The sequence below is a fragment of the Clostridium sp. YIM B02555 genome, assembly GCF_022320955.1.
In the GTDB taxonomy this organism is placed as follows: domain Bacteria; phylum Bacillota; class Clostridia; order Clostridiales; family Clostridiaceae; genus Clostridium; species Clostridium saccharoperbutylacetonicum.
In genome coordinates this window covers 57672-155398 of sequence record NZ_JAKJJY010000014.1, presented here as the reverse complement: position 1 = coordinate 155398, position 97727 = coordinate 57672, and the positions used below count along the sequence as shown (strand labels likewise).

Genomic DNA, 97727 nt, shown 5'->3' with positions numbered 1-97727 from the left:
GATAGCTCAGTCGGTAGAGCAGAGGACTGAAAATCCTCGTGTCACTGGTTCGATTCCAGTTCGAGCCACCATAATGGCGCTATAGCCAAGTGGTAAGGCAGAGGTCTGCAAAACCTTTATTCCCCAGTTCAAATCTGGGTGGCGCCTCCAAATTGTAAAAATAGCTTATATACTAACTTGAAAGAGTAGTATATAAGCTATTTTGTTTGTGAAATAATAAATAGAACTCATAGTTAAAGCCATATGAAAGTAAAATTCATATGGCTTTCTGCAAAATAAATTATATAGTATGTACTGTATTGAAAAATTCAATTTTAACTTCTTTGAGTAATGATTCATTTTCTATTAAATCAACAGCAGTTAGTACAAGAGCAGTGGCAACAATATCACATTGTTTTAAAGCAAAAGTAGAAATAGTAGCTTTAGCAAATTCAATACTGCCATATTTAATGGTCGTATCATTTATTATGGAGATATATGGATGTATGCAAGGAACTTTATGGCTTACATCACCAATGCTCAGTCCAGCATAAATATCTCGTGGTGGGTTTATGTTTATTATTCCACTTTCTTTTAAGTTATGACTAAATAATCGGTTTAATGTGCGATTTGTTACGAGTTCTTTATTAGGATACTCGTATAAGAAGAATTTGTTAGGAATATTCATAAGTTTAGTTACTATTCTGGCTATTTCTATTATCTTATTATGTGCATAGTTGGCTGTTGCTGTATTAGATGCTCTAATACATAATTTAATTTCAGTTTCCCATGGCAATAGTAAAGTTGTATATCCATTGTTTGAGATGACTGTATTTATATCTAAATTATCAGGAAATTCTTTTTTTATAGAGTTTAAAATATTAATAGTTAAAAGAGCAGCATCTAAAGATGTATATGAATCTTTATTTAGAAATGTCAATTTATTTTTACTCAGAAATTTCAATCCTAATGGAATAATGGCCGATGAAGAGCCACTTTCACAGGTAGAAGTATCAGGATGTACTAACATTACAACATCTATATCATCAAATGCACCTTGTTTAACCATAATTCCTTTAGTTCCACCAAGGTATTCGCCAGGACATCCAATTAAAATTACAGAACCTCCAATATCATTAATGATATTTCCTAAAGCTAAAGTAGCTGCAACAGACATCGCTGTAACCATATTATGTCCAGTAATATGACCTTCATTTTCTATTGAATCATATTCGCAGAGGTAACATATTTTGGGATGTCCTTTTCCTTTTTTTGCAATAAAAGCATTTTTTATATTTAAGAAATTTTTTTCTATTTGAAAATTATATTTATCTAACAAATCGCAAATATAGTTAGAAGCTTTTACTTCATTGTAACTACTTTCTGGGTGCTTATATAAGTAGCTGCACAAGTTTCTAATATCTTCATTGCATGTAGATAGAAAAGGAATAATCTTTTGTTTCATAAACTTAAATTTTTTTACTTAACACAAACAAAATAAAACTAATAGACTATATGTAATATTATGTTTGTAGTAAAATCTCCTTTCATAATATTATTTTATTGATAGAGTGAAATATTATTTTTATTAATTATTAGTATTACCAAAAAGTAAAAAAATATTTGTTTAGATATTTTTTGTAGGTATGTTTGTATTAAAGGCGTTTAATTTGTTAATAATTTTATAATATCAATGAAATTAGGAGGATAGAGTTATGAAAATTTTAAATAACTTATGTTTTATGTGTGGAGAAAGCACTAGTGATGGTATAATATTAAATGGAGAAAAGATTTGTAAGGCTTGTGAGGATAAAATTGTGAATATAACGCCGAAAAATTTGAATTATGATACTTATAAAGATCAAATTAAAATAATTTTGTTTAATCAACAAGTTTAAATCAAACTATTCTCAGATCAATATTCTTGAGAATGAGGTATTTGTTATGAAAAAAGGTTTATTTATAGTTTTTGAAGGGGGAGAAGGCTCTGGAAAAACAACAGCAATAGAAGAAGTATATAAATGGCTTATTGAGGAAGGAATAAAGTGCATACAAACAAGAGAACCTGGTGGCATTAAAATATCTGAACAAATAAGACAAGTTATATTAAACAAAGAAAATGTGATGATGGAAGCTCGAACAGAAGCATTACTATATGCCGCTGCAAGAAGACAGCATCTTGTAGAAAAAGTAATACCTGCCTTAGAAAAAGGAGTAATAGTACTTTGTGATAGATTCATAGATTCTTCATTAGCGTATCAAGGTTATGCAAGAAACTTAGGAATTGAAGAAGTCATGAGCATAAATAAATTCGCTATTGGAGAATATATGCCTGATATATCTATATTATTTGATCTTGATCCTAAAATTGGATTGGAAAGAATAAGCAATAATAATTCTAGAGAAATTAATAGATTGGATTTAGAAGAATTAGATTTTCATCAGAAGGTTAGAGATGGGTATAATATTGTTTATGAAAGAAATAAGGATAGAATCATAAAAATTGATGCAGAGCAATCAAAAGAAAATGTTATTAAGCAAATAAAATCTATATTAGATTCAAAAATAAAGTCATTGATTAACTAAATAATAAAAATGGTCATATTTGTGGTAAAATAATAATAAAAATAATAAATTATTATTTGAGGGTGGGGAATTATAATGAAGTTAGTAATTGCAATTGTTCAAGATGAAGATTCAATAGATGTTACAGAAGCATTAACAGAAGAAGATTATAGAGTTACAAAATTAGCAACAACAGGAGGATTTTTAAAATCAGGGAATACTACTTTAATGGTGGGAATAGAAGAAGAAAAAGTTCAAGCTGTTATTGATATTATTAAGAATATATGTAAAAAAAGAAAAGAAACAATAGTTACATCAAGTGCATTTGGAGGGAATGAAGGTGGGTATACACAGCAATATCCTATACAAGTTGATGTAGGTGGTGCAACTATATTTGTAATTGATGTAGATCAATTTGTTAAAATATAATTCCAAGGAGAGAGTGCATTGAGAAAAATAATAGGTCATAAAAATATTATAAACAATATAAATAGTAGGCAATTGAATGATTCGTTTTCTCATGCAAATTTGATAGTTGGAGATGATGGAATTGGAAAGAGTATAATAGCAAAATATCTTTCTAATGCTATTATAGAAGAGAAGAATAATGCAGAGAGTGTTGATATTGTAAGGTACTATCCTTCTTCAAGTTCTTTTGGAGTTGATGATGTAAGAAATATAATACTTGAGGTCAATAAAAAACCATATGAAGGAGATAAAAAAGTACTAATATTATATAAGTGTGATAAATTAACAATTCAAGCTCAAAATGCTTTACTTAAGACTATTGAAGAGCCACCTAGTGGCGTGTACTTAATATTATTAAGTGATTCTTTAGAAATAATATTAGACACTATAAAATCTCGTTGTCAAATATATAAGTTAACGCCATTGAAAAAAACAGAAATATCAAACTATATTGAGGATAATTATGCTAACTTAGATTCTGATATTAAAAAGTCTGCATTAGCTTATAGTGCAGGAATACCTGGGAATGTAGATAAGCTTATAAACGATGAAAAATTAAAAAAGCTAAGAGAAATATGCATTGAGATATTTGAAGATATTTTGAGTAGAGATCAAGGATATACATTAAAATATGGAGAATTATTAAAGAATGCTAAGGATGATAAGTTTGAATTATTAAATATACTTCTGTCATATTTGAGAGATATTATGCTTTTTAAAGAACTAAATAATGATGAACTTATTGTTAATTTTGATAAAGTAGATAAAATAAAGGATATATCGAGGAGAATATCTTATAAAAAGTTAAATAATATGTTAGAATACATAACAGAAGCTAGAATAAATTTTAATAGTAACACAAACTATTCAATGACCATAAGTGTTTTGCTTATGGGATTTGCGGAGGTATAATTGATGATAAAAGTTATAGGAGTAAGGTTTAAAAAGGCAGGAAAAATCTATTATTTTAGTCCATCAGAACTCAAGATTAATAAAGGTGACTATGTGATAGTAGAAACAGCTAGAGGAATAGAATTTGGCGAATGTGTTATAGGAATTAAAGATATAAACGAAGAAGATATAGTATCACCATTAAAGAATGTTATAAGAATTGCGGATGAAAATGATATAAAAAAACATAGAGAAAATAAAGATAAAGAAAAAGAAGCGTTGGAAATATGTTTAGGAAAAATTCAAGAACATCAGTTAGATATGAAATTAATTGATGTTGAATATACATTTGATAATCATAAGGTTATATTTTATTTTACGGCTGATGGTAGAGTTGATTTTAGAGAATTGGTTAAAGATTTAGCTACAATATTCAAAACTAGAATAGAATTAAGGCAAATTGGTGTAAGAGATGAGGCTAAAATGATTGGTGGACTTGGACCATGCGGAAGATCAATGTGCTGCTCAACATTTTTAGGGGATTTTGCATCTGTTTCTATTAAAATGGCAAAAGAACAGAACCTTTCTTTAAATCCTACTAAGATATCAGGGATATGTGGAAGGTTAATGTGCTGCTTAAATTATGAGCAAACTACATATGAAAATATAAGAAAGAAATTGCCTAAGGTGGGATCTATAGTTAAAACTGAATTTGGGAATGGCGAAGTTATAGGCAATTCGATAGTTAAAGAAATAGTAAAAGTTAAAATTAAAAAAGGTGACGAAGAAGTAGTTGAAGAAATTAAGATAACAGATGTAGAACTTATTTCAGGAAAATATGAAGATACAATTGATGAAAATAATATAAAACTAGTAGTTGAATCAGAAGAAGATAAAACACTATTAAAAAATCTTATTAATGAAAAGTAGGAGGAATTTCTATGAAATCTGTTATTAAGATTTGTAATATGGAATCAAATAAAGATGCTAAGGTAATTCAAGAAATAATTGTTAATAATTCAGGTGTGATAGCTACAGAAATATCATTATCAAAGAAAGAAGTAACAGTAATATATAATGATAGTTTTTTGGCATTTGAAAAAGTTATAAATTCAATAGAAGACTTGGGATATATTATTATATAATTTAAATATTATTATATATGAGAAAAAATAAATTTGTATCTGATATAAAATGCTTTAAAAAGATTAGAATACATGATAAAATGTAAGAGGTTAATCGCCACAATTTATTAGGAGGTGTTCTAGATGGCATTTGTTATTAATGATTCATGCGTTAGTTGTGGAGCATGTGCTGGAGAATGTCCAGTTAGTGCTATAACTCAAGGGGATACTCAATTCGTTATCGATGCAGATACTTGTATTGATTGTGGAAACTGTGCTAATGTTTGCCCAGTAGGAGCTCCAAACCAAGAGTAATAAAAAAAGATCGTCTTTTTAGACGATCTTTTTTATTTTTATAATTTATATAAAGTTTTAAAATTGCTTTTATGGGCATTTTAATAAAATACATTCTGGTTCGTAATTAGGATTTAAATTTGAAGTGTCTAAAATATTGGAATTAATTTTTTTCACATATTTTTGAGATAAAATAAAATTTTTAGGATCATCTAAATTTAAAGAAGTCTTATTGGTTTTATAATTCATTGGAATTATATATTTAGGTGAAATCAGTTTGCAGAGTTTTGTTGCTTCAAAACCATTTAGAGTAAAGTTACCATCAATTGGGATAAGCAAAATATCAATATTTTTTAAATTTTCTAATATAGATGAAGATGGGATATGACCCAAATGACCTAAATGACAGAGGGTATATTTATCTTCTTTAAATATATAAATAATATTAGAACCTCTTTTGTGCCCATTACACTTATCATGAAATGAGTTAAACCCTTCTATTTTAATATAATTCATATCAAAGATTCCGGTTTGATTAATTAATTTAGTTGTATTGTTTGTAGTATTTAAATATGAAGTATCAAAATGATTATGACTAAATGTGATTAAATCACATTTTGGAAAAACATTTTCATATCCAAGGTTATTATCAAATGGATCGATTAAAATTCGTTTTCCAATAGATGTTTTTATTAGAAAGCAAGAATGTCCATACCAAGTTATTTGCATAAAACCACCCCCTACAAATTTTGGTATATTGTATAGTATTAACACATAAAAATAGAAATAATCAATAATGTGTATTTACACTTTTAAAAATAAAATAAATATAGTATAATAATTATCACAAAGTCAAAGTAAGTCAAAAACAAAAATATTATTAAGGTTTAAGTAGGTGATTTTATGGCAAGACTTTCAGATATAATAGAAGAATTTATAAAACAAATGTTTAATGAAAATGCAAATAATGTGGTTTTTATACAAAGAAATGAATTGGCAGATCAATTTAGATGTGCACCATCTCAAATAAACTATGTACTAACAACTAGATTTACTTACGAAAGAGGATATTTAATAGAAAGTAAGAGGGGTGGAGGCGGTCATATTGCGATAAAACAATTGGAATATGACGATTTAAACAAAAGAGAAGAATTGATAAATCAAAGTATAGGAGATACAATAACATATCACAATGCAAATGCATTGGTCAATCACTTATTAGAATCTGGCATTATTGAAAAAAGAGAATGCGAGATAATGAAAATAGCAGTAAATGATAGAAGTTTAACTTCAGCAGATAATAAAAATAAAATAAGAGCCGATATTTTAAAAGGAATGATTATGATAATTTTATCTTAAAGGTGGGGATATATATGTTGTGTGAAAAATGTAGGAAAAATGAGGCGAAAATAAATTTAGTTACTATAATGAATGGACAAAAACAAGAAGTGTGGTTATGTGAGAATTGTGCAAAAGACATAGCAAATGTTCCATTTTTTAATCCTATATTAAAAAATATCAATTTGCCACTACAAGGAATGATTACAGAAATATTATCTAATGCAGATATGAATAAAAGTGATGTAGATAGTAATAAAATAAAAGAAACTGTTTGTTCAAATTGTGGATTAACTTATGATGAATTTAAAAAGTCAGGAAAGTTAGGATGCGCAAATTGTTACAAGGATTTTCAGGTTGTTCTTGAACCACGAATAAAGAGTTTGCAATTAGGGATAAAGCACATAGGAAAAATTCCTAAAATTAAGGGGAAAGAATTAGTTCAAAGACAAAGACTTAAAGGATTAAAGGAGGAAATGCAGCAATTAATATTGACGGAAGAATACGAAAGAGCTGCTATCATAAGGGATGAAATCAAAAAGTTGGAGTTATATATATTAGAAAATGGACTAAAACATGAATTTAATGTAAAGGAAGGTGAATGGAATGATTAATTATGAAGATGGACAAATAGGAATAGTATTAAGTAGTAAAGTATTACTTGCTAGAAATATTAATGATTTACCATTCCCGAATAAGTTGAATTACATTAAAGGGAGAGAGAACAGTAAAATAATATATAACACACTTAAAAATGAATTTATAGATGAAGAAATTACAATGCATGAAATTTGGAATACAAAAAATGATTTCAGTAAACAATATTTAGATAGGAATTTAATTAGTGAAGAACTATTAAAAAATTTTGATAAGGGTGCATTTATTGTTAATAAAAATGAAGATGTTAGTATTATGATAAATGAGAAGGATCATATAGGTATTCAATGTATTAGTGGAGGATTAAATTTAGACGAAGCTTTTAGCAGAGCATCAATCATTGATGATAAGTTAGAAAAGAATTTTGAATATGCGTTTGATGAAAATTTAGGATATTTAACAGCTTCACCAGAGAATGTTGGTACGGGAATGAAGGCTTCTGTGATATTGCATTTACCAGCAATTACAATGAGTGAGGAAATTAAAAATATCTCAAAAAATCTTAATGAAAGTGGGATGATAATAAAGGGTGTTTATTTGGATGGAAATAAGGTGCATGGAAATCTATATAGAATAGCAAATAAGGTATCATTAGGATTGACAGAAGAAAATATCATACGAAAATTAAAAGAAGCCGTTCTTAGTGTAATTACAGAAGAAAATAAATTTAGAGAGATACTACTTAGTAAATGCAGATATGAGCTAGAAGATAGAGTATTTAGAGCTTATGGAATATTAAAGAATGCAATTCTTCTAGACTTTAAAGAAACTATAGATTTATTATCTAATGTTAGATTGGGAGCAGAATTAGAGCTTTTAAACATGAATAAAAATAAATTAGATAACTTATTCACACATGTAAGTGATTCAGCACTGCAAAATTACTTTGGAAAAGTTTTAGATGAAAAAGAAAGTAAGCATGAAAGAGCAAATTTTATAAAAGAAGTATTAGCCTGATGAAAGATAGGAGGTAAGTTATATGGAATATAATAAATTAACAGAAAGGGCTCAAGCTGTAATTTTAGAAGCTGAAAATGAATCTGAAAAATTTAAGCACGGATATGTTGGGACAGAACATATGCTGCTCGGAATATTAAAAGAAGATGGATATTCTGCAAAATTACTAAATAAACATGGCATTGATAGTGAAAAGATTAGAGCAATGATACATAGATATTTAGGATATGGTGATATTAAAAAAACAGATGATAATATATTACTAACACCAAGAACAAAAAGATTGGTTGATGAAAGTTTTGCAGCAGCTAAAAAATTAAATCATAAATATGTCAGTCCAGAACACATTTTGTTGGCGTTACTTAATCAAGAAGAGGGGATGGCTTATACAATTCTAAAAAGTTTAAATCTTAATTTTGCTATTATAAGTGAGGAGTTACTTGCATTTTTATCAGGAAATTATGAAGATAAAGTTAGTGATAAAAATACGATGGAAAATAAGAAGGCAGATACTCCTATGCTTGATAAGTATGGAAGAGATCTAACAGCATTATCAAAAGAACAAGGATTGGATCCTGTTATAGGAAGAGATAATGAAACTCAAAGGTTATTAGAAATTCTTTGTAGAAGGATTAAAAATAATCCATGTTTAATTGGGGAACCAGGAGTTGGTAAGACAGCGGTAGTAGAAGGATTGGCTCAAAGAATTGTTGAAGGAAATATTCCCGAAATACTAAGAAGTAAGAGAGTTATTTCTTTGGACTTAACGTCAATGATTGCAGGAGCAAAGTATAGAGGAGAATTTGAGGAAAGACTAAAAAAGACAATGGAGGAAATTATCAAAGATAAAGACATAATTATTTTTATTGACGAGATTCATACTATAATTGGTGCTGGAGGTGCCGAAGGCGCTATTGATGCATCAAATATACTTAAGCCAGCTTTGGCTAGAGGAGAGATTCAATGTATTGGAGCAACTACTATAGATGAGTATAGAAAATATATTGAAAAGGATTCTGCATTAGAGAGAAGATTCCAACCTATAGTAGTAGGGGAACCTTCAAAAGAAGAAACTTTAGAGATATTAAAAGGCTTAAGAGATAAATATGAAGCACACCATAGGGTTGAAATTACAGATGAGGCTCTAGAAGCAGCTGTTAACTTGTCAGATAGATATATAACAGATAGATTTATGCCAGATAAAGCTATTGATTTAATAGATGAAGGGGCTGCAAAAGTAAGAATACAAAGTTTGACAGCACCACCAGACCTAAAAGATTTAGAGGAAAGAATTGAAAATATAGGCAAGGAAAAGGAAGATGCTATTAGGGTACAAGATTTTGAAAGAGCAGCTAGTTTAAGAGATAAAGAGAGAGAGTTAAAAGATCAGCTAAACAATATGAAGAATAATTGGGACACACAAAATTCAATTAAGACACTAGTTGTGGATGCAGAAAAAATAGCAAGCGTAGTAGCATCTTGGACAAAAATACCAATAAGGAAATTAACAGAGTCAGAAAGCGAAAGATTATTAAATTTAGAAAACATACTACACAAAAGAGTTATAGGTCAAAATGAAGCTGTAAAATCTATAGCGAGAGCTGTAAGAAGAGCAAGAGTTGGCATAAAGGATCCAAATAGACCAATTGGAAGTTTCATATTTTTAGGACCAACAGGAGTAGGAAAAACTGAACTATCTAAGGCACTTGCAGAAGCTATGTTTGGTGATGAAAATAGTATTATAAGAGTAGATATGTCAGAATATATGGAAAGCCATTCTGTTGCAAGATTAATAGGTTCTCCTCCAGGATATGTAGGGTATGAAGAAGGTGGCCAACTTACAGAAGCTGTTAGGAGAAAACCATATTCAATAGTTCTCTTGGATGAAATTGAAAAAGCTAATCCAGAAGTATTTAATATATTGCTTCAAATTATGGAAGATGGAAGACTCACAGATGGTAAAGGAAAGGTTGTTAATTTTAAGAATACAATAATTATAATGACCTCAAATGTTGGAGCTCATCAAATTAAAAAACAAAAAAGCATAGGGTTCAGTAGTAATTCAAATAATAATGAAGAAACTGAATATGAGAAAATGAAGGAAAACATATTAGGGGAATTAAAACAAAAATTTAGACCTGAATTCTTGAATAGAATAGATGATACTATAGTATTCCATAAGCTAAGTGATGATGATTTAAATCAAATTATTGATTTGATGCTTGCATCAATCAAGGAAAGACTTGAAAGTAGGGATATCTATCTAAATTTTGAGGATAATAGCAAGAAGTTTTTGTTAAATAAAGGAATTGATTTGGATTATGGAGCAAGACCTTTAAGAAGACTTATTATTAAAGAAGTAGAAGATAAGCTAAGTGAAGAAATTTTACAAGGAAATATACGAATTGGAGATAGAGTTAGCGTAAGTCAATTAGAAAATAAACTTGTTTTTAGAAAATCTGTTAAAAATGATTTGGAGATGAATAGAAGCTAATCTGTAATTGATGGACTGTTTCAAGAATGAAATTTATCATAGACTGAAATGGTCCATTTTAATTAAAAGAAATTTATTTAGGTAGCATAAAGATATTTATAGGAGTGAATAAAAAAGGAGACATTATATGAAAAAGAAAACATTATATAGGTGTTCAAATTGTGGTTTTGAGAGTATAAAGTGGTTGGGGAAATGTCCAACATGTAGCAGTTGGAATACACTGGAGGAAATTACAGTTGAACTTAAAAATACAGATTCTAGAACACGCCAAACATCTAAAAAAAGTATAAAGAAGCTTTATGAGGTAGTATCTAGTAAGAGTAATAGGATAGTTACAGGTATAAATGAATTTGATCGTGTAATGGGTGGAGGAATTGTTAAGGATTCAATTTCTATTATAACAGCTAGACCAGGAGCAGGAAAATCAACACTGCTTTTACAAATTTCAAATTGCATTGCTAAAGAAGGATATAAAGTAATTTATGCATCTGGAGAAGAAAGTGATAGTCAGATAAAAAATAGAGCAGATAGAATTCTTGATAAAATTCATGAAAATATATGGGTATTACAAGAAAATAATCTTGATAATGTACTAGATGCTGTGGAAGAAATAGATCCTGATATGGTAATTATAGATAGTATCCAAACATTCACCATGGAAGCATCATTACCAGCAAGAGCAGGATCTCCAACTCAAACAATGGAATGTGCTAATGCGTTGCTTCATGTTGCAAAAAATGAGAAGAGGCCTAGAGCTGTTATTATAGTAGGACAAATGACAAAAAATGATGAATTAGCTGGGTTACGAGCATTAGAACATTTAGTGGATACTGTTCTTATTATAGAGGATGATAATGATGAAGAATTACGTGTACTTGTAAGTTCAAAGAATAGATTCGGTGGAATTGAAAATGGATTCTTTCAAATGCGAGAGGAAGGAATTGTTTCAATAGATAATCCATCAGAATTTTTCATGACAAAACGTGAAGAAGGTGAAGTAGTATCAGGGAGTGCATTGACTGTCATCAAGGAAGGGACAAGATGTATTATAACAGAGATAGAGAGTTTAGTATCTAAGAGTTTTACTCCATATCCAACTAGAATAGGTGAAACATTAGGTAAAGATAAGTTAAATACATTAATATCTATTTTAGAACAGCGAGGTAATATAAATTTATATGATAAAAATGTTATCATAAAAACTACAGGTGGTATAAAGATAAGAGAGCAAGGTATAAATTTAGCTGTAATAATGAGTATAGTTTCATCAGTGAAACAACAAGGGATAGAATCGAATATTGCTTTTATTGCTGATGTAGGATTAACTGGAGAACTTAAAAAAGTACCATCCTTAGAAAGTCGGATTAAAGAAATTGAGAGAATGGGATTCAAAAAGGTTTATGTGGCTTATGATTCATTTACAAAAACCAATAATTTTAAAAAAATACAAATATTCGAGCTAAAAACATTGATAGATGTAATAAAACATGTGTACAATTGTTAATATAATATTAAAAAAATAAAATTTGTATTTAGAAGATAAAAACATTTTTCTACAAAATAATTTATTATAATTTAATTTCATCAAATATCATTGAGAGATTATAGTTATTATAGTATTATAGTCTAAGAGATTTATATTTTAGTATTAATATTTCTAAGTGAAAAATAGTTTTAGAATGAGAGTTTTGTTAACGAGAGATAATAATTTTTTATGAAAATGGGTGAGTGTATGAGAATAGAAAAGGGAATAGGAATAAAGAATGTATTAAAAATAATGTGCCCAGGCACTCAACTAAGGGAAGGACTTGAAAATATATTAAGGGCAAAAACAGGTGGTTTATTAGTAATTGGTGATGATGAAGAAATTATGAAATTAGTTGATGGAGGTTTTTATATCAATTCAGAATATACTCCTTCATATGCATATGAGTTAGCTAAAATGGATGGTGCAATTGTAATTTCTGCTGATTTAAAAAGAATTGTATGTGCCAATGCTCAATTAATTCCGGATTCTTCCATACCAACATATGAAACTGGTACTAGGCATAGGACAGCTCATAGGGTAGCTAAACAAACTAATAATGTAGTTATTGCAATTTCTCAAAGGAGAAATATAATAACTATGTACAAAGGTGATATAAAGTACGTTTTGAGAGAGAGTAGTGTGATTTTAGGTAAAGCTAATCAAGCACTTCAAACATTAGAAAAGTATGTTTCTGTACTTGAAAGAGTTGTAAATAATTTAAATTTACTAGAATTTCAGGACTTAACAACTCTTTTTGATGTAGTTACAGCTGTTCAAAGAACTGAAATGGTAATGAGAATAGTTGAAGAAATTAATATGTATATATTAGAACTTGGAAATGAAGGACGATTAATATCTATGCAACTTAATGAGTTAGTGAAGCATATAGAGAGAGATGGAATATTACTAATTAGAGATTATTGTAAGGATGCATTACAATATAATGAGGTATATGAACATATTCAAAAACTAAATTCGTCAGAATTGTTAGATTTAGATGCAATTTCACGAGCATTGGGGTATAGTGCAGTTCCACTGATGGATACATTAATATCTCCAAAGGGATACAGGGTGTTAAGCAAAGTTCCAAGGATACCATCTAATGTTATAGATAACTTAATTAAGGAATTTAAAGAACTTAGTAATATAATAGATGCTGATATTAATGAACTAGACAATGTTGAGGGAATCGGAGAAGCTAGAGCTACTGCAATCAAGGATGGATTGAAACGAATAAAGGAACAAGTATTATTAAAAAAAGAAATATAGTCTAGAATAGAACTGTCTTAAAATGAAAGTTGGTTAATAAATGAATCTATATATTTTAATTTATTACAGCTATGCTTTAGGTCAGTCTCTTTTTATAGGAGATTACTTCGTAAACTTAATAATTTATTCATTTTAGATATAGGATAATATATGTTATAATTAATATTGTTGAGATAATATATATAAAGTGATTAAAATATCACAAATGTGTAAATGATTAGAAGGAGGTGAAACATGTGTTAAAGAAATTAGTAAGAGGTATTTTTTTTATAATTGGAATTATAATAGGATACTTTATATCGGAACTATTATTAACGATACCACAAATTGAGAGTTTAAGCTATCTTTCAAGTACTGTAGGGATGGTTATATTCGTAATTGTTATATCTTTTCTTTTTGGACTTATATTTTATATTTTTTCACCTACTATATATAAAGGAATTGCTAATTTAATTGAGTATATTGAAAAGAGTATGCAGAAAATGAGCATAACAGAGATATTATATGGAACTTTTGGAGCAGTTATTGCTTTGATCCTTATGACTTTTATTGCAGAACCAATAAACAGTGTGCCTAAATTAGGACCTATTATATTGATTTTATTAAATGTATTAGCAGCTGTGATAGGTGCAGAAATAATGATTAAAAAGAAAGATGATATAACTGCACTTCTTCTTAATTTTAAGAAACCTGCAATTAAAGAAAAGAAAGCTAAGGAAACAGGTAAAGATTCTATAAAAGGAATACCAAAAGTATTAGATACATCAGTTATAATTGATGGGAGAATATTTGATATTTGTGAAACTGGATTTATTGAGGGTCCATTGGTGATACCTAATTTTGTGTTAGATGAGTTGAGACATATTTCTGATTCTTCTGATTCATTGAAAAGAAACAGGGGAAGAAGAGGCTTAGATATACTAAATAAAATACAAAAAGAATTATCAATTGAAACTCAAATTGTGGATGATGATTTCCCTAAGATTGCTGAAGTAGATGCAAAATTATTAAAATTAGCGCAAAAGATGGATGGAAAAGTTATAACTAATGATTATAATTTAAATAAGGTAGCTGAATTTCAAGGTGTTCCAGTATTAAATATAAATGAATTATCAAATGCAATAAAACCAGTAGTTCTTCCTGGGGAAGAAATGAGGATTGATATCGTTAAGGATGGTAAAGAGTCAAGCCAAGGGGTTGCGTATTTAGAAGATGGAACTATGATTGTTGTTGAGGGAGGAAGAAAATATATAGGACAAACAACCGATGTTATGGTTACTTCAGTTCTTCAAACGGCAGCAGGAAGAATGATTTTTGCAAAACCTAAAGAGAATTAAAATTAAGGAGATTTTTCAGGATGGTTAGCGCAATTGTATTAGCAGGTGGAAGAGGCAAGAGAATGGGATGCTCTAAAAGCAAGCAATATATTGAATTGGAAGGAAAGCCAATTCTTTATTATACATTAAAACAATTCATAGATAATAAATATATTGATAAAATTGTTTTGGTAGTTCCTGAAGATGAAAAAGAGTATTGTAAGAATGAAGTTTTGGACAAATATGGGCTCATAATTCATAAAATTGTTGTTGGTGGTAAGGAGAGGCAAGATTCGGTATATAATGCTTTAGATCAATTAAATGGATCGGATATAGTTTTAATACATGATGGCGCTCGACCATTTGTTTCACAAAGAGTCATAAATGATGCTATTAAATATACTAAAATTTATGGAGCGGCAGCTCCAGGTGTTAAACCTAAAGATACAATTAAAATTAGAGATGAAAAGAATTTTTCAGTAAATACCTTAGAAAGAGATAGTCTTGTTGCAATTCAAACTCCTCAAGCCTTTGACTTTAATCTAATATATGAATGCCATAAAAAGGTTAAAAAAAGTAAAATAGTAGTTACTGATGATACTGCTGTGGTAGAGAATTTTGGAAACAAAGTATATATATATGAAGGTGATTATACCAATATAAAAATAACAACTCCAGAAGATTTAGTTTTTGCAAAGCATTTTGCGAGAATGGTATAATTAGTGTGTATTGACAGGCAAAATCTGAGAAGTTATAATAAATTAAAATTAAATTAAGTTTATAAAGCGATGATGAAGAATAGTAGAAGTCATTTTTTATAAGAGAAAAAGTCCGTAGGCTGAAAGACTTTTAAGCAGAGCTTCGAACCAGCTTTTGAGCATAGATAAAAACTATCGGTTTAATACCGTTATCATTATTAGAGAACAAATTTAGGTGGTACCGCGATGATAAGTTCGCCCTAATATATTTATTAGGCGGACTTTTTTATTTTGGGAAATTATAAATTAAATGATAGTTTTACAAGCGATTAATAAAGTGAATTTTTAGGAGGAAATGTTCAAATGAAAATGTCTAATATGTTAATATCTACATTGAGGGAAGTGCCAGCAGAAGCAGAGATTGATAGTCATAAATTGATGCTGAGAGCAGGGATGATAAGAAAAATGGCAGCAGGTGTATATAATTATATGCCACTTGGATTAAGAGTATTAAAAAAAATAGAAGATATAGTAAGGGAAGAAATGAATGCAACAGGGGCACAAGAATTTTTGGCTTCAGCCATGATTCCAGCAGAATTATGGCAGGAGTCAGGTAGATGGGATGCTTATGGAGCAGAAATGTTCAGATTGAAAGATAGAGGGGAAAGAGATTTTTGTTTAGGACCAACCCATGAAGAAGTATTCACAGATATTGCTAGAAATGAAATTAAGTCTTATAAGCAATTACCACTAAATTTATACCAAATTCAAACTAAATATAGAGATGAACGCAGACCAAGATTTGGTGTTATGAGATCAAGGGAATTCGTAATGAAGGATGCATATAGCTTCGATAAAGATCAACAAGGATTAGATTTTGTTTATGACAAGATGCATGACGCATATGTTAAAATATTTAATAGATGCGGTTTAGATGCTAAATGTGTTGCAGCAGATTCTGGAGCAATAGGCGGATCAAACTCAGCAGAATTTATGGTTAAATCAGAAGTTGGAGAAGATGATGTAGTATTCTGTACTGAATGTGACTATGCAGCTAATATTGAAAAAGCATCTTCTCCTGCTGAAAAAGAGGAAAAGCAAGAATTGATGGAAATAGAAAAAATCGCTACTCCTAATAGTAGAGGAATAGAAGAAGTATCAGCATTTTTAAATGTATCTTCAATAAAAACAGTTAAAACTTTATTATATAAAGTTGACGAAAAAATTATTGCTGTATTTGTAAGGGGAGACCGAGAAGTTAATGAAGTTAAAGTAGCTAATGCTGTTGATGCTTCAGGAGACATGGAGATGGCATCTCATGAAGAATATATAAATGCAGCTGGTTGTGATATTGGATTCGCTGGACCTGTCGGAATAAAAGCTGATATTGTGTTAGTAGATGAAGAAGTTAAAAATATGTACAATTTTATTTCTGGAGCTAATGAAACAGGATATCACTTGAAAAATGTAAATTATGGAAGGGATTTTGAAGGAATAGTTGGTGACTTTAGAAAAGTTGTTGAAGGCCAAAAATGTCCTGTTTGTGGTGGAATAGTTACTATTGCAAGAGGAACTGAAGTTGGGCATATATTTAAGCTTGGAACAAAATATTCAGAAGCTATGAATGCTAATTTCATAGATGAGGATGGGAAAGAAAAACCATTTATTATGGGGTGCTATGGTATTGGTGTTACTAGAACAATGGCGTCAATCATTGAACAACATCATGATGAGAATGGTATAATTTGGCCATTATCCGTTGCTCCATATCATGTTTCAGTTATTCCTGTAAATATTAAGGAGGAAGAGCAAGTTGAAGTAGCTAAGAATATTTATGAAGATCTAGTAAATATGGGTATAGAAGTACTTTTAGATGATAGAAATGAAAGAGCGGGAGTGAAATTTAAGGATTCAGAGTTAATGGGAATACCGATGAGAGTAACTGTTGGTAAGAAAATTGGCGATGGAGAAATAGAATTTAAACTTAGAAATGGTGAAATGGAAGTGATGAAAATAAAAGATGTTTGTAATATAATAAAAACTGAGTTTGATAAAAATAATATAAAGTTAAAATAAATTTTTAGGAGGAGAGTTAATGAAGGTCTATAATACTTTAACTAAGCAAAAAGAAGAGTTTATACCGATTATCCCAGGTGAAGTTAAGATGTACGTGTGTGGGCCTACTGTATATAATTTCTTTCATATTGGTAATGGGAGGACATTTATAGTATTTGATACAATTAGAAGATACTTGGAATACAGAGGATACAAGGTTGAGTTTATTCAGAATTTTACTGACATAGATGATAAGATGATTAATAAGGCAAATGATGAAGGAATTACAGTAAAAGAACTAGGGGATAAATATATAAATGAGTACTACCAAGATGCAGATGCTTTAAATATTGAAAGAGCTAGTGTTAATCCTAGAGCAACGGAGTACATCAAAGACATAATAAAATTTGTTGAAGAACTAATTGCAGCAGATTTTGCGTATGAAGTAGATGGAGATGTATATTATAGCACAAAAAAATTCAGTAACTATGGACAATTGGCTGGTCAAAATTTGGAAGATCTACAAGCTGGAGCAAGGATTTCTGTTGATGAACGAAAAAAAGACCCAATGGATTTTGCTATATGGAAAGCACAAAAACCAGGTGAACCTGCATGGGAAAGTCCATGGGGATTAGGAAGACCGGGATGGCATATAGAATGTTCTTGTATGGCAAAGAAACTATTGGGGGACACTATTGACATTCATGCAGGTGGTATGGATTTGAAATTCCCACATCATGAAAATGAAATAGCACAAAGTGAAGCTGTAACAGGAAAGAAATTTGCAAATTATTGGTTACATGCTGCATTTGTTAATGTTGATAATAAAAAAATGTCAAAATCACTAAATAATTTTTTTACAGCAAGAGAGATTCTTCAAGAATATGATGCGGATGCAATAAGATTTTTAATGTTATCAGGACATTATAGAATTCAAATAAACTTTACAAAAGAACTTTTAGATTCTGCTAAAGCATCAATAGAAAGGTTATATAACTGTATAAATAATCTTGAGAATTTAAAGGATGAAGTTAGTAAAAAGACTATGGATAATGGGGAAGATGATTATTTAAAATCACTATCAAAATATAGAGAAAAGTTTATAGAGAAAATGGATGATGATTTTAATACAGCAGATGCAATTTCAGTATTATTTGATTTAGCTAAAGATATAAATAACAATGTAAATATAAATTCTTCAGCTGAATTATGTGAAGAGGCAGATAAATTAGTAAGAGAACTTGGGAAGCCATTAGGGATTCTTCAGACATATATGAAAAAGGATTTAGAAGCTGAAATTCAAGAACTTATTGATAGAAGGCAACAAGCAAGAAAAGACAGAGACTTTGCTTTGGCAGATAAAATAAGGGATGATTTAAAGAGCAGAAATATAATTTTAGAGGATACACCACAAGGTGTTAGATGGAAAAAGATTGATTAATTAAAGAAAGGGTTGCAATTTTGCAGCCCTTATTTAAAAGGAGAATTAAAATGTTAGATGATTTAAGAATGAAGGAATTTTCAAAAGAGGAGGCAAGACTATTAAATCCACTTCAATTAGCATTAATAGGGGATGGCGTATATGAAATATTTATTAGGAATTATATTTTGACAAAGAATTCAGCATTATCAGCTAATAAAATTCATATTAATGCAATAAAATATGTTAAGGCTAAAAGTCAAGCAGATATAATGCATGAAATTGAAAAAGATTTAGATGAAGAAGAAGAAGGGATTTATAAAAGAGGAAGAAATGCAAAGTCACAAACAGTTCCTAAGAATGCAGATGTAAGAGACTATAGAATGGCTACAGGATTTGAGGCATTAGTAGGATATTTATACTTAATAGGAAATAGAGAACGATTGAAAGAGATATTTAATCAATGTATTAACATAATAAAATGATTTCTATATTTTAGAAAAAAGGATGGGTGCATATGGAAGGAAAAACTAAGGAAATGAATGCAAAAGGCAAGTTTGATAAATTTGAAAAAAATAAAGGTAAATCTGAATTGAAGAATAATGATTTTACTAAAATAAAGAACAAGGATAGAAAAGAAGCAAGGAATGAAATTCAAGAAAGAGAAGATATAGTTATTGGAAGAAATGCTGTTATAGAAACTTTAAAAGGTGAAAGAACAATTGAAACCTTATACATATCAAATAGTAAATTAGAGGGATCTATAAAAACAATTGTTAGTTTAGCAAAAGAGAAGAGAATTTTAATTAAAGAAGTTGATAAAAGAAAACTTGATTCTATGTGTGAAGGAGAGGCTCATCAAGGAGTGATAGCTAAAATAACACCATACAGGTATTCTGAAGTATCAGATATTCTAGCATTTGCAAAAGAAAAGGGAGAAAGCCCATTTATTGTAATATTAGATGAAATTGAAGATCCACATAATTTAGGCTCAATAGTAAGAACAGCAGAATTATTCGGAGTTCATGGGATTATTATTCCAAAAAGAAGAAGTGCATCTGTTAGTACAACGGTTTATAAGTCATCAGTAGGTGCAATAGAACATGTCAAAATAGCTAAGGTTACTAACATAAATACAGTAATAGAAGAATTGAAAGAAAAAGGTATTTGGGTTTATGGTGCGGATATACGAGCTGATGAATATAGTTATCAAGTAGATTTTAGTGGTCCTTGTGCAGTTATAATTGGAAATGAAGGAAGAGGAATTTCTAAGTTAACAGTCCAAAAATGCGATAAATTAATAAAAATACCGATGGTAGGTAAGATTAATTCTTTAAATGCATCTGTAGCTGGTGGTATAATTATGTATGAGGTTTTAAAGGGACGATTAAAATAGAAAGAGGTATATCGTGAAAACTATTTTTGTAGATGGGTATAATGTTATAAACAGTTGGCCAAACTTAAAGCAAACCAAAGATTTTAGTTTTGAAGCTGCAAGACAAATTCTAATTGATAAATTACATAATTATGGAGTTTTTAAGGCTTGTAAGATAATTTTAGTTTTTGATGCTCATAAGGTCATAGGGAGTCTTGAAAAAAAAGAAGAAGTAAATAAAAATATTTCTGTAGTCTTTACCAAGGATGGAGAAACAGCAGATAATTATATTGAGAAAAAAGTTAACGTTCTGGGAAGAAAGCATGAGATTGTTGTTGTTACATCGGATAATCTAGAACAGCAAATTGTTTTTCAGCGAGGTGCAGTTAGAATGTCATCCCTAGAATTTTACAACGAGGTGCTTAAGGTAGAAAAATCTATAAAAATAAAAGCTGACAAAAATAAAAATCAACATAGAAATAGTATAAGCGATAATATAGATGAAAGAACAGCAGAAATATTAGAACAAATTAGAAGAGGCAAGTAAATTCAGTTGACTAACTTAAATTAACTGGGGTATAATTGTTTAAATGATTGGTGAGTTTAATGCAGAAGAGAGTTGAGAATACGCAATTGGAAGGTTTTTTAGATTTTAAAGATAAGCTAGATGAAGAAATAGTCGTGAAAGCTAAAAATGGGGACAATAGAGCTCAAGAATATTTGATTTCAAAATATGAGAACTTTGTAAAATCAAAGGCTAAAGCATATTTTTTAATTGGAGCAGACAAAGAGGATATTTATCAAGAAGGAATGATAGGTTTATATAAGGCTATTAGAGACTTCAATCCAGAAAAGTCAACATCATTTAAGGCTTTTGCAGAAATATGTGTGGTTAGACAAATTATAACTGCAATAAAAACAGCTACAAGACAAAAACATATTCCATTAAATACTTATGTGTCATTAAATAAACCAATATATGAAGAAGAATCTGAAAGAACTCTTTTAGACGTATTAGTAGGATTAAAAATTTCAGATCCTGAAGAATTAATGATAAGTAAGGAACAAATGGATTATATTGAAGAAAAAATATCAAAGGTGCTTTCTGATTTGGAGTTAGAAGTTCTTACATCGTATTTAGATGGTAAATCATATCAAGAAATTGCAAGTAACTTAGAAAGACATTCAAAATCTATTGATAATGCGTTGCAAAGAGTAAAGAGAAAATTAGAAAAATGCTTGGATTTAAAGTGAGAATTTATATTGACAAATATAAAGAAAAATAGTAAACTTTATAATTGGTATATCACAGAATATAGCAATTTTGAACGCTCACATAGCTCAGTCGGTAGAGCGTCACCTTGGTAAGGTGGAGGTCGTCGGTTCAATCCCGATTGTGAGCTCCAAACAATAAAAATAAAAAACACTAGGCTAAGTTTATCACATGATAATTAAGGGAGGAAAATTACAATGGCAAAAGCAAAGTATGAAAGAAGTAAGCCACACGTTAATATTGGAACAATAGGTCACGTAGACCATGGTAAGACAACATTAACAGCAGCAATAACAACAGTATTAGCAAACAAAGGATTTGCAGAAGCATTTAACTATGCAGATATTGATAAGGCTCCAGAAGAAAAAGAAAGAGGAATCACAATCAATACAGCACACGTTGAATACCAAACAGAAAACAGACACTATGCTCACGTTGACTGTCCAGGACATGCTGACTATGTTAAGAACATGATCACAGGAGCAGCACAAATGGATGGAGCTATCTTAGTTGTATCAGCAGCAGATGGTCCAATGCCACAAACAAGAGAACATATCTTACTTGGATCAAGAGTAGGTATCCAATATATCGTAGTATTCTTAAACAAAGCAGATATGGTAGATGATCCAGAATTATTAGAATTAGTTGAAATGGAAGTTAGAGAATTATTAAGTGAATATGACTTCCCAGGAGACGATATTCCAGTAATAACAGGATCAGCATTAAAAGCATTAGAAAACCCAACAGATGAAGAAGCAATTAAGCCAATCATGGACTTAATGGAAGCAGTAGATAGCTATATCCCAACTCCAGAAAGAGCAACAGATAAAGCATTCTTAATGCCGATCGAAGATGTATTCACAATTACAGGAAGAGGAACAGTTGCAACAGGAAGAGTTGAAGCTGGAATACTTCACGTAGGAGATGAAGTAGAAATCGTTGGATTATCAGAAGAAAAGAAGAAGGTTGTAGTAACTGGAATCGAAATGTTCAGAAAGTTATTAGACGAAGCGCAAGCAGGGGATAACATTGGAGCATTATTAAGAGGAGTTCAAAGAACTGATATTGAAAGAGGTCAAGTATTATCAAAACCAAATTCAGTACACCCTCACACAAAATTTGTAGGTCAAGTATACGTACTTAAGAAAGAAGAAGGTGGAAGACATACTCCATTCTTCGATGGATATAGACCACAATTCTATTTCAGAACAACAGATGTTACAGGATCAATCAAATTACCAGATGGAATGGAAATGGTAATGCCTGGAGATCACATTGATATGAATGTTGAATTAATCACTCCAATCGCAATGGATGAAGGATTAAGATTCGCTATCAGAGAAGGTGGAAGAACTGTAGGTTCTGGAGTTGTTACTAGTATAGTAGAATAGGGAACTAAAAATCATCACGATAGGGCTAAGTTTTATAACTTAGTCCTATTTAAAGGATGATTGACAATTGAAATATTCTATGATATTTTATAAAAGTGACATTTTAAACAATGCAAATTAGGGAAAAGCAAGAAAATAAATTTCTTGATTTAATATATGAAAAACTGGAGGTGCAGTCATGAGAACAAAAATAACTTTAGCATGCACAGAGTGTAAACAAAGAAATTATGATTCAATGAAAAACAAAAAAAATGATCCAGATAGATTAGAAATGAAAAAGTATTGTAAATTCTGTAAAAAGCACACTCTTCATAGAGAAACAAAATAATTAGCAGTAGTCATGACATATAGTTATTAAATTTAAGGATGTGAAGATATGTCAGTAAAAGATAATGCAAAGACTGAAAAAGCTGTTAAAAATAATGGTTTGTTTGGTTTTTTCCGAGAGGTTAAGGTAGAGGTTAAGAAGAAAATAACTTGGCCTTCGAAAGATGAGACAAAGAAAGCATTTATTGCAGTTATAACATTCACGCTAATGTATACAATATTAGTTGGTGGGTTTGATTTTATTTTCAGAAACCTCTTTGATATGTTTTTAAAATTAAAATAAAAGGAGGTTAGGGTGGTGTAAAACTGCCTGATAAGTATGAGTGATAGAGCAAGATGGTATGTAGTACATACATACTCAGGATACGAAAATAAAGTTAAGGCAAACTTAGAAAAAGCAATTGAAAACAGAAATCTTGAAGCATTAATCCATGATATACAAGTACCTATGGAAGAAGTGGTTGAAGAAAAAGATGGAAAACAAAAAGTTTCATTAAAGAAAAAGTTTCCTGGATATGTGCTTGTGAAAATGTTAATGGGTGATGAAGCTTGGTACGTTGTTAGAAATACTAGGGGCGTGACAGGATTTGTTGGTCCAGGATCTAAACCAGTTCCTCTGTCTGATGAAGAAGTTGAATCAATGGGTGTATTAGAAATGCCAGTTGATATTGATTTGGAAGTAGGGGAAAGCATAAGAATTATCTCAGGACCATTAAGAGATTCAGTGGCTACAATACAAGAGATAATTGTTGAAAAACATAAAGTGAAAGCTTTAGTAGAGATGTTTGGCAGGGAAACTCTTGCTGAATTAGACTTTAATCAAGTTGAAAAATTAGTTTAAATATAACTAATTTTAATTAAGTGGGAGAACTAAAAGTTCGTTATACCACAGTAATAGGAGGAATAACAAAATGGCTAAGAAAGTAACTGGAATGATTAAACTTCAACTTCAAGCAGGTAAGGCAACACCAGCTCCACCTGTAGGTCCAGCTTTAGGTCAACATGGTGTAAACATAATGGGATTCTGTAAGGAGTTCAATGCAAAAACTGCAAATCAAGCTGGTTTAATAATACCAGTAGTTATCACAGTTTACCAAGATAGATCTTTTAGTTTTATACTAAAGACTCCTCCAGCAGCAGTTCTAATCAAAAAGGAATTAGGGTTAGAAAGTGGTTCTGGAGTACCTAACAAAACAAAAGTTGGTAAATTAACACAGGATCAATTAAGAAAGATCGCTGAAACTAAAATGCCAGATTTAAATGCTGCAAATGTTGAATCAGCAATGAGAATGATTGCTGGAACAGCAAGAAGTATGGGCGTAACTATTGAAGAGTAATTCTTAAAAATAAGTGGGAGGTCAAAACCGTTAATACCACAGAGGAGGCAAATTATGGGAAAAAAATACATTGAAAGTGCAAAGCTTATAGATAAGAGTGCATTATATAATCCAGTAGAAGCATTAGACCTTACATTAAAAACTGCAAAGGCTAACTTTGATGAAACTATTGAACTACATGTAAGATTAGGTGTAGATCCAAGACATGCTGATCAACAAGTAAGAGGTGCTGTTGTATTACCAAACGGAACAGGGAAAACAGTAAGAGTACTTGTATTTGCAAAAGGTGATAAAGCAGCAGAAGCGCAACAAGCAGGAGCAGATTTTGTTGGAGCTGAAGAATTAGTTCAAAAAATTCAAAGTGAAAATTGGTTTGATTATGATGTTGTTGTTGCAACTCCAGATATGATGGGTGTTGTTGGTAGAATTGGTAGAGTATTAGGACCAAAGGGATTAATGCCAAATCCAAAATCAGGAACAGTAACATTTGATGTTGCTAAAGCGATTGAAGAAATCAAAGCTGGTAAAGTTGAATATAGAGTTGACAAAACAGCTATAGTTCACTGCCCAATTGGAAAGAAATCATTTGGAACTGAAAAGTTAAAGCAAAACTTTACAGCATTAATGGATGCTTTAGTTAAAGCAAAACCAGCAGCTGCAAAAGGACAATACTTAAAATCAGTATCAGTTTCAAGCACAATGGGACCAAGTGCAAAAATTAATCCTACAAAAGCTTTAGATTAATATTGACTTAATGGATATTAAGTAGTATAATCTTAATGTTGTAAAAAAGAGAATATTTTCCCCGTAGACAGTGGGTGCGAAAGCATAACGATATACTACCCACCTAGGTTGATTATAATAGATGTATTATAGACCTTCCTGTCTGCGGGAAGGTCTTTTTGATAAAAGAAGCAGTTTTAAACTGTGAGGAGGTGGACTACAATAATGAATAAAAACAGAGAACTTAAAGAAGCTAAAGTTGCTGAAATTAAGGAAAAATTAGAAAAATCAAAAGCTGTTGTTCTTAGTAAGTATCAAGGGTTAAATGTAGAAGAAGATACTGCTCTTAGAAAAAATTTAAGAGAAGCTGGCGTTGAATATAAAGTATATAAAAATACTTTGGTTATTTTAGCAGCTAAAGAATTAGGCTTAGATGGTATAGTAGAACATTTAGAGGGACCTGTATCTATTGCGTTTGGTTATGAAGATGTAACAGTAGCAGCGAGAGTTCTAAATGATTTTGCTAAAGATCACAAGAAGTTAGAATTAAAAGCCGGTATTGTAGAAGGTGAAATCTATGATGCAGATAAGATTAAACAACTTGCATCAATACCATCAAAAGAAGTTCTTATTGCAAAACTTCTTGGAAGTATCAAGTCTCCAATATCAAGCTTTGCACGTGTATTAAGTGCTATTGCTGATAGTAAGGGAACTGAATCTGCAGAATAATAAGCAGAAAAATAAAACAATAATTAATTTAAAAAAATTTCGGAGGTGCTATTAAAATGACAAGAGAAGATATAATTCAAGCAATAAAAGAAATGAGCGTTTTAGACTTAAACGAATTAGTAAAGGCTTGTGAAGAAGAATTTGGAGTAAGTGCTGCTGCTGCTGTTGTAGCTGGTGGAGCTGTAGCTGGTGGAGCTGCTGCTGAAGAAAAAACTGAATTTGACGTAATATTAGCTAGTGCAGGAGATAACAAGATTAAAGTTATCAAAGTAGTAAGAGAAATAACTGGATTAGGATTAAAAGAAGCTAAAGAAATAGTTGATGGAGCTCCTAAGACATTAAAAGAAGGCGTGTCTAAAGAAGAAGCTGAAGACATGAAAGCTAAAATAGCTGAAGTTGGAGCTACTGTAGAAATCAAGTAATTTATTTAATATAAAAAGGTGCTTTTTAAGCACCTTTTTTAAGCTGCATTTATAAAGCTATATAAAATGCTTTTTGTTTATGAGTATTTTATATAGCTTTATAAATTAAAAAAGATATAGTTAAGTGAATTAATGAAATAATATTTCTAGTGTTTTTTATAGTATTTCTTGACGAGATAAAATGCATATGGTATTATAATATAATGTATTATTCACTATGGGATATTATATGTTTATAGTGGAAATAAAGAGTATAACCTGGTGAATAATGGTTATACTATAAAAAGACGCTGTCCGAAAGCAAAAGTCCTTAGGGAAAGTATGCTTTTGGCTATTTTAGTTTATTTTATACAAGGGGTGAAAATTCATGGTACATCCTGTCAAAGTTGGAAAAAGAACAAGAATGAGTTTTGGTAAAGTTAATGACGTTACTGAAATGCCGAATTTAATTGAGGTACAATTAGATTCATATGAATGGTTTTTAAGAGAAGGGCTGCATGAAGTATTTGATGATATTAATCCTATCACAAACTTCACAGGGAATTTAGTGCTTGAGTTTGTAGATTACAAGCTTGATATGGAAAATATCAAGTATTCCGTTGAAGAATGCAAAGAAAGAGATTCAACATATGCAGCACCATTAAAAGTTTCGATTAGATTACAAAATAATGAAACAGGTGAAATTAAAGAACAAGAAGTGTTTATGGGTGACTTCCCATTAATGACAGAACAAGGTACATTTTTAATTAATGGTGCTGAAAGAGTTATTGTAAGTCAGTTAGTAAGGTCGCCGGGAGTATATTACAATTACTCGATAGATAAGAGCGGTAAGAAATTATTTTCATCAACTGTAATCCCTAATAGAGGAGCATGGTTAGAATATGAAACAGATTCTAACGATATCATTTATGTAAGAATTGATAAAACTAGAAAATTATCAATAACTATTTTAGCAAGAGCAATGGGATTAGGAAGTGACCAAGAGTTATTAGACTTTTTTGGAGAAGAAGAAAGATTTAGAGCTTCAATAGAAAAGGATAATACTAAAACAAAAGAAGAAGCTTTACTTGAAATATATAAGAGATTAAGACCAGGTGAGCCACCAACTGTTGATAGTGCAATATCATTAATTGATACGTTGTTCTTTGATGCAAAGAGATACGATCTATCTAGAGTTGGTAGATACAAATTTAATAAAAAACTTGCGTTGAATTTAAGAATTGCTAATCAAGTTGCAGCTACTGACATTGTTAATCCACAAACTGGTGAGATTATGGTTGAAAATGGTCAGAAGATAAGCAGATTAATGGCTGAACAAATTCAAAACGCTGGTATCAAATCTGTTGATGTATTAATAGAGGATAAAGTTATTAGAGTAATCAGCAATAATTTTGTTGATTTGAAGAAACAAGTTTCATTTGATGTTTCTGATTTAGGAATAAAAGAAATGGTACACTATCCAACATTAAAGGAAATATTAGATAATTTCTCAGATGAGAAAAGCATTAAAGAAGAAATAAAGAAAAATATTAATAAGCTTATTCCAAAACATATTATAAGAGATGATATATTTGCAACTATTAGTTATGAATTAGGATTAGCTTATGGAGTAGGTTATGTTGATGATATAGATCATCTAGGAAATAGAAGATTAAGATCTGTAGGTGAATTATTGCAAAATCAATTCAGAATTGGTTTATCTAGAATGGAGAGAGTAGTTAAAGAAAGAATGACTATTCAAGATCAAGAAGCAATAACTCCTCAAATGTTAATTAACATAAGACCAGTAGCAGCAGCTATTAAAGAATTCTTTGGTAGTTCACAGCTATCACAATTCATGGATCAAACTAATCCATTATCAGAACTTACACATAAAAGAAGATTGTCAGCATTGGGGCCAGGAGGTCTTTCAAGAGAAAGAGCTGGTTTCGAAGTAAGAGACGTTCACCATTCACATTATGGTAGAATGTGTCCGATTGAAACACCAGAAGGTCCTAATATAGGATTAATAAATTCATTGGCTACTTTCGCAAAGGTTAATGAGTATGGCTTTATTGAAACACCGTATAGAATTGTAGATAAAGAAAATTCGAGAGCTACTGATGAAATTAGATATTTTACAGCTGACGAAGAAGATCAATGCTTAATTGCTCAAGCAAAAACACCAATGGCTGAAAATGGTCAATTCATAGAAAAAAGGGTTACAGTTAGGCATTTAGATGATGTTTTAGTTGTTCCTGCAACAGAAGTTGATTTGATTGACGTATCTGCAAGACAAATGGTATCTGTAGCAACTGCTATGATTCCGTTCCTTGAAAATGATGATGCTACAAGAGCACTTATGGGATCTAACATGCAACGTCAAGCAGTTCCGTTGTTAAATCCGCAAGCACCAATTGTTGGAACAGGAATAGAGTTTAAAGCAGCTGTAGATTCAGGTGTATTGCCAAAGGCAAAAAATGCAGGTGTTGTTACTTATGTATCAGGTAGTGAAATTAGAATCAAAAGAGATTCTGATGGAGGAACTGATATATGTAAACTATTAAAGTTTAAGCGAAGTAACTCTGGAACATGTATAAACCAAAGACCTATAGTTGATTTAGGAGAATTGGTTTACAAGAACCAAGTAATTGCAGATGGTCCGTCTACAGATTTAGGAGAAATTGCACTAGGTAAGAATATAAGAATGGGATTCATAACTTGGGAAGGTTATAATTACGAAGATGCTATGCTTATTTCTGAAGAATTAGTAAGAGAAGATGTATTTACATCTATGCATATAGAAGAATATGAATGTGAAGCGAGAGATACTAAGCTTGGACCAGAAGAAATCACAAGAGATATTCCAAATGTAAGTGAAGATGCTCTTAAAGATGTAGATGATAGAGGTATCATAAGAATTGGTGCAGAAGTAAGATCAGGAGATATATTAGTTGGAAAAGTAACACCTAAGGGTGAAACTGAACTAACTGCAGAAGAAAGATTATTAAGAGCAATCTTTGGTGAAAAAGCTAGAGAAGTTAGAGATACATCGTTAAGAGTACCTCATGGAGAAGCTGGAATAATAGTTGATATTAAAGTTTTTACAAGGGAAAATGGGGATGAATTAAATCCTGGAGTAAATGAACTTGTAAGATGTTATATCGCACAAAAAAGAAAAATATCTGTAGGAGACAAAATGGCTGGGCGTCATGGTAATAAAGGGGTTATCTCTAGAATATTACCAGAAGAAGATATGCCGTTTTTACCAGATGGTAGACCGCTTCAAATATGCTTAAATCCACTTGGAGTACCTTCACGTATGAATATCGGGCAAGTACTTGAAGTACATTTAGGTTGGGCAGCTAGTCATTTAGGTTGGCATATAGCTACACCGGTATTTGATGGAGCTACTCAAGAAGAAATTACAGAATGTTTAGTGAAAGCTGGATTTAATGCTAATGCTAAAACTGTATTATATGATGGTAGAACAGGAGAGCCTTTTGACAATCTAGTAACTGTAGGTATAATGTATATATTAAAACTTCACCATTTGGTAGATGACAAAATACATGCAAGATCTACAGGCCCATATTCACTAGTTACTCAACAGCCATTAGGAGGTAAAGCTCAATTTGGAGGTCAAAGATTTGGTGAAATGGAAGTTTGGGCTTTAGAAGCATATGGTGCGGCGCATACATTACAAGAAATATTGACTGTTAAATCAGATGATGTTGTAGGTAGAGTTAAGACATATGAAGCTATAGTCAAAGGTGAAAATATACCTGAACCAGGAGTTCCAGAATCATTTAAGGTTCTTATTAAAGAACTTCAAGCATTATGCTTAGATATTAAGGTTTTAAATGATGAAAATGAAGAAGTGACTTTAAAAGAGTTTGTTGATGAAGATATGGCAAACCTAGAAGTTAACATAGAAGGTACTGAAGAAGTGATTGTGCAAGAACCAGAAGGAACAATAGCCGATGATAGTTATGATCAAAATCCAGATGAAGATATAGATGATATTGATTATGATGAGAGTGTCGATATTGAAGAGCTTGAGACAGAATTAGAGCTAGATGATTTTAATGATGAACACTAATATTGAAGGGAGGATTTACCCTTGTTTGAATTAAATAATTTTGATGCAATACAAATTGGCTTAGCATCTCCAGAGCAAATAAGACAATGGTCAAGAGGAGAGGTTAAAAAGCCTGAAACAATTAACTACAGAACTTTAAAGCCAGAAAGAGATGGTTTGTTCTGTGAAAGAATTTTTGGACCAATGAAAGATTGGGAATGTCATTGTGGAAAATATAAAAGAGTAAGATATAAAGGCATAGTTTGTGATAGATGTGGAGTTGAAGTCACAAAAGCTAAAGTTAGAAGAGAAAGAATGGGGCATATAGAATTGGCTGCCCCAGTATCTCACATTTGGTACTTTAAAGGAATTCCGTCAAGAATGGGATTAATTTTGGATATGTCACCAAGAGCTTTAGAAAAAGTTTTATATTTTGCATCTTATATAGTAATTGACCCAAAAGAAACTCCGTTATTGAAGAAACAGCTTCTTAACGAAAAAGAATATAGAGAAGCTGTAGATAAATATGGAGATGAAAGTTTCGTAGCTGGAATGGGAGCAGAAGCTATTCAAGAGTTGCTTAGAGAAATTGACTTGGAAAATGGTTCAAAGGAATTAAAGGAAGAACTTAAGCAAAGTACTGGGCAAAAAAAGGTTAGAATTATAAGAAGACTTGAAGTAGTAGAATCTTTTAGAAAGTCAGGAAACAATCCAGAATGGATGGTTGTAAATGTAATACCAGTAATACCACCAGATTTGAGACCTATGGTTCAATTAGATGGGGGAAGATTTGCAACATCTGATTTAAATGACTTATATAGAAGAGTTATTAATAGAAACAACAGATTGAAGAAACTATTAGATTTAGGGGCTCCGGATATAATAGTAAGAAATGAAAAAAGAATGCTTCAAGAAGCTGTGGATGCACTTATCGATAATGGTAGAAGAGGAAGACCAGTAACTGGACCAGGAAATAGACCTTTAAAATCATTATCAGATATGCTTAAAGGTAAGCAAGGAAGATTTAGACAAAACTTACTTGGAAAAAGAGTTGACTACTCAGGTAGATCAGTTATAGTTGTTGGACCAGAATTGAAAATGTACCAATGTGGATTACCAAAAGAAATGGCTATAGAGTTATTTAAGCCATTTGTAATGAAGAAGTTGGTTCAGGATGGAATTGCTCATAATATAAAGAGTGCTAAAAGAATGGTTGAAAGAGTATTGCCTCAAGTATGGGATGTTTTAGAAGAAGTAATTGCAGATCATCCAGTATTGCTTAACCGTGCGCCTACTTTACATAGACTAGGTATTCAAGCATTCCAACCAGTTTTAGTAGAAGGTAGAGCTATTAAGTTGCATCCACTAGCATGTACAGCTTACAATGCAGACTTTGATGGAGATCAGATGGCTGTCCATCTTCCACTTTCAGTTGAAGCACAAGCTGAAGCAAGATTTTTAATGTTAGCAGCAACAAATATTTTAAAACCATCAGATGGTAAACCGGTATGTGTACCAACACAAGATATGGTTTTGGGATCATACTATCTAACTATGGATAGAAATGAAGCCAAAGGTGATGGTATGGTATTCTCTAGTAAAGACGAAGCTATAATGGCATATGAAGTTAAGGAAATTGACATCCATGCTCAAATAAATGTTAGAATGTTTAGAACTGTTGATGGAGTTTCAAAGTCTAAAATAATCAAAACAACTGTTGGAAAGATTATATTTAATGAATCTATACCGCAAAATTTAGGCTTAGTTAATAGAGAAAATGAAGACGAAATGTTCAATTTAGAAGTTGATTTCTTGGTTACTAAAAAGTCTTTAGGAAAAATAATCGATCAATGCTATATGAAACATGGTCCAGTTAAGACATCTATAATGCTTGATAATATCAAAGCTTTAGGATATCATTATTCATCAATTGGAGCTGTTACAGTTGCATCATCAGATATAATAGTACCAGATTCTAAGTATGAATTACTTAAAGAAGCAGATGAAACAATTGAAAAGATTGAAAAGATGTATAAAAGAGGATTCATTTCAGATGAGGAAAGATACGAACGAGTTATAGAAAAATGGACTCAAACTACTGAAGATGTTGCTAATGCATTAATGGATAGTCTTGATAAGTTCAACCCTATATATATGATGGCTGACTCAGGAGCCAGAGGATCAAAATCTCAAATCAAGCAATTGGCTGGTATGAGAGGACTTATGGCAAGTCCATCTGGTAAGATTATCGAGTTACCAATTAGAGCTTCGTTTAAAGAAGGATTAGATGTTCTTGAATATTTCTCATCTACACATGGTGCTAGAAAAGGTAATGCAGATACAGCTTTAAAAACTGCGGATTCAGGATATTTGACAAGAAGACTTGTTGATGTATCACAAGATGTTATCGTAAGGGAAGAAGACTGTGGTGTAGAAGATGGAATTGTTGTAAGTGAAATAAAAGAAGGCAATGAAACTATCGAAGAATTAAGAGAAAGATTAATTGGAAGATATACTGCTGAAGATATTATTGATCCTAATAATGGAAATGTGATTTATCCAAGAAATGAATATATGGATCCATATGCAGCAGATAAGATTGTTTCAGCAGGAGTTAAGAAAGTAAAAATCAGATCAGTATTTACTTGTAAATGTAAAGTTGGAGTTTGTGCTAAATGTTATGGTATGAACATGGCTACTGCTAAAAAGATTGATATAGGTGAAGCTGTTGGAATAATAGCTGCACAATCAATTGGAGAACCAGGAACTCAGCTTACTATGAGAACATTCCATACAGGTGGAGTTGCTGGAGCAGATATTACCCAGGGGTTACCTAGAGTTGAAGAATTATTTGAAGCTAGAAAGCCAAAGGGTCTTGCAATTGTAAGTGAAATTACTGGTAATGTAAAGATGGAAGAAACGAAGAAAAAGAGAACAGTGATAGTTATGAGTTCAGATGGTGAAGAACGTAGCTATGATATACCGTTCGGTTCGAGATTAAAAGTGACTGAAGGAGATTACATTGAAGCCGGAGATGAAATTACAGAAGGTTCGGTAAATCCTCATGATATTATGAGCATAAAAGGTATAGATGGAGCAAGAAGATATTTACTTTCAGAAGTTCAGAAAGTTTATAGACTACAAGGTGTTGATATTAATGATAAGCATTTAGAGGTAGTTGTTAGACAAATGACTAGAAAAATAAAAATTCTTGAATCAGGAGATTCAGATTTATTGCCAGGAACTATGATTGATATGTTTGATTTTCATGAGGAAAATGCTAGAGTTAGAGAATTTGGTGGAGAAGAAGCAAAAGGAGAACAAACTCTACTAGGTATTACTAAAGCTGCATTAGCAACTGATAGCTTCTTATCAGCGGCTTCGTTCCAAGAAACCACAAGAGTATTAACAGAAGCAGCGATTAAAGGAAAAGTTGATCCTTTAGTTGGATTGAAGGAAAATGTAATAATTGGTAAGTTAATTCCAGCTGGTACTGGAATGATGAGATATAGATCTTTAAAAGTAGAAACAGATAACCAATTAGTAGAAGAAGCAATTACAGAAGTGGTTGAAGAATAGAATTTAATTATATTGACATATATAATGTTAAATGATAAAATACAGTTTGTGTGATTTCATATGTGAAATCACACAAATATGTGTTAATATAATAATTTTAATAGGTAAACTTTACATTACGTTGTATTGTTGGTTTAGTATGTATTTAATACATAACTATAATTTAATTATTTGCGTTTATCTTAATTTAAAAATAGATAAATAAATTTTGGGAGGTGAAAAGATGCCAACTATTAGCCAATTGGTAAGAAAAGGTAGAAAGACAACAACAGTTAAGTCAACTGCACCAGCACTTAAAGAATGTCCACAAAAAAGAGGAGTATGTACAGTAGTTAAAACAACAACTCCTAAGAAACCTAACTCAGCGTTAAGAAAAATTGCCAGAGTAAGATTGACAAATGGATATGAAGTAACTGCATATATTGGTGGAGTGGGCCACAACTTACAAGAACATAGTGTTGTTCTAATAAGAGGTGGAAGAGTTAAAGACGTTCCTGGTGTTAGATACCATATTGTAAGAGGTGCATTAGATTGTGCTGGAGTAGCTAACAGATTACAAGGAAGATCAAAGTACGGTGCTAAGAAACCTAAACAAAAATAGGCTTTTTAATTAAAAAATAGTGCTTATCTTCAACATGAGTTATAGATTTGAATTTCAGTTTATATAGATGTAAAAGATGTAGCGCTTTGCGGTGTTATAAAAATGCCGAGTACCGATGAACTTAAATTTAAAATGTTAAGGAGGGAAGAAAAGTGCCAAGAAAAGGACATATTGCAAAAAGAGATGTATTACCAGATCCAGTGTACAATTCAAAAGTTGTTACTAAATTTATAAACAGCATAATGGAAGATGGTAAGAAGGGTGTTGCCCAAAAGATATGCTATGAAGCATTTGAATTAATGGCAAAAAGAAGTGGGAAAGAAGCTTTAGAGGTATTTGAAGAAGCTATGAACAATGTAATGCCATTGCTTGAAGTTAAAGCTAGAAGAATAGGTGGTGCTACTTATCAAGTTCCAATAGAAGTTAGACCTGAAAGAAGACAGACATTAGGAATAAGATGGATGTTAATAGCAGCAAGAAAAAGAGGCGAAAAGCTAATGAGTGAAAGAGTTGCAGGTGAATTATTAGATGCATCTAATAACACAGGAGCAGCTGTTAAGAAGAGAGAAGATACTCATAAAATGGCAGAAGCTAATAAAGCATTTGCTCATTACAGATACTAATAAAAATAAAACTGTTTTGGCGTATGCTAAGGCAGTTTTGTCAAATTAAATTAAATTTACTCGTTGAGAGGAGGACAAATAAATGGCTAGAAAATATCCTTTAGATAAGTTTCGTAACTTTGGTATAATGGCTCATATTGACGCAGGTAAGACAACTACTACTGAACGTATATTGTTCTATACAGGAGTGAGTCATAAAATAGGAGAAGTTCATGATGGTGAAGCTACAATGGACTGGATGGTTCAAGAACAAGAAAGAGGTATAACAATTACTTCAGCAGCAACTTCATGTTTCTGGAAAGAACATGAACTTAATATTATAGATACTCCTGGTCACGTAGACTTTACTGTTGAAGTTGAAAGATCATTAAGAGTACTTGATGGAGCTGTTACAGTTCTTGATGCAAAGAGTGGTGTTGAACCACAAACTGAAACTGTTTGGAGACAGGCAGATAAGTATGGCGTACCAAGAATGATATATGTAAATAAAATGGATGCAACAGGTGCTGACTTCTTTAGATGTATTCAAACAGTTAAAGATAGATTGAAAGCAAATGCAGTACCAATTCAAATTCCAGTAGGCAGTGAGCAAGGTTTTAAGGGAATGGTTGACCTTATAAAAAATGTTGCTTTTATATTTTATGATGATCTTGGAAAAGATATGAGAGAAGAAGAAATTCCAGCTGAATATGTTGAGCAAGCTGAAGAATATAGAAGTGCAATGATAGAAGCTATTGCTGAAACAGATGAAGAATTGATGGAAAAATATTTAGAAGGTGAAGAGCTTACAATTGAAGAGTTAAAAAATGCTTTAAGAAAAGCTACAATTGCTAACGAAATATATCCTTGTATTTGTGGTTCTTCATACAAAAACAAAGGTGTTCAAGAAATGATTGATGGAGTTGTAGATTACTTACCATCACCATTAGATGTTCCAGCAATAAAAGGAACAACACTAGATGGAGAAGAAGATCATAGAAATTCTTCTGACTCTGAACCATTATCAGCTTTAGCATTCAAGATAGCTACTGATCCATTTGTTGGTAAATTAGCATTCACAAGAATATATTCAGGTGTAATGCAAAGTGGTTCGTATGTTCTTAACTCAACAAAAGGTAAGAAAGAAAGAATTGGTAGACTTGTTAAGATGCATTCTAACTCAAGATCAGAAGTTGAATCATTAGAAGCAGGAGAAATTGGAGCAGTAATCGGATTAAAGAACACTACAACAGGTGATACTTTATGTGCTGAAAATAGTCCAATAATTCTTGAAGCAATGGAATTCCCAGAACCAGTTATAAATGTAGCTATTGAGCCTAAAACAAAAGATGCTCAAGAAAAGATGGGAATGGCATTAGCTAAATTAGCAGAAGAAGATCCTACTTTTAAGACTTGGACTGATACAGAAACAGGTCAAACAATTATTGCAGGTATGGGAGAACTTCACTTAGAAATTATCGTTGATAGACTTCAAAGAGAATTTAAAGTTGAATGTAATGTTGGTGCTCCTCAAGTTGCATATAAAGAAACAATTAGAAGTGCTGTTAAAGCTGAAGCGAAATATGCTAAACAATCAGGTGGTAAGGGACAATACGGTCATGCTGTAATTGAAATGGAACCAACTGAAGGTGAATATGTATTTGAAAATGCAGTTGTTGGTGGTGCTATTCCTAAGGAATATATTCCAGCTATTGACAATGGTATTAGAGAAGCAGCTTTAAATGGTATTATTGCTGGATATAACGTTATTAACTTCAAAGTTAAGTTAGTACATGGTTCATACCATGAAGTTGACTCATCTGAAATGGCATTTAAGATTGCAGGATCTATGGCATTTAAGAATGCAATGGCGAAAGCAAGTCCAGTTCTTCTTGAACCAATGATGAAAGTTGAAGTAACAGTTCCTGAAGAATATATGGGAGATGTTATCGGAGATATTAATTCAAGAAGAGGTAGAATGGAAGGAATGGAAGCTGTTAATGGAGCTCAAGTTATTAGAGCATTTGTTCCATTATCAGAAATGTTCGGTTATGCTACTTCATTAAGATCTAGAACTCAAGGTAGAGGAGTTTACTCAATGGTATTTGATCATTATGAAGAAGTACCAAAGAATATCCAAGAACAAATTGCTGGTAGCAGAGCTAAATAATAAATGATTTTATATCATGTTGTATAAATTTTGCTTGATTTTGAATAATTTTTATATAACATGATAAAAAACTGAATAATAGATATGGATATTAAAATATCTATAAGTTATAATATTTACGAAAAGATTCTTTAAATTAATGTCTATTAAGGGAGGAAAATTACAATGGCAAAAGCAAAGTATGAAAGAAGTAAGCCACACGTTAATATTGGAACAATAGGTCACGTAGACCATGGTAAGACAACATTAACAGCAGCAATAACAACAGTATTAGCAAACAAAGGATTTGCAGAAGCATTTAACTATGCAGATATTGATAAGGCTCCAGAAGAAAAAGAAAGAGGAATCACAATCAATACAGCACACGTTGAATACCAAACAGAAAACAGACACTATGCTCACGTTGACTGTCCAGGACATGCTGACTATGTTAAGAACATGATCACAGGAGCAGCACAAATGGATGGAGCTATCTTAGTTGTATCAGCAGCAGATGGTCCAATGCCACAAACAAGAGAACATATCTTACTTGGATCAAGAGTAGGTATCCAATATATCGTAGTATTCTTAAACAAAGCAGATATGGTAGATGATCCAGAATTATTAGAATTAGTTGAAATGGAAGTTAGAGAATTATTAAGTGAATATGACTTCCCAGGAGACGATATTCCAGTAATAACAGGATCAGCATTAAAAGCATTAGAAAACCCAACAGATGAAGAAGCAATTAAGCCAATCAGGGACTTAATGGAAGCAGTAGATAGCTATATCCCAACTCCAGAAAGAGCAACAGATAAAGCATTCTTAATGCCGATCGAAGATGTATTCACAATTACAGGAAGAGGAACAGTTGCAACAGGAAGAGTTGAAGCTGGAATACTTCACGTAGGAGATGAAGTAGAAATCGTTGGATTATCAGAAGAAAAGAAGAAGGTTGTAGTAACTGGAATCGAAATGTTCAGAAAGTTATTAGACGAAGCGCAAGCAGGGGATAACATTGGAGCATTATTAAGAGGAGTTCAAAGAACTGATATTGAAAGAGGTCAAGTATTATCAAAACCAAATTCAGTACACCCTCACACAAAATTTGTAGGTCAAGTATACGTACTTAAGAAAGAAGAAGGTGGAAGACATACTCCATTCTTCGATGGATATAGACCACAATTCTATTTCAGAACAACAGATGTTACAGGATCAATCAAATTACCAGATGGAATGGAAATGGTAATGCCTGGAGATCACATTGATATGAATGTTGAATTAATCACTCCAATCGCAATGGATGAAGGATTAAGATTCGCTATCAGAGAAGGTGGAAGAACTGTAGGTTCTGGAGTTGTTACTAGTATAGTAGAATAGGAAATCTTATAAAAGCAAGGCATTTTACCTTGCTTTTATTTTACTAAAAATTAAAAAAATAAAAACAATCAATGTGAAGAGATTAAAGTAAAAAGTTGCTTAAAAATTAAAGCAATCTGAATAAAAGTAGATTATAAAACAATAAATAAAAAAAGTTTATAAAATGTAAAAAAAAGCTTGAAAACACTATATAACAATAGTATAATTAAGAAGTTGCATAGCATACAGCTAAGAATTAAGAGGTTGCCGGGCTTCCGGGTAATTCTTAATGAGTAAGTTTGGATCTAGAATCCAACGACAGGGATTAAATCTGATGTCGGAGTGTTGAGAAACACCTGGAACAGTTTACAGAGGAATTGCTGTTGTGCGTTCGAAGTAAAACGTACATAAAAAGGAGGGAAATGAAATGTCAAAGCAAAAAATAAGAATTAGATTAAAAGCATTTGATCACACAATATTAGATCAATCGGCTGAAAAAATCGTTGAAACTGCTAAAACAACAGGCGCTAAGGTTGTAGGTCCAGTACCATTACCAACTGAAAAAGATGTTGTTACTATATTAAGAGCGGTTCATAAGTACAAAGATTCAAGAGAACAATTTGAGATAAGAACTCATAAGAGATTAATCGATATTGTTAATCCATCACCAAAAACTGTTGATGCATTAATGAGATTAAATCTTCCAGCAGGTGTTGATATAGAAATCAAGCTATAATACTGGAATAATATAAAAACGGCTAGTTATGATTGTTAACAGTCCGCTAATTAGTTTGGGAGGTGTAAATACATGAAAAAAGCTATAATAGGAAAGAAAATAGGAATGACACAGATTTTTGATGAAAAAGGAAAAGTGATTCCTGTAACTGTAGTTGAAGCTGGTCCATGTGTTGTTGTTCAAAAGAAAACATTAGAAAATGATGGTTATGAAGCAATACAAGTTGGTTTCGATGAAATTAGAGAAAAATTAGCTAATAAGCCAAGAAAAGGCCAATTTGCTAAAGCAGGAGTTAGCGTAAGAAGAACTCTTAAAGAATTCAGAATTGATGATATAAATCAATATGAAGTTGGAAATGAAATAAAAGCTGATGTATTTGAAGCTGGAGAAAAGGTTGATGTGTCTGCAGTATCTAAGGGAAAGGGTTTCCAAGGAGCTATAAAGAGATGGAATCAACATACAGGAGATATGACTCACGGTTCTAAGTTTAAGAGAGCACCTGGTTCAATGGGAGCTTCATCAGATCCATCTAGAACATTCAAAAACAAGAGAATGCCAGGACATATGGGATCTGTTAATACAACAGTGCTAAATTTAGAAGTTGTTAAAGTAATAGCTGAAAAGAATTTAATACTAATAAAGGGTGGAATCCCAGGGCCTAACAAAGGTACAGTAGTAATTAAAGATGCAGTTAAAGCTTAATTTCTGTAAGGAAAGGAGGAATTAGAATGCCTACAGTAGGAGTATTTAATAAAGAAGGAAACAAGGTTGCAGATATGGAACTTAATGAAAGTGTATTTGCAGCAGAAATCAATGAATATGCATTACATCAAGTAGTAGTTGCATTATTAGCTAACAAGAGACAAGGAACTCAATCAACTAAAACTAGATCTGAAGTTAGAGGAGGCGGAATCAAGCCTTGGAGACAAAAGGGTACTGGAAGAGCAAGACAAGGTTCTATCAGAGCACCACAATGGATCAAAGGTGGTATTGTGTTCGCACCAAAGCCAAGAGATTATAGAGTTTCAGTTCCAAAGAGCATGAGAAAAGTTGCTATGAAATCTGCTTTAACTAGCAAGGTTCAAGATAATCAAATGATCGTTCTTGATTCGTTGAATTTTGAAGCACCAAAAACTAAGAATATGGTTGAAATGTTAAAAGCTTTAGAAGCTAAGAAAGCATTAATTATAACAGCAGAATCTAATGAAGTTGTTTATAAGTCAGCAAGAAATATTCAAGGAATAAATATTATTCCAGCAAACAACATCAATGTATATGATTTATTAAAGTATGAAAAATTAATCATTACTAAAGATGCTGTATCAAAAATTGAGGAGGTGTACGCATAATGAAATTAACAAGCCATGATATAATAAGAAAGCCAATTATCACTGAAAAAAGTATGGCGTCTATGGCCGATAAGAAGTACACTTTCATAGTTCATGTTGATGCTAATAAATCTCAAATAAAGAGAGCTGTGGAAGAAGTTTTCAACGTTAAAGTTGAATCAGTTAATACTATAAACGGTATAGGTAAAACTAAAAGAATGGGCGTACATGTTGGTAAGAGAGCAGATTATAAGAAAGCTGTTGTTACATTAACTGAAGAAAGCAATGGAATTGAATTCTTCGAAGGAATGCAATAATAGTATAGTAAAGCCATTATTGGTGATAAACACCAGAGAAGCTTAAAGAAGGAGGGAATTTTAAATGGCAGTTAAAAAGTTTAACCCGATTACACCAGCAAGAAGACAAATGACTATGCCAACTTTTGAAGAAATAACTTCACAAGAACCGGAAAAGTCACTTCTTGTTGCGTTAAAAGTTAAAGCAGGTAGAAATAATCAAGGTAAAATCACTGTTAGACACCGTGGTGGTACCGTTAAAAGAAAATACAGAATAATAGATTTCAAAAGAAATAAAGATGAAGTTTCAGCAAAGGTTGCAACTATAGAATATGATCCAAACAGAACTGCATATATTGCACTTGTTGTATATGCAGATGGAGAAAAGAGATATATTCTTGCGCCAGCAGGATTAAATGTTGGAGATGTTATTGAATCAGGAGTTAATGCTGATATCAAACCAGGAAATGCTCTTCCATTAAAGAATATCCCAGTTGGTACAGTAATTCATAATATAGAATTACAAAGAGGAAAAGGTGGCCAATTAGTTAGAGCAGCAGGAAATTCAGCTCAATTAATGGCTAAAGAAGGAGATTATGCAACTCTTAGATTACCATCAGGTGAAATGAGATATGTTAGAATCGAATGTAGAGCTACAATTGGAGCGCTTTCTAATGCAACTAATGATATAGTTAATATCGGTAAAGCAGGTAGAAAGAGACATATGGGATGGAGACCAACAGTAAGAGGATCTGTAATGAACCCTAACGATCACCCTCACGGTGGTGGTGAAGGTAAATCACCAGTTGGTAGACCAAGTCCAGTTACTCCATGGGGTAAACCAGCACTTGGATATAAGACTAGAAAAACTAAAAAATATTCAGATAAATTTATTATCAAAGATAGAAGAACTAAGTAGTTTGAGGGGAATAATAAGTTCTCTTCAAAACTTAGAACTTAGTGCTTAGGAAGGGAGGCATATTAGTGAGTAGATCAACAAAGAAGGCACCTTTCGTTCATGAAGGGCTTTATAAGAAGATTGAAGAAATGAATGGTACTGGAGAAAAAAAGGTTGTTAAAACTTGGTCAAGAAGTTCAACAATTTTTCCACAATTTATTGGGCATACAATAGCTGTCCACGATGGAAGAAAGCATGTACCAGTATATATATCAGAAGATATGGTTGGCCATAAGTTAGGTGAATTTGTATTAACTAGAACTTATAAAGGTCATGAAGCAGATAAAACATCAAAAAGATAGCCTGGAAAGGAGGATCATAAATGGAAGCTAGAGCTATAGCAAAATATATCAGAATGTCTCCAACAAAAGTGGGAGTAATTCTTGATTTAATCAGAGGAAAACAAGTTAATGAAGCTTTTGCGATTTTACAATATACTCCAAGAGAAGCAGCAGTAGTAATAAACAAAGTTTTAAAATCAGCTGTTGCAAATGCTGAAAATAATTTGGAATTAAATGCTGATAACTTATATGTTTCAGAATGTTTTGTTGGTCAAGGATCAACATTAAAGAGATTCCAACCTCATGCTCAAGGTAGAGCATTTAAGATTTTAAAGAAAACAAGTAACATAACAGTAGTTGTTAAAGAAAGAGCATAATATAAAAGGAGGGAAAAGCAAGTGGGACAAAAAGTTAATCCTCATGGCCTTAGAGTAGGCGTTATCAAGGGATGGGATGCAAAATGGTATGCAAATAAAAAGAATTTTGCTGATAATCTTATTGAAGATAATAAAATTAGAAAATTTGTTAAAAAAGATCTTTTTGCAGCAGGTATTTCTAAAATTGAAATTGAAAGAGCTGCTAAGAGAGTTAAATTAAACATATATACAGCAAAGCCAGGTGTCGTTATAGGCAAAGGTGGATCAGGAATTGAGAATTTAAAGAATAAATTAACTCAATTTGTTGAGAGTAAAAATGTTTTAATAAACATAGTTGAAGTAAAAAGTGCAGAAGCTGATGCTCAATTAATGGCTGAAAATATTGCTGCACAATTAGAAAAGAGAATTTCATTTAGAAGAGCTATGAAGCAAACAATGCAAAGAGCTATGAAACATGGAATAAAAGGTGTAAAAACTTCATGTTCTGGTAGATTAGGTGGAGCTGAAATAGCAAGAACTGAACATTATCATGAAGGAACAATTCCACTACAAACATTAAGAGCTGATATTGAATATGGATTTGCTGAAGCAGATACAACATATGGAAAAATCGGAGTTAAAGTGTGGATTTATAATGGAGAAGTTCTTCCAACTAAGAAAGTAGAAAAGGAAGAAGCTAACGCATAGGAAAGGAGGAATAGATCATGTTAATGCCTAAGAGGGTAAAACATCGTAAGGTGCAACGTGGCAGAATGAAAGGTAAAGCAACAAGAGGTAATTTCTTAGCTTATGGCGATTACGGAATTCAAGCATTAAGCTGTGGATGGATAACTAGTAATCAAATTGAATCTGCCAGAATTGCTATCAATAGATACATTAAAAGAGGTGGAAAACTTTGGATAAAGATTTTCCCAGATAAGCCAGTTACAGAGAAACCAGCTGAAACAAGAATGGGTTCAGGTAAAGGATCACCAGAATACTGGGTTGCAGTAGTTAAGCCAGGTAGGGTTTTATTTGAATTATCAGGAGTACAAGAAGAAACTGCTAGAGAAGCAATGAGACTTGCTTCACACAAACTTCCTGTAAAGACAAAATTTGTTTCAAAAAGAGATTTTGAGGAAATGGGTGGTGAACAATAATGAAGGCTAGAGAATTAAAAGAATTGAAATCAAACAATCCTCAAGATTTAACAGTAAAATTGGGTGACCTTAAAGCAGAATTATTTAACTTAAGATTTCAATTAGCTACAGGACAATTAGAAAATCCAATGAGAATAAAAGAAGTTAAGAAATCTATAGCCCAAATAAAAACCATCTTAAGAGAAGAAGAATTAAAGGCATTGGAACAATAAAAGTTGGAAGGAGGTAAGCCCTAATGGAAAGATCATTAAGAAAGAAAAGAATTGGTAGGGTTGTTTCTGATAAAATGGAAAAGACTATTGTAGTTGCAGTTGAAACTAAGGTTAGACATCCGTTATATGGAAAAACAATTAATAGAACTACAAAGTTTAAAGTACATGATGAAAATAATGAAGCTAAAATTAATGATAGAGTATCAATAATGGAAACTAGACCTTTATCTAAGGATAAGAGATGGAGACTTGTTGAAATAGTTGAAAAGGCTAAATAAGCTTTAAAACTGAAAGGAGGTTAATGTAATGATACAACAACAAACCTTATTAAAGGTTGCAGATAATTCGGGTGCAAAGGAAATTATGTGTATCAGAGTCTTAGGCGGATCTAAAAGAAAGTTTGGTAATATTGGTGACATTATAGTAGCTAGTGTTAAAAGCGCAACACCAGGTGGAGTTGTTAAAAAGGGTGAAGTCGTAAAGGCAGTTGTAGTTAGATCAGTAAAAGGTGTAAGAAGAGTAGACGGTTCATATATTAAATTTGATGATAATGCAGCAGTTATAATCAAAGATGATAAGCAACCAAAAGGAACTCGTATCTTTGGACCTGTTGCTAGGGAGCTAAGAGATAAAGAATTTACTAAAATATTATCATTAGCACCAGAAGTTCTATAAGAGGAGGTGGCCAACTTGAAGATACATGTAAGAAAGAATGATACAGTTATTGTTATATCAGGAAAAGATAAAGGCAAAACTGGTGAAATATTAAAAGCATATCCAAAGACAGGAAAGATTCTTGTTCAAGGAGTTAATATAGTTAAGAAGCATCAAAAAGCAAATAAGGGTCAAGTTGAAAGCGCTATAATTGAAAAAGAAGCAGCAATCAGCAGCTCAAAAGTTATGTTATATTGTAACAAATGTAAGAATGCAACTAGAATTAGTAACAAAATCTTAGATGATGGTACTAAAGTTAGAGTATGTAAAAAATGCGGAGAAACATTCTAAAATTTGAAAGGAGGTAACTAATATGACAAGACTTCAAGAAAAATATCAAAAAGAAGTAATTCCAGCTATGATTGAGAAGTTTGGATACAAAAATATAATGGAAGTTCCAAAGCTAGAAAAGATCGTAATTAACATGGGCGTTGGAGAAGCTAAAGAAAATCAAAAGGTATTAGAATCAGCTGTTAATGATTTAACTTTAATAGCAGGTCAAAAGCCTATATTAACAAGAGCTAAAAAATCTGTAGCTAACTTTAAAATTAGAGAAAACATGCCTTTAGGCTGTAAAGTTACTTTAAGAAAAGCTAAAATGTTCGAATTTGCTGATAAGCTAATGAGCATTGCTTTACCAAGAGTTAGAGATTTTAGAGGAGTATCTTCTAAAGCTTTTGATGGTAGAGGAAATTATTCATTAGGTATTAAAGAACAATTAATATTCCCAGAAATAGAATATGATAAGATAGACAAAGTTAGAGGGATGGATATTATCTTCGTTACAACAGCAAATACTGACGAAGAAGCTAGGGAATTATTAAGATTCCTTGGAATGCCATTCGCTCAATAATAAGGAGGGAAACACATTGGCACGTAAGGCTATTATAGAAAAGTGGAGCAAAACTCCTAAATTCAAAACACAAGCTTATACAAGATGTAGAATATGTGGAAGACCACATGCCGTATTAAAAAAATATGGAGTATGCCGTATTTGTTTTAGAGAACTTGCTTATAAGGGCGAAATTCCAGGTTGTAGAAAAGCAAGTTGGTAATATATACAATGTACGAAAGGAGGCACATTTAAATGGTTATGACAGATCCTATAGCAGATTTATTAACTCGTGTAAGAAATGCTAATGCTGTGAGACATGAAATGGTAGAAGTACCTTCTTCAAATGTTAAGAAGGAAATAGCAAATATATTATTACAAGAGGGTTATATAAAAGAAATTAATGAATATAACGATGGAGTAGTTCCAATGTTAAGATTAGCTCTTAAATACGGTGCTAACAAAGAAAGAGTTATAACTGGTATTAAGAGAATTTCTAAGCCAGGATTAAGAGTTTACTGTAAGAAAGATGAAGTACCAAAGGTTCTTAATGGTTTAGGTATTGCTGTTGTTTCAACTTCAAATGGAATAATGGTAGATAGAGAAGCTAGAAAGAACGGATTAGGTGGAGAAGTAATCTGTTACGTTTGGTAATATTTCAGATAAATAAAACTAAAAAATTGCAAAATGCGATTTTAAAATAATACAGGAGGTGCAATTATGTCAAGAGTAGGTAGATTACCAATAGCTATTCCTGCTGACGTAACTGTTACTGTAACACCAGACAACGTTGTTACAGTTAAGGGACCAAAGGGTGAATTAGTTAAGACTATGCATAACGATATAAGTATAGTTGTCGAAAACAATGAAGTAATTGTTACTAGACATAGTGAACAAAAAGATCACAGAGCTCTTCACGGTTTAACAAGAGCATTAATTAATAATATGGTAATTGGAGTAAAACAAGGTTACCAAAAGACTTTAGATTTAGTTGGTGTTGGTTATAGAGCTCAATTACAGGGTAAAAAACTTGTAATGAACCTTGGATATTCACATCCAGTTGAAATTGAACCTATTGACGGAATCACATTTGAAACTCCAGCTGCAACTAGAGTAATAGTTAGTGGAATCGACAAAGAAAAAGTTGGATTTGCTGCAGCAGATATAAGAAAATGGAGAGTACCAGAACCATATAAGGGTAAAGGTATTAAGTATGAAAATGAAGTGATTAGACGTAAAGAAGGTAAGACTGGTAAGAAATAATAGAAAGGAGTGAGTTTTATGTTCAAGAAGGTAGACAAAAAGGCAAGCAGAGAAAAACGTCACCTAAGAGTTCGTAAAAAAGTTTTTGGTACTACAGAAAGACCAAGACTTTCAGTTTTTAAGAGCGAAAAGAATATTTATGCACAAGTAATTGATGATATAAATGGTGTTACATTAGTAGCTGCTTCAAGTTTAGATAAAGATTTCGCTGCTAAAGGTGGAAATAAAGAAGGTGCTAAACTTGTAGGTGAAGCTATCGCTAAAAGAGCAGTAGAAAAAGGAATTGATACAGTGGTATTTGATAGAGGTGGATACATATATCACGGAAGAATTCAAGAATTAGCACAAGCAGCTAGAGAAGCAGGCTTGAAATTCTAATAAACAAGGAGGGAAATAAATGAGAATCGATCCTAGTACACTAGACCTTAAAGAAAAGGTTGTTTTCATAAACAGAGTTACTAAGGTTGTTAAGGGTGGTAGAAACTTCAGATTCAGCGCTCTAGTTGTTGTCGGTGATGAGAACGGACACGTTGGAGTTGGAATGGGTAAGTCAATCGAAATCCCAGAAGCAATTAAAAAAGGAATAGAAGATGCTAAGAAAAACTTAGTAAGTGTTGCAATGGTAGGAACAACAATTCCTCATCAAGTTAACGGTAAGTTTGGAACAGCTAATGTTTTAATAATGCCAGCTAAAGAAGGTACAGGAGTTATCGCTGGAGGTCCAGCAAGAGCTGTACTTGAATTAGCAGGATTAAAGGATGTTAGAGCTAAATCATTAGGTTCAAACAATCCAAATAACATGGTAAGTGCTACAATAAACGGATTAGCAAGTTTAAGAACAGCTGAAGATATAGCTAAATTAAGAGGCAAATCTGTAGAAGAAATATTAGGTTAGGAGGTATTGCAATGGCAAAATTAAGAGTTACATTAGTAAAGAGCTTAATAGGCAGAAAAAAAGATCATATCGCTACTGCAAATGCTCTTGGACTTAAAAAAATAGGAAAAACAGTAGAACCTGAGGCAACACCTCAAGTACAAGGTATGATTAAGAAGATTGAATATCTATTAAAAGTGGAAGAAGTATAAGAATAAGGAGGTGCACTGAATATGAAACTTCACGAATTAAAGCCAGCAGCAGGTAGCAAAAAAGCGCCTAAAAGAATTGGTAGAGGTACTGGTTCTGGATTAGGAAGAAACGCTGGTAAAGGTGAAAAAGGTCAAAATGCAAGATCAGGTGGTGGTGTAAGACCTGGTTTTGAAGGAGGTCAAATGCCTTTATATAGAAGACTTCCTAAGAGAGGTTTTACAAACATTTTTGCTAAAAAATATGTTAGTATAAATCTTGATAGATTAAACATATTTGAAAATGGTACTGAAATTACTCCAGAAGTATTACTTGAAAGAAGAGTAGTAAGTAAAGTATTAGATGGAGTAAAAATTCTTGGAAACGGAACATTAGAAAAAAGCTTAACAGTTAAAGGATGTAAGTTCTCTAAGTCTGCTATAGAAAAGATTGAAGCAGCTGGGGGAAAAGTTGAGGTGATGTAAAGTGCTTCAAACTCTACGTAATGCATTCAAGGTTCCTGAACTTAGGAAAAAGATTTTATGGACAATATTATTAGTTGCAGTATTCAGGATGGGAAGTCATATTCCTCTTCCTGGAATTAATTCTGATTACCTAAAAAATTTATCCCAATCTGGAGGTTTATTAGGTTTTTATGATATGCTTTCAGGAGGTGCTTTTAGCAGATCCAGTATATTAGCACTAGGAGTTATGCCGTATATTAATGCATCAATCATAGTTCAATTGCTAACTGTTGCTATACCACAATTAGAACAACTTTCAAAAGAAGGAGATACGGGTAGGAAAAAGATACAAAATGCAACACGTTACGTATCTTTTGGAATTTCATTCGTATTAGCTTATGGAATTTTTGCAACTATTTCAAGTAGTGGAGCGACAGGTGGATTAAATTTTATCCAAAAAGGAATAATTGTTTTTGCATTAGTAGTTGGAACTACATTCTGTATGTGGTTAGGTGATCAACTTACCGTTAAAGGTATTGGTAATGGAACTTCTATACTAATATTTGTAAACATAATTTCAAGAGTTCCAATGACAATTGCTTCCATGATGACACTTAAGGAAGCTGGAAGTGCAAGTATTGTAGAAATTGTATTATTTGCAGTATTTGTTGTATTATTACTTGCAACTATATTATATTTTTCTTTATCAGAAAGAAGAGTACCAGTGCAATATGCAGGTAAATTTGCAGCAGGAAATAGCAGTATGGTAAAATCACAATCAACACATATTCCATTAAGCATAATTGGCTCGGCAGTTCTTGCAATCATATTTTCTATGTCAGTAATGGATTTTCCGAAGACAATAGCACAGCTGTTTGGTGGAGATAAAGAGTGGGCGAAGTGGATATTGACTAATCCTACATGTGTTTTCAACCAAAAAAGTTGGATGTATTTAGTATTGTATGCAATATTAACAATATTCTTTAACTGGTTCTATACTCAAATTACTTTTAAACCAGATGAAATGTCTGAAAACTTACACAAGTCAGCGGGTTTTGTACCAGGAGTAAGACCAGGAGAAGAAACAACAATATTTTTTGAAAAAGTTCTAAATAGAGTATCATTTATTGGTGGAATATTAGCAGCAATATTAGCAGTTACCCCAGTACTTGTACAAAATTATACTGAGTTTCAGAATATATCTTTTTCAGGAACTGGATTATTAATTGTAATAAATGTTGCATTAGATTTTACTAGAAAAGTGGAATCACAAATGGTGGTTAGACACTATAAAGGATTTCTTAAATAGATTAGAATAAATGGAGATGAAGCCAGTGAAGATAGTATTACTAGGTCCTCCTGGAGCTGGAAAAGGAACACAGGCTAAATCAATCAGTAATAAATATTCAATACCACATATTTCTACAGGAGACATTTTTAGAAAAAACATTTCTGAAAACACTCCTTTAGGAATAGAAGCAAAAAGTTATATGGATAACGGACAGTTAGTTCCTGATGAAGTAACTATCAACATGGTAAAGGATAGATTACAACAGGATGATTGTAAAGTTGGATATTTACTAGATGGTTTTCCAAGAACTGTGGCACAAGCAGAAGCTCTTAACAACTTTCTTATGGAAAGAGGAGAACAATTAGATACTGCACTATTAATTAAAGTACCTAATGAGTTTATCCTTGAAAGAATGACTGGTAGAAGAGTATGTCCATCATGTGGAGCAAGTTATCATGTTAAATTTAATCCTCCAACAAATGAGGGAAAATGTGATTTGTGTGGAAGTGAAGTTATACAAAGAAAAGACGATACAGTTGAAACTGTAAAAGAGAGATTGGATGTATATCAAAGAGAAACACAACCATTAATTGAATTTTATAGTGAAAAAAACTTGCTTTCGGAAGTCGATGGTACAAAAGCTATTAATGAAGTTTTCAGGGGAATATGCGAAATGTTAGGTAACAATAAATAATGATTATTATAAAAAATCATGAAGAAATTGCCATAATGAGAAAAGCAGGTAGAATAGTAGGAGAAACTCTACTATTGCTTGAAAAAGAAGTAAAACCTGGTATAACAACTGCAAATTTAGATAGAATGGCAGAAGAATTTATAACTAAGCATGGAGCAAAACCTTCATTTAAAGGCTTATATGGTTTTCCTTCGTCACTATGTATTTCAGTAAATGAGCAAGTAATACATGGATTTCCAGGATCATATGTTCTTAAAGAAGGGGATATAGTAAGCATAGACTGTGGAGCATCGTTTGATGGATATCATGGTGATGCTGCAAGAACCTTTCCAGTTGGAAATATTTCAGTAGAAGCTCATAAATTGATTGATATAACAAAAGAAAGTTTTTTCCAAGGTATAAAGTTTGCAAAAACAGGAAATAAATTAACTGATATATCACATGAGATACAAAGCTACGTAGAAGCTGCAGGTTTCTCAGTTGTAAGAGATTTTGTAGGGCATGGGATTGGACGAAGAGTTCATGAAGATCCCAATGTACCCAATTTTGGTAAATCTGGTAGGGGTCCTAAATTGGTTGAAGGTTTGGTATTAGCAATAGAACCTATGGTTAATATAGGAACTCACAAGGTTAAAACATTAAAAGATGGATGGACAGTTGTAACGGCAGATTTTTCTCTATCAGCACATTATGAGAATACAGTTGCAATTTTATCAGATGGACCTGAAATATTAACACTGATTAAGTAGAAAAAAGAGTGTTGCTTAGTTATAAATTTGCATAATACCATTATGGTGATGCTGATTTATACTAAGGTAATCATAGAGGTGAAAAATTTGCAAAACAATGACTTGATTGGAAAAGTGGTACTCTCAAAAGCAGGAAGAGATATAAATGATTTGTATGTTATTGTTAGGCAGATAGATAATAATTATGTATTACTGGCTAACGGAAATACAAGATTAGTCGAAAAGCCTAAAAAGAAGAAAATTAAGCACTTAAGTATTTTAGAAGATATAGATGACGAATTATTATTATTAATACAATCATGCAATAAGAGTACTAATTTAAAAATTAAGAGATTTCTAAAACTTAGAGGCATTGTTAAGGAGGGTTGATTACCTTATGTCAAAAGATGATGTAATAGAAATGCAAGGAACAGTACTAGAATCTTTACCTAACGCTATGTTTCAAGTTGAACTTGAAAGTGGTCATAAGATTTTAGCACATATATCAGGTAAATTAAGAATGAACTTCATAAGAATTTTACCAGGAGACAAAGTTACTGTAGAACTTTCTCCTTATGATTTAACAAGAGGTAGAATTACATGGAGAGCTAAATAAGTTGATAAAACTTATTTAATATCTATCGTAAAAGTAATATGAGGAGGGTTAGCTATGAAAGTAAGACCATCAGTTAAGCCTATTTGTGAAAAGTGCAAAGTAATTAAAAGAAAAGGTAAAGTCATGGTAATCTGTGAAAATCCTAAGCACAAGCAAAAACAAGGCTAGTTATCTAATGTGCAATATAATTTGTATTAAAATAAATGTAAATTATATTGACATTTTAGCAAAAGTCAAATATGATTATATAGTCGTTTAATTAATCAAAAATAAATTTTAGGGCGGCTGGCAATAGAATTTATTCTATTGACCTAAAATTTTATTATAAATAAAATCAACTTTTATACATTTCAATTATCAGGAGGTGTAAATTTTAATGGCAAGAATATCAGGTATTGACCTACCAAGAGAAAAAAGAGTTGAAATAGGTTTAACTTATATATATGGAATAGGATTATCAACTTCACAAAAAATCTTAGCTTCAACAGGAATTAATTCAGATACAAGAGTTAAAGATTTATCAGAAGAAGAAGTTAATGAAATCAGAACTTATATCAACAAAAACTTAATGGTTGAAGGTGACTTAAGAAGAGATGTTGCTTTAAACATTAAGAGATTAGTAGAAATTGGATCATACAGAGGAATTAGACATAGAAGAGGTCTTCCAGTAAGAGGACAAAAGACTAAGACTAATGCAAGAACTAGAAAAGGTCCTAAGAAGACAATAGCAAATAAGAAGAAATAGTAAGGAGGGAAGATAATGGCAGCTAAAGCAGTTAAGAAGACTAGAAGAAAAAAAGAAAGAAAGAATGTTGAGCATGGTGCTGCACACATTAAGTCAACTTTTAATAATTCTATAGTTACTTTAACAGATGCAGTAGGAAATGCTTTATCATGGTCAAGTGCTGGAGCACTAGGCTTTAGAGGATCAAGAAAAAGCACACCATTTGCAGCACAAATGGCAGCAGAAACTGCAGCTAAAGTAGCAATGGAACATGGCTTGAAAAGCATAGAAGTTTATGTTAAAGGACCTGGTTCTGGAAGAGAAGCAGCTATAAGATCCTTACAAGCAGCAGGTTTAGAAGTAACTTTAATTAAAGATGTTACTCCAATTCCACATAATGGTTGTAGACCACCAAAGAGAAGAAGAGTCTAATATAATCGTAGTAATAGGAGGTGTAATTTAATGGCAAGATATACTGGCGCTACATGTAGATTATGTAGAAGAGAAGGTATGAAACTTTTCCTTAAAGGTGATAGATGTTTTACAGATAAATGTGCTTTTGTAAGAAGAAGCTATGCACCAGGACAACATGGAGCTAGCAAGAAGAAGTTATCAAACTATGGTGTTCAATTAAGAGAAAAGCAAAAAGCAAGAAGAATTTATGGCGTTTTAGAAAGCCAATTTAGAACATATTATGAAAAAGCTGAGCATATTAAAGGTATAACAGGTGAAAACTTACTTAGATTACTAGAAATGAGACTTGATAATGTAATTTATAGATTAGGTTATGGTGCATCAAGAAGTGAAGCAAGACAATTAGTAACTCACGGGCATTTCTTAGTAAATGGTAAGAAGGTTGACATTTGTTCATACCATGTTGCAGTTAATGATGTGATTACAGTATGTGATAAAAGTAGATCAAGTGAGAAATTTAAGACTTTTGTTGAAAATCCAAAAACTTTACCAAAATGGTTAGAAGCTAATGTTGATAACTATGAAGGAAAAGTAGTTGCAGAGCCATCAAGAGAAGATATAGATGTGCCTGTTAATGAAACACTTATTGTTGAGTTATATAGTAAATAGTATATTTATATTTGTTAGAGAAATTTATCACAATATATGCAAATATAGAATCAGTTGCCCTCATAATAAGGTTGCCATTTATAAAATAAGGAGGGTTTGTCAATGTTAGAAATCGAAAAGCCAATAATAGAATGTATAGAAGCTAATGAAGATGGTACTTATGGTAAGTATGTTGTTGAACCACTTGAAAGAGGATATGGTATTACATTAGGAAATGCCTTAAGAAGAATATTATTATCTTCTCTTCCAGGAGTTGCTACAACCTCTGTCAAAATTGATGGAGTACTTCATGAGTTTTCTACTGTTCAAGGGGTTAAAGAAGATGTTACAGAATTAATTCTTAACATTAAATCATTAGCTCTTAGAATGAGTGGTGAAGGTCCAAAGGTTATTTATATTGATGCTAAAGGACCTGGAGAAGTTACTGGAGCAGATATAAAGACTGATGGAGATGTTGAGGTTGTTAATAAGGATCTACATATTGCAACTTTAGACAACGATGGAAGACTTTATATGGAATTAACAGTTAATAAAGGAAGAGGTTATGTTACTCAAAATAAAAATAAGAGTGATGAATTACCTATTTCAGCTATAGCGGTTGATTCTATTTATACACCAGTAAAAAGAGTTAATTTTACTGTTGACAATACAAGAGTTGGTCAAATTACTGATTATGATAAATTAACTTTAGAAATTTGGACTAATGGTACTATAAAAATAGATGAAGCTATTAGTTTATCAGCAAAAATACTTATTGAACACTTTAAATTATTCATGTCATTAACAGATAATACTAATGATGTTGAAATAATGATAGAAAAAGAAGACGATAAAAAAGAAAAAGTCCTAGAAATGACTGTAGAAGAACTTGACTTATCAGTTAGATCATATAACTGTTTAAAGAGAGCCGGAATTAATACAGTCCAAGAACTTGCTACAAAATCTATGGATGATATGATGAAAGTAAGGAATCTAGGAAAGAAATCTTTAGAAGAAGTTGAAAGAAAGCTTAAAGAATTAGGTTTAGCCCTAAAACTAAGCGAGGAGTAAGGAGGTAAATCCATGGCAGGTTATCGTAAGTTAGGTCTTCCTACAGACCAAAGAAAAGCTATGTTAAGAAATCTTGTTACTAGTCTATTAAAGCATGGTAAAATTGAAACAACTGAAACAAGAGCTAAAGAAACTAGATCAATAGCAGAAAAAATGATTACTCTTGGTAAAAGAGGAGATCTTCATGCTAGAAGACAAGTCTTATCTTATGTTCAAGAAGAATTAGTTGTTAAGAATTTATTTGATAATGTAGCTCCTAAGTATGCTGAAAGAAATGGCGGATATACAAGAATGATTAAAAAAGGTCCTAGAAGAGGGGACGGAGCTGAGATAGTAATACTTGAATTAGTATAATAATACTAATGGGGGATTAAGTTTGTACTTAACCCCCTTTTTTAGTATAGAAAATTATAATATGAGGTTTAGTATATTCTAGAGAAGTTTTATTTTATATTAATTTTTTGTTGAATGTGTTGATTTTTACGATATAATAGAAATAATTAATCAAACGCTTAGTTAATTAATTGATGTATGAGACTTTTGCATAATGTATTAACAATAAATTATCTTGGAGGATAAGAGATGAGTAATGAAATGATAAAATGCACAAATGTGTCTTTTAAATATATTAAGGACTCAGAAGGAGATAAAAAGGAAAAATATGCAGTTAAAGATGTTGATTTAGAAGTTAAAAAGGGTGAATTTTTAGTTATATTAGGCCATAATGGATCTGGTAAGTCAACGATGGCTAAACATATGAATGCATTAGTGATCCCAACAGAAGGGACTGTGGTTGTGGATGGGCTTGATACCAAAGAACCTAAAAATGTTTGGGATATAAGATCTAAAGCTGGAATGGTATTTCAGAATCCAGATAATCAGTTAGTTGCAACAATAGTTGAAGAAGATGTAGCTTTCGGTCCTGAGAATTTAGGGGTTGAACCATCACAGATAAGGGTAAGAGTTGATGAAAGCTTGGAGAAGGTTGGAATGAGCAAATATAAGAGACATGCACCACATCTTTTATCAGGAGGCCAAAAACAAAGAGTTGCTATAGCAGGAATACTTGCAATTCAGCCTGAATGCATAATCTTTGACGAGCCTACAGCTATGTTAGATCCTATTGGAAGAAAAGAAGTTCTGAAAACTATAAAAGAACTTAATAAGAAACATGGAATTACTATAATACTAATTACACATTATATGGATGAAGCAGCACAAGCAGATAGGATTATAGTAATGGATGGTGGAAGTGTCAAGATGGAGGGGACTCCGAAAGAAATTTTCCCAAGAGTAGAGCATATGAAAAAGATAGGGTTAGATGTTCCACAGGTTACTGAGTTAGCTTATGAATTGAAAAAAGCTGGCATAGATATCAATGAAAAAATATTAAATGTAGATGAGATGGTGAATGAATTATGTCAATTAAAATAGAAAATTTAACACATATATACATGCCCAAAAGTCCATTTGAAAAGGTAGCATTGGATGATGTGAGTTTAGAAATAAAAGATGGGGAGTTTGTGGCTTTAATCGGACATACAGGATCAGGAAAATCAACTTTAATTCAACATTTTAACGGATTGCTAGAGGCTACTAGTGGAAAAATAATTGTTGATGGAATTGATATTACAGATAAAAAAGTTAAATTAGCAGATGTAAGAAAAAAGGTGGGCTTGGTATTTCAATATCCAGAGTATCAAATTTTTGAAGAGACAATTGCTAAGGACATTGAATTTGGACCTAAAAATTTAGGGCTCTCCAATGAAGAAATTCATGAAAGAGTAATTAAAGCTATGGAGATGGTTGGTTTAGATTATGAAACCTATAAAGATAGATCACCATTTGACTTAAGTGGTGGACAGAAGAGAAGAGTTGCTATTGCTGGAGTTGTGGCAATGCAACCTACTACATTAATATTAGATGAACCAACAGCTGGATTGGATCCCAAAGGTAGAGATGATATATTAGAGCAAATAAGTAAATTGCATAAAGATTATAATATGACAGTGATTATAGTAAGTCATAGCATGGAAGATGTTGCTAAGATTGCTGAAAGAATTATAGTAATGAATAGTGGTAAAGTTGCACTGCAAGGAGTTCCAGGAGAGGTTTTTAAAGAAGTAGATACACTAGAAAAAATAGGTCTTGGTGTTCCCCAAGTGACATATTTAGCTAGGGAATTAAGGAAAAAAGGTTTTAATATTTCAGAGAATATATTCACAATAGAAGAGGCCAAAAAAGAACTTTTGTCTATTTTAAAAGTGAAACATTAAGGAGGAATAGATGAAACTATGTTAAAAAATATTACGATAGGACAATACTTACCAGGAGAGTCATTTATACACAAGTTAGACCCTAGAACAAAAATATTAATATCAATACTATTTATTGTATGTTTGTTTATTATCAATAAATTTATAGGATATATTGTTATTGTTGCGTTTTTATTGGCAATAATACTAATAGCAAAGATACCATTTAGATTCATTTTTAATGGATTAAAGCCAATTTTTTTATTGGTAGCATTAACCGCAATTTTAAATATATTTATGATTAGAGGAACAGAGGGAACAGAAATTTTTAGTATAGGTTTTTTGAAGGCCTATCCAGAAGGGTTAAGCACTGCCGCGTTTATGGCTATTCGATTAATTTTATTGATTATAGGGACTTCATTATTAACATTAACGACATCCCCTATTGAACTAACTGATGGTATAGAAAAATTACTTAAGCCAATTGGGAAGGAAATAGCACATGAATTAGCCATGATGATGACAATAGCATTAAGATTTATACCTACATTAATTGATGAAACAGATAAAATAATGAAAGCTCAAAAAGCTAGAGGGGCTGATTTTGAATCAGGTGGAATTATTAAAAAGGCTAAAAGTTTAGTACCACTACTTGTACCTTTATTTATTAGTTCATTTAGAAGGGCAGATGAACTCGCAATGGCAATGGAAGCTAGAGGATATAGAGGTGGATCAGGACGAACTAGAATGAAAGTATTGAAGTTTTCATATAGGGATATGATCGCTTGGGGAATATTTGTTGTGCTAATTTTGTGGTGTGTAATGGTTAGGTTTATATAATTTAAGATTAAGAGGATATAAATGCGAAATATAAAATTATTAATTGAATTCGATGGAAGTAATTTCTCTGGATGGCAAAGGCAGCCGAAGGGACGAACAGTTCAGAATGTTATTGAGGTGGCCATATCAAAAGCTACAGGGGAACAGATTATGATTAATGGGAGTTCTAGGACTGATGCTGGTGTTCATGCAAGAGAAATGGTAGCAAATTTTTTTACAAATAGCACAATCCCAGGAGAAAAGTTTAGAGAAGCTTTAAATACAAGATTACCTAATGATGTATCTATAATTAAATCAGAAGAAGTTGATGATAGTTTTCATGCTAGATATTCATCTAAAGGAAAAACATATTCTTATACAATTGTGAATAGAGAAGAAAGATTATCATTAGGATATCAGTATCTATATCAGTATAAATATAAATTGGATATTAATGAAATGAAAAAAGCATGTAAATATTTTATTGGAAGCCATGATTTTAGAGCATTTATGTCTCCTGGAAGTTCTGCAAAAACAACTGTACGAGATATTAAAGAACTTTTTATAGAAGAAGATGGAGACAGAATAAAAATAATCATAACAGCAGATGGATTTTTATATAACATGGTAAGAATAATAGTAGGCACATTATTAAAGGTGGGGAATGGCAGATTAAATGCTGATGAAATAGAAGAAATAATTATAGAAGGAAATAGAAAAAAGGCTGGTATGTGTATACCGCCTAATGGATTAATATTAGAAAAAGTTTTTTATTAAATGGCAAAAAAATGTTGACACGCCCGTGTGCGTGTATTATAATTAGTTTTGTTTGTTAAATAATTTATGTATATAAGATCCACTAGCCCCGGGTCTTGACATAAAAACTTTTACTTTAGAAAGTAAAAAATAAATGTAAGTTCAGGGAGGGAAACAGATGAAATCATACATTGCTAAAGCAAGTGAAATCGAAAGAAAATGGTATGTAGTTGATGCTGCTGGTAAACCACTAGGAAGAGTTGCTAGCCAAATTGCTTCAATTTTAAGAGGAAAGAATAAACCAACATTTACACCAAATGTGGACTGCGGAGATTTCGTTATTGTAATTAATGCAGAGAAGGTTGTTTTAACTGGTAAGAAGTTAGATCAAAAATTAATGAGAAAACATAGTCTTTACCCAGGTGGATTAAAGGAAACTCCTTATAGAGTAGTGTTAGACAAGAAACCTGAATTCGCTTTTGAAGAAGCTGTTAGAAGAATGCTTCCAAACGGTGTATTAGGAAGACAAATGTTAAAGAAATTAAACGTATATAGAGGTGCTGAACATAATCATGCAGCTCAAAAACCAGAAGTACTAGAATTAAGATACTAATACGATCTCGGGAGGAGGAATAAGAAATGGCAAAAGTTCAATACATGGGAACTGGAAGAAGAAAGAAATCAGTTGCAAGAGTAAGACTTGTACCAGGAAATGGTAACGTAGTTGTAAATAATAGAGAAATAGAAAACTTTTTTGGTTTAGAAACTTTAAGAGTTATTGTAAACCAACCATTAGTTTTAACTGGAACTAAAGATAAGTTTGACGTTTTAGTAAATGTTCACGGTGGTGGATTTACAGGTCAAGCAGGAGCTATCAGACATGGTATAGCTAGAGCATTAGTTAAATCTGATGAAGCTTTAAAATCAGATTTAAAGAAGGCTGGTTTCTTAACTAGAGATCCAAGAATGAAGGAAAGAAAGAAATACGGTCTTAAAGCAGCAAGAAGAGCTCCACAATTCTCAAAAAGATAGTATTTGGAGTATATGCAATCTCACAAACGCAATGTTTGTGGGATTTTTTTATTTATAATACTATCATGCAATAGGGAGTATGCAAAAATCCAAGAAAGAATATTGTGCTTATGGATAAAAAAATATAAGAATGAACAAATAAATATTAAAATTGATATAAGAATCTGAATAATTAAGGTTGTATAGCAAACAATAATTTATATAGTCTTAAAATAGTTTGGAGGAATAACTTTATGAAAATCAAAAATGTAGTAGTACTATTTTTTTTATTTCTTTTTATATTTGAAGTGCCTATTAAGGCGAATTCAGATGAAAAAAAGCAAAAGGGAATAATATTAGTAGATCCAGGGCATGGTGGAATAGACGGAGGAGCAAGGTCTAAAAATGGTACAATTGAGAAAGAGATTAATTTATCAATTTCTAAGAAGCTAAAATCTCAATTAGAGGAAAGTGGATATACAGTATATATGACTAGAGAAGAGGATTTACAATTAGACTCTAAAAAGGTTAAAGATTTAAATGCACGATGCAAAATGAAGAAAGATACTAAATGTGATATTTTTATATCTATACATCAAAATATGTTTCCACAAGCAAGCTGTTATGGAGCTCAAGTTTGGTATTCCTCTAATGATTGCAGTAAAATCTTAGCAGAAGGAATTCAATCTTCACTAAGAGAAGTTATAGATGATAATAATAAAAGAATTCCTAAAGCTGCTAAAGATCAATATAGGATATTAAGAGATGGATATGAAGGCGCATGTGTTCTAGTGGAATGTGGATTTTTATCAAATTATAAGGAAGAAGAAAAATTGAAGAAGGATGAGTATCAAGGTAAGATTGCTGAAGGTATAACTAATGCCGTTAATATTTATTTTGAAAATAAGAATAGTTAATTTGGAGGTTTTATATTAATAGGCATGATTTTACTGCTGTTTCATAGTAATTAGAGAAATTAAGGATTTTAGTTATAGGTTACCAAGCATAAGAAAATTACAGTAGAGAAATAGATTAATATAGTGAATTTTAATATAGAAATCATAGAGTTAAAAAAATAGTATAATAAATAAATTTATTATAGGGTTGTAAATAATAAAAAATAATTTTAAACTTATTATAGTAATGAAAGAACACTTTTTGAGTGTGGAATGCAGTTATATTATTATTTTCATTACTATAACTTAAGCAATGAGCAAAAGGAGCTGTAGAAATGAGAGAAATTAATGTTGAGCTTGTTAGAGAGGCTGTGAGAAAATTATCTATAGAAGCCAATTATTTTTTAGGGGCAGATATTAAAGAGGCATTAGAGAAAGCTAAGAATGAAGAAACATGGAAGTTAGCAGAAGAGGTTTTAGATAAAATAATTATTAATTCAGAAATTGCATGTAATGAAGAGATGCCTATGTGTCAAGATACAGGTATGGCATGTGTTTTTGTAGAGATAGGACAAGATGTGCATTTAATTGGAGGAAGCCTTGAAGATGCGATTAATGAGGGAGTACGCAGAGGATATGAGGAAGGGTTTTTAAGAAAATCAGTTGTTGGAGATCCAATTAGAAGAGTTAATACAAAGGATAACACACCAGCTATAATTTATTATGATATTACAGAAGGAGATAAAATCAAAATTACGTTAGCTCCAAAAGGTTTTGGATCAGAGAATATGAGTAAAATTGGGATGCTAAAACCTTCAGATGGGTTAGAGGGAGTTAAAAAATTTATAATAGATACAGTTAAGGCAGCAGGCCCAAATCCATGTCCACCAATGATTATAGGAGTCGGAATAGGTGGAACATTTGATAAAGCTGCTTATTTGGCTAAAAAGGCATTACTTAGGCCTATTAATATAAGAAACAAAGATAACTTTTATGAAGATTTAGAGAATGAATTATTGATAAAAATAAATGAATTAGGAATTGGTCCGCAAGGATTTGGTGGTAGGACTACTGCTTTGGGTCTAAATATTGAAACTTATCCTACTCATATTGCAGGATTGCCAGTTGCAGTAAATATTAATTGTCATGCTACCAGACATAAAGAAGTTGTATTATAAATATAGAAGTTTAGATTTTTTAAATTATGGAACATTTTGAATTAGTAAAGATTTGAGTGATCTTAGTTATAGATTAAGAATACTTATTATATTGTTTGGAGGAAAAAAGGATGGAAGTTAGATTACAAACGCCTCTTACAGAAGATAAAATACTAAACTTAAAAGCAGGGGATAGTGTATTATTAAGTGGAGTAATTTACTCAGCTAGAGATGCAGCGCATAAAAGATTAATTGATTTATTAGTTGAGGGGAAAGAGTTGCCGTTAGATATAAAGGATGAAACTATATATTATGTTGGACCATCTCCAGCGAAACCAGGAAAGGTGATAGGATCAGCAGGTCCTACAACAAGTTATAGAATGGATGCATATGCACCAACATTGATGGATTTGGGACTAAGAGGTATGATAGGTAAGGGTGCAAGAAATGGTGAAGTAATTGATGCAATTAAAAGAAATAAGGCAATTTATTTTGGAGCAATTGGCGGTGCTGCCGCACTGATAGGGAAAAGTATAATTAAATCTGAAATAATTGCATATGAGGATTTAGGCGCAGAAGCGATAAGATGCATGGAAGTTAAAGATATGCCATTAGTTGTTATCATTGATTCAAAGGGAAATAATCTTTATGAAATTGGACAAAAACAATATTTAGATTCAATAAATAAAGAATAAGAGCTTTTAAATAGTTTAAAATTATTTACATAGTTATATTATCAAGTAAACTTGAGCTTAGCTTGTACCTAAAAGGAGAATTTTATGGGCAGAATTCAATTACCAGGAAAAGAAAAAAATAAAAAAATATTATTAGTTATTTTAGTATTAGTAGCACTGGGAATAATATTTCATGAAAAAATTGGGAATATATATAATTCAAATTCTAAAAATAATGGGCAAGAGGAAATGCTAACTCCAACTAAAATAGAAGAAGCAGATTCTGTCATCAATACGACTAAAAAAGAGGATGTTGAAGTTAAGAACAATGATGCTGAAAATAAGAATGCTAAAGATAGCACTTCGACTGAAGAAAATGAATTATATAATGAAGCATATAATTTATTTTTTGCCCATGAATATGAAAAGTCAATTAATAAAGCAAAGTCTATTATAGATAAATTCCCGAGTAGTGCGAAAGGATATAATATAATGGGAATTTCAAAGGCTTATAATGGAGATTATGATGGAGCTATGAAAGATATAGATAAAGCATTAAGTATTAATGCTAGTTATGGCTATGCACGCTTTAATAAAGCGTTAACATATGAACTGTTTGGGAAAATGGATGAGGCATTAGAATGGTATAATAAGGATTTAGAAATTGAGAATTATGTTTGGAGCTACTATGGAATAGCATCTATTTATGGAAGAAAAGGTGATGTTAAAAATACTATGGTAAATTTAAATAAAGCAATACAATTAGATGTAGGAGTGAAGGAAGTAGCAAAGACAGAACATGACTTTGATCCAGTAAAGGATTCAGAAGAATTTAAAAAAGAGATATATAATTAATGAAAATATAATGTAAAGAGTGAGTAGAAGTTGGGAGGACTTGATGTGTTTAATGTATTAGTTGTTGATGATGAAAAGGAAATACGAGATGCAATAGAAATATACTTGAGAGGTGAGAATTGGAAGGTATTTAAAGCTCAAGATGGAATAGAAGCTTTAGATATTCTTGAACAAGAAAAAATACATTTGATTATATTGGATATCATGATGCCTAGACTTGATGGAATAAGAACATGTTTAAAAATACGAGAAAAGCAAAATTTACCTATAATAATGTTATCTGCAAAAGGAGAAGATTCAGATAAGATATTAGGTTTAAATGTAGGCGCAGATGATTATATAACAAAACCATTTAATCATTTAGAATTGGTAGCAAGAGTAAAATCACAATTAAGGAGATATGAAAAGCCTCTAAGTGTTGAAGAGGGTAAGGACATAATTACAGTTAAAGACTTAGTTATAGATACTATTGCGAAAAAAATCACTTTACGTGGAGAGGAAATTAAAGTGACAGCAACAGAATATAAAATACTTCATTTATTAGCATCAAATTTAGGGAAAGTTTTCTCAATAAAAGAAATATACGAAAATGTATGGGAAGAAATATTTTATAAGAGTGAAAATACTGTAACAGTACATATTAGAAGAATAAGAGAAAAAATAGAAATAAACACAAAAGAGCCTGAGTATATTAAGGTGGTGTGGGGAATTGGGTATAAGATTGAAAAGGAAGATTAAAATATATTTTAGTAGTATTTATCTTATTGATGTAATATTAATAGCGTTGAGTACTCTAATTTTACTTTCAAACTTGGGAGATTATATTCAAGTAAATAGAATACAACATGATTTAGCAATTAACAGAGTCAATAGAGATAAAATAGAATTAATTATATTAATAGCTATTGATTTAGTTTTTATGTTAAAGATAATTTGGATAGTTCGGATTAATCCTAAAAATCCAAAGGTACAGTCTCGTATTATTAGTAATATGATTTTTGTAATAAAAAATGGATTTCTTTATAAAGAAACAAGAAGCACGTTAATAGTATCGATATTGTTAGTATTGGTATTATTGATTGCTTACCTATATTTTCTTGCAACAGGAGGATATGAGAATAATATTTTTGTTAAGTTTTTTCAGACATATCCATTTAAAGGAACTATTTTTGTAATTATAATTATATTTTTAACTATGATGTATGCATTGAAAAAAACATTAGATATAATTGTTGTTAATGAAGCTCTTAGGCGAGTAGGACAAGGAAACTTAGATAAAGATATAAAGTTAGATGGTTCGCAAGCAATAAGAGAATTGGCTGAAAATATTAATTTAATTAAGGCGGGATACAAAGAGATTTTAGAAAATGGGGTTCGTAATGAAAAATTGAAGACTGAACTAATATCTAATGTATCTCATGATTTAAAAACACCATTAACTTCAATAATAAATTATGTAAATATACTGAAGAATGGTGAAATAACTGAAGAAGAAAGGGAAGAATATTTATCTATATTAGAAAGAAAATCTCTGCGATTAAAAGTTTTAATTGAAGATTTGTTTGAAATGTCAAAAATCAATAGTGGTAAAATTAAATTAAATAGGGATCTAATAGACATAGTATCATTGATACATCAAAATATAGGTGAATATAGTACTTTATATGAAGAAAAAAATATCTCATTTAAGGTAACAAGTCAGCAGGATGCAGTATATATGGAGCTCGACGGTAAGATGATGTCTAGAGCGTTAGAAAACATTATAATTAATGCCTTAAAGTATTCTTTAGATAATACCAGAGTCTATGTCGATATAAATATAGAAGATAATTACCTCAAAATAGGAGTAAAAAATATTGCAAGTTATGAAATGCAATTTAATGATGATGAAATGTTTGAACGCTTTGCTAGAGGCGATAAATCAAGAAATTCAAAAGTTGAAGGGTCTGGATTGGGGCTTGCAATAACTAAAAGTATAATTGAACTTCATGATGGAGAAGTAAAAATAAAAAAAGAAGGAGATATGTTTAAAATTTATTTGATCCTCCCTCTTAAAAAATAAAAATTATTAATTAAGAAAATGTATCTATTAAGTAGTTTATCTGCATAAAATGAAAGATTAACTACTTTTTGCATATATATTAACAAATTTTAGAGTTTTACAACTATCTCTCTAGCAACTATAATATACAATATATTGTATGATGGGAATGAATTTGTGCACTAAAAGCACTATATATAGGTAGGGAGGAAATTAGTAATGTCTATTTTAAATCAATTATGTAAGGATGCTATTAATGCAATTAAAGGTAATGAGGGGATTTATACTGAGGAAAAATTATTAAAAGCAATAACTCATATTGTTAGGGATGGAATGAATGATAATGAAATAAGGAGATGCTTAATTCAAGCAACATTAGAACTTACAAATGATAAGGAACCTAATTGGCAAAATATTGCAGCCAAAATGTATACGTACGAGTTATATGACAAAATTAAAAATATTAGAAAAGCAGATAATGATAATTTATATAGTAATTATTATGAATTTATTAAAGAGCTAACAGAAAAAGGTCTTTATGGAGAATATATTCTTGAAAATTATTCAAAAGAGAATATTTTAGAATTAGAAAAAGAAATAAAACCTGAGAGGGATTTTTTATTTAATTATAGTGGAATAAATCTTTTAGCTAGTAGATATTTAGTTCAGGACTACGATAGAAATCCTATAGAGCTTCCACAGCAAATGTTTATGGGAATAGCTATGCACTTGGCAATTAGTGAGAATCAAGAAAATAGAGTTTATTGGGCAAAAAGATTTTATAATGTTTTAAGTTCATTAAAAGCTACTATGGCAACACCAACTATGTCAAATGCAAGGAAACCATTTTATCAATTAAGCTCATGCTTTATAGATACTGTAGAGGATAGTTTAGATGGAATATATAAATCACTGGACAGTTTTGCTAAAATATCAAAATTTGGTGGTGGAATGGGAATCTATATGGGAAAGATTCGAGCATTAGGAGCTCCAATTAGAGGCTTCAAGGGAGCATCTGGTGGTGTAATACCATGGGTAAAGCTATTTAATGATACTGCAATAGCTGTAGATCAGTTAGGGGTAAGAAATGGTTCGGTTGCTGTATGGCTTGATGCTTGGCATAAGGATATTCCAGAATTTTTACAAATAAGAGCTAACAATGGAGATGATAGAAAGAAAGCTCATGATGTATTTCCTGGGGTTTGTTATCCTGATTTATTTTGGAAACTTGCAGAAAATGATATAGATGCTAATTGGTATATGATGTGTCCTCATGAGATTAAAACTGTAAAAGGATATGCTTTAGAAGATTTTTATGGTTCTGAATGGGAAGAAAAATACTATGAATGTGTAAATGATGAGAGAATAGAAAAGAGAGTAATAACAGTAAAAGAATTGGTTAGATTGATAATAAGAAATGTAGCTGAAACAGGAACACCATTTGCTTTTTACAGAGATACTGCTAATAAAATGAATCCTAATAAACATAAAGGTATTATATATTCTTCAAATTTATGTTCTGAAATTATGCAAAATATGAGTTCTATGAAGATAGAAAAGAGTGAAACTATAAAGGTTGGAGATGAATATGTTGTAGTTGAAAAAGTGGTTCCAGGGGATTTCGTTGTTTGTAATCTTTCTTCTATTGTACTTGGAAATGTAGATGTTCGTAATGATGAAGAATTGGAATATGTTGTAGAAACACAAATAAGAGCTATGGATAATGTTATAGATTTAAATTATTATTCTGTTCCTTTTGCAGAAGTTACTAACAAAAAATACAGAGCTATAGGACTTGGAACAAGTGGATATCATCATATGCTTGCAAATAATAAAATACAATGGACAGAGCAGGAACATAAGAGATTTGCTGATAAGGTTTATGAAAAAATAAATTATTATGCAATAAAATCAAGTATGAAGATTGCTAAGGAAAAAGGTTCATATGAGTTATTTAAAGATTCTGATTGGGATAATGGTGATTATTTCGAATTAAGAAATTATAATAGTAAAGAATGGGATGAACTTAGAGAAGAAGTACATGAAGCTGGAATGAGAAATGGCTATTTAATAGCAGTTGCACCAAATGGTTCAACAGCAACTATAGCAGGAACCTCTGAAGGTATTGATCCTGTAATGTCTAGATTTTATTTTGAAGAAAAGAAGGGCAGTATAATTCCCAAAACAGCACCAAATCTTTCAGAAGATAATTATTGGTACTATAACTCAGCTTATACTATAGATCAAGCAATATCAGTTGAAATAAATGGAATACGTCAAAGGCATATAGATCAAGGCCAATCATTTAATTTGTATATTACTAATAGTTATACTACAAGACAAATTATGAATTTATATATAGAAGCTTGTAAGTGCGGAGTTAAATCAATTTACTATGTTAGATCAAAATCACTTGAAGTAAATGAATGTGAAACTTGCTCAGCTTAATCAATGAATAAAATATTATGTTTTTGCATGACTTGCTTGCTAGTAAATGAATATGATTGTTGTATATAAGGAGATGTATTAAGAATATGAATATTAACAAAAAACCTCTTTTTAATGAGTTTGGAGATAGAGATGTCAGTAAAAAAAGAATTATAAACGGAAATACTACTAATTTGAATGATTTTAATAATATGAAGTACAATTGGGCATCAGATTGGTATAGACAAGGTATGAATAATTTTTGGATTCCTGAAGAAATTAACCTTTCACAAGATTTAAAAGATTATCAAAATTTATTAGAAGAAGAAAGAACTGCTTATGATAAAATATTATCTTTTTTAATATTTTTGGATTCAGTTCAGACTGCTAATTTGAGCAATATAAATAATTATATAACAGCAAGTGAAATCAATCTTTGTTTAACAATTCAAAGTTTTCAAGAGGCAGTACATTCTCAAAGTTATAGTTATATGCTTGATAGTATTTGTTCTCCAGAAGAAAGAAATGAAATACTTTATCAGTGGAAAGATGATGAGATACTATTAAGAAGAAATAAATTCATAGGAGATTTGTATAATGAATTTATAAATGATCCTACTGATAGCAATTTGTTAAGAACGCTTATGGCTAACTATATCTTAGAAGGAATATATTTTTACTCTGGTTTTATGTTCTTTTACAATTTAGAGAGAAATGGAAAGATGCCAGGTTCAGCCCAAGAAATTAGGTATATTAATAGAGATGAGAATACTCATCTCTGGTTATTTAGAAATATAATAAAGGAATTGCGTAATGAAAATCCTCAATTGTTTACCCGGGAAATAAAAGAAGAGTTAAGACAAATGATGAAAAGTGGAGTAGAGCAGGAAATTTTGTGGGGACATTATGTTATAGGAGATAAAATACAAGGAATAAATAAAAAATTAATAGAGGATTATATAAAATATTTAGGAAACAAAAGATTGAAAGACATTAATTTAGAACCATTATTTGAAGAATATAATGAAAACCCTGCTGCATGGGTAGATAATCTATCTAATGCCAATTTTGTTAAGACAGATTTCTTTGAAGCAAAGTCTACAGCCTACGCAAAATCAGCTAGTTTAGTGGATGATTTGTAAATGATGGTAAAAACTAGAGATAAATTAAGCTATATGCACTTTTTTCGTTAAAAATCATAAAAAATAGGTTAAATTAAGTTAATTTTTTTGTTAATTATGTTATAATAGAAAAGGTTTATACTTAAAAGAAGATTTACAAATATAGTAATATGTAAAAATATCAAATTACAATAAAATTAATTATCAAGGAGGAGTTCCATATTATGAAAAAAGGTATTGCTGCTTCTAAGGGATATGCAATAGGAAGAGTTTTCTTACAAGAACATGAGGAAATTGTTATTAATGATGCAAAAATTACAGATATAGGTGCAGAAAAAGAAAAAATGCAAAAAGCATTAGATAGTTCTAAAGTACAATTAGAAACTATTAAAGCTAAAGCAGAAAAAGAAATGGGTGCAGAAAAAGCAGCAGTTTTTGAAGCACATATCACATTATTAGATGATCCAGAATTTACTGGTGCAATGATGATGGAAATTGAAAATAATAATGTAAATGGATTAAAAGCAATTGATAATGTTACAAATACTTTTGTTGCTATATTTGAATCGATGGACAATGAATACATGAGAGAAAGAGCTGCAGATATTAAAGATGTATCGAAGAGAATATTATCAAATTTTGCAGGTAAGGGCGGAGACTCTATTGCAATAAATGAAGATAATACAATTGTTGTAGCTCATGACTTAACACCATCGGATACAGCAGGTTTAGATAGAACTAAGGTTGTAGGATTTATTACTAATATTGGTGGAAGAACTTCACATGCAGCTATAATGGCTAGAACTTTAGAAATTCCAGCTGTACTTGGATTAGGCGATATAACTAGTTGTGTTAAAACTGGAGACACAATTATAGTTGATGGATTAACAGGAGATGTAATTATAAATCCATCAGAAGAAGTTGTTGCAGAATATAAAGTTAAAAAAGATAAATTCCAAGCAGAGCAAGAAGAATTAAAGAAATTAATAAATGTTAAAACTACTACTAAATCAGGTAGAAGAATCGAAGTTTGTGGTAATATTGGAAAGCCAGAAGATGTTCTTGGTGTTTTAGCAAATGGTGGAGATGGAGTAGGATTATTTAGAACAGAATTCTTATATATGGATAGAGATAGTGCTCCAACTGAAGATGAACAATTCGAGTCTTATAAGTTTGTTCTTGAAAAAATGGAAGGTAAGCAAGTTGTTATAAGAACTTTAGATATTGGTGGAGATAAGACTCTTCCATACTTACCATTGCCAGAAGAAATGAATCCTTTCTTAGGATATAGAGCAATTAGACTTTGCTTAGACAGAAAAGATATATTTAAGGTTCAATTAAGAGCATTACTTAGAGCTTCAATACATGGTAATCTTGCAGTTATGTTCCCAATGATATCAGGATTACAAGAATTCGAGCAAGCAAAAGAAGTTGTTGAAGAGTGTAAAGCTGAATTGAAGGCTGAAGGAAAAGAATACTCAGAAAATATCCAATGGGGTATTATGGTTGAAATTCCAGCAGCAGCAGTTTATGCTGATGAATTGGCTAAACATGTTGATTTCTTCTCAATAGGAACAAATGATTTAATTCAATATACATTAGCAGCTGATAGAATGAGTGAAAAAGTATCATATCTTTATAATCCAATGCACCCAGCAGTGCTTAGATTAATAAAGATGACTATAGATGGAGCACATAAACATGGTAAGTGGGTTGGAATGTGCGGAGAAATGGCTGGATATGAAGCAGCTATTCCAACATTAGTTGAATATGGATTAGATGAGTTCTCAATGAGTGCTACATCAATCTTAAATGCTAAGAAAATAATGTTAGAGCAAGAATAATATTGAATTTTTATAGAAAATAGAGGCTATCTCAAGTAATTGAGATAGCCTTAATTTTAATATTTAATTGTAAGTAACAGGTACAATATAATATACTATTAGAGTATAAGAGAATTATATCTTAATTGTGATAGGGGATATATTTATGGATAAAAGGGCTAAGAAGGCTTATGAAAAAGCTATGAATTATTATGAAAAAGGAAAAATAAATAAAGCACTTGAATTGTGTGAAGAAGCATTATCAGAAGGATTAGATAATCCACTTGTTTTAAATTTTAAGGGGCTTTTGTTGTATCAAAAGGGAAATTTAAATGAAGCAGTTACCGTATGGAGAATAAACCATAAGATAAATAATGATGCCATTGCAGAAAATTACATTAGGGATTCTGAAATGGATGAAATGAGACAAGATTTATACAATGAGGCAGAGCAAGCTTTAAATCAATTAAAAATTACAAAGGCATTAGAGTTATTTATGAAATGTGCAGAAAGTGATTTTAATAGTATAGATGTAAATACGAAGATTGCTTTATGTTACCAAAAGAAAGGTGATTTTTATAGAGCTAAAGAGTATGTTGATAAGGCTTTAATGATAGATGGAGATGCAATTTTAGCAAAATCTATTTATGAAGAGTTAAAACAAGAAGGAAATTATTCGAATTATAAAAAATCATCAAAAACATTTCTAGCTGTAATTATAGGATTAGTTTTAGCTCTTATAATAGGTGTTGGGGGATATTCGATAATTAAATTTAAGAATAGCAATTTGACAAATAATATATTAGCAGATAATACAGAGGAATCACAAAATAATGAGCAGAAATCTGAGGAAGATGCAAATAATTCAAAGCTAGTAGAACCAAATGATAAAGTTGAAGGGGAATCTAAAGCACAAATTGGGAGTACAAATTTAGATAAAGAAAAATTGAAATTAATGATAGGTAATAATGATTTTGATGGAATATATGTTCAACTAAAAGACATTAAACAAGAGGAAATAAAACCTGAAGATAACGAGATATACAAAAAGGCTATTAGTTTAATGAAAGATGCTGGTATATCAAAATTCTATGAAGTTGGATTGAAGTATTTTAATCAAAATAATTATTCAGAGGCGAAGGATGAGTTAGACAAGGCGTATACATATTGTGAAGGAAGTAGTATAAAGGAGCACATTTGGTTTTATAGGGCAAGTAGTTATGCTAAATTATCAGATGCTAATGAAGCGGTATCACAGTTTGAAAAATATTATGATAAGTATCCTAAAGGCGTATACACACAAGAAGCATTATATGAATTAGCATTGTTAACGAATAAAAGTGATAAAGAAAAAAGTAAAAAGTACGCAAATATGCTAATTAATAATTTTCCAAATTCAATTTATGTTAATGATAACATTGCAGCAATAGCAAGAAATTAAATTTTTTATTTTTAATAAGAAAAGGGTAAGCTATATTTAAAGATTATTGTAGCCTACCCTATTTTTATGCAATTAATGTTAGAAATTATGCTTTAATTTTGAAAAATGTATGATGACCTATGGTCATCTCGTTCATTTTTTGAGTTTCTTTCATCCAATTACATGTTGCTGTAACTGGATTATAGAAGAATAAAGCATCATTTGTGGGATCAGCACCTTTGATCGCATCGTATACCGCATTATAGCAATCTTGATCTGCAATGGCATTTATTTTACCATTTTTAACACAGGAAAAAGCATTTTTTTGAAAGATTACTTCTTTTATAGTATTTGGAAAATGTGGATCAATAGTACGATTTAATACTACAGAAGCAACGGCAACTTTTCCATTGTATGGCTCACCACCACTTTCAGCAAAAACAAGCTTTGCCATTAATTCTATATCTTCACCCGTTATATACAATTGTTGAGAGTTATGATTAAAAACTTGTAAAACTTCCTCATTCTTTTGGTTAGATAGTAAATAACTTTTTATATTAGTATCTGAATGATTTTCATCGAATGTTTGACTAACTGATGTACTATTAGTTTTACTACAAGTTTCATTTAAAGTTGCGGCAAAAACTAGTTTTGAATTAATAACGGAAAGATATAGTATTAAAGCAGTTACAAAAATACTACATTTCTTTTTCATAAAAAACCTCCTTTAGCATCGTGCAACAAATAATATTATTACCAAAGAAAGTAATTATATGCACTATTTATTTTAATAATCATTTATAGGCATAAGATAAACTACAGAATTAAGAAAAAATTATTATAAAAATAATTAAAAAGTAAGAAAATTATAATTCTCTTTATACCAACACATATAGTATTTGTTGTATAATTTTAATTAAGAGAGAATAGGGGTGAAGAATTTGCAAGAATTATTATTAATGTTAGAAAAAAGCTTTTCTAATATGTCGTTATGGTCTGTCTTAGATATATTAGTTGTATCTTTTATATTCTATAAAGCGTATATGTTAATAAAAGAAACAAGAGCAGAGCAATTATTAAAAGGTATATTATTAATAGTAGCATTAATCCCAATAAGCTACTTATTAAAATTAGATATGTTATATTTTATTTTAAATAAGACATTAACTATTGGAGTATTATCTGTAATTATAATTTTCCAACCTGAAATTAGAAGAGCTTTGGAGCATTTGGGGAGAAGTGCCTTTGATGATAAACATTATATAAATGATAAAGAAACAGTGATGAAGACTATTAATGAGATAGCAGTTGCAGTACAGAATTTAGCAGAGGCTAAAACTGGAGCTTTAATAGTAATAGAACAAAGTACAGGACTTAATGAAGTAATTGGTGCAGGTACATTACTGGATGCAAATGTAACCTCAAATCTTTTAGAAAATATATTTGTAGTAAATACGCCTCTTCATGATGGAGCAACTATTATAAGAAATAATAGAATCTTAGCATCAGGATGTGTTCTTCCACTAACTGATAATAATACAATTAATAAAAAGTTGGGAACAAGGCATAGAGCAGCACTTGGATTGTCAGAAGTATCAGATGCATTAATTATAATTGTGTCTGAGGAAACAGGAGTTGTATCTTTAGCTATAAATGGAAGAATCACAAGAGGTTATGATAAGGAAAGATTAAGTACTATATTAATAAAGATAATAGAAAATAGAGCTGAGAAGAAAGTTAAAACAGCAGGAGAGAAGGTGAAGTCGTGGATAAGGGTAAAAATAGAACGTTAATTCCTAAGATAATTTGTTTACTTTTATCCTTTGGATTATGGCTGTATGTTTCAAATGTTGAAAATCCACAAAGAACCCACGAATTAACTAATGTTCCAGTGGAATTGATTAATGAGGATTCTTTAGCTGATTCTAAATTTGCAATTGTTAATAAGCAGCAATTTACAGTAGACTTGGAGTTAGAAGGTCCATCTAGTGAAGTGTTAAAAGTCAAAAAAGAGGATTTTAAAATAGTTGTTGATATGTCTGCATATGCATTAAAAACTGGAGAGAATTTTATACCAGTTCAAATAATAAATGCTCCTCAGAAAATTAATATTAAAAATAATGGATTGTTAGGAATAAAGGTTAACTTAGAAGAATTGGAGAAAAAGGAATTTACAATAAAATCTAAAGTGAAGATTAAGTATAAAGAAAATATCTACGAGAAGGAACAAGTGATAAGTCCAAAGGTTGTAACAGCTACAGGTGGGAAAAGTTCTATAGAAAGAATTAGTGAAGCTGTTTTAGTAGGAGAAGAAAAGGATGTAGATAAAGATAAGCAAAGCGATTATGAAATAAAATTTTTAGATGCTTATGGAAATGAAGTGAATAATATTGAAGCTGATAATAAGACTGCAAAATTATCAATCTCTGTGATTAATGGAAAAGTAATACCTATAAATTTGAAAACTACGGGAAATATATCTAAAGGTTTTGTTTTGACTGGTTATGAGTTAAGCAAAAATAGTATAAATATACTGGGGGATAATCAAAATTTAAGCAAAGTACAAGCTGTGGATACTGAACCCGTGGACATATCATCATTGCAGGAAGATAGTGAACTGGAGGTAAAACTAAGTTTGCCAGAGGGTATCACGGCTCAAGATGGAGAAGAAACTATTAAAGTTAAGTTTAAGGTTCAAAAAGAAGAAAGTGTAACTAAGAATATATCATGTAATGTTCAATATAGTAATTTAAATGAGAATTTATCATTGGATAACCAGAATATTACTACAAATGTGACATTAACAGGGACAAAATCTGCTTTAGATAAAATAAGTGCTAAAAATATAAATGTAACATTAGATTTATCTAATTTAAAAGATGAAGGAACATTTGAATATACACCAAAAGCAACACTTGTTGATGGGACTGATGTTACTATCTCAGAGATTGGAAGTGTAAAGGTAGTAGTTAAAAAGAAAAATTAATATAAAAAAATTTTTTATGTTAAGTTTTAGTGAAATTATCACAATGAATAAAAAGTATAGAAGTATAGTGCAAAAAATTATGTATTATACTTCTTTATTTTTTTGCATTTATTTAAAAATAAAATTTAATTTAAATAATATATTTTTTTACTAGTTATAAATGTATAAAAATGTAGAATTTAATTGATAAATGGATGCTTAGTGTAAAATGTGTTAAATATATACAGAAAGTATTCTTTTATGTTATAATTGCTAGCTGAAGGGAGAGGATTGATTATGGCAAATCAAGGACAAATTAGAATTACACCAGAAAGAATGTTCGAAAGAGCTAAGGAATATCTTGGAGAGGCAGAAGCTATTGGACAAGTTATCAGTAAAATGGATACGTTGATAAATGAATTACAAAGTGAATGGGAAGGTCAAGCAAGTGCAAAATTTGCAGATCAATATAATGAATTAAAACCAAGTTTTCAAAAAATGCAAGAACTTACAGAAACAATAGCTAAACAATTACAACAAACTGGCAATGCTATGCAACAAATGGATCAAGACATTGCAAATCAATTTGGAGTAAGATAAAAAAAGAGATGTACATCATCTCTTTTTTAGGAGTTAACAATGAAAAAAATTATAATATTATTTGTAATGGCGTTTATGTATATATTTAATATTACTGAGATATATGCAGAAGATGGACTTAAAATAGATTCTAAATCATTGCAAGGGAGTGGTAATGAGGCATATGTATCAGTTACAGATATATATGGGATTCCTTTGTTCACAGAAAAGGTTATAAAGAATAAAAAAGAAAATGATCAAAAGAAAAAAGCAGAGTTGAATGAAATAAACAACAATGTATTTCTAAAGGTAACATCGACAAATAATGATACAAGTGAAGAAGTTAGAAAATTAGCTGAAAGTTATAATTTGTTTGTTAAACCTACAGAACATGCAAAGATTAAATATATGCGGGAAAATAGTAGTGATGAAGTATTAAAAGTATCAATTAGCATAATAATGTTATGTATACTAACAGCCATATTAACAAGAAAATATCATAAACATAAAAGTCAAAAGGAAGATTATAGTAATGAATATAAAGATTACGATAGACCTGAAAGCATATAGAAAAGGAGTATTTGATATCTCTGTAAATAGTGAACAAATAATAATTGAATGTTTGAAGATAATAAGTGAAAGTCAAAATTTAAGCTTAAACTTACTAGAAATAAATTATTGTAAATCAAAAAGAGAGAAAAAGGCAGTATCTGTATATAGTAGTTTTAAAGAAAGCAATATCTATACAGGAGATATATTAGAATTTATATAAAGGATAATTATAGATGAATGATAATAAATTGGAAGTAGTATTAAAAATATCAGATTTAAAAGCAAAGAACAGTATTGAAATCAATAGAATAGCATACGAGAATAGATATCTAGTTCCTTGTGAATTAGATATTCAAGAAGAAGAAGTTAAATTTATATATGATTTAAATGGATTGAAACTTTTTAGTGAGATAAAGAATGCAAAGCTTGTTGATAAATTGAGGGTAGCTATAAATATAAGTGATTTATTTGAAGTACTAGATGAATACTCATTTGATTTAAATCCGAATAATTTATATTGTGATTATAGTTTTAATGTGAAGATTTTAGGACGAGATATAAAGTTAGAAGAAGAAATTATAAATTATGAGGAAATGGTGCTTAAATATAAAAGTATAATTGCGTATATATTCAATGATGAGTACTCATACGATGATTTTTATAATGGGGGACTAGATTTAATAAAAGCTAATAAGCATATAAAAAAATATGCATTGCTTAATAGTGTTAAAGAAATACGGGATGAGCTTTTAGTAGAGTTACAAGAACAAGAACGAAATCAAAGAGAAAACTATATAGAAATAAAATTGAGAAGCTTAAAAATAAGAAAATATAGTATTGTTGGTATGAGTATAATAATTTTAGGATTATCAGTATACATGATTTATAATTCTATTTTCTTGAATCCATATTATTTAAATATAATAAAAGCCAACAATTATTATATGACAAAAGATTATGAAGGTGTAATTAAAAGCCTTGAATCAACAAGAGGATTAAAGCTTGATAAAGAATCTAAGTATAAACTTGCATATTCTTATATAATATCTGAAAACCTTTCGGATGCACAAAAGAAAAATATAATAGCAAATCTAGATGCAAAAAGTGATGAAAATATTTTGGATTATTGGATTGCATTAGGAAAATCTAAATATGATGAAGCAATAGACTTATCTAAAAAGCTTCAAGATGATGAATTGACGTTATATGCTCTTTTAAATAAAGATAAATACATTCAGGATAATAATAAGATGACAGGTGAAGAAAAGCAGAAAGAAAAAGAAGCTATCAAATCTGAAATTGATAAATTAACAAAAGAGCTTAATGGAAATAATACGTTTCAAAAAAATTCAGTGAATGATAAAAAAACTGAAAATATAAACGGAAATTCAACAAAGGAAGAAGTAGCTAAGGATAAAAATTCAAGTGAATCAAGTGGATTGAGTTTGGTTCCGAGCTCTAATTAGGAGGAAAAATGTATTACCGAAATAGTGTATTATTTTTTGTAAAAGATGTTGTAAGGGAAATTCCTTGTGATAAAAAAGTATATATAAAAGAGGACTTTACAATCGGAACTAATAGTAACTACATAGGAACAATCCTTTGTGATACTGAAAATGATAAAGTTATTTTAGATATTAATAATAGAAAAATGGAATTGGAACCTTTCGAAAAACAAAAAATTATTGGAATAGAAGATGTTTCAATCATGTATTTCATAAATGATAGAATTAAGGTTTCTACCAAAGGAAAAGACTTTATTAAGATAGGTGATTCAAAAGAAAATCAAATATCTTTGATTGAAGCTAAAGATATTAGATTAAGACTAGAAGGTAATAAATTATGCAGAGTTAATGGCAATAATACTGAAATATATGTAAATGGACGTATGAAAAAAGATAATCTAATTTCATTAAATGAAGCTGATTTAATATTAATAGACAAAATAAAAATTACATATTACAAAAATACCTTGTTAATTGAAGGAAATGAAAGATACTATGAAGCAAAACTTAAAAGAATACAAGTAAGTGAAATTAAATTTGATGGGTTTCCAGAATATAAAAGATCACCTAGAATAATTAAAATTCCACCTACAGAAGAGGTTGAATTAAAGAAGCCACCAAGCAAGGTTGAAAAGAAAAAAGGTCAGCTTGCAAGAATGATAGTTCCACCATTAGTAATGATGATTGTAACAATAGCGATAAGTATTTTAACGCCAAGAGGACTCTATGTTATCATGAGTATCGCGGGTACATCTATGACTACTGTATTTTCATTAACCACTTATTTAAGTGATAAAAAGGAAATGAAAATGAAAAACAAACGTAGAGTAGAAGTATATAATGAGTATTTGCTTAACATTAGAAAAAAGTTAGATCTATTAAGAAAAGAACAAATAGAATCATTGAAGTATCATAATCCATCATTAAAAGAAATAGATAAAATGACAGAATTCTATAGCAGCAGAATATATGAGAAAACATATATTGACGATGATTTTTTAAGTGTATCAATAGGAAAAGCAAGTATAGAAACAAGTTATAAAATAAAATTTTCTAATGATATTATTGAGTTGGAAAAAGATCCACTAGTTGAAAGTGCTGAAGAAGTATATAAAGAATTTAATAAAATTGATAATATGCCACTATCAATAGATTTGAAAAAAGCTCATTTAGGTATAGTTGGTCAAAAAAAATATATTCACGAACAATTAAATCTTTTATTTGCACAATTAACATTATTTCAAAGTTATCATGACCTTGAAATAATATTAGTGAGCAGTATGAAAGATAGGGAAGCATTTGAATGGTTAAACTGGTATCCACATTTTAATATAAGCTCAATAAATGTAAGAGGAATTATAGATACAGAAGGGTTGAGGGATCAAGTATTTAGTAATATTTCTCAAATATTAAAAGATCGAGATATAACAAGTGAAGAAAAGAAGGATAAAGTGAAATTCTTACCACATTATTTATTTGTTATAGATGAACCAAGCTTAGTATTAAATCATTCAATAATGGAATATTTGCAAAAGTATGATTCGAATTTAGGAATTTCTATAATATATACAAGTCAATTAGAGGCAAATTTACCAGAAAACATTAAGACTATTTTTAGAATAGACAACTATGAGCAAGGGACACTTGTAATCAACGAAGGAACATTGGTTAATAAAAAAATAGAACTAAACCATGTAGCTGTAGAATTAAGTAATATATCAAGACGATTAGCTTGTTTGCAGCATATTAAAGGTATGACTAATCAAATTCCTAATAGTATTACTTTTTTTGAAATGTATAAAGTTAAAAAGCCTGAAGATTTCAATGTAGAAAAAAGATGGATGAATAATCAAGCTTATAAGACTTTAGCAGTTCCATTAGGGGTAAGAGGACAACAAGATTATGTGTATTTAAATCTTCATGAAAAAGCACATGGTCCACATGGGCTTGTTGCAGGTACTACAGGATCAGGTAAGAGTGAAATAGTACAATCCTACATATTATCATTAGCAGTTAACTATCATCCATATGAAGTTGGATTTTTATTAATAGATTACAAAGGTGGAGGAATGGCTGGTTTATTCAAAAAACTTCCACACTTATTAGGAACTATAACAAATTTAGATGGTTCTGAAAGCATGAGAGCAATGGCTTCGATAAAAAGTGAGCTATCAAGAAGACAACAAATATTCAGTGAATATGGAGTAAACCATATTAATCAATATAATAAATTATTTAAAAATGGTGAAGCAAAAGAACCAATTCCGCATTTATTTTTAATTTCAGATGAGTTTGCAGAATTAAAAAAAGAACAACCTGACTTTATGAGCGAGTTGGTAAGTGCCGCACGTATTGGAAGAAGTTTGGGAATACATTTAATATTAGCAACACAAAAGCCATCAGGTGTTGTTGACGATCAAATTTGGAGTAACTCTAAATTTAAATTGGCTTTAAAAGTACAAAATGAAAGTGATAGTAATGAGGTTCTTAAAACCCCTGATGCAGCCAAAATCACTCAAGCAGGACGAGCTTATTTACAAGTAGGTAATAATGAAGTATATGAGTTATTTCAATCAGCTTGGAGTGGAGCAGTTTATGATAATGAAGAAGATGATGAGTCTATAGATGATAGAGTTTATATAATTAATGATATTGGTCAGGGAGAACTTTTGAATAATGATTTGAGTACTGGAACAGAAGACTTGAAGCTTAAGGAAACGGAATTAGATGTAACTGTTGGTTATATGGAAAAAGCATTTGAAAAATTAGAATTGAACGAAGTGAAAAAACCTTGGTTGCCACCGTTGGAAATCAAGATAACATCACCTCATATTGATATGGATAATATAGTGGATGTAATATCCTTTGAAGAGTTAGATTTAAATGTTTCACTAGGGCTTGTAGATAAACCAGAATTTCAAACTCAGGACGAATATGAGATAAACTTTAATAAAGATGGTAATTTTATGATTTTTTCATCAGCTGGATTTGGAAAAACAACTACATTAACTACGATTATATTATCACTGGCTGTTAAAAATTCGCCAAGAAATGTACAATTCTTTATACTTGACTTTGGTAATTCAGGTTTAATACTAATGAAAGAATTACCACATACAAGGGATTATATAAAGTTTGATGACAATGTGAAGTTTGGAAAGTTTTGCAATATAGTAGATGAAGAAGTTAAGAAAAGAAAAAGATTATTAGGAGAAGCTAGTGCAGCTAATTTCAGTATATATAATGAAGTAAGTGATAGTAAATTACCAGCTTTATTTATAGTAATAGATAATTATGATGCCATAAAAGAATTTGGATTAGAAGCAGAGGATTTTATTTTGAAGTTAACTAGAGATGGTGCAGGGATAGGAATATTTACAATAATAACAGCATCTCGACAAAATGCAGTTAAGTTTGCAGTTTTAAATAATTTTAAAAATAAAATAGCTCACTATATGTTTGATGAATCAGAAATAAATTCAATTATAGGAAGAGGTAATTATAAAGTAACAGATATTCCAGGTAGGGCTATGGTTAAGCTAGAAAGCCCTAATATAATGCAGGTTTATTCAGCTGTTGAATTTAAAAATGAAATACAGTATTCAAATAATATATTAGATATTGTAAAGAAACTTAAAACTTCATATACAGGAGAAGAAGTACAAGGTATTAGAATGCTTCCAGAAGTACTTACTGCTAAGATTCTAAGAAAATTTGCAGATGAGACTAGCTTTGAGAAGAAAATACCAGTTGGATTAGATGCTGAAGAGGTAAGAACTCAGTTTGTTGAATTAAATGGAATGATTCAGTTAATTATAGGAGCACCACAGACCGGTAAAACAAATCTTTTAAAAGTTTTACTTACATTGAAACAAGGTGTAGATGCATATTTAATTGATTCAAAAAATGGGGAACTGTATTCCTATAGAAATGAAGTTGATAGATATATTACAACGGTTGATGAAGGAAAAGAATTCTTAGAAGAAATTCAAGAAATAACTATGAAAAGAAGAGAAGAATTTGAAAAACAAAGAATTAGTGAGCCTAGCATTATACCAAAAATGTACTATGCATCATTGAAGCCAATCTTGGTATTAATCGATGATTGCGATAATTTTATTTATAATGTAACTTCAATTAAAGATATAAATGTAAATAAGATTATAGAGGATGCAATCAATGTAGGAATCACATTTGTTGCTACTGCTCAATCAAATGGTCTAAAGGGATATGATGATTTAACAAAAATGTTTAAAGGTGCTATAAATGCAATTATTTTAGGAAATCCAAATGAGCAAAATATCATAAATGCTTATATTAGGAATCCAGAAAATGCTATAGATTTAGGTTATATTAATAACAAAGGAAGAAATAAATTGATAAAAATACCAAAGATATAAATTAAGGGATTAAAAATTAGTAAGGGGGAAAAAAGTTGAAGGGCAAATTAAAACCTGTTCTTTTAATTGCAGGTGTTATAATTTTGACTTCAGTTAGTTCGTTCCTTCTTGGAAAGCAAGTTGAGGAGAAAAAGACATTACTTGGTAAGCAAGTTCAAAATGAAGAATCTACTCAAATTGCAGTTGTCAACCAAGATATGGGAACAAACTACAAGGACAAAAGTGTAAATTATGCTTCGGATTTAATAAAATCCTTAGATAATGATTTTGTATTGACTAATAGAGATGCAGGGAAAAGTGGTTTAGAAGATGGGAAATATGGAGCAATGGTAATAATTCCAGGTAATTTTTCTCAGAATATAACAACTATAAATGAAGTTACACCGTCTAAAGTAGAAGTTTATTATGAAACTAATGATAAATTAAGTGAAGAAAATAAACTTAAAGTGACAGCTAAGGTATCAAGTTTTGAAAAGAAATTAAATAGTAAGCTTAGTTACATGTATTTATCATCTGTATTCAATGAATTGCATCAAGGGCAAGATTATGTATCAGATATATTAAAAAATGATAATACTGATTTAGATTCAATAAATTCAATAAACGATGCAGATATACTTGAAACTATAAATTTAACGCAATTAGAAAGTCAAAACATTGATATAAAGGATTTAGATTTAAATAAGAATTTTGAAGAAAATAAAAAAATTATCAATGAAATTGATGAAAAATATAGAGATAGACTTTTAGAGCAAGAAGAACAATTTAATGGAGTGAAAAATGAACTGTTAAAGGTCACAGGAAATAGTTCTGTTGGAATTAAGTCTTTTAGAAGTAAAATTCAAAATATGACTCCAGAGGAATTAAGACGAGCATTATCAAAACGACATAATTATAACTATGGTGTATTGTCGAGAAATAATGATGTAAATGTTAGTGAAGTTAACGAATTTATAGAAGATTTTACTAAGAAAGATGGATATATAGATGACTTAGTTAACAAATATAATCAAAATGTTTTATCCCAAGTTGATGAAAAAGGGAAAAATGCAATTGGGAAAGCTAATGAAAATCTAGATAAAGTAAAAGAAACAACAGATTTTAGTAAGGATACGTTAGAAAACAGCACTATAAAACAATTGAAAAGTTTAAGAAGTAATATTGTTCTTGGAAATAATCCTAAACTACAATCACTAAATGAAGAATATTTATTATATGGAGAAATGATTAAGGAGCTTAGAAAGAGTAATCCGGGAGAATTTGATAGAGTTTATAATAATGTTGTTGCTGAAAATAAGATTAATTATTCTAATATATTAAAAGATCCTGCTGCAGAAAGATCTCCAGGTAATACATTTGCAAACGGGAATGATTTGAAGACATATATTACTAACATTCCAGTTGAGCAAAAAGATTCATTTGTATTAGACAGAAGCAGTAAATATAAGAATGCTAATGTAAATGCTCTTAGTTTGAATGGAAATGTGAAGACAATAGATGATGTAATTGGACAAGTAAATAGTGTTAATGATAAATTAAAGGAATGCTCAACCTCAACAAATAATCTTCAAAAGGATTCTGACTATAAATTCATCAGTAATCTATTTACAGAGGATACTAAAAAAACATTAGATGAAAAATTAAAGCTAAATGAGTCTCTTGTTGATGAAATAAAGGATGACTTAACAGGAAAAAATAAAAAATCATTAATTTCCACAATGCAAACTAATAACACTAAAAATGTGGAAAGCGTAAAAGATAAAGTTGAAGCTGTAGTTGAAAAGACAGTTGCAGATGATGGTCCTATTGATGTTAATCAAGTGTTAAAAATATTTGATGAAAATTATGTGAGCAGATTTGATGACTTAATTAAGAAAGTTGAAAATTTGACTAAAACTCCAAAAAGATTAAGTAAAGATAAAGAAATTTCAGAGCTTTGGGATAAATATAATAAAGCTAATGAAGATTTAAATAAAGCAGTAACTAAACAGCTTGATGATTATGGGAAAGCTGTAGAAACTTCACATGATGAAGCTGAAAAGCATGTAACTACAATGCAAGAAGACTTAAACAAAGGAATTCAGGCATCACAAAGTAAGCTTTCAGGTGCACTTCAAGATGCTAAAGAAACAAAGGAAAGTACTGCTAATTCCAATAAAGAAAAGTTAAATTCATTAGCACACGTATTATCAAATTCAAGAGTTGGTACAGTAGAAAATACAGATATGTATAATTTTATGATTAATCCTGTATCTACAATAAAAACTGAAAATTTATTGGGAAAGGTATCTGAACCAGCAAAAACAAGTAATTATGATAAAGATATTGAGATATTTATATTCGTAATACTTAGTATTTCAACAATAGCAATTGGATTGTCAGTACGTAAAAGAAAGAAAAATATATTATAAAAATAAATTTAATATGAGTGAATGATCCAGTAAGGATTTCCGAAATAATTGAAATAGTCCCTATATAGTTTTTGAAAAATTATTATATAGGGATTTTATTTAAAATTATGACCTTTGAAATTAATTAAATAAATGCAGGTGAGGGATAAGATGAGTCATAAATCAATAATGAGGCAAATTAGGAAATATGAAAAATTAAAAAGTGAAACTGAAGAAGAATTAAAAATATATGAGAAAAGATTAGAAAATTTACTTGCTTTCAAAGCAAGATTTATCTCAGGAAAAGAAGAGTTTAATTATAATATAAATCATAGAAGAGTAAGAGCAGAGAACGTAGGCTCTATGTCAAAGCATATAAAATCAGGACAAACATATTGTAAAGGCATGCTTGAGGATTTAACAGGAGAAAAATATCAAATGGCTATTAAAAATATTAATTCTATATCAGAGAGTATAGAGATAGTAATAAAATGTCTTGAAGAGAAAATTGAAGATTTGAAAGCACAAATAGCTGAATATGATAGAATAATAGAAGATTTATATGATGAACTAGATAGAGATGATGATTAGGGGGTAAGGAGATGGCAGCAGGACAAAATTCTGGGAATTTGATAGTAATGGATGCAGATTTCTTATGTGCAGCAGAGACGATAAATAAATGTGGAGATAAGTTTAAAGGCGTAATAGATCAATATAAGCAAATAATGTTCTATATATCAGCTCATGGGTTTGTAGATGGATTAATAACTAGTAATATACTAGAAATAGAAGAAGAAGTAGATAAATATACTCTTATTGTTGACGGAATAGTTAATCAGTCAAAAATGATACTTGAAAGTTTTGCTAAGGAAATTGATTCTAATGATAATTTTAAATATTAATACAAATACAGGGGAGTAAAGATTATGGAAATAAAGGTGAATTTATTAAATTTGGATAATGCAAAGAATGCATTGTCTCAATTAAAAAGCGAAATGGATACAAATTTTCCTGATAAATTAATACATATAAGTGTTGGGCAAGCATGTGACCAAGTTAATAACATGTATAATTCATTAAATAAAACAGAATTGGCTTTATTAAAATTAATTGAGACTACGCAAACATGTGTAAATAATGGAAGAATAGTTGTAACTAAAACAGATACAGAATTAGGTAATATATATGAGAAGACATATTCAGGATATATTAGTAGTGGTATGCCGTCTATAAAATAGGAAATAATTATAGTTTTGATTTAGGAATAAGTGCATATTATAAAATGAAATGAGGGATTTGATGAATAAATTTTTAAGAAGAGTAAGTGCGGTAAGTATATCAATATTATTAGTTGGAATGTGTGGAGGTTGTATGAATAAAGTTAATGATAAAAATCAAAAGGATTCGAGTAAAGTAGAAGAACAAAAGGAAAATGAAGAAAGACCAAAAGGGCCAGAAGCGATAAAAGACAGAATAATAAGTTCATTAAATAAAAAGTATGGAAAAGAATTTTTGCCCATAAGTTTAATTGATAAAGATTGGCAGAATGCTAATGATGAGTTATGGGTTTATCCGAAAGGTGGAGATAGAGATAAAGATGCCTTTGTAACATATGGGGAGGTAGAAGATGGTAAATATAATGTATATGATACCTATGTTTGTCAGTTAATAAGAGGTGAGTATGAGGAGAGAGTTAGAAAAATAGTAGAAGAATTTTTTCCGCAATGTAAAGTTGAAGTTTCATTTACTAGTGACACTTTTCCAAATGAATTTGGAATAAATACTAAATTGCAGGATATAATTGATGCGGGTTCTAAGGTGAAATATGATCCTACAGTTAGAATAATGGTTGCTCCAACATTAGGAAGTGTTGATGAATTTGATAAAAAAGCAGATTTGGTTGCTAAAAAAATTGCTGATAGTAAATTACAAGGAAGTCTAATAAATTTTTATTTAAATGAGAATAATCTTAATTTGAAGTTTTCTGATATGAATAATAAAACGTATCAGAAAAGAAGAGCTATTGATATAAATAAAGATTTTAGTATTGAAAATTATAAATAATGCGTGAGGGAGTAAATTTATGTCACAAGGAAATTCTGGGCAATTATCAAATGAACAATTAGCACTATTAGACTCATTAATGTATATTGATGGGGGCAATGGAGTGAGAGGCATTTCAGATTCAGATAATAAAAATAAAACATTAGGTGAATATCTTAATAAAGTAAATATAGATAAATTGTCAGCAGCAGCAAAGGATGGCAATGGAAATTTATCAGGTGAAATTACTAGTTATACCAAAGAGGATTGGAAAGACTTGATAAATGCTGCTAAAAATGATGAGCAGTTAAGTAATTTAAAAATAGAAAGTACATTACCAGATCCAAATGGGAAGAAAGCAAAAGGTATATGTTTTGTGGATCAAAGTGGAAATGCAACAGTAGCATTTAGAGGAACAGGACAATATGAGTGGTTAGACAATGGAAAGATGGCATATAGTGCAGATACAGAGCAGCAAGAATTAGCTAAAGATTGGGTTAATAGTTTGGGGTATTATGATATAACCGTTATTGGTCATTCTAAAGGTGGAAACAAAGCAGAATATGTTACGATTGCAACTGATAAAATTGCAAGATGTGTAGCATTTGATGCACCAGGTTTTGGTGAAGAATTTTGTGATAAATATAAAGATGAAATTGCAAATAAGAAAGACAGGATAACTTTAATAGCACCTCAAGATGGATATGTTTGTGATTTGTTTTTTAATATTGCTGGAACTACAAAATATTATAAGACTAATGGAGGAACTACATCAGACAAGGTTGAAAATGCACGTGATATTGTAGGAAAAAATTTAAATGGTTTTTCAAAAGATACAATATTTTCTTTAATAGGCATAGGTATAAGTGGAGAACCTACATTATTAAAAATAATAGATGATTATAATATAGTAACAGGTAATGCTAGTGAATATTGGGGGAATGCAGAACCTTTTCTAAAAAATATAGGGGTAATTGCTGGAAGAGCACATATGGCTAATTCATTTTTTACAATTAAAGGTGGAAATGCGGTATTTAATGAAGAAACTGTTCAAGATCCTGCGATGGCACTAATTCATGATTATATAAATTTTATGGTTAAAAATGTTTCAAAAGAAGACAGGAAGTGTTTAACTAAATTCTTGATGGGACAATTTCAAGGCGGCAAAGAAATGGTTAATGGTGAGGTCAAGGATATTGATTTTGGTGAATTGAAACCAGAATTTGTGTTTAGAATGGCTAACTTAACTTATTTGTGGGTAGAAACTTTAGGTATTCCAGAAGATGATAAGAAAAAGTTTAAAGATGAATTAAGCAAATTTTTAAAAGGTAAAGAGAGTGCAGCAGAATTTAGTGTCATATTATCAAAAGTAGCTAACGAATCACATAAGACTATGCTTCCAAGTTTAAAAAATGACATAAGAGATTTTACAAATGTATCAAGAGAAAATCTGATTAATTTAATAAAAGATGTAGAAGGGGATAATCCTCTAGAATATAATAAATGGCCTCAATGGGATGCGGTTGATGACTTTACTAGAAGGTTATTACATATTGATTACCAACATAATCAAATTAATAAATACTATGAATATTTGATTGAAAAAAATAATTCGAGTATAGATAAAATAAATAAAATATTTGATAAAGCATATGAAATAGATAATGAGTATAGTGCTATGTTAATGGAACAGGATGATGAAATCAAGCAGTTTGAAGTAAGAATTGAAAAATTGATACAAAGATTTGACACAAGTCTTATAAATGTTGATGTATCGAGTGTAAAGGTAAAATGAATTTGAAATCCTTAAAGAAATAGAATGAATAAAAAAGTTAATCTAATTAGGTATTGGATTAACTTTTTATTTAAAAGTATGACTTATATATAAAAGGGTTATAAATATAATTCATTTGATTTAGGAATAAGTGCATATTATAAAATGAAATGAGGGATTTGATGAATAGATTTTTAAGAAGAGTAAGTGCGGTAAGTATATCAATATTATTAGTTGGAATGTGTGGAGGTTGTATGAATAAGGTTAATGATAAGAATCAAAAGGATTCGAGTAAAGTAGAAGAACAAAAAGAAAGTGAAGAAAGACCAAAAGGACCAGAAGCAATAAAAGATAGGATTATAAGTTTTTTAAATAAAAAGTATGGAAAAGAATTTTTGCCTATGAGTCTGGTTGATAATGATTGGCAGAATGTTAATGATGAGCTATGGGTGTATCCTAAAGGTGGAGATAAAGATAAAGAGGCTTTTGCTGCATTTGGACAAATGGAAGATGGAAAATATTATATCTGCGATAATTATGTAAGTTTGTTAGTAAGAGATGAATATAAAAATAGAATTAAAAAAATAGCAGAGGAATTTTTTCCACAATGTAAGGTTGATGTAGCATTTAGTAGTTTTAGTTTTCCAAATAAATTTGGAATTAATACTAAATTACAGGATATAATTGATGCAGGTTCAGATGTGAAATATGACCCTACAGTTTATATAATGGTTGCTCCAACATTAGGAAGTGTTGAAAAATTTAATGAAAAAGCAGACTTATTTGTTCAAGAAATGGCAAAGAATAGGCTACAAGGAAGTCCATTAATTTATTATCTAAAAGAAGATAACCTTAATTTAACATTTGATGATATGGATTCAAAAACATATCAGAAAAGAAGGGAAATAACTATAAAGCAAGACTTTAGTATCGAAAATTAGAAATAGTTGATAAGGAGAATTTTATGCCACAGGAAAAGTTATCATACAGTTGAGTTTACAAAGTAATAATTGCAATATATACTTAAACTAATTCAATACAGTTTTTAATGGAAAGTAGTGAAAAGTATGGTCATAAGAATAAATAATATAAACTTAAACTTAGACGATGAGTTTAAGGTATTAGAAAAAAAAGTATGTAAAAAGTTAAAAATATCAAAAGAGGATATAAATAAAATAGAAATAATAAGAAAAAGCATTGATGCTAGAAAAAAGAATGATATAAAATTTACCTATAGTATAGATGTGATTTGTGATAATGAGGCTAAGATAATATCAAAAATTCATGATAAGGATGTACGATTAGAAAAAGCTGAAGAGATTGATTCAATAATACCAGGTACAGAAAAAATGGAGCATAGACCAGTAGTAGTTGGATTTGGTCCAGCTGGAATTTTCGCAGCTTTGACTTTAGCAAGAAAAGGTTATAAACCGATTGTGTATGAACGAGGAGAATCTGTGGATAAAAGAACAGAAACTGTGGAAAAGTTTTGGAAAAGTGGAGAGCTAAATCTTGAATCTAATGTTCAATTTGGTGAAGGTGGAGCAGGTACATTTTCTGATGGTAAGCTGACTACGAGAATTAAAGATCATAGGTGCGCTTTTGTACTAGATGAATTGATAAATGCTGGGGCTCCATCAGAAATCAAGTATGAAAGTAAGGCACATGTTGGAACTGATCTTTTAAAAGGTGTAGTTAAAAACATACGTGAAGAAATAAAGCGTCTAGGTGGAGAAGTTCATTTTGATTCTAAATTAGAAAAACTATCATATGAGAATGGAAAGTTGAAAAAAATAATTGTAAATGGGAAAGAAATACCATGTGAGGTGTTAGTTTTAGCTATAGGACATAGTTCAAGAGATACTTATGAAATGTTACATAAAGAAAATGTTTCTATGGATGCAAAAGCATTTGCAATTGGAGTAAGAATTGAGCATCCACAAGAACTGATAAATATTAGCCAGTATGGAGAAAACCACAAACATCCTAAATTGCAAGCTGCTGATTATAGACTAACATATCAAAGTGAAAGATTAAAAAGAGGAATCTATTCATTTTGTATGTGTCCTGGAGGAGTAGTAGTAGCGGCTGCTTCAGAAGAAGGCAGACTTGTATCTAATGGTATGAGTTATCATGCAAGAGATTTAGAAAATGCTAATTCAGCTTTAGTAGTTACTGTATCTCCTGAAGATTTTGAAGGGGATTCACCGCTTAGAGGTATGGAATTTCAAAGGCATTATGAAGAACTTGCATTTAAATTAGGGGGAGGCAATTATAAAGCTCCAGTACAATTAGTTGGAGACTTTTTAAAGGATAGAATATCGACTAAATTAGGAAAAGTTACTCCAAGTTATACTGCAGGATATGAATTTAAAGAATTAAAAGATTGCTTACCTAGTTATGTTATAGAAGCACTTAAAGAAGGAATTTATAATTTTGATAAAAAGATAAAAGGGTATGCACGTGAAGATGCAGTATTGACAGGAATAGAAACTAGAACCTCAGCACCAGTTACGCTTAATAGGGATTCTAAGCTTGAAAGCGTAAATGTTAGTGGACTTTATCCAACAGGAGAAGGCGCTGGCTTTGCAGGTGGAATAATATCAGCTGCAGTTGATGGTATAAAAGTTGCTGAACATATAATCGAAAAATTTGCTTTACCAAAAGAAATATAAAATATAGTTATGAGAATTTGAAAAATACCAGAGAAATCTGGTATTTTTTATATAAAAAATATATTAAATTATTAAATTTGTTAAATTTTTATCTAAATTTAAAAATAATTTTCTGAAAATTTAGCATTTGTACTTATTTTTTGTTACAATAGAAAAAGGGATCATAATAACCATGATTGATATAAATTTAACAAAAAATTAACCTTATATTAAATAAATAAAAAAATAATTATTAAGTAAGAGGTGCAAGAAATGAGCAAAAATTTTGACGATTTATTAGCAAGATTAAAGGAAGTTCCAACAAAGAAAGTGGCTGTAGCTGTGGCACAGGACGAGCCTGTATTAGAAGCTATTAAAGAAGCTACAGACAAAAATATAGCTCAAGCTATATTGGTTGGGGATAAGCAAAAAATACAAGAAATAGCAAAAAAGATAGACTTAGATTTATCAAACTATGAAATAATGGATATTGCAGATCCTAAGAAAGCTACCTTAGAAGCAGTAAAATTAGTTTCAAGCGGTCATGCAGACATGTTAATGAAGGGTTTAGTTGATACTGCTACATTTTTAAGAAGCGTATTAAATAAGGAAGTTGGATTAAGAACAGGAAAGTTAATGTCACACGTTGCAGTGTTTGATATTGAAGGTTGGGATAGACTATTATTTTTAACAGATGCAGCCTTTAATACATATCCAGAATTAAAGGATAAAGTTGGAATGATTAATAATGCAGTTGTAGTTGCACATGCTTGTGGAATAGATGTTCCTAAGGTAGCATCTATATGCCCAGTAGAAGTAGTGAATACAAGTATGCCTTCAACTGTAGATGCAGCATTATTAGCAAAAATGAGTGATAGAGGACAATTTAAAGGTTGTATAGTTGATGGACCTTTTGCTTTAGATAATGCAATATCAGAAGAAGCAGCTCATCATAAAGGTGTTACAGGAAATGTTGCAGGTAAAGCAGATGTATTATTATTACCAAATATAGAAACAGCAAATGTTATGTATAAAACATTAACATATTTCTCTAAATCAAGAAATGGTGGATTATTAGTGGGAACATCAGCACCAGTTATCTTAACTTCAAGAGCAGATTCTTTTGAAACAAAAGTTAACTCTATTGCTTTAGCAGCATTAGTTGCAGCAAAAAATAAGTAAAATTAACATATAAAAAGCTATGATAAATTAATAAAAATGTTCCTATAGAATTACAAAATTCTATAGGAGTTCATTTGATAAATTGAGATTATGAAACTGTATAATAAGCAGTAACAATTAAATTGAGGGGGATTTACAATGTCATATAAGTTATTAATAATCAATCCAGGATCAACATCAACAAAGATTGGTGTATATGAAAATGAAAAGGAATTATTTGAAGAAACCTTAAGACATACAAATGAAGAAATAAAAAGATATGATACTATATATGATCAATTTGGGTTTAGAAAAGAAGTTATATTAAACGTTCTCAAAGAAAAGAACTTTGATATAAAAACATTAAGTGCAGTTGTTGGTAGAGGTGGAATGCTTAAGCCAGTAGAAGGTGGAACTTATGCAGTTAATGATGCTATGGTAGAAGATTTAAAGGTTGGAGTTCAAGGGCCACATGCTTCTAACCTTGGTGGAATCATTGCTAAATCTATAGGAGATGAGTTAAATATACCTTCATTTATTGTAGATCCAGTTGTTACAGATGAATTGGCAGAGGTAGCTAGATTATCAGGAGTGCCAGAACTTCCAAGAAAAAGCAAATTCCATGCACTTAATCAAAAAGCAGTTGCTAAAAGATATGGAAAAGAAAGTGGACAAGGATATGAAAATTTAAATCTTGTTGTTGTACATATGGGCGGAGGCGTTTCTGTTGGAGCTCATAACCATGGAAAAGTAGTTGATGTAAATAATGCATTAGACGGAGATGGTCCATTTTCACCAGAAAGAGCTGGATCAGTTCCAATTGGTGACTTGATTAAAATGTGTTTTAGTGGAAAATACAGTGAAGCAGAAGTATATGGAAAAGTAGTTGGAAAAGGTGGCTTTGTTGGATATCTAAACACAAATGATGTAAAAGGCGTTATAGATAAAATGGAAGCAGGAGATAAAGAATGTGAAGGAATTTATAAAGCATTTGTTTATCAAATTGCAAAAGCAATTGGGGAAATGTCAGTTGTATTAGAAGGTAAAGTTGATCAAATTATTTTTACTGGTGGAATTGCATATTCACCAACTCTTGTTCCAGATCTTAAAGCAAAAGTTGAATGGATAGCTCCAGTTACAGTTTATCCAGGAGAAGATGAATTATTAGCTTTAGCTCAAGGTGCTATAAGAGTTCTTGATGGGGAAGAAAAAGCTAAGGTATATTAATAATATTAAAGTAAAGGCATTTTGAAATACTTTCAAAATGCCTTTTTATAGCTCGAATCTGGTACATTTTTTTGATTTAGGCTACTTTTTCTATTCTAATTTGTTCATTTTCATGAATAATTTTATATAAGATTCCGTCTTTTTCATTTGTAGCTTTGATGTTGTTATTATTTAACTCGTTCCAAAATATCTCATCATTTTCAGCCATCATTATATAATTTCTCTTAGCTAAGAAATCGAGGAATTTCTTTTTATCGCTGTTTATCAAATTTACATCTATAACATTTAGATCATTTGTAAGCATTTCATATTTTCCAAGAGCTAAATAAAAGCCAGTTGTATTATCTTTATCTCCATTATAAATTAATATAGACTCATCTCTTCCTAAATAGTTTCTAGCTTTTTCACAAGCTTTTTTGACATCGACTCTTCTAAATTCCTGCTCATTTGGTCTTATGAACAATTGCTTCATACCTGTTCTTACGATATAGAAATTTGGAAGGATAATCATACAGCATATAAGAAGTAGGAGTAATTTTTCAAAAAGAGGCCTCCTTTTATTTGTATTATTTGCAGTAGTAATATGTTCTACAAGTTTATTAATTGAATTTATTCCACAAATAAGTTGTGTGGATGCAAATAATATGATTGCACTACAAAAATATCTGTCAAAAGAAGCTAAGTTAACAGCTTCTGCCTCTGGCATTATTAATAAGTACATTAAGAATTCACCAATAAGGTATGCTACTAACATACAATTACTTAAAGCTAAGGCTTTAAGCTGGAGTGAAGCTCTTTTCTTCAAGAATATATAATATATTATTGAAATCAATATAGAAATAGCATTAACAGATATTAATAATTGAGTGTTAATTGAATGTATATCGAAAACTCTATTTATAAATTTAGCTGGCAATGTTTTTACAAATTCGTGAGAGTGAGAATTATAAGTTTCTTTCAACTTGCTCTTAGATATGGCAAATTTATTTGATTCATAGGCAGTTGATGGATAGGCTTTTTTCACATAATTTGCCCATGAACTTGAAAAAAGTAATGGTACCCATACTAAAAGTATGATTAATGGTAAGATAATTTTTAATTCTTTAATATTTTTTTTGAAAGCTTTAAGTTGAGTGTTACTAAAAAGTACAAATAAAATACAAATAAAAAAGAATAGCTTACCAGAATCTTTGGTCAAGACTAGAAAACTTAATAGTGGCAAATTGACAAAAACATTTTTCTTAATATCATTTCTATAATAATAAGTGACAATAATAGATGCACTAGCCAGAAACCCTAAAATGCCATCAACTAACAAATTATAAATATGTAAGGTTGTATCATCAAAGGATAAGATTGATATAGTTATAAAAATTATTGTAATAGATAAAAAATTAAAAAATACTTTTTTAAAATTGTCTTTCCATAAAAAAGTAGCTAGAATGCTTATTATTAGAATAGCTTGTGCAACTAAAGCATGTCCTTCACTATATCCTATAATTTTGCAAAAGTAATAAATAAATATTGCAGTTGCAGGAGGATAGTTTTGAAAAGTTATTGTTGTATTAATATTTGGAAGACTGTCAAAGTAAAACATTTCTTTAACTATTTTCCCAAAGTGAGTGAAGTTATCATAATGAAAATATGATAAATCTTTTAATAAGAACCCAAAATATAATGCTCCTATTAAAAAGAATATTATAGCTGGACATAAAAAAAACTTCATTGAAAAGTTTTTTCTCAAGGCCTGAACAATAAAATAAATAAAAAGCAATAAGCCAGCTATATTTATAATTTGGACTGATAATTTAAGCTGATTAGCAAGTCCAAAAATATAAACTATACCTGTAATAGAAGTAATTATTGTTACTGGAATAAAGGCAGAATTAATTTTAAATTTATGATAGATTAATGCTGCATAACCAATAAAGACTGCAAGTATTAAAAGCATTTCCATTTTTATTAGTATCCTCCTTTTTAGATGTCCTCTGCTTTTTCAAAGGAGGTTCTCTTTTTAAATACCCATTCTCTTTGAATTTGAAAGCTTAGCATAAATAGAATGAAATCAACAATGATTTTTACAAAGGTTGGATATGCTTTTATAAGCATTGTACCTAGATATACACCACCATAAGAAAGCAACATTTGCGTAATACAAAGGGTATAATATCTTGCAACAGCTGGTTTATTGTCTTCTTTATGTTCAAAAACCATATTTTTATTTATTAAAAAGTTAATAATTGAAGATGAAATTCTTGCTAAAACTGTTGATAACAGTATTCTAACATCTAAGTCTAAAGTTTTAAGCAAAGAATAAACTAATGTAAATAATAACAAATCAGCAATGGATGATAAAAATGAAGCTGATGTAAATTTTAAAATTAATATGTAAATTTTTATAGAATCCTTAAAGGGATTAAAATGGGAAGTTTTATTTTCTTCAATGTAAACAGTCTTAATTTTAATCTCTTTTATGTTAATACTATTATTTTTAGATTTTATGAGCATATTGGTTTCAAATTCAAATCGCTCACCTTCCATATCCAAAAATGTAGAAAGATATTTAATTGGAATTGCTCTAAGACCTGTTTGTGTATCAGTTACATTTATTCCACACAATGCCTTTAAGGTGACGCGAGTTAGTTTATTTCCAAAACTACTTCTAAATGGTACAGTATCATGATCAAAATCTCTTGCACCTAATATTAGAGAATCATTTGATTCACTCAATTTTTTGGCAATATTTACTATATCATCTATGTGATGTTGATTGTCTCCATCAACAGTAATAACTCCATTACAAGAATCCTTATAATTTATTAAACAATAATTAAATGCAGTTTTTAAAGCACGACCTTTACCTAAATTTATACTGTGCTCTAAAAGTATGCATTTATCATATTTGTGTATTATATCATTGAAAATTTTTTTGTTTTCTTTTGAACTACCATCATCAACTAAAATGACACGATTAAAACCTATATCAATTACTGCAGCTACTACCTGAGGTAATTTTTCATCTGGATCTAGAGACGGAATGATTATAGGTGTATCTTTCCAGTCATTTTCTTTATATTCCATAACTGTTTCTCCTTTTTAGCCTGTGTTTCCTTATATATTATATCATTTCTGTTTATTTAATCTATACTAGTATTTTCCAGTTTACATTATATAGGAATAATTAACTTCAAAAGTGAGGAATAATTTAATATAGTTATATTTTTAATTATATGTTGATGATATAATAATAAAAAAGTAAGGATAGTTATAGACTAGTTAATATTAAAAACAATTGGGGTAGAATATGAAAAGATTTAATTCCATCTTAAATGATGAACAATATATATATTACTTAAAAATAATTAAGAAACTTGAAAAGGGTAGAAAATTCTGCAAACATAATTTAAAGCATTTTTTAGATGTAGCAAGAATTGCTCAATTAATTAATTTAGAAGAAAATTTAGGTTTTGACAGAGAAATAATATATGTAACGGCAATTTTACATGATATAGGAAAGTGGATTCAATATGAAAATGGAACACCACATGAGATAGCTTCGTGGGAGTTAGCAGAAGAATTTCTGGAAGCTTATAGCTTCTCTGAAGAGGAAAGTGAAATTATAAAACAGGGAATATTAGGACATAGAAATAAAGCAAGTCAAGGTTTTTCAGGTCTTATTTATAAAGCAGATAAACTCTCACGGTTGTGTGTAAGCTGTAAGGCTAAAGCTGAATGTAACTGGAGTGATGAAAAAAAGAACTTGGAAATACTTTACTAGGAGGAATTATAGAATGAAAATAGGTAATAAGGAATTTGAAATTGGGAAAAGGACATACATAATGGGAATTTTAAATTTCACACCTGATTCTTTTTCTGATGGAGGAAAATTTAATAATATAGATATGGCTTTAGAGCATGTAAGAAAAATGATTGAAGAGGGAGCTGACATAATAGATGTAGGAGGAGAATCTACAAGACCTAATCATACACCTGTAGAAGAAGCAGAAGAAATTAATAGAGTAGTTCCTATAATAAAAGCAATAAGAGAAAAATTTGATATTCCAATATCCATTGATACATATAAAGCAAAGGTTGCCGAAAAGGCTATAGAAGCAGGAGCTGATTTAATTAATGATGTATGGGGCTTTAAAATGGATAAGGATATGGCAAAAGTTGCAGCGAAATTTAATGTGCCTTGCTGTCTTATGCATAATAGGACTAATACAGATTATAAGGATTTAATGGGTGAGATACTCGAAGACTTAAGGGAATGTATAAAAATAGCTAAGGAAGCTGGAGTTAAAGATGAAAATATAATATTAGATCCAGGCATAGGCTTTGGGAAAACTTATGAGCAGAATTTAGAAACAATGAATAATTTGGAGCGACTTAA

107 protein-coding genes, 3 tRNA genes and 2 other annotated features (1 of these 112 only partly in view) are annotated in these 97727 nt (G+C 30.5%); of the genes, 105 read left to right on the top strand and 5 right to left on the bottom strand.

The annotated features are described in order from the left end of the window. Position 1: 1 nt before the first annotated feature. Together L3B98_RS18560 and L3B98_RS18555 are read left to right on the top strand one after the other, a co-directional pair. Positions 2 to 71, top strand: a tRNA-Phe gene (locus L3B98_RS18560). Between the two features lie 4 nt (positions 72 to 75). Continuing rightward, a tRNA-Cys gene (locus L3B98_RS18555) sits at positions 76 to 150 on the top strand. 130 nt (positions 151 to 280) lie between these two features. Here L3B98_RS18555 and L3B98_RS18550 read toward each other — a convergent pair. Next, positions 281 to 1444: a M20 family peptidase gene (locus L3B98_RS18550; protein ID WP_238917803.1), complete on the bottom strand. Its 1164-nt coding sequence runs from the start codon at positions 1442 to 1444 to the stop codon at positions 281 to 283. Between the two features lie 250 nt (positions 1445 to 1694). Here L3B98_RS18550 and L3B98_RS18545 point away from each other — a divergent pair, with 250 nt between their 5' ends. The 7 genes from L3B98_RS18545 (at position 1695) to L3B98_RS18515 (ending at position 5342) form a co-directional block, all read left to right on the top strand. Further along, complete coding sequence (locus L3B98_RS18545) at positions 1695 to 1877, top strand: sigma factor G inhibitor Gin (protein WP_015390305.1); 183 nt, start codon at positions 1695 to 1697, stop codon at positions 1875 to 1877. A 46-nt stretch (positions 1878 to 1923) separates the two neighbouring features. Beyond that, on the top strand, positions 1924 to 2565 hold the full coding sequence (gene tmk, locus L3B98_RS18540; protein ID WP_015390306.1) for a dTMP kinase: 642 nt from the start codon (positions 1924 to 1926) through the stop codon (positions 2563 to 2565). A gap of 75 nt (positions 2566 to 2640) precedes the next feature. After that, on the top strand, positions 2641 to 2973 hold the full coding sequence (locus L3B98_RS18535) for a cyclic-di-AMP receptor (RefSeq protein WP_015390307.1): 333 nt from the start codon (positions 2641 to 2643) through the stop codon (positions 2971 to 2973). Between the two features lie 18 nt (positions 2974 to 2991). After that, positions 2992 to 3924, top strand: a complete 933-nt coding sequence (locus L3B98_RS18530) for a DNA polymerase III subunit delta' (RefSeq protein ID WP_015390308.1) — start codon at positions 2992 to 2994, stop codon at positions 3922 to 3924. 3 nt (positions 3925 to 3927) lie between these two features. Beyond that, positions 3928 to 4833, top strand: coding sequence for a stage 0 sporulation family protein (locus L3B98_RS18525; protein ID WP_015390309.1), 906 nt, complete (start codon positions 3928 to 3930; stop codon positions 4831 to 4833). An 11-nt stretch (positions 4834 to 4844) separates the two neighbouring features. Then, complete coding sequence (locus tag L3B98_RS18520; protein WP_015390310.1) at positions 4845 to 5048, top strand: heavy-metal-associated domain-containing protein; 204 nt, start codon at positions 4845 to 4847, stop codon at positions 5046 to 5048. A 123-nt stretch (positions 5049 to 5171) separates the two neighbouring features. After that, complete coding sequence (locus L3B98_RS18515; protein ID WP_008426524.1) at positions 5172 to 5342, top strand: 4Fe-4S binding protein; 171 nt, start codon at positions 5172 to 5174, stop codon at positions 5340 to 5342. Between the two features lie 69 nt (positions 5343 to 5411). Here L3B98_RS18515 and L3B98_RS18510 read toward each other — a convergent pair whose 3' ends face one another. After that, the gene (locus tag L3B98_RS18510; RefSeq protein WP_015390311.1) at positions 5412 to 6050 is read right to left on the bottom strand and encodes an MBL fold metallo-hydrolase; all 639 of its coding nucleotides are present in this window, start codon (positions 6048 to 6050) and stop codon (positions 5412 to 5414) included. A gap of 174 nt (positions 6051 to 6224) precedes the next feature. On the opposite strand from L3B98_RS18510, the gene L3B98_RS18505 reads away from it, so the two are divergent. The 77 genes from L3B98_RS18505 to L3B98_RS18125 all read left to right on the top strand — a co-directional run bounded on the left by L3B98_RS18505 (position 6225) and on the right by L3B98_RS18125 (position 72105). Further along, positions 6225 to 6680, top strand: coding sequence for a CtsR family transcriptional regulator (locus L3B98_RS18505; protein ID WP_015390312.1), 456 nt, complete (start codon positions 6225 to 6227; stop codon positions 6678 to 6680). Positions 6681 to 6694: 14 nt separating this feature from the next. Next, a complete protein-coding gene (locus L3B98_RS18500; RefSeq protein WP_077359782.1) occupies positions 6695 to 7273 on the top strand; it encodes a UvrB/UvrC motif-containing protein in 579 nt (192 codons plus the stop codon). Then, entirely contained in the window at positions 7266 to 8273 is a 1008-nt protein-coding gene (locus tag L3B98_RS18495; protein WP_238917802.1) for a protein arginine kinase, read from the top strand. The genes L3B98_RS18500 and L3B98_RS18495 overlap by 8 nt, the downstream gene beginning before the upstream one ends. Positions 8274 to 8295: 22 nt before the next feature. Then, positions 8296 to 10767: an ATP-dependent Clp protease ATP-binding subunit gene (locus L3B98_RS18490; protein ID WP_015390315.1), complete on the top strand. Its 2472-nt coding sequence runs from the start codon at positions 8296 to 8298 to the stop codon at positions 10765 to 10767. A gap of 127 nt (positions 10768 to 10894) precedes the next feature. Beyond that, positions 10895 to 12271, top strand: coding sequence for a DNA repair protein RadA (radA, locus tag L3B98_RS18485; RefSeq protein ID WP_077359784.1), 1377 nt, complete (start codon positions 10895 to 10897; stop codon positions 12269 to 12271). Positions 12272 to 12499: 228 nt separating this feature from the next. Continuing rightward, positions 12500 to 13564, top strand: coding sequence for a DNA integrity scanning diadenylate cyclase DisA (gene disA, locus L3B98_RS18480; RefSeq protein WP_042314966.1), 1065 nt, complete (start codon positions 12500 to 12502; stop codon positions 13562 to 13564). A gap of 236 nt (positions 13565 to 13800) precedes the next feature. Continuing rightward, entirely contained in the window at positions 13801 to 14901 is a 1101-nt protein-coding gene (locus L3B98_RS18475) for a PIN/TRAM domain-containing protein (protein WP_238917801.1), read from the top strand. Positions 14902 to 14921: 20 nt separating this feature from the next. After that, complete coding sequence (gene ispD / locus L3B98_RS18470; RefSeq protein ID WP_238917800.1) at positions 14922 to 15599, top strand: 2-C-methyl-D-erythritol 4-phosphate cytidylyltransferase; 678 nt, start codon at positions 14922 to 14924, stop codon at positions 15597 to 15599. Positions 15600 to 15659: 60 nt separating this feature from the next. Continuing rightward, positions 15660 to 15844: a binding site (T-box leader), on the top strand. 97 nt (positions 15845 to 15941) lie between these two features. Next, positions 15942 to 17654: a proline--tRNA ligase gene (locus L3B98_RS18465; protein WP_238917799.1), complete on the top strand. Its 1713-nt coding sequence runs from the start codon at positions 15942 to 15944 to the stop codon at positions 17652 to 17654. A gap of 19 nt (positions 17655 to 17673) precedes the next feature. Continuing rightward, complete coding sequence (gene cysS, locus L3B98_RS18460) at positions 17674 to 19074, top strand: cysteine--tRNA ligase (protein ID WP_077359788.1); 1401 nt, start codon at positions 17674 to 17676, stop codon at positions 19072 to 19074. Between the two features lie 50 nt (positions 19075 to 19124). Next, positions 19125 to 19538 (top strand): ribonuclease III domain-containing protein, encoded by a 414-nt coding sequence (locus L3B98_RS18455; protein WP_077359790.1) that lies wholly within the window; start codon positions 19125 to 19127, stop codon positions 19536 to 19538. A gap of 32 nt (positions 19539 to 19570) precedes the next feature. Then, positions 19571 to 20449: a 23S rRNA (guanosine(2251)-2'-O)-methyltransferase RlmB gene (rlmB, locus tag L3B98_RS18450; RefSeq protein ID WP_238917798.1), complete on the top strand. Its 879-nt coding sequence runs from the start codon at positions 19571 to 19573 to the stop codon at positions 20447 to 20449. A 13-nt stretch (positions 20450 to 20462) separates the two neighbouring features. Further along, positions 20463 to 20975, top strand: a complete 513-nt coding sequence (locus tag L3B98_RS18445; protein WP_238917797.1) for an NYN domain-containing protein — start codon at positions 20463 to 20465, stop codon at positions 20973 to 20975. A gap of 59 nt (positions 20976 to 21034) precedes the next feature. Then, positions 21035 to 21682 carry an RNA polymerase sporulation sigma factor SigH gene (sigH, locus tag L3B98_RS18440; RefSeq protein ID WP_017810875.1) on the top strand — a complete coding sequence of 216 codons (648 nt, stop codon included), beginning with the start codon at positions 21035 to 21037 and terminating at the stop codon, positions 21680 to 21682. A 76-nt stretch (positions 21683 to 21758) separates the two neighbouring features. Beyond that, positions 21759 to 21834 (top strand) — tRNA-Thr (locus tag L3B98_RS18435). A 64-nt stretch (positions 21835 to 21898) separates the two neighbouring features. Next, entirely contained in the window at positions 21899 to 23092 is a 1194-nt protein-coding gene (gene tuf, locus L3B98_RS18430) for an elongation factor Tu (RefSeq protein WP_015390326.1), read from the top strand. A gap of 178 nt (positions 23093 to 23270) precedes the next feature. Beyond that, complete coding sequence (gene rpmG, locus L3B98_RS18425; protein WP_015390327.1) at positions 23271 to 23420, top strand: 50S ribosomal protein L33; 150 nt, start codon at positions 23271 to 23273, stop codon at positions 23418 to 23420. Positions 23421 to 23468: 48 nt separating this feature from the next. Further along, the gene (secE, locus tag L3B98_RS18420) at positions 23469 to 23702 is read left to right on the top strand and encodes a preprotein translocase subunit SecE (RefSeq protein ID WP_077359794.1); all 234 of its coding nucleotides are present in this window, start codon (positions 23469 to 23471) and stop codon (positions 23700 to 23702) included. Between the two features lie 36 nt (positions 23703 to 23738). Continuing rightward, positions 23739 to 24260, top strand: a complete 522-nt coding sequence (nusG, locus tag L3B98_RS18415) for a transcription termination/antitermination protein NusG (RefSeq protein ID WP_015390329.1) — start codon at positions 23739 to 23741, stop codon at positions 24258 to 24260. Between the two features lie 70 nt (positions 24261 to 24330). Further along, the gene (rplK, locus tag L3B98_RS18410; protein ID WP_009167802.1) at positions 24331 to 24756 is read left to right on the top strand and encodes a 50S ribosomal protein L11; all 426 of its coding nucleotides are present in this window, start codon (positions 24331 to 24333) and stop codon (positions 24754 to 24756) included. Positions 24757 to 24810: 54 nt separating this feature from the next. Next, positions 24811 to 25500: a 50S ribosomal protein L1 gene (gene rplA, locus L3B98_RS18405; protein WP_015390330.1), complete on the top strand. Its 690-nt coding sequence runs from the start codon at positions 24811 to 24813 to the stop codon at positions 25498 to 25500. 43 nt (positions 25501 to 25543) lie between these two features. Further along, positions 25544 to 25670, top strand: a sequence feature (ribosomal protein L10 leader region). Between the two features lie 34 nt (positions 25671 to 25704). After that, the gene (gene rplJ, locus L3B98_RS18400) at positions 25705 to 26208 is read left to right on the top strand and encodes a 50S ribosomal protein L10 (protein ID WP_015390331.1); all 504 of its coding nucleotides are present in this window, start codon (positions 25705 to 25707) and stop codon (positions 26206 to 26208) included. A gap of 56 nt (positions 26209 to 26264) precedes the next feature. Further along, a complete protein-coding gene (rplL, locus tag L3B98_RS18395; protein ID WP_015390332.1) occupies positions 26265 to 26630 on the top strand; it encodes a 50S ribosomal protein L7/L12 in 366 nt (121 codons plus the stop codon). 367 nt (positions 26631 to 26997) lie between these two features. Continuing rightward, on the top strand, positions 26998 to 30711 hold the full coding sequence (rpoB, locus tag L3B98_RS18390; protein WP_238917796.1) for a DNA-directed RNA polymerase subunit beta: 3714 nt from the start codon (positions 26998 to 27000) through the stop codon (positions 30709 to 30711). Positions 30712 to 30732: 21 nt separating this feature from the next. Next, positions 30733 to 34269 (top strand): DNA-directed RNA polymerase subunit beta', encoded by a 3537-nt coding sequence (gene rpoC / locus L3B98_RS18385; RefSeq protein WP_077359798.1) that lies wholly within the window; start codon positions 30733 to 30735, stop codon positions 34267 to 34269. Between the two features lie 223 nt (positions 34270 to 34492). Continuing rightward, positions 34493 to 34870: a 30S ribosomal protein S12 gene (gene rpsL / locus L3B98_RS18380; RefSeq protein WP_238917795.1), complete on the top strand. Its 378-nt coding sequence runs from the start codon at positions 34493 to 34495 to the stop codon at positions 34868 to 34870. A 152-nt stretch (positions 34871 to 35022) separates the two neighbouring features. After that, the gene (rpsG, locus tag L3B98_RS18375; RefSeq protein ID WP_015390336.1) at positions 35023 to 35493 is read left to right on the top strand and encodes a 30S ribosomal protein S7; all 471 of its coding nucleotides are present in this window, start codon (positions 35023 to 35025) and stop codon (positions 35491 to 35493) included. An 82-nt stretch (positions 35494 to 35575) separates the two neighbouring features. Then, entirely contained in the window at positions 35576 to 37642 is a 2067-nt protein-coding gene (gene fusA / locus L3B98_RS18370) for an elongation factor G (RefSeq protein ID WP_077359800.1), read from the top strand. A 165-nt stretch (positions 37643 to 37807) separates the two neighbouring features. After that, positions 37808 to 39001, top strand: coding sequence for an elongation factor Tu (tuf, locus tag L3B98_RS18365; protein ID WP_238917794.1), 1194 nt, complete (start codon positions 37808 to 37810; stop codon positions 38999 to 39001). Between the two features lie 406 nt (positions 39002 to 39407). Further along, positions 39408 to 39716 (top strand): 30S ribosomal protein S10, encoded by a 309-nt coding sequence (gene rpsJ, locus L3B98_RS18360; RefSeq protein WP_008426564.1) that lies wholly within the window; start codon positions 39408 to 39410, stop codon positions 39714 to 39716. Positions 39717 to 39788: 72 nt separating this feature from the next. Continuing rightward, positions 39789 to 40418: a 50S ribosomal protein L3 gene (gene rplC / locus L3B98_RS18355; RefSeq protein ID WP_015390338.1), complete on the top strand. Its 630-nt coding sequence runs from the start codon at positions 39789 to 39791 to the stop codon at positions 40416 to 40418. Between the two features lie 26 nt (positions 40419 to 40444). Then, a complete protein-coding gene (gene rplD / locus L3B98_RS18350) occupies positions 40445 to 41065 on the top strand; it encodes a 50S ribosomal protein L4 (RefSeq protein ID WP_015390339.1) in 621 nt (206 codons plus the stop codon). Further along, entirely contained in the window at positions 41065 to 41361 is a 297-nt protein-coding gene (gene rplW / locus L3B98_RS18345) for a 50S ribosomal protein L23 (RefSeq protein WP_015390340.1), read from the top strand. Before rplD ends, rplW begins: the two co-directional genes overlap by 1 nt. A gap of 64 nt (positions 41362 to 41425) precedes the next feature. Further along, complete coding sequence (gene rplB / locus L3B98_RS18340) at positions 41426 to 42259, top strand: 50S ribosomal protein L2 (RefSeq protein WP_015390341.1); 834 nt, start codon at positions 41426 to 41428, stop codon at positions 42257 to 42259. A 65-nt stretch (positions 42260 to 42324) separates the two neighbouring features. Continuing rightward, the gene (gene rpsS / locus L3B98_RS18335; protein ID WP_015390342.1) at positions 42325 to 42600 is read left to right on the top strand and encodes a 30S ribosomal protein S19; all 276 of its coding nucleotides are present in this window, start codon (positions 42325 to 42327) and stop codon (positions 42598 to 42600) included. 20 nt (positions 42601 to 42620) lie between these two features. Further along, positions 42621 to 42956, top strand: a complete 336-nt coding sequence (gene rplV / locus L3B98_RS18330) for a 50S ribosomal protein L22 (RefSeq protein WP_009167817.1) — start codon at positions 42621 to 42623, stop codon at positions 42954 to 42956. A gap of 21 nt (positions 42957 to 42977) precedes the next feature. Then, a complete protein-coding gene (rpsC, locus tag L3B98_RS18325) occupies positions 42978 to 43643 on the top strand; it encodes a 30S ribosomal protein S3 (RefSeq protein WP_015390343.1) in 666 nt (221 codons plus the stop codon). Between the two features lie 17 nt (positions 43644 to 43660). Then, the gene (gene rplP, locus L3B98_RS18320; protein ID WP_015390344.1) at positions 43661 to 44095 is read left to right on the top strand and encodes a 50S ribosomal protein L16; all 435 of its coding nucleotides are present in this window, start codon (positions 43661 to 43663) and stop codon (positions 44093 to 44095) included. Then, positions 44095 to 44307, top strand: a complete 213-nt coding sequence (rpmC, locus tag L3B98_RS18315; RefSeq protein WP_015390345.1) for a 50S ribosomal protein L29 — start codon at positions 44095 to 44097, stop codon at positions 44305 to 44307. The genes rplP and rpmC overlap by 1 nt, the downstream gene beginning before the upstream one ends. Before the next feature lie 23 nt (positions 44308 to 44330). Beyond that, the gene (gene rpsQ, locus L3B98_RS18310; protein WP_015390346.1) at positions 44331 to 44585 is read left to right on the top strand and encodes a 30S ribosomal protein S17; all 255 of its coding nucleotides are present in this window, start codon (positions 44331 to 44333) and stop codon (positions 44583 to 44585) included. Positions 44586 to 44613: 28 nt separating this feature from the next. Further along, a complete protein-coding gene (gene rplN / locus L3B98_RS18305) occupies positions 44614 to 44982 on the top strand; it encodes a 50S ribosomal protein L14 (protein WP_015390347.1) in 369 nt (122 codons plus the stop codon). 15 nt (positions 44983 to 44997) lie between these two features. Continuing rightward, positions 44998 to 45312 (top strand): 50S ribosomal protein L24, encoded by a 315-nt coding sequence (gene rplX, locus L3B98_RS18300; protein ID WP_015390348.1) that lies wholly within the window; start codon positions 44998 to 45000, stop codon positions 45310 to 45312. Between the two features lie 22 nt (positions 45313 to 45334). Continuing rightward, positions 45335 to 45874 (top strand): 50S ribosomal protein L5, encoded by a 540-nt coding sequence (gene rplE, locus L3B98_RS18295; protein WP_015390349.1) that lies wholly within the window; start codon positions 45335 to 45337, stop codon positions 45872 to 45874. Positions 45875 to 45890: 16 nt separating this feature from the next. Next, positions 45891 to 46076, top strand: a complete 186-nt coding sequence (locus tag L3B98_RS18290; RefSeq protein ID WP_015390350.1) for a type Z 30S ribosomal protein S14 — start codon at positions 45891 to 45893, stop codon at positions 46074 to 46076. Positions 46077 to 46108: 32 nt separating this feature from the next. Beyond that, positions 46109 to 46507, top strand: coding sequence for a 30S ribosomal protein S8 (gene rpsH / locus L3B98_RS18285; RefSeq protein WP_015390351.1), 399 nt, complete (start codon positions 46109 to 46111; stop codon positions 46505 to 46507). Between the two features lie 66 nt (positions 46508 to 46573). Further along, positions 46574 to 47116: a 50S ribosomal protein L6 gene (gene rplF, locus L3B98_RS18280; protein WP_015390352.1), complete on the top strand. Its 543-nt coding sequence runs from the start codon at positions 46574 to 46576 to the stop codon at positions 47114 to 47116. A gap of 18 nt (positions 47117 to 47134) precedes the next feature. Then, on the top strand, positions 47135 to 47494 hold the full coding sequence (gene rplR, locus L3B98_RS18275) for a 50S ribosomal protein L18 (RefSeq protein WP_015390353.1): 360 nt from the start codon (positions 47135 to 47137) through the stop codon (positions 47492 to 47494). Between the two features lie 19 nt (positions 47495 to 47513). Then, positions 47514 to 48011, top strand: coding sequence for a 30S ribosomal protein S5 (rpsE, locus tag L3B98_RS18270; protein WP_009167829.1), 498 nt, complete (start codon positions 47514 to 47516; stop codon positions 48009 to 48011). 11 nt (positions 48012 to 48022) lie between these two features. Beyond that, positions 48023 to 48202 (top strand): 50S ribosomal protein L30, encoded by a 180-nt coding sequence (rpmD, locus tag L3B98_RS18265; RefSeq protein WP_008426606.1) that lies wholly within the window; start codon positions 48023 to 48025, stop codon positions 48200 to 48202. A 21-nt stretch (positions 48203 to 48223) separates the two neighbouring features. After that, positions 48224 to 48664, top strand: coding sequence for a 50S ribosomal protein L15 (rplO, locus tag L3B98_RS18260; protein WP_015390354.1), 441 nt, complete (start codon positions 48224 to 48226; stop codon positions 48662 to 48664). A gap of 1 nt (position 48665) precedes the next feature. Beyond that, positions 48666 to 49952: a preprotein translocase subunit SecY gene (gene secY / locus L3B98_RS18255; RefSeq protein WP_015390355.1), complete on the top strand. Its 1287-nt coding sequence runs from the start codon at positions 48666 to 48668 to the stop codon at positions 49950 to 49952. Between the two features lie 25 nt (positions 49953 to 49977). Then, positions 49978 to 50628: an adenylate kinase gene (locus L3B98_RS18250; protein WP_015390356.1), complete on the top strand. Its 651-nt coding sequence runs from the start codon at positions 49978 to 49980 to the stop codon at positions 50626 to 50628. Further along, positions 50628 to 51377 carry a type I methionyl aminopeptidase gene (gene map / locus L3B98_RS18245; protein ID WP_015390357.1) on the top strand — a complete coding sequence of 250 codons (750 nt, stop codon included), beginning with the start codon at positions 50628 to 50630 and terminating at the stop codon, positions 51375 to 51377. The genes L3B98_RS18250 and map overlap by 1 nt, the downstream gene beginning before the upstream one ends. 87 nt (positions 51378 to 51464) lie before the next feature. After that, entirely contained in the window at positions 51465 to 51746 is a 282-nt protein-coding gene (locus tag L3B98_RS18240; protein WP_015390358.1) for a hypothetical protein, read from the top strand. A 7-nt stretch (positions 51747 to 51753) separates the two neighbouring features. Next, positions 51754 to 51972 (top strand): translation initiation factor IF-1, encoded by a 219-nt coding sequence (infA, locus tag L3B98_RS18235; protein WP_002582630.1) that lies wholly within the window; start codon positions 51754 to 51756, stop codon positions 51970 to 51972. Positions 51973 to 52026: 54 nt separating this feature from the next. Further along, entirely contained in the window at positions 52027 to 52140 is a 114-nt protein-coding gene (rpmJ, locus tag L3B98_RS18230; protein ID WP_002509257.1) for a 50S ribosomal protein L36, read from the top strand. Positions 52141 to 52348: 208 nt separating this feature from the next. Next, positions 52349 to 52717: a 30S ribosomal protein S13 gene (rpsM, locus tag L3B98_RS18225; protein WP_238917793.1), complete on the top strand. Its 369-nt coding sequence runs from the start codon at positions 52349 to 52351 to the stop codon at positions 52715 to 52717. A 15-nt stretch (positions 52718 to 52732) separates the two neighbouring features. Further along, positions 52733 to 53128 (top strand): 30S ribosomal protein S11, encoded by a 396-nt coding sequence (rpsK, locus tag L3B98_RS18220; RefSeq protein WP_008426625.1) that lies wholly within the window; start codon positions 52733 to 52735, stop codon positions 53126 to 53128. A 30-nt stretch (positions 53129 to 53158) separates the two neighbouring features. Beyond that, positions 53159 to 53779, top strand: coding sequence for a 30S ribosomal protein S4 (rpsD, locus tag L3B98_RS18215; protein ID WP_015390360.1), 621 nt, complete (start codon positions 53159 to 53161; stop codon positions 53777 to 53779). A gap of 102 nt (positions 53780 to 53881) precedes the next feature. After that, on the top strand, positions 53882 to 54829 hold the full coding sequence (locus L3B98_RS18210; RefSeq protein WP_015390361.1) for a DNA-directed RNA polymerase subunit alpha: 948 nt from the start codon (positions 53882 to 53884) through the stop codon (positions 54827 to 54829). 12 nt (positions 54830 to 54841) lie between these two features. After that, positions 54842 to 55183, top strand: a complete 342-nt coding sequence (gene rplQ, locus L3B98_RS18205) for a 50S ribosomal protein L17 (RefSeq protein ID WP_015390362.1) — start codon at positions 54842 to 54844, stop codon at positions 55181 to 55183. Positions 55184 to 55411: 228 nt separating this feature from the next. After that, on the top strand, positions 55412 to 56263 hold the full coding sequence (locus L3B98_RS18200; protein ID WP_238917792.1) for an energy-coupling factor transporter ATPase: 852 nt from the start codon (positions 55412 to 55414) through the stop codon (positions 56261 to 56263). Beyond that, a complete protein-coding gene (locus L3B98_RS18195) occupies positions 56248 to 57105 on the top strand; it encodes an energy-coupling factor transporter ATPase (protein WP_015390364.1) in 858 nt (285 codons plus the stop codon). The genes L3B98_RS18200 and L3B98_RS18195 overlap by 16 nt, the downstream gene beginning before the upstream one ends. Positions 57106 to 57123: 18 nt before the next feature. Beyond that, a complete protein-coding gene (locus L3B98_RS18190; protein WP_238917791.1) occupies positions 57124 to 57924 on the top strand; it encodes an energy-coupling factor transporter transmembrane component T in 801 nt (266 codons plus the stop codon). Between the two features lie 21 nt (positions 57925 to 57945). Next, on the top strand, positions 57946 to 58680 hold the full coding sequence (truA, locus tag L3B98_RS18185; protein ID WP_238917790.1) for a tRNA pseudouridine(38-40) synthase TruA: 735 nt from the start codon (positions 57946 to 57948) through the stop codon (positions 58678 to 58680). 157 nt (positions 58681 to 58837) lie between these two features. Next, entirely contained in the window at positions 58838 to 59272 is a 435-nt protein-coding gene (gene rplM, locus L3B98_RS18180; protein ID WP_015390367.1) for a 50S ribosomal protein L13, read from the top strand. Between the two features lie 26 nt (positions 59273 to 59298). Beyond that, positions 59299 to 59691, top strand: a complete 393-nt coding sequence (rpsI, locus tag L3B98_RS18175; protein ID WP_015390368.1) for a 30S ribosomal protein S9 — start codon at positions 59299 to 59301, stop codon at positions 59689 to 59691. 233 nt (positions 59692 to 59924) lie between these two features. After that, positions 59925 to 60587, top strand: a complete 663-nt coding sequence (gene cwlD / locus L3B98_RS18170) for an N-acetylmuramoyl-L-alanine amidase CwlD (RefSeq protein ID WP_015390369.1) — start codon at positions 59925 to 59927, stop codon at positions 60585 to 60587. Positions 60588 to 60901: 314 nt separating this feature from the next. Next, positions 60902 to 61744, top strand: a complete 843-nt coding sequence (locus L3B98_RS18165) for a fumarate hydratase (RefSeq protein WP_238917789.1) — start codon at positions 60902 to 60904, stop codon at positions 61742 to 61744. Positions 61745 to 61854: 110 nt separating this feature from the next. Next, entirely contained in the window at positions 61855 to 62418 is a 564-nt protein-coding gene (locus L3B98_RS18160) for a Fe-S-containing hydro-lyase (RefSeq protein ID WP_238917788.1), read from the top strand. A gap of 84 nt (positions 62419 to 62502) precedes the next feature. After that, on the top strand, positions 62503 to 63252 hold the full coding sequence (locus L3B98_RS18155; protein WP_238917787.1) for a hypothetical protein: 750 nt from the start codon (positions 62503 to 62505) through the stop codon (positions 63250 to 63252). A gap of 45 nt (positions 63253 to 63297) precedes the next feature. Beyond that, positions 63298 to 63990, top strand: a complete 693-nt coding sequence (locus L3B98_RS18150; RefSeq protein WP_015390373.1) for a response regulator transcription factor — start codon at positions 63298 to 63300, stop codon at positions 63988 to 63990. Further along, positions 63962 to 65314, top strand: a complete 1353-nt coding sequence (locus L3B98_RS18145; RefSeq protein ID WP_077359810.1) for a HAMP domain-containing sensor histidine kinase — start codon at positions 63962 to 63964, stop codon at positions 65312 to 65314. The genes L3B98_RS18150 and L3B98_RS18145 overlap by 29 nt, the downstream gene beginning before the upstream one ends. 198 nt (positions 65315 to 65512) lie before the next feature. Next, positions 65513 to 67741, top strand: a complete 2229-nt coding sequence (locus L3B98_RS18140) for a ribonucleoside-diphosphate reductase subunit alpha (RefSeq protein WP_238917786.1) — start codon at positions 65513 to 65515, stop codon at positions 67739 to 67741. Positions 67742 to 67827: 86 nt separating this feature from the next. Further along, entirely contained in the window at positions 67828 to 68862 is a 1035-nt protein-coding gene (locus tag L3B98_RS18135; protein WP_015390376.1) for a ribonucleotide-diphosphate reductase subunit beta, read from the top strand. A gap of 203 nt (positions 68863 to 69065) precedes the next feature. Beyond that, a complete protein-coding gene (gene ptsP / locus L3B98_RS18130) occupies positions 69066 to 70685 on the top strand; it encodes a phosphoenolpyruvate--protein phosphotransferase (protein WP_238917785.1) in 1620 nt (539 codons plus the stop codon). 145 nt (positions 70686 to 70830) lie between these two features. Further along, positions 70831 to 72105, top strand: coding sequence for a tetratricopeptide repeat protein (locus tag L3B98_RS18125; protein ID WP_238917784.1), 1275 nt, complete (start codon positions 70831 to 70833; stop codon positions 72103 to 72105). A gap of 85 nt (positions 72106 to 72190) precedes the next feature. On the opposite strand, the gene L3B98_RS18120 is transcribed toward L3B98_RS18125, so the two are convergent. Next, positions 72191 to 72799: a cell wall hydrolase gene (locus L3B98_RS18120; RefSeq protein WP_015390379.1), complete on the bottom strand. Its 609-nt coding sequence runs from the start codon at positions 72797 to 72799 to the stop codon at positions 72191 to 72193. A 226-nt stretch (positions 72800 to 73025) separates the two neighbouring features. Here L3B98_RS18120 and cdaA point away from each other — a divergent pair, with 226 nt between their 5' ends. The 17 genes from cdaA (at position 73026) to buk (ending at position 93334) form a co-directional block, all read left to right on the top strand. Continuing rightward, the gene (gene cdaA, locus L3B98_RS18115) at positions 73026 to 73877 is read left to right on the top strand and encodes a diadenylate cyclase CdaA (RefSeq protein ID WP_077359816.1); all 852 of its coding nucleotides are present in this window, start codon (positions 73026 to 73028) and stop codon (positions 73875 to 73877) included. Continuing rightward, positions 73850 to 75070, top strand: a complete 1221-nt coding sequence (locus tag L3B98_RS18110) for a CdaR family protein (RefSeq protein WP_238917783.1) — start codon at positions 73850 to 73852, stop codon at positions 75068 to 75070. The genes cdaA and L3B98_RS18110 overlap by 28 nt, the downstream gene beginning before the upstream one ends. Before the next feature lie 276 nt (positions 75071 to 75346). Further along, positions 75347 to 75649: a WXG100 family type VII secretion target gene (locus tag L3B98_RS18105; RefSeq protein WP_015390382.1), complete on the top strand. Its 303-nt coding sequence runs from the start codon at positions 75347 to 75349 to the stop codon at positions 75647 to 75649. A 39-nt stretch (positions 75650 to 75688) separates the two neighbouring features. Then, positions 75689 to 76198, top strand: coding sequence for a type VII secretion EssA family protein (locus L3B98_RS18100; RefSeq protein WP_238917782.1), 510 nt, complete (start codon positions 75689 to 75691; stop codon positions 76196 to 76198). Further along, positions 76161 to 76400: a hypothetical protein gene (locus L3B98_RS18095; protein WP_238917781.1), complete on the top strand. Its 240-nt coding sequence runs from the start codon at positions 76161 to 76163 to the stop codon at positions 76398 to 76400. Before L3B98_RS18100 ends, L3B98_RS18095 begins: the two co-directional genes overlap by 38 nt. A gap of 13 nt (positions 76401 to 76413) precedes the next feature. Continuing rightward, positions 76414 to 77646: a type VII secretion protein EssB gene (gene essB / locus L3B98_RS18090; RefSeq protein ID WP_077359824.1), complete on the top strand. Its 1233-nt coding sequence runs from the start codon at positions 76414 to 76416 to the stop codon at positions 77644 to 77646. An 8-nt stretch (positions 77647 to 77654) separates the two neighbouring features. Continuing rightward, entirely contained in the window at positions 77655 to 82085 is a 4431-nt protein-coding gene (gene essC, locus L3B98_RS18085) for a type VII secretion protein EssC (protein WP_238917780.1), read from the top strand. 35 nt (positions 82086 to 82120) lie between these two features. After that, complete coding sequence (locus L3B98_RS18080; RefSeq protein WP_238917779.1) at positions 82121 to 84496, top strand: hypothetical protein; 2376 nt, start codon at positions 82121 to 82123, stop codon at positions 84494 to 84496. Between the two features lie 150 nt (positions 84497 to 84646). Next, complete coding sequence (locus L3B98_RS18075) at positions 84647 to 85066, top strand: hypothetical protein (RefSeq protein WP_238917778.1); 420 nt, start codon at positions 84647 to 84649, stop codon at positions 85064 to 85066. A gap of 11 nt (positions 85067 to 85077) precedes the next feature. After that, positions 85078 to 85377, top strand: coding sequence for a hypothetical protein (locus tag L3B98_RS18070; protein ID WP_015390389.1), 300 nt, complete (start codon positions 85078 to 85080; stop codon positions 85375 to 85377). A 24-nt stretch (positions 85378 to 85401) separates the two neighbouring features. Then, entirely contained in the window at positions 85402 to 85713 is a 312-nt protein-coding gene (locus L3B98_RS18065) for a hypothetical protein (protein WP_238917777.1), read from the top strand. A gap of 61 nt (positions 85714 to 85774) precedes the next feature. Then, entirely contained in the window at positions 85775 to 86539 is a 765-nt protein-coding gene (locus L3B98_RS18060; RefSeq protein ID WP_238917776.1) for a hypothetical protein, read from the top strand. A 19-nt stretch (positions 86540 to 86558) separates the two neighbouring features. Beyond that, complete coding sequence (locus L3B98_RS18055) at positions 86559 to 88313, top strand: Mbeg1-like protein (protein ID WP_238917775.1); 1755 nt, start codon at positions 86559 to 86561, stop codon at positions 88311 to 88313. Positions 88314 to 88474: 161 nt separating this feature from the next. Next, positions 88475 to 89233: a hypothetical protein gene (locus L3B98_RS18050; RefSeq protein WP_238917774.1), complete on the top strand. Its 759-nt coding sequence runs from the start codon at positions 88475 to 88477 to the stop codon at positions 89231 to 89233. A gap of 126 nt (positions 89234 to 89359) precedes the next feature. Continuing rightward, a complete protein-coding gene (locus tag L3B98_RS18045; RefSeq protein WP_238917773.1) occupies positions 89360 to 90967 on the top strand; it encodes an FAD-dependent protein in 1608 nt (535 codons plus the stop codon). A 252-nt stretch (positions 90968 to 91219) separates the two neighbouring features. Then, on the top strand, positions 91220 to 92128 hold the full coding sequence (gene ptb / locus L3B98_RS18040) for a phosphate butyryltransferase (RefSeq protein WP_015390396.1): 909 nt from the start codon (positions 91220 to 91222) through the stop codon (positions 92126 to 92128). 138 nt (positions 92129 to 92266) lie between these two features. Then, positions 92267 to 93334 carry a butyrate kinase gene (gene buk / locus L3B98_RS18035; protein ID WP_238917772.1) on the top strand — a complete coding sequence of 356 codons (1068 nt, stop codon included), beginning with the start codon at positions 92267 to 92269 and terminating at the stop codon, positions 93332 to 93334. A 76-nt stretch (positions 93335 to 93410) separates the two neighbouring features. On the opposite strand, the gene L3B98_RS18030 is transcribed toward buk, so the two are convergent. Together L3B98_RS18030 and L3B98_RS18025 are read right to left on the bottom strand one after the other, a co-directional pair. Next, on the bottom strand, positions 93411 to 95291 hold the full coding sequence (locus tag L3B98_RS18030) for a hypothetical protein (protein WP_238917771.1): 1881 nt from the start codon (positions 95289 to 95291) through the stop codon (positions 93411 to 93413). Between the two features lie 20 nt (positions 95292 to 95311). Continuing rightward, positions 95312 to 96415 (bottom strand): bifunctional glycosyltransferase family 2/GtrA family protein, encoded by a 1104-nt coding sequence (locus tag L3B98_RS18025; protein WP_238917770.1) that lies wholly within the window; start codon positions 96413 to 96415, stop codon positions 95312 to 95314. Between the two features lie 223 nt (positions 96416 to 96638). Here L3B98_RS18025 and L3B98_RS18020 point away from each other — a divergent pair, with 223 nt between their 5' ends. Both L3B98_RS18020 and folP read left to right on the top strand, forming a co-directional pair. Continuing rightward, entirely contained in the window at positions 96639 to 97112 is a 474-nt protein-coding gene (locus tag L3B98_RS18020) for an HD domain-containing protein (RefSeq protein WP_238917769.1), read from the top strand. Between the two features lie 13 nt (positions 97113 to 97125). After that, on the top strand, positions 97126 to 97727 hold the 5' portion of the coding sequence (folP, locus tag L3B98_RS18015; protein WP_238917768.1) for a dihydropteroate synthase. Its footprint extends 208 nt past the window's final position; 602 of the gene's 810 nt are visible here — the first part of the coding sequence; it begins with the start codon at positions 97126 to 97128; its stop codon lies off the right edge, out of view.

What these genes read in the sequence shown, in the direction of transcription:
- L3B98_RS18550 (WP_238917803.1), bottom strand. Translation starts at nt 1,444, where the DNA reads ATGAAACAAAAGATTATTCCTTTTCTATCTACATGCAATGAAGATATT.
- L3B98_RS18545 (WP_015390305.1), top strand. Translation starts at nt 1,695, where the DNA reads ATGAAAATTTTAAATAACTTATGTTTTATGTGTGGAGAAAGCACTAGT.
- tmk (WP_015390306.1), top strand. Translation starts at nt 1,924, where the DNA reads ATGAAAAAAGGTTTATTTATAGTTTTTGAAGGGGGAGAAGGCTCTGGA.
- L3B98_RS18535 (WP_015390307.1), top strand. Translation starts at nt 2,641, where the DNA reads ATGAAGTTAGTAATTGCAATTGTTCAAGATGAAGATTCAATAGATGTT.
- L3B98_RS18525 (WP_015390309.1), top strand. Translation starts at nt 3,928, where the DNA reads ATGATAAAAGTTATAGGAGTAAGGTTTAAAAAGGCAGGAAAAATCTAT.
- L3B98_RS18520 (WP_015390310.1), top strand. Translation starts at nt 4,845, where the DNA reads ATGAAATCTGTTATTAAGATTTGTAATATGGAATCAAATAAAGATGCT.
- L3B98_RS18515 (WP_008426524.1), top strand. Translation starts at nt 5,172, where the DNA reads ATGGCATTTGTTATTAATGATTCATGCGTTAGTTGTGGAGCATGTGCT.
- L3B98_RS18510 (WP_015390311.1), bottom strand. Translation starts at nt 6,050, where the DNA reads ATGCAAATAACTTGGTATGGACATTCTTGCTTTCTAATAAAAACATCT.
- L3B98_RS18505 (WP_015390312.1), top strand. Translation starts at nt 6,225, where the DNA reads ATGGCAAGACTTTCAGATATAATAGAAGAATTTATAAAACAAATGTTT.
- L3B98_RS18500 (WP_077359782.1), top strand. Translation starts at nt 6,695, where the DNA reads ATGTTGTGTGAAAAATGTAGGAAAAATGAGGCGAAAATAAATTTAGTT.
- L3B98_RS18495 (WP_238917802.1), top strand. Translation starts at nt 7,266, where the DNA reads ATGATTAATTATGAAGATGGACAAATAGGAATAGTATTAAGTAGTAAA.
- L3B98_RS18490 (WP_015390315.1), top strand. Translation starts at nt 8,296, where the DNA reads ATGGAATATAATAAATTAACAGAAAGGGCTCAAGCTGTAATTTTAGAA.
- radA (WP_077359784.1), top strand. Translation starts at nt 10,895, where the DNA reads ATGAAAAAGAAAACATTATATAGGTGTTCAAATTGTGGTTTTGAGAGT.
- disA (WP_042314966.1), top strand. Translation starts at nt 12,500, where the DNA reads ATGAGAATAGAAAAGGGAATAGGAATAAAGAATGTATTAAAAATAATG.
- ispD (WP_238917800.1), top strand. Translation starts at nt 14,922, where the DNA reads ATGGTTAGCGCAATTGTATTAGCAGGTGGAAGAGGCAAGAGAATGGGA.
- L3B98_RS18465 (WP_238917799.1), top strand. Translation starts at nt 15,942, where the DNA reads ATGAAAATGTCTAATATGTTAATATCTACATTGAGGGAAGTGCCAGCA.
- cysS (WP_077359788.1), top strand. Translation starts at nt 17,674, where the DNA reads ATGAAGGTCTATAATACTTTAACTAAGCAAAAAGAAGAGTTTATACCG.
- L3B98_RS18455 (WP_077359790.1), top strand. Translation starts at nt 19,125, where the DNA reads ATGTTAGATGATTTAAGAATGAAGGAATTTTCAAAAGAGGAGGCAAGA.
- rlmB (WP_238917798.1), top strand. Translation starts at nt 19,571, where the DNA reads ATGGAAGGAAAAACTAAGGAAATGAATGCAAAAGGCAAGTTTGATAAA.
- sigH (WP_017810875.1), top strand. Translation starts at nt 21,035, where the DNA reads ATGCAGAAGAGAGTTGAGAATACGCAATTGGAAGGTTTTTTAGATTTT.
- tuf (WP_015390326.1), top strand. Translation starts at nt 21,899, where the DNA reads ATGGCAAAAGCAAAGTATGAAAGAAGTAAGCCACACGTTAATATTGGA.
- rpmG (WP_015390327.1), top strand. Translation starts at nt 23,271, where the DNA reads ATGAGAACAAAAATAACTTTAGCATGCACAGAGTGTAAACAAAGAAAT.
- secE (WP_077359794.1), top strand. Translation starts at nt 23,469, where the DNA reads ATGTCAGTAAAAGATAATGCAAAGACTGAAAAAGCTGTTAAAAATAAT.
- nusG (WP_015390329.1), top strand. Translation starts at nt 23,739, where the DNA reads ATGAGTGATAGAGCAAGATGGTATGTAGTACATACATACTCAGGATAC.
- rplK (WP_009167802.1), top strand. Translation starts at nt 24,331, where the DNA reads ATGGCTAAGAAAGTAACTGGAATGATTAAACTTCAACTTCAAGCAGGT.
- rplA (WP_015390330.1), top strand. Translation starts at nt 24,811, where the DNA reads ATGGGAAAAAAATACATTGAAAGTGCAAAGCTTATAGATAAGAGTGCA.
- rplJ (WP_015390331.1), top strand. Translation starts at nt 25,705, where the DNA reads ATGAATAAAAACAGAGAACTTAAAGAAGCTAAAGTTGCTGAAATTAAG.
- rplL (WP_015390332.1), top strand. Translation starts at nt 26,265, where the DNA reads ATGACAAGAGAAGATATAATTCAAGCAATAAAAGAAATGAGCGTTTTA.
- rpoB (WP_238917796.1), top strand. Translation starts at nt 26,998, where the DNA reads ATGGTACATCCTGTCAAAGTTGGAAAAAGAACAAGAATGAGTTTTGGT.
- rpsL (WP_238917795.1), top strand. Translation starts at nt 34,493, where the DNA reads ATGCCAACTATTAGCCAATTGGTAAGAAAAGGTAGAAAGACAACAACA.
- fusA (WP_077359800.1), top strand. Translation starts at nt 35,576, where the DNA reads ATGGCTAGAAAATATCCTTTAGATAAGTTTCGTAACTTTGGTATAATG.
- tuf (WP_238917794.1), top strand. Translation starts at nt 37,808, where the DNA reads ATGGCAAAAGCAAAGTATGAAAGAAGTAAGCCACACGTTAATATTGGA.
- rpsJ (WP_008426564.1), top strand. Translation starts at nt 39,408, where the DNA reads ATGTCAAAGCAAAAAATAAGAATTAGATTAAAAGCATTTGATCACACA.
- rplC (WP_015390338.1), top strand. Translation starts at nt 39,789, where the DNA reads ATGAAAAAAGCTATAATAGGAAAGAAAATAGGAATGACACAGATTTTT.
- rplD (WP_015390339.1), top strand. Translation starts at nt 40,445, where the DNA reads ATGCCTACAGTAGGAGTATTTAATAAAGAAGGAAACAAGGTTGCAGAT.
- rplW (WP_015390340.1), top strand. Translation starts at nt 41,065, where the DNA reads ATGAAATTAACAAGCCATGATATAATAAGAAAGCCAATTATCACTGAA.
- rplB (WP_015390341.1), top strand. Translation starts at nt 41,426, where the DNA reads ATGGCAGTTAAAAAGTTTAACCCGATTACACCAGCAAGAAGACAAATG.
- rplV (WP_009167817.1), top strand. Translation starts at nt 42,621, where the DNA reads ATGGAAGCTAGAGCTATAGCAAAATATATCAGAATGTCTCCAACAAAA.
- rplP (WP_015390344.1), top strand. Translation starts at nt 43,661, where the DNA reads ATGTTAATGCCTAAGAGGGTAAAACATCGTAAGGTGCAACGTGGCAGA.
- rpmC (WP_015390345.1), top strand. Translation starts at nt 44,095, where the DNA reads ATGAAGGCTAGAGAATTAAAAGAATTGAAATCAAACAATCCTCAAGAT.
- rpsQ (WP_015390346.1), top strand. Translation starts at nt 44,331, where the DNA reads ATGGAAAGATCATTAAGAAAGAAAAGAATTGGTAGGGTTGTTTCTGAT.
- rplN (WP_015390347.1), top strand. Translation starts at nt 44,614, where the DNA reads ATGATACAACAACAAACCTTATTAAAGGTTGCAGATAATTCGGGTGCA.
- rplE (WP_015390349.1), top strand. Translation starts at nt 45,335, where the DNA reads ATGACAAGACTTCAAGAAAAATATCAAAAAGAAGTAATTCCAGCTATG.
- rpsH (WP_015390351.1), top strand. Translation starts at nt 46,109, where the DNA reads ATGGTTATGACAGATCCTATAGCAGATTTATTAACTCGTGTAAGAAAT.
- rplF (WP_015390352.1), top strand. Translation starts at nt 46,574, where the DNA reads ATGTCAAGAGTAGGTAGATTACCAATAGCTATTCCTGCTGACGTAACT.
- rplR (WP_015390353.1), top strand. Translation starts at nt 47,135, where the DNA reads ATGTTCAAGAAGGTAGACAAAAAGGCAAGCAGAGAAAAACGTCACCTA.
- rpsE (WP_009167829.1), top strand. Translation starts at nt 47,514, where the DNA reads ATGAGAATCGATCCTAGTACACTAGACCTTAAAGAAAAGGTTGTTTTC.
- rpmD (WP_008426606.1), top strand. Translation starts at nt 48,023, where the DNA reads ATGGCAAAATTAAGAGTTACATTAGTAAAGAGCTTAATAGGCAGAAAA.
- rplO (WP_015390354.1), top strand. Translation starts at nt 48,224, where the DNA reads ATGAAACTTCACGAATTAAAGCCAGCAGCAGGTAGCAAAAAAGCGCCT.
- map (WP_015390357.1), top strand. Translation starts at nt 50,628, where the DNA reads ATGATTATTATAAAAAATCATGAAGAAATTGCCATAATGAGAAAAGCA.
- infA (WP_002582630.1), top strand. Translation starts at nt 51,754, where the DNA reads ATGTCAAAAGATGATGTAATAGAAATGCAAGGAACAGTACTAGAATCT.
- rpmJ (WP_002509257.1), top strand. Translation starts at nt 52,027, where the DNA reads ATGAAAGTAAGACCATCAGTTAAGCCTATTTGTGAAAAGTGCAAAGTA.
- rpsM (WP_238917793.1), top strand. Translation starts at nt 52,349, where the DNA reads ATGGCAAGAATATCAGGTATTGACCTACCAAGAGAAAAAAGAGTTGAA.
- rpsK (WP_008426625.1), top strand. Translation starts at nt 52,733, where the DNA reads ATGGCAGCTAAAGCAGTTAAGAAGACTAGAAGAAAAAAAGAAAGAAAG.
- rpsD (WP_015390360.1), top strand. Translation starts at nt 53,159, where the DNA reads ATGGCAAGATATACTGGCGCTACATGTAGATTATGTAGAAGAGAAGGT.
- L3B98_RS18210 (WP_015390361.1), top strand. Translation starts at nt 53,882, where the DNA reads ATGTTAGAAATCGAAAAGCCAATAATAGAATGTATAGAAGCTAATGAA.
- rplQ (WP_015390362.1), top strand. Translation starts at nt 54,842, where the DNA reads ATGGCAGGTTATCGTAAGTTAGGTCTTCCTACAGACCAAAGAAAAGCT.
- L3B98_RS18200 (WP_238917792.1), top strand. Translation starts at nt 55,412, where the DNA reads ATGAGTAATGAAATGATAAAATGCACAAATGTGTCTTTTAAATATATT.
- L3B98_RS18195 (WP_015390364.1), top strand. Translation starts at nt 56,248, where the DNA reads ATGTCAATTAAAATAGAAAATTTAACACATATATACATGCCCAAAAGT.
- L3B98_RS18190 (WP_238917791.1), top strand. Translation starts at nt 57,124, where the DNA reads ATGTTAAAAAATATTACGATAGGACAATACTTACCAGGAGAGTCATTT.
- truA (WP_238917790.1), top strand. Translation starts at nt 57,946, where the DNA reads ATGCGAAATATAAAATTATTAATTGAATTCGATGGAAGTAATTTCTCT.
- rplM (WP_015390367.1), top strand. Translation starts at nt 58,838, where the DNA reads ATGAAATCATACATTGCTAAAGCAAGTGAAATCGAAAGAAAATGGTAT.
- rpsI (WP_015390368.1), top strand. Translation starts at nt 59,299, where the DNA reads ATGGCAAAAGTTCAATACATGGGAACTGGAAGAAGAAAGAAATCAGTT.
- cwlD (WP_015390369.1), top strand. Translation starts at nt 59,925, where the DNA reads ATGAAAATCAAAAATGTAGTAGTACTATTTTTTTTATTTCTTTTTATA.
- L3B98_RS18165 (WP_238917789.1), top strand. Translation starts at nt 60,902, where the DNA reads ATGAGAGAAATTAATGTTGAGCTTGTTAGAGAGGCTGTGAGAAAATTA.
- L3B98_RS18160 (WP_238917788.1), top strand. Translation starts at nt 61,855, where the DNA reads ATGGAAGTTAGATTACAAACGCCTCTTACAGAAGATAAAATACTAAAC.
- L3B98_RS18155 (WP_238917787.1), top strand. Translation starts at nt 62,503, where the DNA reads ATGGGCAGAATTCAATTACCAGGAAAAGAAAAAAATAAAAAAATATTA.
- L3B98_RS18140 (WP_238917786.1), top strand. Translation starts at nt 65,513, where the DNA reads ATGTCTATTTTAAATCAATTATGTAAGGATGCTATTAATGCAATTAAA.
- L3B98_RS18135 (WP_015390376.1), top strand. Translation starts at nt 67,828, where the DNA reads ATGAATATTAACAAAAAACCTCTTTTTAATGAGTTTGGAGATAGAGAT.
- ptsP (WP_238917785.1), top strand. Translation starts at nt 69,066, where the DNA reads ATGAAAAAAGGTATTGCTGCTTCTAAGGGATATGCAATAGGAAGAGTT.
- L3B98_RS18125 (WP_238917784.1), top strand. Translation starts at nt 70,831, where the DNA reads ATGGATAAAAGGGCTAAGAAGGCTTATGAAAAAGCTATGAATTATTAT.
- L3B98_RS18120 (WP_015390379.1), bottom strand. Translation starts at nt 72,799, where the DNA reads ATGAAAAAGAAATGTAGTATTTTTGTAACTGCTTTAATACTATATCTT.
- L3B98_RS18105 (WP_015390382.1), top strand. Translation starts at nt 75,347, where the DNA reads ATGGCAAATCAAGGACAAATTAGAATTACACCAGAAAGAATGTTCGAA.
- L3B98_RS18100 (WP_238917782.1), top strand. Translation starts at nt 75,689, where the DNA reads ATGAAAAAAATTATAATATTATTTGTAATGGCGTTTATGTATATATTT.
- L3B98_RS18095 (WP_238917781.1), top strand. Translation starts at nt 76,161, where the DNA reads ATGAATATAAAGATTACGATAGACCTGAAAGCATATAGAAAAGGAGTA.
- essB (WP_077359824.1), top strand. Translation starts at nt 76,414, where the DNA reads ATGAATGATAATAAATTGGAAGTAGTATTAAAAATATCAGATTTAAAA.
- essC (WP_238917780.1), top strand. Translation starts at nt 77,655, where the DNA reads ATGTATTACCGAAATAGTGTATTATTTTTTGTAAAAGATGTTGTAAGG.
- L3B98_RS18075 (WP_238917778.1), top strand. Translation starts at nt 84,647, where the DNA reads ATGAGTCATAAATCAATAATGAGGCAAATTAGGAAATATGAAAAATTA.
- L3B98_RS18070 (WP_015390389.1), top strand. Translation starts at nt 85,078, where the DNA reads ATGGCAGCAGGACAAAATTCTGGGAATTTGATAGTAATGGATGCAGAT.
- L3B98_RS18065 (WP_238917777.1), top strand. Translation starts at nt 85,402, where the DNA reads ATGGAAATAAAGGTGAATTTATTAAATTTGGATAATGCAAAGAATGCA.
- L3B98_RS18060 (WP_238917776.1), top strand. Translation starts at nt 85,775, where the DNA reads ATGAATAAATTTTTAAGAAGAGTAAGTGCGGTAAGTATATCAATATTA.
- L3B98_RS18055 (WP_238917775.1), top strand. Translation starts at nt 86,559, where the DNA reads ATGTCACAAGGAAATTCTGGGCAATTATCAAATGAACAATTAGCACTA.
- L3B98_RS18050 (WP_238917774.1), top strand. Translation starts at nt 88,475, where the DNA reads ATGAATAGATTTTTAAGAAGAGTAAGTGCGGTAAGTATATCAATATTA.
- L3B98_RS18045 (WP_238917773.1), top strand. Translation starts at nt 89,360, where the DNA reads ATGGTCATAAGAATAAATAATATAAACTTAAACTTAGACGATGAGTTT.
- ptb (WP_015390396.1), top strand. Translation starts at nt 91,220, where the DNA reads ATGAGCAAAAATTTTGACGATTTATTAGCAAGATTAAAGGAAGTTCCA.
- buk (WP_238917772.1), top strand. Translation starts at nt 92,267, where the DNA reads ATGTCATATAAGTTATTAATAATCAATCCAGGATCAACATCAACAAAG.
- L3B98_RS18030 (WP_238917771.1), bottom strand. Translation starts at nt 95,291, where the DNA reads ATGGAAATGCTTTTAATACTTGCAGTCTTTATTGGTTATGCAGCATTA.
- L3B98_RS18025 (WP_238917770.1), bottom strand. Translation starts at nt 96,415, where the DNA reads ATGGAATATAAAGAAAATGACTGGAAAGATACACCTATAATCATTCCG.
- L3B98_RS18020 (WP_238917769.1), top strand. Translation starts at nt 96,639, where the DNA reads ATGAAAAGATTTAATTCCATCTTAAATGATGAACAATATATATATTAC.